Consider the following 114,058-nt stretch of genomic DNA (forward strand, 5'->3'; position numbering starts at 1 on the left):
GGCCGGTTGCTTGATCCACCAGGAACCGTCTGTTAGCACCGCCGAACGCCTCGTTTTCCCCCTGCTTCTGCACGTTTGAGACACGCGTGAACGCCCTCGCCCAAGCCGCTACCCCCTTCCCAAGTGCTGGAATTCTCTGGGCTCGGATGCTGGATGCCATCCGCCAGGAGAAGTTCGACTACGCGCTGAGATGGCTGGAGCGGATGCGCCCGCTGGAGGTGCGTGACGGCGCCCTGGTGATGGGCGTTCCGGACCGCTTCTTCCGCGACTGGGTGGATGACCACTACCGCCCCATGCTGGATGTCCAGCTCGCGCGGATGGGGGAGGGCCTGACCTCCATCGCCTATGAGGTGGTGGAGGGCCTGGAGCCGGACCCGCATTTTCCACCCACACCCTCAGTCAAGGCGAGCGCCACGCGCCCGGGCCGGCTGAACGCGCGCTTCACCTTCGACACCTTCGTGGTGGCGGACAGCAACCAGCTCCCGGCCGCCGCGGCGCAGGCCGTGGCCGACAAGCCGGGCCACCACTACAACCCGCTCTACATCTACGGCGGCACGGGCCTGGGCAAGACGCACCTGCTCCAGGCGGTGGGCAACCTCATCTGGGAGCGGGATCCGTCCCAGCGCGTGGTGTTCCTCTCCAGCGAGCAGTTCACCAACGAGTACGTGGAGAGCGTCCGCGAGCACCGCATGGGGGACTTCCGCCGGAAGTTCCGTGAGGAGTGCGACGTGCTCCTCCTCGACGACATCCAGTTCCTCGGCAAGCGTGAGGAGACGCAGAAGGAGTTCTTCTACACCTTCAACACGCTCTACGAGATGAACAAGGCCATCGTCCTCACCAGCGACACCGTGCCCGCGGAGATTCCGGGCCTGGAGGACCGGCTGCGCAGCCGCTTCGCCATGGGGCTGATGACGGACATCCGCGAGCCCACCTACGAGACGCGGGTGGCCATCCTCCAGAAGAAGGCCGTGGCCGAAGGTCTGGACCTCCCGGACTCGGTGGCGCACTTCATCGCCAAGCACATCCAGAAGAACGTGCGCGAGCTGGAAGGCGCGCTGGTGAAGCTGTCCGCGGTGCACAGCCTGACGCGCCAGCCGGTGACGGAGGATTTCGCGTCCCAGGTGCTGCGCGACATCCTCCCCGCCCACAGCGCGGTGGACGTGGAGTCCATCCAGCGCGAGGTGGCCCGCTTCTACAAAGTCACGGTGGAGTCGCTGAAGGAAGACCGCCGGCACAAGGCCCTGGCCCATGCGCGACAGGTGGCCATGTACCTCAGCCGCAAGCTGACGAAGAGCTCCTTCCCGGAAATCGCCGCGCGCTTCAGCAAGGACCACTCCACCGTCATCTCCGCGGTGCGCAAGGTGGAAGGCCTCCGCATGACGGACGCCACCGTGCAGCGCGAGCTGGCGGAGCTGGAATTGAAGCTCGGCAATCCCTGAAGCAGCCGTGCCTTTGTTTCATGTCGGACGACACGCCATGACGCGCGCAGGTGTACGTCCGCGTGAAACGGGCCGTGTCCGGCTGACGCGCAGCCAGGATTGACGCTCGGGCGCGTATTCGGGGGAGTGAGCCCGCGCGTGAAGAGCCTGGTCCTGCTGCTCGCCGTGCTCACGGCCGCCGCGCTGTGGCGTGCGGGCCAGACTTCTCGGACGCCGGCTCCCGCTGAGACACCGCCGGCTGTTTCACAGGCCCTGGATGACGAAGCCCCCACCCTGGCGCCCGAGGAGAACCTCCCGGGCGTGAAGGGGCGGGAGCGGGTGCTCGTCGTGGGCCACCGGCTTCGTTACACGTTCGACCTGGACCTCCGGACCCACACGGATCTTTCGGCTGGCGCGCGGGAGTCCCTGCACACCGGATGGAGCGGCCTGCTCGAGCTCACCTACCTGGGCGCGGAGGGTGAACAGCGCCTGTTCTCCTGCCACCTCGTGCCCACGCGGCTGGACGTGGAAGCCGGTGAGACGCCGCTGCCCGGTGACGCGGCGCTGCGGGCGCTCCAAGTCATGTTCGAGCGGCCGGTGTACGTGGGCCAGGACGTTCGGGGCCGACTGATGGCCGTGCACTTCGATGCGGCGCAGGACGCGACGGCGCGGAGGCTCGTGCGCCTGCTGCTCGCGTCGACGCAGTTCGTGGCGGAGGACGGCCCCCGCTGGAGCACCGAGGAGCCGGACTCGCGCGGTGACCTCGAAGCCGTGTACCGCGCGGGTGGCAGCGCGAACACCTACGTGAAGACGAAGCGGCGCTATCTGCGCTCTGGCTCGGCGGTGCTTCCACGGCTGCAAGGGCACCTGGACTTCACCCTGTTCGCGGATGGGCACGTGAAGGAGGCGACGGGCTCGGAGGTGGTGGAGCTGGGCGGAGGCGGCACGGGGCTCCCTCGCATCCGCGAGGAGACGCGGGTCGCGTTGACCAACGTGGGCGTAGACTACCGGCTCTCGTCGCTGAGGCCGTTTGAGGCCACGCGGGCGACGTTGCGGTCGGAGCGGCTCACGGATTCGGCCGGCATGGAGGAGGCTTCGCTGGAGGCGCGGGACAGGCAGCTCGTGAAGGGGGCGAAGCTGGATGACTTGCTGCGGGCGCTGGCGAAGCGCGAGGACCTGGACACGGCGCGGCTGCGACTGACGGCCTTGTTCCGACAGAATCTGGCGGAAGTGGATCGGGCCGTGGCGCTGATTCGTCAGGGCTCCGCGGACGAGGTGCGCTCCGAGCAGATGCTGGAGGCGCTGGCCAGCGCGGGGACGCCCGAGACGCAGCGGGCGCTGGTGTCCGTGTTGGAGGGGGAACGGATTCGTCCGAAGACACGGGCCCACGCGGCGCGGGTGATAGGGCGCATGGAACGGCCTTCACTGCTTCTGGGCGATGCGCTGGAGCGTGTGCTGGAGGCGACGCGGGACGCGGGCGTGAGGCGCGCGGCGGCACTGTCGGTGGGGGCGCTGTCGAAGATGCTGGAGGTGCCGGAGCCGGGCCGAAGCCAAGCGCTGGTGGAGGGGCTCGTGGGGCGCTGTCGCTCGGGGACTTTGGAGCCTGAAGTCTGTCTGGATGCCCTCGCCCGGGCTGGCGCTCCAGCGGGACTGGCCTACGTGAAGTCGGCGCTCGTGCATCCGGAGGCATCCGTGCGTGGCGCGGCGACGGAGGCGCTCCGTGCCATTCCTGGCGCGGCGGTGGATGCATTGTTGGACCAGGTGATGCTCGACGACCCGAGCGCGAGGGTTCGTGCGCTCGCGGTGAAGGCTGTCTCTCAACGGGTCGCTGGCGCCCACTTGGAAGCACTGGCCCGGGTGCTGCGCGCCGAGCGGAGTGAGCGCGTCCGCGTCGAAGTGGTGCGGCTGCTGGGCCACCTGCAAGCCGTGGAGGCTCCCGCCGCGGCCTTGCTTCGCGATGTGGCCGCCAACGATGGGGCCGCGAACGTGCGGGCGATGGCGACGTCACTGCTCGGTGGTGAGTAGGGCGGGGTGCCGGGCGGATGAGTTCGCCCGACCCCCGTTCAACGCCGGAGTGCTACGTGTCCTTGCGGCGACGGCCCACGACGACCCGCATCAGCCCCACGAGCATCCACGGGAGTAGCGCGGAAGGAGACGAGGACTGGCAGCCGCAGCCACCGTCCGGAGGAGGCGGCGGCTGAGTCCCTGCATCCTGCGACGGGCCACCGTCGGGCCCGGGCTCCTCGCCCGGACCCGCATCCGGATCCATGCCAGTGCCCGCGTCGGGATCCGTGCCAGTTCCCGCGTCGGGGTCCTCACCCGGGCCGCCATCCGGATCCGTGCCAGTTCCCGCGTCGGGGTCCTCACCCGGGCCGCCATCCGGATCCGTGCCAGTTCCCGCGTCGGGGTCCTCACCCGGGCCGCCATCCGGATCCGTGCCAGTTCCCGCGTCAGGGTCCGTACCAGGGCCACCATCGGTTCCGCCGTCTGGGTCCTCGCCCGTCCCGCCATCCGACTGCGGGAACGAAGCCCGTGCGATGAACACGGCCGTGCCCCACTCCTCCTGGTCGTTATCCGGCGGAGCCAGCCCCGCGGCCAACGCGACATCCGACCGCGCGTTGATGCTGGGCGCGCCAGCGAACACTGGGTTGGACGGCGTCTCCTGGTCGATGCGCGCCGGTCCCAGGTCCGAGGTCACGATGTCATGCTCGCTCACGACCCGCTTCAGCTCCTGTCCATCACTGACCCACACCGCGCGCAGGTTCGCGGCGTCGATGGCCCGGAAGACCACGAGCCCACGGTCGTTCATGTCCGGCGGGAAGAACTCCAACTGCCGGATCTCCCCCAGGCCATCCTGGGCAATCACCCGCAGCTCCGTTCCATCCCAGAGCCACAACGTCGTGACGTTCCGTTCGGACGCGTCCCGGGCCGTCCCCAGGAACGCCACCTGCCCCTGGTTGTTGAACGCCGGCTGCACGGACGCGAAGCGGTACACCGGTGAGTTCGCGTCGAGCCCGCGCGTCTGCGCCACGAGCTGCGACTCGATGGTCACGTTGAAGATGCGCAGCTCCTGGAAGAACTCCGCGGACCCGGACGCGCGGTCCACCACACCGGCAATCTGAGCCTGGTCGTTCAGCCTCGGTGAGTACAGGAACGAATAGGGGCTCGAGCTGTCGGCGATGTTGTCGCTGACCAGGGTGCCCGCCCAGCCCGAGCCCAGAAGGAAATAGGACTGCCCTCCACCGCCATACGACGCACGAAAACCAATCACATCGGCTTCGTTGAGTTGCAAGCTGCTCCAGTTCGAAGCGCCAATCGGTGCGCGCTCGATGCGCACGTCGTCCGGACTGGCGACATTCAACCGGTAGATGCCGTTCTGGCTCGCCGAAGAAGCCCCGGTGACGGCGAAGGCCAGATTGCCATGGGAGATCAGATTGCTCTGGGATCTGAGTCCCGGGTCGCTGAGACGAGCGTCTTCGCCCAGGTCAGGAAGCACATAGATGCGCTGCCCCGCGCCATCCCGGCCCCACCACACCGCCTGACGTCCCTCGGGTGTAATCGCCAACCGGAAGGCAATCTGGCCATCGTCGGTCAGCGGGATCTGGAGACTCCCCGCCAGCAGGTTGCCCGGCGCCACGTTGTAGGCGCCAGACGCGTTCCCCAGCAGGTTGGTCCGCGCCTGGAGCTCCAGGGTGTAGTCGGGCACCTCCGCCCAGGCTGGCGTGGCCAGCGTGAGCACACTCAGCGCCAGCGTCCTTCCACGGACCTGACTGGCCCGCGCACTCCACTTCCGTCCCGCGACCGACATGGATGCCGCCTCCCATGTTTAATAGGAAGGCAGACTATCACTGGATTCCTGCGTTCAGTGCGCAGCGGGGGGAGGGGCCTCAGAGATGCTCTCCAGGGTCTCGCCGACGTCCTCCTCCGCCAGCGCCTCCAGCAGGTCGCTCATCGCGACAATCCCCACCAGCTTCTTGTCCCGGTCGAGCACGAGGATGCGGCGGACCTTCTTCTCCTTCATCTTCTCCGCCACCACGGAGATGTCCTCGTCATCGAAGGCGTATTCGAGCTGCCCCGTCATCGCCTCCGCCACCGTCGTGCTGTTGGGGTCCTTTCCCTGGGACACCGCGCGCACCACGATGTCGCGGTCGGTGATGATGCCCATCAACCGGTCACCGTCGCACACGGGCAGCGGGCCCACGCTCAGCTCGCGCATCTTCAGCGCGGCGTCCTTCAATGAGTCCTTCGCGTTGATGACCGTGAGGTCCTTCGTCATCACGTCTTGAATCTTCTGCATCACACACGATTCCTTTCCTCGGTTCAGGCCTCGGGCACCCACAGCGAGCGCAGGTCCGCGGGGAGCTGGCCCATGACGTCGTCGGCCTCTCCCTCGCTGATGTGATTGCGCACCGTGAGGAACACGGCCCGGGCCAGGCGTTCGGCCTCGTTGGGCGTGGTGTCGAGCTCCTCGGCCACCATGGCGAGGAACTGCTCCAGCTTGTACTTCCGGGCGACCTTGCCCTCGTGCCGAGGACACCGCTTCAGCATGTCCGTCACCTTCCGCGGAAGCTGGGCCTCCAGGTGCTTCGCCTCGGTATCCATCAGGCGTTGCTCCAGCAGGCACAGCACGGACTGCGCGGCCTTCTCCGCCAGTCCGCGGACGACGCCCGCGTTCGCTTCGAGGTCCTTCAAGAAGACCGCATAGGTCTGCGCCGCTCGCGACTCACTGCGCTGCTCCTTGAGGCTGGGCGTAGCGCTCCGGCCCTCCGCTGCCTCTCCCTGCTCCTCACGTATGTTCGCCATGACGGTGGCCTCCCCGGTGTCGGGCTTTGGGTCTCTTCCGTGAGCGTGGGCACCCCATGTCCCCCAGGCACCGGCCGCCCCCCGCGCGCCGGGGCGACAGGGTGGGAAGCGAGCCATGCACCGGCGGCACCTTCCCGCCGCCGTCAGTCCACCGCGCCGCCGAACAGCTCCACCATCCGAGTCCGGTGCAACACGCCCCAGAGCGCCAGCGCGACCAGTGCCAGGCACACCGCGCCGAGCGCCTCCCAACGCCGGCCAATGGGCGGCCGCGCCTCCGGGTCCACCCGCCGCAGCGCCACCAGGCCCAGGATGAGGGCGAGCATGGCCATGGCCGCGAAGACGAACGTCAGCGCGCTCCACACCCCGAAGAAGGAGAGCAGCGGCGCGAACACGGGCAGGAACAGCGACCCCACGCTCAGCGACAGCGCATGCCGGGCAAGGGGGTTGTTGATCCGCAGGTCCCACAGCTGGTGCAGCTCGCGCTCGGGGACATCCAGGCGGAAGAAGAGCCGGCTGCGTGTGTCGCGAAAGACGTTCACCGCGACCATGAGGGGAATGAAGAACAGCAACGCGGGCGCGCCCAGGGACTGCGCGGTGATCAGCATCGCCAGCAGGGGCATGGCGAGCAGGCCCATGCGCGCCCACCGCATGCCCAGGAAGAACGCCACGCCCACGCCCGCGCTGCCCAGGCACGCCAGCGTGGTGCCGACGTCCCCGGCCATCAGCGCCACCAGTGCCAGCCCGACGAGCACCACCGTGACGCCGCCCACCAGCCAGGCGCTCCCGTCCCTCCGTCCCCAGAGCCCCAGCCGAAAGGTCTCCAGGTAGTTCACCTCCGGACGCACGGCGCAGGGAGGGCAGTACATCCGGCCCATCACCCACGTTGTGCACGCGGTGCAGACGAAGCCGCCACAGCGCTGGCAGGTGGCACCCGCGAGCGCATCCGGATGGAGGGCGCAGCGGGGCAGGGCACCGGATGAGACTTCGGCGGACATGATTTCAGTCTCTCATGCTGACCAGGAACCAACATCCCGGGGCAGGGTCCTTTCCCGCCACCATTCCCTACCCACGGCACCGGACGTGCGTGCTAAGCGCGTCACGTGAGTCATTGGCATCGAGACCCGGAGGCACCTTGTTCCGAATGAAGGCCCTCGTCGCCGCAGCCCTCGTGTTCAGCGGGCTGCCGGCGCTTGCCCAGACACCGACACCCCAGGAGGCGAAGCCACTGGAGCCCGGCCGTGAGGCGCTCGCCATCTCGTATGAGAAATACGCGCTGCCCAACGGCCTGGAGGTCATCCTCTCCGTGGACCGGAAGCTGCCGGTGGTGGCCGTCAACATCTGGTACCACGTCGGCGCATACCACGAGCAACCAGGCCGCACCGGCTTCGCGCACCTGTTCGAGCACATGATGTTCCAGGGCTCGCGCAACGTGGCCGATGACGTCCACATCGCCCGGCTGGAGCAGCTGGGCGCCACCGACCTCAACGGCACCACCAGCTTCGACCGCACCAACTACTTCGAGACCGTCCCCAGCAACCACCTGGAGACGGCGCTGTGGCTGGAGAGCGACCGCATGGGCTTCCTGCTCGACGCCATCACGCCGGAGAAGCTGGAGACGCAGCGCGAGGTGGTGAAGAACGAGCGGCGCGAATCCATTGAAACCGCGCCGTATGGCGCCGCCCGCGAGAAGGCGTGGCACGCGCTCTTCCCGCTGCCGCACCCGTACCACGGGGACGTCATCGGCTCGATGAAGGACCTGAACGCGGCCAACGTGGACGACGTGAAGGACTTCTTCCGCAAGTGGTACGCGCCGTCCAACGCCACGCTGGCCATCGTCGGTGACTTCGACGTGGCGAAGACGAAGGCGCTGGTGGAGAAGTACTTCGGCACGCTGCCCAGCCACGCCCGGCCGCTGCGGCCGGAGGTCGCGCCGGTGAACCTCACCGCGCCCGTGGTGCTGCGCGAGGAGGAGCGCGTGGCCCGGCTGCCGCTCTTGTCCATCCAGTGGCTCACGCCCGCGTACCTGGAGGAAGGGGACGCCACCGCGGACGTGCTGGCCACCGCGCTGTCCACCGGCAAGGCCAGCCGCCTCTACCGCCGGCTGGTGCTGGACAAGGAGCTGGCCCAGAGCGTCAGCGCCACCCAGCAGAGCCAGGGCGCGCAGTCCGTCTTCTCCGTGGACGTGGTGGCGCGGCCCGGCGTGTCCACGGACACGCTGCTCCAGGAGGTGGACGCGGTGCTGGACGAGGTGCGCCAGCAGGGCATCACCCCGGAGGAGATTGCCCGCGCCCGCACGCGCTACGACACGCGCACGCTGGCCGGCCTCCAGTCCGTCGGCGGCTTCGGCGGCAAGGCGGACGTCCTCCAGAGCTACAACCACTTCGTCGGCGAGCCCAACTACGTGGCCCAGGACCTGGCTCGCTACGAGTCGGTGACGCCCGAAGCCGTGAAGCAGTTCGCCCAGGACACGCTGCGCCCCGGCGCGCGCGTCATCCTCCACGCGGTGCCGCCCGCACGCCGGCAGGCGCCCCTCGACTCGAAGGAGCGCCACTGATGCGCCGCCTCTTCTCCGCCCTGCTCGTCACCACGCTGGCCTCCTGCGCCAGCAACCCGAAGCCCGCGCCGGCCAATCCGGACTCGCCCGCGCTGGGAGAGAAGGCGGCCCCGGCCGAAGCCACGGCTGACGCCGAGTCCTTCCGCGCCACGCCGCCCCAGCCCGGCAAGGCGCCGGACCTGGTGCTGCCCACCTTCCAGAGCGCGAAGCTGGACAACGGCATCACCGTGCTGGTGAGCACGCGGCGGGAGCTGCCGCTCGTGTTCGCGGGCGTGGCCTTCGCCGCGGGCAGCGCGCAGGACCCCAAGGGCAAGGAAGGGCTCGCCGAGCTGACGTACCGCATGCTGCTGGAAGGCGCGGGCAAGCGGGACACGGTGCTCTTGGACAACGCCTTCGCCGACCTGGGTGTGTCACCCGCCATGGACGTGCAGGCGGACGGCGCGCAGGTGGGCGTGCGCGTGCTGACGCGCAACCTGGACGCGGCCATGGCCCTGCTGTCGGACGTGGTGCTGCGGCCCACCTTCAGCCCCAAGGCCTTCGAGCGGCGCAAGAAGCAGCAGCTGGCGGACCTGGTGCGCGCGATGGGGCAGCCCGGCGTGCTGGCGCAGATGGCCTACCTGGAGGCCGTGTTCGGGTTGCAGCACCCCTACGGGCACCTCCCCGACGGCACGCCCGCGTCCGTGCAGTCGCTCACCCTGGCGGACGTGATGGGCTTCTACCAGAAGCACACCGGCCCCAAGGCCCAGGCGATCATCCTCACAGGTGACATCAGCCTGGAAGAAGGGGTGGCCCTGGCGAAGCGGCACTTCAGCTGGTCGAAGAACAAGGCCACGCCGCCGCCGCCGCCGCCGGCCACGAAGGCCCCGCCGCGTCAGCAGGTGTACGTGGTGCCCAAGCCGGGCCTGGACCAGACGCTGCTGCTGGTGGGCCGCGCTGGCATCGCCGCGGGGAACCCGGACGAGTATCCGCTGGAGCTGGCCACCACCGTGTTCGGTGGCTTCTTCGGCAGCCGGCTCAACATGAACCTGCGGGAGAACAAGGGCTACAGCTACGGCGCGGGCGCCAGCCTCTCTCCACGCCTGGGCGTGGGGCCGCTCACCGCGTACAGCTCCGTGCGCCAGGACGTGACGGGCCCGGCCTTGAGCGAGGTGATGAACGAGCTGACGGGCCTGACGAACCGGCCCATCACCGCCGAGGAACTGGAGGCCGCGCGCGAGGGCCTCATCCGCGCCTTCCCGGGCGCCTTCGAGTCCGTGGAGGGCCTGGGCGCCAGCGCCGCGGCGCTCTTCATCACCCGCCGCCCGCTGGACGAGTTCAACCGCACCGTGGAGGGCCTGCGCGACGCCAGCGCCGCGGAGGTGCAGCGCATGGCCGAGCAGTACCTGGACCCGGCCATGATGCAGATTGTCCTCGTGGGTGACCCGGCGACCATCCAGGAGCAGGTGACGCCGCTCGGCCTGGGCAAGCTGGTGCCCATCGAGCCGGATGAAGCACCGGTGCCACGCGCGGCGAAGTAGCACGCAGGCAGTCATCCCGGGCCGTGGTGGCGAGACATTGCTCGCGGGCCACGGCCCGGTGTTTCACGGGGTACGAGGTCCGAAGGTCCGGGCCTCCCCTGCGGCTCAGCGGTTGCGCGCCTCGTCTTCCTCGTCGGAGACCTGCCGCTCCTCGGCTCGCTCGCGGCCCCTGCGCTCGCGCTCCAGTTCGTCCGCCTCGTCGATGGGGCTGCGGATGTCGGGGACGTAGCCGCCCACCTCGGTGTCACTGTCCAGGGCGAACTTCTGCTCGCGGGTGTCGCGGATGGAGTCCGCGGAGTACAGCGGCAGGGTGTCGTCGGCTTCCAGTCCCCGCTCCACGCGGTCCGGCGCATAGGGAGGCTTCTTCGCGGCCTCCTTGCCTCCCGTGTACGGGTCGTACTTCCTGTTCGGCATGGTGCGCTCCTCGTCGAAGTGGGTACCGCTCCGAAGCTGAATGTCGGAGCGCGCTCCCTGCGCACCAAGGTCCCCGCGGAGGGCCGGGGGCACGCCCGACCGCCCGGCTCACGAGGAAGGTGGGGACGCCCGGAGGCATCCCCAAGTTGCCCACAGCTGAGCCATCCACCGCCGCGTCACTTCCCGAGGAAGTCGATCAACGCCGCGTGGAACTTCTCCGGCGCCTCGGGGTGGAGAGACGTCTGTAGAGCGAAGGAGGCGCGGGCGCAGGCCGTTCGACGCGGGTCCGGAAGATTCGTCTACGCGCCGGCGCCGTCGAAGCGCCGCGGGCGCAGCAGCCGCAGCGTCAGCACCAGCGCGAGGAACAGCACACTGGCGCTCACGGTGACGAAGCGCACGCCCATCCGGTCGGCCAGGGCGCCCAGGCCCCACACGCCCGCCGCGTATGCGCCGCCGAGCACCATGCTGTACAGGCTGCTCATGCGCGCCTGCAGTTCACGAGGCACGCGCGACTGGCAGTACGCGTGCATCCCGCTCATCAGCATCATGTAGTTGGCGCCGAGCACGAAGATGACGGCGGCGGCCACCTGCAGCGTGGGCGACAGCCAGTACAGCGTGGACACGCCGCCAATGGACATCGCCACGAGGCCCAGCAGCTTGCGCTGGCCCAGCTTGTCCACGAGCGTACCCACCAGCAACGCCGCCGTCACCGCGCCCGCGCCCTGGCAGGTGACGAGCAGCGACGTGGCCGCCGCGCCCTGGCCGAACACGCGGATGGCGAACACCGGCACCAGGCCGATGAAGGGCGCCACCAGGGCCGCGACCAGCAGCGTGCCCCACAGCATCAGCGAGATTTCCGAATCGCCCCGCGCCACGGAGAAGCCGTGGGCAATCTGCCGCCACAGGCCCTGCGTGGCCTTCGCCGTCGTCCGCGTCAGCGTCTTCACCTGCGACAGCGCCACCAACACCGCGACGAAGGACAGCGTGTTGATGAGCAGCGCCCAGGACGTCCCACCCATGCTCAGCACCAGCGCGGCCAGCGCCGGACCGATGATGCGCCCCAGGTTGAACTGCGCCGAGTTGAGGCTCATGGCGCTGTGCAAGTCACGGGGCGGCACGAGCTCCGCGAGCATCGCCGCGAAGGCGGGATTGATGAGCGTGCTGGCGCAGCCGTGGACGAAGGAAATGACGGCCACGACGGGAACGCTGAGCCGGTGCGTGAAGGCCAGCGTCGTCAACACGCCCGCGAGCACCAACTGCACCACCGTGCCCAGCGCGACGTAGGCGCGACGGTCGAAACGGTCCGCGAGCGCGCCGCCCACCGGCGACAGCACCACGGCGGGAAGGAAGGTGAGGGCGACGATGCCACCCGTCCACTCGGCGCGGCCCGTGGCCTCGGTGACGTACACGCCCATGGCCACCGTCTCCATCCAGGTGCCGATGGTGGAGACCAGGGCTCCCACCCAGACCGCGAAGTAGCCGGGGTGGTCGAAGGCGCGAAGCGAGGAGAGACGTGGCAGTCGAAGGGCGCGCACGGCAGGGACCTTTGTATCCCGGAGCCGTGCGACATGCCTGTAGGGGCCGGCAGTTGCTTTGAGTCGCTATGACGGAAGCTGGGACACATCCAGCAGCCGCGCTTCAGCCCGGGCTCGAGGTCCGTGAAGCACCCACACGCCGCCGTGCGCACGAGACGACGTGTCAGCGCCGCGCACGGTCCAGCAAGGAGACAGGGCCCTTGCCGCGGACCTTCACGGTGCCGTCGTCGGAGATGCGCGCACCCGTCTCCGGGAAGTCGTCCGCGGTGAGGTCACGGACCGCCTTGATGACGGCGCCCTTCGGGTCCGGCACGGCGATGCCCCTGTCCACCTGCTTCGTGGGGAGGATGCGGCCCGACGTGAAGTCGCCGTCGCGGTTCAGCTCGACCTCCAGCACCATGCCCAGGCCCTGCGGACCGCGCAGGTTGAACCGGCCATAGGTGGCGAAGTTGCCCAGCGAGTAGGCGATGAGCCGGCCCTTGTAGAACTCCATGCCACGCACCACGTGCGGACCATGGCCGATGACCAGGTGCGCGCCCGCGTCCACCACCGCGCGCGAGAAGGCACGCAAATCGCCCCGGTCCTCGCCGTAGAACTTCTCCCGGCCCTTGGGCACGTGCAGCGCCTTGCTGCCCTCCGCGCCGCCGTGGAACGACACGATGACGATGTCGTGCTCGGCCGCGGCCACGCGCACCAGCCCCGTCGCCGTGGTCAGGTTGTTGAGGTGGTTGCACGACGGCGACGTGTGGAACGCCACCATGCCGATAAGCAGGCCATTGCGCTCCACCGTGGCCACCGTGCCCGGCGCGCCGCTCCACGCGATGCCCAGCGCGTCGAGCGTGGACTCCGTCGCGCGGCGGCACTCCTCGCCGAAGTCACCCGAGTGGTTGTTGGCCGTGGACGCCAGGTCCACTCCGGCCTCCTTCAGGTACTGGCCGTACTCGGTGGGCGAGCGGAACGCGTAGCAGTTGCTCGACGAGCGGCACTTCTTCGTCTCACCCGTGTCGCACAGCGGCCCTTCCAGGTTGATGAAGGTGAGGTCCGCGTCCTCCAGCAGCGGACGCACGCCGGCAATCACGCTGCCCGCGCCATCGGGAGGCAGGTGGCCTTCGGGCACGGTGGTGCCCAGCATGACGTCACCCACCGCGCGGATGCGCACCTTCGCGCCGGCCGGCGGGGGAGGGCGGTTGATGAGCTGCGGCCCCTGCGACAGCTTCGCCTGGAGCATGGCCTGCCCACGGGCCTGAGCCAGCGCGCCCTCGAGGTCCGGGTGGTCCGGCTGGAGCTTCTGTACCTCGGACCACTGGGTAAAGGCCTCCGCCCACTGGTTCTCCATCGAGTGCGCCCAGCCCAGCTCCCAGCGGCAGTCCACGCGTGAGGGCGCGGCCTCCACGCAGGCGGACAGCTGGGTGATGGCCGTGGGTGCGTCCTTCGCTTGGAGGGCTTCCATGCCTCGGGCGTAGCTCGTGTCCGGGTCGGCCAGCGGAGTGGCGCTCTTGCCCATGGCCAGGGCCGCGGCGCGCAGGGCGGCGGCACCGGCCTCCGCGGCGGCACGGCCCAGGTCCAGCACCGCGCCGGAGTCACCGGCGCGGGGGTAGGCGTTGAGGTCCGTGATGACGGTTTCCGGCGCGGGCGCAGTGCCCTGGGAATCTGGGCCCTGGGTAGAGCTCGAATCGGCGTTGGGGCCTTGCGAGGGAGAGACGTGCTGGGCGGGGGCGGACTCACGCGCCGAAGCAGCACCCGGCGTGGTGGCGAGCGCCATCAAGAGGAAGACGGACGAGGGCATGTCCCGCCATTCTAGGGGCCCTCCTGGGATTCTGTGACAGGGGAGATGACCTCGCCCTGCCTGGCAGCCGGACAGGCGACACACACCTCATCGGTCAGGGTGATGGGATGTGTGTCGCGGCGCGGCCTCGGTTCAACCCAGCACGTCGAGCAGCACCGAACGACGGCGCTGGCGCGGCAGAAACCGCAGCCGCCGCAGCTCCTTGCGCTTCACCCGGTGCTCGATGGCGCTGTGGACGGAGAGCGGACCCGGGCCTCGCAGCAGCAGGCCGAGCGCGATGGCTCCCAGCGCCAGGTTGAACTCGTAGCCGCCCTTCGTGTTGTCGAAGCCCTTGGAGCCATGGACCTTGGCCACGGCGATGGCTTGCGTGACGAGGACGGCCAGCGCGGCGGGGCGCGTGGCGATGCCCAGGATGGAGCTCACGCCCACGAGCAGCTCCACCATCCCCGTGGCGATGACCCAGGGCTTGCCTGGCTTGAAACCCAACTGCTCGAACAAGCCCGCGTGTTGCGCGGTGCCCTCGGGGCGGAGCTTGGACACGCCATGCACCAACATCGTCGACCCGAGCGACAGGCGCGGGGGCAGCAGGGCCGCTGCCTTCAGGATGCTCGGTTGCTTGGTCAGGGTCGCCACGTTCATACCTGCCACTCCTTGGATGGGCCGGGGCCGTTGCCGGAAACCTGGGTAGGTTGGGCCCGGCATGGGCGCATGGCACGCCGCGGCGATTCCGCCTCGCTTGCCCGGTGGGCATACTGCCGGCCCCAAGGGGCCTGCCTCATGAAGCGGGACTAGACCCGCATCCCTGGGGCGGGCCCCGCGTGAATACCCACTGGTACGAGGCAGTCACCCCGTCATGTCCCTCCGCTGGCCGCTCCTGTCCCTGTCGTTGTTGGTGTCTGCTCCGGCGCTCGCGGTCGACGGCGTCGCCGTCCGGGTCCGCTGCACGGAGAAGTGCACGGTGGTGCTGGATGGAAAGAACGGGTTCCGGGTGAATGACACCACCTGGGAGTTCAAGGGCATCACGCCGGGCAACCGGAGGCTCGACGCCACGGGCGTGCTGAGCCGTCCGCTCGCCGGCAGCTTCGTGGTCATCCCGGACGTGGCGACGGCGGACGTCTTCCTGGCCAGCAACAAGCGCATCATCATCGAGCCCGGCAGCTCCACCATGCCCGGCACACCGGAGTGGGCCGAGCCGAGACCTCCCGCGCCAGCCTCCACGTCGAAGGCGCCGAGCGTGGCCACCGTGAAGTGCCAGGACGACTGCACGGTGCTACTCGATGGGAAGCGAGGGGTCCGCCGGGACAACAGGACCTGGGAGTTCCGCGACGTGGCGCCTGGCCAGCGGCGCGTGGAAGGCAGCGGTGGCGTCTTCAACCGGCGGCAGTTCGTGGGCTACGTGGAGGTACCGGGTGGCTCCGAAGTCACCATCCAGGGGGACTCCAAGGGCCACGTGACGCTCACGGAGCAGAAGGACCTGGAGGCGACGAGGCAGCCCCAGGCGAGCGTCGCATTGACCTCCCTTGTCCACGTGCGCTGCACGAAGCCGTGCACCGTGACGCTGGACGGGCAGCGCCGGGGCACGAGCAACGCGACGAACCTGAGCCTCCGCGACGTGCCACCCGGGGAACATGCGCTGGAGGTGGACTTCACGGTGGGCGGGAAGCTGCGGCGCTCGACGCTGGCGGTGCCCGCGGGCCACGAGCTGTTCGTCACCGCGTCCGAGGAGCACGGCATCCAGGTGACGAACACGAAGCCGCTCACGGGCACGCCGTAGAGAGACGGCGCGGTTGTCAGCGGCTCTCCGCCAGTGGCGGATCCATCAACGCCGCCACCTCCGCGGAGTAGCCCCCGGGCCCTTCGCCATGGACGATGAGGGGCGGGCGCACGGCGAGGCCCCGGTCCCTGTCTCGCAGGGCATGCACCAGGAAGCGCGTGGCCGGGCCTCCCACGCGCGCGTGGACGAAGCGCAGCACGGTGGGGTGGAGCTTCGCCTGGGTCAGCAGGCCCAGCACCTCGGCCACGCGCGCGGCCGGGTACACCAGGCTTACGCCGCCGCCGGGCATCAACGCATACCGTGCCGCGGCGACGACGGATGGCGCGTCACACGCCACCTCTGACTTGGACACGGCCCGTTCGTCATCCGGGCTGCGAACCCCCGCGTCGGCCAGGCGGAAGGGCGGGTTGGACACGACGTGGGCGTACTGTCCGCCGGACACGTGTTCGCGGATCCGTCGCAGGTCCCCGAGCAGCGGGGTGACCTGCGCTTCGCACCCGTTGAGCACCACTGCGCGCATCAGCCGCGCATGAACGGCGGGCTGGAGCTCCAGGGCATCCACGGGCCCCAGGCCGAACTGCTTCACCAGTAGGAAGGACACCACGCCGCTGCCCGCGCCCAGCTCCAACATCCGCCCGGACTCGTCGACACGTTCGGTGGCCGCGAAGTGGGCCAGCAGCACCGCGTCCAGCGTGAAGCGGTAGCCCGTCCGCCGCTGAAGCACCCGCACCCCCGCCGTGCCGATGGAGTCGAGCGTTTCGTCCGGGCCGGGCTCGGGCAGGGTGGGTTCAGGCATGGGCTTTCCGCGCGGGACAGTCGTCTCCCAGACAAGAAGACGACTGTCCAGGATGCGGAACACCGAGGCCTACCAGGCAAGCGATTCCTTGGTGGCGGACGGCCCGTTTCTTCAATCTATTGACTCTAACCTCCAACAAACTTCAATAGATTGAAGAATGCCTCGACAGAATCTGACGAGCGACACGGCGCCTCTCGCGGTGGTCCGCGCGGCGACACGCCTGGGCCAGAACATCGCGCGGGCTCGGATCCGGCGCGGATTGCGGCAGGTGGATCTCGCGAAGAAGACGGGGCTTGCCCCTGGCACGCTCAAGCGAATCGAGGAGGGCAGTCTCACAACGGGACTTAGTGCCTACTTCACGGTCCTCTGGGCGCTGGGGCTCGAACAGGAGTTCGATAACCTCGCCGCTCCGGAACGCGACGAGGAGGGCAAGACGTTGGAGCTGGCACGGCAGCCGCAACGGGTGCGTCTAAAGAAAGGCCTGGATGCGGACTTCTGAAGACCAAAGCTGCTACGTGTACATCCAACTCCCGGGTTCCATGGACGTCGTCACCTGTGGGCGCTTCCTGCAACAGGACGGCGTGGGGCGCTTCGTCTATGGCCGGAGCTATCTGGCCAACCCGCACGCGGTCGAACTGGAGAAGTTCGAGCTGCCACTCCGCCCTGGCACCTTCGAGACAGCCAGACTCGGCGGCATCTTCGGCTCCCTGCGTGATTCATCTCCAGATGCCTGGGGTCGCCGCGTCATCGAGCGCCAGTTGGGACGCGCGGACCTGAGCGAGGTCGACTTCCTCCTCAACTCTCCCGAGGACCGTGCGGGAGCCCTGTCATTCGGCACCAGTCCCACGCCGCCCGCACCCGTCCATCAGTTCAACAAGGTCCTCCGGCTGGACCTCCTGCTCGAGGAAGCAAGGCGCGTCGAACAAGAGCTGCCGCTGTCCGGTCCCCAGGTCAGTGACCTGGTGAATCCCGGCAGTTCCATGGGCGGCGCCCGGCCGAAGAACGTCGTCGAGGATGAAGAGGGGCTCTGGGTCGCCAAGTTCCCGGCCCGAGGTGACCGCTGGAACAACGCGGCGGTCGAAGGGGGCATGCTGAAGCTCGCCAGCGAGTGCGGCCTGAGGGCCGCCGTGAGCAAACGCACGCATGTCGCGGGACAGGACGTGTTGCTCGTCCGCCGGTTCGACCGGGAGCGCGTCGACGACGGTTACCACCGGCACCGGATGGTCAGCGCACTGACTGTCTTGCGTGCCGACGAGAATCCGCAGGACCGTTCGAAGTGGTCCTACATCCTGCTGGCGGATGAGCTGAAGCGGTGGGTTGGCAATCCGGACGAGGACCTCCGCGAGTTGTTCTCACGGATGGTGTTCAACGCCCTCATCTCGAACATCGACGACCATCCGAGGAACCACGCGCTCATCGCGCCAGGTGCCGCGTGGCACCTCTCACCTGCCTATGACCTGACTCCACTGCCTCAGGTCAGCGTGGAGCGTCACCTGGCCATGGAGGCCGGTAGCACGCAGCATCGCCGTGCCACCCGGCAGAACCTCTTGAGTGAGTGCGGCCGCTTCCGGCTATCGAAAGAGGCCGCACATCATCTCATCGACACGATGAAGACCATCGTGTCCGCCCGCTGGCGGGGCGCCATCAAGGACTGCGGGGGCACGAACGCAGACGTGACGGCGGTCGAACGGGCGTTCGACTCCGAGGGCTTCGAGTACACGCACTACGGCGCATAGACGACCGTCAGCACCGCGTTCGCCCCATCCCGGACGAACAGGTACTGAAGCGCAGCCGAAGCCGCGTCCCGCTCCTGGAGCACTCGCTCCCCGCCGTGCCAATGGAGTCGAACATTTCGTCCGGGCTAGGCTCGGACAAGGTGCATTCAGGCATGGGCTGGGACTTCCTACCGAACGTGAATCCTGGACTTCAGGACAACGCCGTATGGCGGACTCTGCTCGCCGTGGTCGCATTTGAACTTCGCAACAAGCAAGCGCCCAGGCTCGGCTCCTGAACGACTGCACTCTCAAGTGCGCCGCACGCACTTTTTAGTGCAAATCTCCTCACGACAGTCGCCTTACAGGAGAAATAGCTAAGTAAGATCAGTTGGTTGAAGAAAAAGATCCGATCCACTATATGCTCAAGAATCTGCTCACGGATCTTCTCATGCTTTCCATAGACCAACTTCTCACCGCCCTAAGTCGCCAGCCTGAAATACGGGGAAGTGAGCTGGCCACCCAGTTGGGAACATCCCGTCAAACGGTGTCGCGGTTGATATCTGCGGCCGGCGATCGTGTCTGCAAGATGGGGAAGGGGCCCGCAACTCGCTATGCCCGCACCAGGGCAATCTCAGAGCTAGGGACTCAAATACCGATCTACAGAATTGACGATGTGGGACGTGTTCACTCCATAGCTACCCTTCGCCCCCTATGGAATGGTGGCTGCTGGATTGAGGAGGAAGGCAGTTCAGGAGAACGTTTTGTCGGGCTGCCCCCCTTCGCCGCCGATATGTGTCCCCAAGGCTACCTGGGTCGTGGCTTCGCGAATCGCCACCAAGATCTAGGGCTCCCCCCCCGCATCACGGACTGGACGGAAGATCACCAACTCATGGCTCTCGCGCTCCGGGGTGATGACTGCGTCGGAAACCGCATTATCGGCACGGCCTCCTTGGACCTGTTTCTCGCGAGCACGCTTCGGCCATCAACCGATGCGCAATACCCGGAACTCGCCCGGTCCTCCATGTCGAGTGAAGCAGGCTCCTCTGCGGGAGGTGAGCAGCCAAAGTTCACGGCGTACGTTGAAGGGCGCCATGTTCTGGTGAAGTTCGCGGCAAGTGACAACAGTGCCGCCGCTCAGCGTTGGAGAGAGCTGCTCGTCTGCGAAGGCCTCGCACTCGAAGCGGTTCGCAACGCCGGGATTCCGGCCGCAACCACGCGTTCCATCCGCGTCGAGGGCTACCAGTTCCTCGAGGTCGAGCGCTTCGACCGGGTGGGTGAAAGAGGCCGCAATGCACTGCTCTCGCTCAAGGCCATCGACAACGAGTACCTCGGCCATGAAGGCAAGGGGAGCACCTGGACCAGCGCGGCCCGGTATCTCCTGCAGATCCAGTACATCAGCGACGAGGACGCCAAGCGCATGCGCTGGCTCGACACCTTCGGGCAGCTCACCGGCAACACCGACCGCCACTTCGGCAACCTCTCCTTCTTCGAGGAAGGGCCCAAGCGGTTCCGGCTCGCCCCCGCCTACGACATGCTCCCGATGATGTTCGCCCCCGTGGGCACGAGCATCGTCGAGCGCACCTTCGAGCCCCGGCCGCCCACCGCGGAGACGCTCGATGTCTGGGCCGATGCCGCACAACACGCACTGGCCTACTGGAACCGGCTGGAGCAGACCCCCGAACTCAGCGACACGTTCCGCGGCCACTGCGCACGATGCAGGGACTCACTTGCCGCGCTGATGCAGCGGACGCCGGTCTGAGCCGGCGTCCGCCCCGTCTTCCTACGGCGTATAGACGACCGTCAGCATCGCGTTCGCCCCATCCCGGACGAACAGGTACTGCGTGGCCATCTGCGCCTGGGTGAAGCGCAGCCGCAGCTGCGTCTTCCCTGTCTTGCTGATGGCGGAGAGGCCTTCCACGCTGAAGTCCCCGGAGCTCTTCGCTCCTGCGCTGAACTGGTCGATGCCCGCGACGCTGCTCGCGGTGGCCGCCGCCGCCCAGTCCGTCACCTCCGTGTTCGCCGCGTTGAACGTCCCCGTCTTCGCGTCGATGACCAGCGTGTTGCCCGCGGGCGTCGACCACGGGTCTCCCGAGCCCGACGAGTAGCTCACCGTCAGGTACGCCCGCGTGACGGTGGCCCCGTCCGGGAGGCTCGACGTGTCGAAGGAGAGGAAGGACCGGTTGTACTTCCCATCCGTCCCCCGGCCGAGCGCCAGGTTCGTCATCAGCCCCACCGCCGCCCCGCTGCCATCCGCGTTCGCCTTCAGGTAGCCGTCATCCGCCAAGATGCTCGTGAACTGCACCGTCACCGGCGCCGGGGAGCCCGCGTTCCTCACCGTCACCACCGTGTCGTTGTCCGTCGCCTGGTTGCCCGCGGCGTCAAATGCACGGGCGCCCAGCGTGTACCGCCCGTTGGACACGGCCGTGCTGTTCCAAGCGAAGGCATACGGCGCCTGCGTGTCCGTGGACGCCACCTCGCCATTCACCAGGAACTCCACCCGGATGACGCCCACCGCGTCCGCCGCGTCCGCGGTGACATTCACCGTGCCACTCACCGTGGCCCCATTCGCCGGCGCCGTCACGTTGACGGTGGGCGGCGTGGTGTCACCCGTGGGGCCGCCTCCGCCTCCCGTAATCCCGAAGAACTTCACCTGGTGGTAGACGGAGCAGAGGTTCACATCGCTCAGGTACGCCCCCACCGAGCCACAGGCCGCGCTGCCCGTGCCGCCGGGGAACTGGAACTGCGCATCCATGGCCACCGCGTGGCCCATGCCGGTGAGCTCCCACGTCTCCACCAGCGCGTTGCCCGCGCCGTCCCGGTACACCTTGTGTGGGAAGCCGGACACCGTCTCCACCGTGTCCGGCGTCTGGTCGATGCCGTGCACGTTCGTCCACTGCTCCATCGCCTCGGTGAGGTTCATCACGTTCACCGTGTAGTCACTGGTGCCGTGCCAGATGGTGACGCGCGGACGCGGGCCCGCGTAACCCGGGTACGCGCTGCGGACCACGTCTCCCCACGCGGCGGGCGTGCGGTTCACACCCGGGCTCATGCAGCTGAAGCCCGCATTCATCGACTCCGCGCACCGGTACGGGCCACCGGAGTGGATGGCCCCGGCGGAGAAGACATCCGGGTAGGCGGCCAGCAGCGCGGGCGTCATGTATCCCCCCGCCGAGAACCCCGCCACGTACACCCGCGACGAGTCGATGGAGTACGTGGCCTTCATCGTGTCCACCATCTGCTTGATGGACAGCGCCTCGCCCCGGTCTCGTGAGAAGTCACCTGGCTCGAACCAGTTGAAGCAACTGGTCATGTTGTTGCCACTCTGCTGCTGCGGATAGACGACATAGAACTTGTAGACGTCCGCCGCCGCGGACCAGCCGGCGCCCTCCATGCCCGCGGCCCGCTGCGTACAGCCGTGCATCACCACCACCAGCGGCGCGTTGGCCGGCATGCCGGACGGCACGTGGCTGAACATCTGCAAGTTGCCGGGGTTGCTGCCAAAGCCCGTCACCTGCGTGAGCAGGGGCTGGTGCTGCTCCGTCACCTCGGACTCGGCCTCCGGTGCGTCCCCCGCCGGGCCGCCACAGCCCGTGAGGCCCGCGAACAGCCACGCGGCAAGAGGCACTCCGGCGGACCACGACCACGGCCAGGAACGGCTGCGGCGCTGCTTGAGCATGGTGTCTCCCTGGTGGCCACGCGTGAAAAGGGTGGCCGCGGGGCGAAACCTGACTCTTCCGGGAGTCACTGATTCAAGGCGCGTCGCGTCGCATCGCGCTGAAACATGAACCAGGATTCAAATCACGCACCGCGTCGTGTGGTGCGCTGAAACATGAGTCAGCCCTCAGCTCAGGGAAGATACCGGGTGCCGGGCAGCCAGCTCCCCCGCCGCCCGGCGTCCTCCGGCGAGGCTCAGCGTTCGGCGACGAGCCGCTCCGCCACGTCCAGCACCTTGGCCTCCACGCACACGTCGTCCAGGTGGTTGGCCTCCACCAGGCCGGTGGGGCTCGTCACGTTGACCTCGGTGAGGTAGGTGCCCAGCACGTCGATGCCCACCAGCCGCAGCCCGCGCTTCACCAGCTCCGGCTTCAGGCGCTCGCAAATCTCCAGGTCCCGCGGGGTGAGCACGGCCTTGCGAGGCACACCGCCCGCCGCCATGTTGCCGCGGTGGTCGTCGTCGGATGGGACGCGCAGCACGCCGCCCACCGGCTCGCCGTCCACCAGGAGGATGCGCTTGTCGCCCTGGCGGCTCTCCGGGATGTACGCCTGCGCCATGACGGCCTCGCGGCCGCCCCGGGTGAGCATGTCCACCGCGGAGCGCGCGTTCCGGTCCGTGGCGGACAGGAAGAGGATGCCCTTGCCCGCGAAGCCATCCACCGGCTTGAGGATGGTGCCCGCCGCGTTGCGCGCGATGAAGTCCAGCAGCACCGGCAGCTCGCTGGTGACGCGCGTGTCCGGCATCAGGTCCGGGTAGCGCAGGGAGAAGAGCTTCTCGTTCGCGTCGCGGATGCCCGCCGGCTCGTTGATGAAGACAGGGGGCCGGCCCGTGCCGCACAGCTCCACCAGTTGGGTGGCGTGCAGGAACTCCGCGTCCACCGGCGGGTCCTTGCGCATGAAGAGCACGTCCAGCGAGGACACCGGGCGAGGGGCCTCGTCGAGGATGTCGAAGTGCCGTCCCAGCTCGCGGCGCACGGTGACGTGGCGCATGCGCGCCTCCGCGCAGGTGCCGTTGAAGCGCAACCAGCCCTGCTCGAAGTAGCGCACCTGGTGGCCGCGCTTCTGCGCTTCGAGCATCAACGCGAACGTGGAGTCGTGGTCCACCCGCACCGTCTCGAGCGGGTCCATCAGGAAGCCAATGGTCAGAGGGGCCATACAGTCCGGAATCAGAGGGAGAGGGGCGCGAAGATAACCAAGTGCCCCGGGACGTGCCCCTCAATCCCGGTTCTGTGTTTCAGCGCTCGGGGATTTCCGCCAGCTTCAGCCGGAACTGGGTCGTCTCCCCGGCGCTGATCGGCACCGACAGCATGCGCTTCTTGCCGTCCGGGCCCACGATGGTCAGGTCGTGCTCCCCAGCGGGCATGGCCACGTTGAACATCGGCGTGCGGCCCACGCGCTTCTTGCCTCGGAAGACCTCCGCCTCTGGCAGCACCAGCAAGGTCAGCTTGCCTCGACCCTTCGCCGGGCGAGCGCTCGCCGCCTCCTTGGGACGGTTCTCTTCCGCGTCCTCGCCGCCCACCGCGGCCCCCAACGCCTTCGCCGGAGCCTCCGGGGTGGGAGCGTCATAGCCCGGCACCGGGTAGACGGGCAGGTTCGGGTCATGGCGGGGGAGGGCGCGCAGCGCGTTCGCGTCCTCTTCATCCACCGTCTCGTTCAGCACCTTCGACAGGTGCCAGGCGCCATAGCCGCCGCCCACCAGGATGGTCATCAGCACCAGTCCCCACACCACGTTGGAGGATTTGCCCTCCGGTGGCGACTGGTTGTCCGTGGCGGCGGCCGCCTTCCGGGGTGCTTGCGCCGCGGGCACCTTGCGCGAGGGCTTGCGCGGCATGCCGGCCACGCCGTTCGACGGCGTCGGGATGTCCTTGCGCTCGGGGAGGTAGGGCCCGTCATCACTGCGCAGGGCCCGCTTCGCGGAGTCCAGCATGACGCCGTTGGTGGTGCCGTCCGCGGACTCCAGCATGACGCGCGTGGCGGACATGCGCTCGGCGAACCAGTCCTGCATCAGCGCGGCCCGGTCATGCGCGTCCAGCAGCAGCTTGCCCGCCGCCGCTTCAATCGCCCGGGCCATGTCCCGGCCGGTGGCGAAGCGCTTCTCGCGGCTGCGCTCCAGCGCCCGCATCACCACCTTGGACACCTCTTCGGGCACGTGCGGCGAGACGTGCGAGGGCCAGGGGACGGGCGCCTCCAAAATCTTCATCATCTCGTCGCGCTCGTTCTTGCCCGCGAACAGGCGCGCGCCGGTGATGAGCTCGTGCATCATCACCCCGACGGAGAACAAGTCACTGCGGCCGTCCAGCGTCTCGCCCCGCACCTGCTCCGGGGACATGTACCCGGTGGTGCCCTTCACCGTGCCGACGTTGGTGCGCTCCAGGCTGTCCTTCGCCTTGGCGATGCCGAAGTCGAGCAGCTTCACCACGCCGTCGTACGTCACCATGATGTTCTTCTGGGCGACGTCGCGGTGGATGACGGGGCTGGGCGCGCCGGAGGGCGCCGTATAGGTGTGCGCGTAGTGCAGCGCCATGCAGACGTCGCGCGCCACCGACAGCGTGAAGCCCAGCGGGAGCTGCTCCTGGCGGCGCAGGCACGCGCCGGTAATCTGGTTCAGGTTCTGCCCGGCGATGAACTCCATGGCCAGGTAGAGCCCGTCATCCTCGCGCCCCAGGTCGAACACCTGCGCGATGTTCGGGTGGTTGAAGGCCGCGGTGATGCGCGCCTCGTCCAGGAACATGCGTTCGAACTGCGCATTGTCCCGCGCGTCCGGCAGCACCCGTTTGATGACCACGTACTTACGGAAGCCACCCGGACCCGAAGTGAAGCCCAGGAACAGCTCCGCCATGCCACCCACGGAGAGCTGCGTGACGACCTCGTACTTCCCGATGCGCTCGCCCCGATAGAAGTCGATGGGGAAACCCTCCGCCGGCACCCCGCTGTCGGGGCACATCCCGCGTCAGACGATAACAGGCATGTGCGGGGCGGACGTGAGGTGAGAATGGGCCACCACCTGGGGTGCCTCCCGCATCCACCGGGAAGCTGTGGATGGCCTGTGGACAGCGGGGGAGGGGCTGTGGAGAAACCCCGGTGTGGATCAACACCTGTGGGTTCCCGGGGATAACCGTCACTTTACCCACATGTAGCAGATCCCAAATTCGTGAGTGTTCCCGGGAGCTTGCTGACTTGTCCCCAAGTCCGAGCTGCCTACTGCCACTACCAATAGATCAATACCTCTATGAACCTTTAGAAGAAGCAGTCCGCGCTGGGGACGAAGTGCCTGTGGAAACCCAGGGCGGGTGCCCCCACCTCAAGGCAGCGCCAGGCGCAGCTGTTCGAGCAACGCAGGCAGCCGGGTCATCAGCTCCCGGTCCATCTCCTCCAATGCCCCGCGAAGGGCCGCCAGGTCCTCTGGGGCGCGTTCCGCGGTCACCATGCGCTGCAGGACCCTCAGGCGCTGATTGCGCTGCACCAGGCTGCCCAGGACGTCCTCCAGCTCATCGCTGAGGGCCTCGCCCAGGCGCAGGTCGTGCCCAATCAGCTCGCGGAGCTGCTCCACCAGGTACGTGAGGTCCCAGGATTCTGCGTATCCAGCACGGCGCGACATCTCACCCCTGGCCCAGGCGGGTCGCCGGGCTCACTCCAGCGGCTGGGGCCGCAGCAGGCCCACGAGGGTGAGGCGCGAGCGGGACGGGTCCAGCTCCACGCTGACCTGGCAGCCGGCGACGTCCAGCCTCAGCGTGTACGGGAACTCGGGGGGCAGCTGACTTTCCTCCTGCCGGGCCAGGGCGGCCAGGCGGAACAGTTCGGCGAGCAGCTCCTGGCGGGTCTCCGCCGCGAGCCCCTCCACGGCCGCCTGCAGGCCGCGTGGGATGAGCACGGTGAAGGCCTGCGATGACGAAGGGGCGCATGAGGAAGATGCGACAGAGGTCATGGCGTACCCCGGGTGCGAGAACCATACCCTTCCGGCAGCCAACCATTTCGCGTGGTTGCAGCCTGTAGCAGTGGAACGGCCTGTAAAAAACACTGCCCCCCTCCCCGCCGACCCTGAAGTGTTGGGAGGTGGGGCGTTGGCGGAGTGGGGCGTCCGCGGGGCCTTCCGGCGCGAGCTATAGCCAGAAGGCACGGGGGGGAACGCCATGGCGCACGCAACGCAGGCGTCCCGGTACAGCGGCATTGTATTGGCGCTGATGCTGGGGTTGGGAGCGGCGGCTTGTCGGGACACACCGTCCCTGTCGGGGGCGGAGGGGCGGTTGCGGTTGTCGGCGCAGCGCGTGGACTTCCCGCACGCCTACCCGGGCACCCGGCGGGAGGCCGAGGTCCGCGTGGTGAATGGCGGCCGGGCCCCGCTGGACGTCACGTGGACGGACGTGACGGCACCCTTCTCGTTGGAGGCGGCGCTGCCGGTCCGGGTGCTTGCGGGAGAGGTGCCGGTGCGTCTGCGCTTCGCGCCCGAAGCTGAAGGGACCTACGAGGTCGTCCTCACCGGCACCGCGTCGGATGGCGGCCAGGTGCGGTTGGTGCTGGCGGGCGAGGCGAAGCCGGTGCCGGCGTGCTTCACGCCCGTGACGTGCGCGGCGGCCACCTTCGACCTGGTGACGGAGCGGTGCGTGGAGTCCTTGCTGCCGGACGGCACCGCGTGTGAGCCGGGCAATGCCTGCATCACCGGCGCCACCTGCCAAGCGGGACGCTGCCGGGGCGAGGAGCGCGCCTGTGACGACGGCAACGCCTGCACCACGGACGTGTGCCACGTGCTGGACGGGTGCCAGTCCGTGCCGGCGCCGCCCTGTCCCGCGGCCGGGCCGTGTCAGGTGGGGACGTGTGACCCGCGGATGGGATGCGCCACGGCCCCCGCGCCGGACGGCACCCTCTGCGGCGCGGCCCAAGGCACCTGCGAGGACGCGGACGTGTGCCTGGATGGGGCCTGCGTGAAGCGCGACCTGCCAGAGGGCTTCCTGTGTGAAGCGGCCAGTCCGTGCCAGGCGTCGGGGCACTGCCGCGGCGGCGTGTGCGCTCGGCCCGCGGCGCAACCCCTGAAGGTGGATTGGGAGCACGACGCCCGGACGGGAGGAGAGCAACTGCAGGACCTGCTGGTGGGGCCGGAAGGGGACGTGACGCTGTCGGGCTTCTACGGCACGCCCGTGCTGGACGCGGCGGGCAAGGGGCCTCCGGTGCGGGCCTCCCACCCGGCGCGCCGCTGCATGCTGTGGAACGACCGGCTCCTGTGCATGGACATGCCGATGGACGGGACGGTGTCGCTGCTGGAGCGCGGCACGGGGGCGCCGCGGTGGACCTTCACCCTGGCCGACGCACGGCCGGACTTCCGCGACAGGACGCAGACACTCTTCCTGGCGCGGCTGGCGGTGATGGCGCCGGACCGGCTGGCGGCCCTCTTCGAGGCCTACCCCACGGACCAGCGGCGCGACACGGCGTGCCGCATGTACTTCCTGGTGGTGCTGGATGCCTTCGGCCACATGGTGTCCGCGCGCGAGCTGACGGACCCACTGCTCGCCGAGTGCAACCACCCGCACCCGTATGGCCTCGCCTCGGACACGGTGGGGGACCTCTACGTCGCCTTCGCGCCCACGCTGAACACGGGCGCGCCGCTGGTGTCGGGGACGCCCTCGTTGCTGATGGCCTTCTCCTCGGACGGGGTGCCGCGCTGGCGGAGGACGGAGCCTCTGCGCGCGGGCGAGCTCGCGGTGGTGAACGGGCTGCTGCTGCTCGAATGGGGCTTCCAGGCGTTGAGCACCCGGGACGGGACACCGGTGGGGGAGCACCTGGCCCAGCACCTTGGCCGCGCGGTGGCCACCCGGGACGTGGTGGTGCCCAGCGCGTCGGGCACGACGGTGAACGCGGGTGTGGACAGCCTGAGCTCCACGCCGGCCGCGACGCAGCTGAAGGGCTTCTGGCTCCCGGACCTGGAGCCGGCGTGGCTGTACTCGCTGAAGGAAGGCCAGCGCCTGATGACCAAGGAGCTCCGGCTGGCCACCTGGCCCAGGGGTGCGGGACTTCCCCCCGAGACGCTGGTGCTGACGCACGCGGTGGCGGCCGACAACCAGCGGTTGCTGGTGGGCGTGCGCACGCGAGATGGAAGCGAGGCCTTCCAGTGTCCGCTCGACTACGCGCCGCGCACGGTGCCGCAGTTGATGGAGTTGGGGCCTGACGCCCTCTACGTGATGGATGGGGCCCTCAGTTGTGGCGAGTGCGATCCGCCCTTCGCCAACAGCCAGCCGCGCTTCATGCGCTTCCCCATGCCGGGGTTGCTGCCCGCGAACGCGCCCTGGCCCGGGACCTTCGGAGGACCGGGGCACGGGCACCATGAGAACGCGGTGCACTGAGCAGCAGCGCGGCGCTTCACTGTGGAGAACTTGTGGGCGTATCGGAAGACCGCACGTCGAGGATGCGGCCCTCGCGCAGCCAGCCCTGGGCATCCACGGTGAGCGGTGCGCCCACGGCGGTGACGCGCGCGGGGGCCTTGCGCGTGAGCCACCCGAGCCACGCGCACAGCGCCGCGTCCAACTGGTCATGGGTGGGAAGCAGGCCCGGTGGGAAGCGCAGGCCCTGCGCCTCCAGCACCGCCTGTCTTCGCGTCCGTCCCACGTGAGACGCCTTCTTCCCCAACTTCTCCACAGACAGCGCGCGCCACGTCGCGCCGGGGAAGGCCTCGAAGAGGCGGGCCTCCTCCAGCGAGTCCGTGTCCACGTCCAACAGGGGATGCCCACCCCGCGCATGCAGCGCCGCGAACAACTGCACCCCGCCCCGGACGAAGCCGGCGAAGGGACGTCCAGGCTCGGGCAGTACGTCGGGCGTACGTCCCGGCGCGCGCAGGCATCGCTCCGCTTCGCGCACGGAGGCTCCCAGCCGGGCCAGCGCCTGGGGTCCATCGATGACGAGCACATCCTCCGGGTTCAAAGGAAATGACGCGCGCAGCAGCTCGGGGGTGAAACCGAGCGCTTTCGAGGGGACGGGCCACCGGAGCTCGGAGAAGCGCACCTGCCCCCGGGCATCCACCTCCGCCACGTCCACCGGCCGGGGGATGCGTGCGTATGGGTCCGTCAAATCCCAGCCCAGGAAGCGCATGGTGAGCTCAAGCCGGCGTAGCGGTTTCCCGCATATCGGGCTGCTTCATGGCCCGCCCTGAAAGGAATTCAGTCTTCACCGCGCCTGCTCACACTCGTCGTGAATGCGCAACTGCTATGCGTCCTCACCACATCCGGCCTGTCACGGTGCTTGCGGGAGTCAGGACCCGGCGGGTGGACAGGCCCCGCGCAGCCGATATTCTTCGCCCACCGTAGCGTTGGCGTTCGTGGACGGTATTCCACGGTGCCCACGCGCAGGCCGCTCGGGAAGCAACCCCCTTGTTCCCGGCGCTCGCGTGGAAGGAGTGCGGTTGCCCGGACGACCTTGGAGGTCCGGCGTGCGGCGGCTTCGTTGCATCGTGGGGGGCCCGCTCGGGCCCCGGGTGGAAGTCTCCCGGGGCCCGAGAGACCTCGTTCCAGTCGCCGCTACGGTTGTGGTGTCTCCGCCGCCTGATTCGCTTCCACGCGCGTGAAGGACAGCAGGTAGGCGGGCTCGTCTCGCGTGCTCGCCTGTATCAACTCCTCCGTCAGCGCATGCAGGGGCCAGCGGTCCATGGACGCCTTGCGGAAGAGGGCCACCGCGCCCTCCAGCGCGCCGATTCGCGCCAGCGCCTGTTCACGTCCGGCCTCGTCGCCCATCTCCTGGGCGCCGCCGCGGACGAGCTGCAAGCCCACCATGCGCTCCACCATGGTGGGTTGTTCGGCCATGCGCGTGCCGATGTCACGGGTGATGCGGCCCAGCCGCTTCCGGCCCTCGGGAGACAGCGAGCCGCGCGTACCCACGTTGCGCGTGCGCAGCACCCACGAGCCCCGGTCCGTCACGCTGTGGGCCGCCACCGCCATCGCCGCGGCGCTGACATCTGGCACCCCCGAGCCCTCCAACTGCTTCCGGGCTTCCTCGTACGTGCGGGTGAAGACGCCCTCGCGCCACACGGGCAGGGCGGCCACCTGCTCCAGGCGGTCGATCTCCGCCGCGCTCATCTCCGAGCCCGGCTCCGTGTCTCCCAGGAGCAGCAGCAACTGAATCTGCATGGCGCGTGGGTTCGCGGCCGCCAGCGCCTCCAGCTTCTGGCGGAACACCGTGCGCGCTTCGTCATGGGAGGACTGTGGCAAGGCCTCGCCCCGGAGCACGTCCATCACCGCCACGAAGAGGGCCGGGTCCTCCAGCCGAGGCACCTGCCGCAGCAGGAAGAGCGCCTTGTCCGCGTCCAGGCGCGGGCTGCCCAGGGCCAGCATCAGCTTCACGTCGTCCGAAGCGGCCCGCTCCCAGGCGGCCTTCGCCGCGGCGGTGATGGCCGGGTCGGGCGGCAGCGGCGTGGCTCCGGGGAGCAGCTCGCTCTGCTGAAGGTCGGGCTGGCCCAGGTCCACCCAGGCCTGGCGGAACGCCTGTTGCCAGTCCATGCCGGGTGTGCGCCGCAGATCGCGCAGCCGCGCCAGCAGCTTTGCTTCCGGAGCGCCCGGGGCGGCCGCCTCCAACCGCCGGAGCGCGTCGCTGGCCTCGGTGTCCTGACCTTCCTCCAGCGCGAGACAGGCCTTCACGAGGAGCGCCGGCGCGTGCTGGGGCGCCAGCTTCAGCGCGGCCGCCAGTGCCTCATGCGCCTGGGCCCGCTGTCCCGTCGCGGCGGCCCGAGCGGCGCGGTCCGTCTGGACCAGCACCTCCATGGGGGCCTGGGACTTTGCTTTGGGCCTCTCGTGTGCGTGGTCCGCGTGGGACTCGCCATGCGCGTCGTGCGTGTCCCTCGGGGTGGAACCGGGCGATGAAGGCTGTGGGTTCCACAGGAAGAGCCCTCCGGCCAACACCGCCACGCCGACGCCCGCGCCACCCCACAGGACCTTGCCGCGTCGCCGGGGCGCTGGGGCGTTATCGGAGGAGGAAGGGAGGGGAGGCGTCATCGGGCGGGAATCTCCGCGAGGGGTGGGGACGCGCATTCCAGCCGCCCCGGCCCTCGTGGAGCAAGCCGGCCCACCCGCGACCTCGGGTGCTGTCCGGTTCACCCCACCCGTGTGCTGTCATTGACGCGGTACGCCTCCCACGGCGGCGGGCGCGTCAGTCCTTGTAGACAACCCGGGAGCCTCCGCTGGCGCGCACGTCGCTCTGGCTCGGGCGGGACACGAGCTGGAGGACGCTGCCCCCGGAGGCCTCGCCGCTGACGCGGTCGGACGCATCCACCTCCACGCGCGAGCCGCCGCTCGCTTCCGCGTCCAGCGTCTTGACGCCCTTCACGTCCAGGGCCCGCACGACGGAGCCCCCGCTGGCCTCGACGTCGAAGTCCGTTGCCCGTCCCGCCAGCGTCACCTTCGAGCCACCACTGGCCTCGGCCTCCACCTGGCGTGCATCCACGCCGCGCACGTTGACGATGGCGCCGCCGCTGGCGTCGACGTCGAACTCGTCCGTGCGCGTGGCGTCCGCGTCCACGTGGCTGCCGCCGCTGGCGTGGATGCCTTCGACGCGCGGGCTGGAGACGTACAGGCGGACGCTGCCGCCCTTGAATCCGCTGAAGAGCTTCTTGTCCACGCGGGTGCGCAGCGTCCCGTCATGCACATCCATTTCGATTCGGGACACGAGTTCGGCCGGTCCCTCCAGGCGCACGGACTTTGGGCCCACCTTCACTTCGGCCCGGATGCCGTGGCTCACCGATACCTCGTCGAAGTCGGGCACCTCTCGGACGTCGCCTCGCTGTTGTGCGGAAGCGGACGCACCGGCTTGAGGCTCCTGGGCATGGGCACAGGCACCGAAGACGAGGAAGGCGGCGACGATTGAGACGCGGACGGGGGACATGGGCACGCTCCAATGGAAAAAGGGGCCATGACATGGACCCCGACGTGCTCAAGGTACGCACGCCCTCGGCATTGATTGCCTGCCCTTCGGTTCAGGGGTCCGAAAGCAGGCTCAACGGGCCGCGGACGGAGGTCGTCTCCCCGGGCTTGATGTCCACGGGGACCTGATGCGCCTTGGCGGTGGCATCCACCAGCTTCAGGGTGTGCTGGCCCGCGGGCAGCTTCACCTTGAAGAGCGGCGTCTTGCCCAGGTCCTGGCCGCCAAGGAACACCTGGGCCTTGGGCTCGGTGACCAGGGTGAGGAAGCCGGGCTCGCCCGCCGGTACGCTCTCCGAGGCGGGCGGCGTGGCCGGTGCCTTGCGGGGTGCCGTGGTGACTGCCTTGCTCCGCTGCGTCCCATTGCGGACGCGCTTGAAGGTCCGGGGCTCCTTGAGCGGGGCGTCGTCCTCGGTGGCGGAGTCCGAGGGGGCACTCTCCTCCGGCAGGGGGACCTGATCCGTCAGGGTGGCGGGGTCCACATCCGCGATGGCCAGGGCTGAATCACCCGTGTCCTTCGGCCCATCGTTCACCGGTGGAGCCACGGGAGTCGCCGTCCCCGCCGCCAGGTCCTTGTCCGCGTTCACCGGGGGGCGTGTCCCGGCGGTTTGCTGGGGGGGCGGTGGGGCACCCTGGCCGAGCAGGGGCTTCAGCCGGGAGGACACGACGCCACCGTCCAGCCCCAGCATCACCACCGCGACGCCCAGCGCCAGCACGCCCACCACCGCCGTGATGGCCATCCAGGCCCGGCTTCGCCGAGGTTGTGGTTCGGCTTGTGGCTGGAACTGGGGGGCCCGCGCGCGCCTGGGGCCTGTTGTGGCGCCCCCCTGGCTTTGCACCGTGGATTCTTCTTCGTCCTCCTCCACGGGCATGTCGTGGAAGCGGACGGGCTGGGTGGTGGGCTCGGTCAAAGCGCCACCCTGCCTGCGGCGGGGAGGAATGGGGCGGCGCGGCGAGGGCGTCACCGGAACCGTGTCCCCGCCACGCTCGGGGGGCAGTACCGGCATGCGAATCATCGCCGTCTGCAGGTCGCGCTCGGCGGGGGGCGGCGTGGGCACGGAGGCGCGCAGGCCGTCCTGGGCGCGGGAAGCGCGGGTGCGGGATGCATCTTCCGTCGCGGCGCGAGGCGCGGGCGCCTCGGATGGGGCCACCGTGCGCAGGCCGTCCTGCGTCCGGGACGAGCGGGACCGTGCATCGGCACGCGGGGGCTCATCCACGGACGGGGAAGGCTCGGGCGTGCGAGATGAACGGGCCCGTGGAGCGTCATCCGAGGTGGGAGCCGGCTCATGTGCGCGGGATGAACGTGCCCGAGGCGCGTCATCGCCAGCAGGCGTCGGCTCAGCCGTGCGAGATGCGCGTACCCGATGCGCATCATCCGCGGCAGGGACCGTATCCGGCGTGCGAATCGGTCGGGCGCGAGATTCCTCGGGCGCTGGCGGAGCGGGTGGCTCCGGGGAACGCACCCCGCGGACCTGGGTCTGTTCCCGATCGGTGGTCTGGGCATCAGCCGCTGAGGCCCGCGAGCCCTGACGTGCGGGGGCCTCACCTGGCGCGGACGCAGAGGCGCCCGCGTCCCGGCTGGTGCCCGGCAGCTGCGTGCGGACCGTGTGCTCCGGAGGGTGGACCGGCATCCCCGGCTGGGTGCGCACGTGCTGCCCCCCGGACGGAGGGAGCGTCATCGCCTCGGCGGGAGGAGGCGGCGGAGGGTGTGTGTCAGCGGGGGACGCGCGCGAGGCCAGCCGCTTGCCCGGAGGCGCCTGAAGCACGGCCTTGCGAACGGTGCCGGCATCAGGGGAAGCGGCGGGAGCGCCCGTGGTGGGACGCCGGGGCGCGGGGGGCGGCGCGGCGTTCCGAGGCGCTCCCGAAGCCCGAGGCGACGGCGGCAAGGTGACGCCACCGGTGGGCAGCTCGGACGGCTCAACCCCCATGGCCATCACCTTGGCCAGGTTCACCACGCCGGTGGTGTCCCCCGTGTCGTTCTGCCCGCTCATCAGGAGCTGCCGCGTCTGCTCACGCCGGTCGGAGAAGAGGCGGAGCATCAGCTCGCTGCTCTGCTCGGGGTGCCAGATGAGCGGTCCCACGGCGCGCTCGATGGCGCGGGCGAACTCCAGCGTGGAGGCGTACCGGTCCTCGCGGCGCTTGGACAGCGCGCGCATGACGATGGCGTCCAGCTCCGGCGGCACGTGCTTGTTGGTGCGCGAGGGCGGCGTCACCTCGCAGCGCAGCACCGCGTTCATCATCGCCTCGGCCTGCTTGGCGTAGAACAGCCGCATGCCGGTGAGGCACTCGTGCAGCACCACGCCGAGGCTGAACAGGTCGCTGCGCGCATCCAGCGGCTCGCCCATGATCTGCTCGGGCGACATGTACCCGCTGGTGCCCTTCACCATGCCCACGGCGGTGCGGCTGGCGCGGGCCAGGCTCTTGGCGATGCCGAAGTCGAGCAGCTTGGTGACGCCCTCGTACGTCACCATGATGTTCTTCTCCGCCACGTCCCGGTGGATGACGGGAGAGGGGCGGCCCAGCGGATCCGTGAAGGTGTGTGCGTAGTGCAGCGCCACGGCGGTATCGCGCACCGCCATCAGGCTGTAGCCCATGGGGATGGGGGTGTTGGCCTGCCGGCACGCGCGGGCCACCTCCACCAGCGTGGCGCCCGGGACGAACTCCATGGAGAGGAAGAGCTCTCCGTCCGCGATGTCCAGGTCGTACACCTGGGCGATGTGCGGGTGGTTGAACGCGGCCGTCACCTTGGCCTCGTCCAGGAACATCCGGACGAACTCCTCCTCGCCGCGGATGTCGGGGAGGATTTGCTTCAGCACCACCAGCTTGTGGAAACCCGCCAGGCCACGCTGGGACGCGAGGAAAATCTCCGCCATCCCGCCCGTCGACAGGCGGCAGAGCACCTCGTACTTGCCCAGCGAGCGCGCTTCCGGCGCGAGCGGCAGCGTGTTCCCACTCATTGAATGGCGCCGAATGTACACCGCGAGCCGGATGGACGCGAAAGCCCCGTCCCTCACGGGTTCGTTACCGGACCTGGTGACTTCCGGGGTAGGGCGGAATTGAAGCCGGATTCAGGTGGGGAATCGTGGGCGGCCCGGACGGAGGATGTCAGGGGCGCGGGCCCGGTTGCGTCCACGGCGGCAGGTCGCCAATTCCTGGCGATGGCTTTCCCGGTGAGACGCAGGCCCTCCATGGCCGTGTCCCGGGGGCTGACACTTTCCCGCGCGAGCCCTGCTTTCCCAGGATGGGAGTGGGCTAAACACGCGCCCAAGGTTCCATGGATACTTCTGATTCGCCCCGCACCGTCACCGGCCGTCTCGACGTCCACCCTCGCGGCTTCGGCTTCCTCACCGTGCAGACGCCCGGCTCGCCCGAGGTGCTGTCCGCCTTCGTCCCTCCGCCCGACCTCAATCCGTACTTCGCCGGGGACGTCGTCACGGCCACGGTGACGGCGGGCGCGGATGGGCGCTGGTCAGCCAGCCAGCTGTCGTTGGTGGAGCGGCCTCGCACGCAGGTCTACGGCGAGGTGGTGCTGCGCAAGGGCGCGCCCCTGCTCCGCGTGGACCGCGAGGTGGCCAACGCGGACTGGGTGCTCGACCCCGCGGGGACGCAGGTGCAGGCCGGTGATGCGGTGGTCGCGCGCATCGACGAAGGCAAGGTGGTGCTGCTCTACCGGGTGGAAGCAGGGGAGGACCGCTCCCTGGAGCGCGTCATCGCCCGGCACGGGCTGCGCAAGGACTTCTCCACGGAAGTCGTCGAGGAAGCGCGGGGCGCGCGCGCGGTGCCGCATGAGGTGGGCGCGCGGCGGGACCTGCGGGACGTGCCCACGGTGACGGTGGATGCGCCGTCCACGCGGGACATCGATGACGCGATTTCGGTGCTGCCGGCGGGGCCGGACGGGGCGCTGCGACTCCTGGTGTCCATCGCGGACGTGGGTGAGTACGTGAAGCAGGGCACGGCGCTGGACGCCGAGGCACGCGAGCGGGCCACCAGCGTGTACCTGGCGGGGCGCGTACTGCCGATGTTGCCGGAAGCGTTGTCTTCGCACTGGCTGAGCCTGGTGCAGGGCGAGGAGCGGCTGTGCCTCACGGTGGAGCTGCGCATCGACCCGCAGGGCCGGGTGACGGCGGCGGACGTGTACGAGAGTGTCATCCGCTCGTGGGCGCGGCTGAACTACGACGAGGTGGGCGCCTACCTGGACCGGGGTGAGGTGTCGGCGCCCATGGAGCCGGTGCGCGAGGTGATGCCGTGGTTCCGGCTGGCGGCGGCGCGGCTGGCGGTGGCGCGGGCCGCGCGAGGCGGCATGGAGTTCGCGCGGGACGAGGCACGCTTCACCTTCGACCAGGCGACGGGCGAGCTGTCCGGGCTGGTGAGTGAGAAGCCGACGTCGGCGCACGCGATGATTGAGCGCTTCATGGTGGCGGCGAACGAGGCCATCGCCGGGTGGCTGCTGGCGCGCGGCCTGCCCGGGGTGTACCGCGTGCATGAGCAGCCGGACCCGTTGCGGGTGGCGGACCTGAATGCCTTCGCGGAGACGTCCGGCTTCGCGGCGGGTTTCGGACGGGAGCTGACGCCGCTCGCGCTGGCGGCGTTCGACCGGCAGATTGCGGGCGCGGTGGCGGAGCCGGCGCTGCGTTCGGTGCTGCGGCGCTCACTGGGCCCGTCGCGCTACACGGTGAAGCCGGGGCCGCACTTCGGTCTGGCGGCGCCGCTGTACCTGCACTTCACGTCACCGATTCGCCGGTACGCGGACCTGGCGGTGCACCGGACGTTGAAGGGGTACCTGCGCGGGCGCCGGGACTTCGTGGATGAAGACCCGGGGGTGGAGGCGCTCGCGGTGCACATCAACGCGAAGGCGCGCGCGTCGACGCGCGCGGAGAACGACCGGCACCGCGAGTTGGAAGCGCGGTGGATGGCGGGGCACGTGGGCAAGCAGTTCCAGGCGCGTGTGACGCGGGTGCGGCCCTTCGGCCTGGTGGTGCAACTGGACGGCATGCTGGTGGAAGGCGTGGTGCCCACGGACGCACTGTCCGGAGGTCCCTTCCGGCCGGATGCGCGCGAGCTGTCCCTGGTGGGCAAGGAGCGGACCTTCACCGTGGGCATGCCGGTGACGGTGAAGGTGGCGTCCACCGACGAGCAGCTCGGCCGCATCGAGCTGTCACTGGCCGAGTAACCGCCGCAAGTGTGGGAGGGACGCCCGGACGAGCCTTCGTTGGGCCAAGGTTGCCCTGTTGCTGACGGCCTGCGGCGGGGCGGGCTATCGGTACGCTGGGAGGGACGTCTACTTCGGGCCTGATGGCGGTCGGGTATGGGTTCGAGGCCCATGGCCCGCCATACAACCCTCCAGGAACGTGGATGACGTCATCGACCAGCTCTGTCCCATCATCATGGAGATGGATGGAGCGCGAGAGAAGGACTACGGCCAGGAATACTGCGGCGTCCTCTAATCGCTCGGAGACGGCGTCTTCTACGCGAGCTATCCCTCGCCCCTCGGTGAGATGCAGCGAATCGGTCCCAACAAGCGCAAGTCATGTATTTCACCGCGCCATGTGCGGGATGAGCGTGGACGTGCGGTCGGCATCGCCGACTACCACAGCCATCCCTGGGCACCGTCGCCACTGACACCGGAAGACAGATGGGAGAAGAACCAGCGATGGCTCATCCGAATCCAGTTCGATACGGACTGTCATGTGATGAAGCTGGTTCCCCATGCGAATGAGCCTCAGCCCAATGAGGTCTATCTTCGCAAGGGGAGGGCCTGGGAACTCATTGGCATCATCAAGCCGGAGCACAAGCCATTCGGCATCGTCACGGATGTGGGCGACTAGGAGCGGGTCATGAAGTGTCGAGCCCTGTTGCTGGTGTTGGTGATGCTCCCCGGTTGTGCTCTCTTCCAGCGGCCCTTTCGCCCGGAGCATGCCTCCAAGGAGGAGGCGGCGAAGCTGCCTTACCCCTTGTGGCTCCCATCGGAAGGCCGTGTGCGGGTGCCGGCGAACCTGGCCGCTGCCATCGAACTCGCGATGGACGACATGCTTCCTCGGGATGTGAAGCCGCCTCGGGACGCCACGCCGGATGACGTGTGCCTCCATCGTCGCGACTCCTACGATGTCGAGGCGGCTCCACTGAGCGATGAAGTCGTGCTCGTCAGATTCCTGGTGAAGGAAGGCGCATGTCGCAGCGAAGGAGCCACCGCGACCGAGGCAGCCACCTACGCCATCGACATACGGGGCTGGCGCATTCTCGCCGTCCAGCGATAGCCGCCTGCCCTCAACCCGCGAGCGGCAGGCCGTCCGTCTTCCCCGTCAAATCCTTCGCGGTGGCCCACCCGAGCAGCCCCGTGGAGGACTTCACCAGGTAGAGGTAGCCCTCACCCTTGCGGTCCGAGGGCGCGGCGGCGAGGACCTGAATCTTCGAGCCCTGGGCCAACGTCGCGACGGCGCTCTTGTCCGTGCGGCTGCGCGCCAGCGGGAACGACTGCTTCACCGTGGCCTCGACGCCAACGGCGTACAGGTCCTGCGGCACCTCGGACACCTTGCCCGTCTTCGCATCCACGACGTACTTGTCGCGCCGGTTCCAGAAGCCCTGCCATGAGTCGGACAGGATGATGCCGTTGCCCTTGGCCTCGGTGAGCGCGGGCACGGTGCCCAGCAGCTTCAGCGCCTTGCCGTCGAAGCCGTAGATGTACGAGCGCTGGTCGTAGTCCGTCTGCCCGGTGCGCACCACGAGCTCCTTGCGCTTGTCCCGGCTGTCCAGGTCCACGATGAACACGCCCTCGGGTTCATTGTCATCACCGGGGCCCCGGACGGTGGCGCTGCCCGCCTTGAGGATGAACTCGTTCTTCGGTTCGTCGAACTGGATGGACACGGCTTCCGGCGTGCCATCACCGTTCAAATCCACCGAGGCGGACTTCACAGGGGCCGTGTCATCCGCGATGGCCAGCGGCGCCGTCAGCAGGGAGCACGTCATCACCGCCAGCACGGACGCGTTCGTCTTCATCGAAGTCCTCGGTGTCACACGGCGCCGTGGAAGCACGGCTCGGATTATCGCGCCCGCATCGTAGCCACACCGGTGTGCGAGGCGGCTGGGATTCACCGCGTCGCCGCGCTCAACCCTGCCGTCCGAAGCGCCCCCGGAAGTGTGTATCCAGATAGGCCTCCGCATGCTCGTAGGTGGCCAGGTCCGTCGCGGACAGCGGGCCGCCGTGCTCGAGCAGGTTCGCGCGCCGGGCGCGTTGCAGCACCGAGCGCGGCGCCTCTTCCGAAGCAGGCGCCAGCGTGCGCGCCACGGCGGCCACTCGCGCATGGGCCTCGTCCACCACCGCGAGCGCTTCGTCCAGCGAGACTTCCTTCTCAACCAGCGCGGAGAACAGCTGACAGTGATAACGCCTGCAGCTCGCCGGGCGGTCCGCGTAGACGGTGCACGTGCGCCCATCCAGGGCCGAGCAGTGTTGCATCAAGGCGGGACTTCCATCCGTGCGTGAGCCCACGGGCAGTCTCCGCCGCTGGAGCGCCAGGGCTTCCTCCGGCTGGAGCGACACGTGCGTGAAAAGCGTTCCGTCACAGCACATGCCGCAACGAAGGCAGAGGGTGTTGAGCGGCATGGTCCTCCCCCTAACCCGCTGACGGAGCCGGTTCCATCTCAGCGAGCAGGCATGCGAGCGCTCATCCCCCCGGTGGCCATGCCACACCACCTCACCCCCAAAAGCCTGGGTGCGCACGGACCCGATGGGATGCGGGCGCACATACCGTCTGAGAGGGAAATGACCATCCGTGTGACACTTGAAAAATCAGACATCCAGACCTGTCCTGGAGAGCAGGTTACGCGCGGCTCGTTCGTGCTCACGCTTCCAGTGAGAATTCTCAAGTCTCGCACCTGTGAAGCCGTACAATCGGCGTCCTTCAGACAACGGAGCTGTCATGCAGGCGGACACGCTGGAAGGGTTGAGCGGCCGGGCGTCGATGCTCGGTTACCGGATGGGGACGGAACTGACGGCGGTGGCGTCGTTCGGAAACCTCCAGGCGCCGTGTCGGCTGGTGCAGCTGTCGTTGGAGCACCTGACGCTGAACCTGGGCACGCAGGCGGCGCCGAAGCCGGGCGACACGGCCTCCGTGGTGCTGGGCCATGGAGAGCGCTGGGCCACCGCGCTGGACGTGGAGGTCATGGACGTGCGCGGCGCGCCGGAGGTGAGCATGCGCTTCCTGGCGCCGCCCCTGGACGCGGGCCGCCGCATCGTCTCCGTGCTGGAGGCGCTGCGTGACAACGGCCTGCTGCTCCCGCCGGAGACGCGGCCGGTGTGGAAGGAGCGCATCGAGCACCCCGACCGCGTGCGGCGCATCTGCGACGCGCTGGTGGGCAGGCAGGCGCGCGGCATGGCGCGGACCGCGGACGGACGCAAGGTGCCGGTGACGGCCGCGTACTTCGACCCGCACGAAGGCCTCATGGGCTGGCGCTTCGAGGGTGGACTGCCCGCGCAGCCCTTCACCCTGGAGGCCTTCGGCTACAGCAGCGTGGTGCACCTGGAGGTCAGCGAGGCGCGCGAGGAGTCCGGCCTGGTGCTGATGCCGCTGCCTCGGGAGCTCGTTCGTTACCGCCACCGCTGGCTGCGGCGCGCGCCGCCGAGCCGTGCCTGCACGCTGTCCTTCGACCATCCGCTGTGGCCGCAGGTGCACGTGCGGCGTCAGGTGTTGGACCTGTCCTATGAGGGCCTCGCCTTCCTGACGGAGCCCGGCGAGGACCTGCTGTACCCGGGCCTGCGCCAGCCGGTGCTGGAGGTCGTGACGGAAGGAATGGCGCCGGTGCGGCTGCGCGCCGAGGTGCGCAACATCTCCAGCACCGCGGCGGGCCGCCGCTGCGGCATGTCCGTGCGTCCCCTGGACGCGGCGGGCGCGCAGGCCTGGCGCGCGCTGGTGGAGGCACAGATGCACCCGGCCACCCAGGTGGAGGGTGACTGGGGTGATGCCACCTGGAAGCTCTTCGACGGTTCGGGCTACTTCCGGCTGCCGGGCAAGTCGCCGGAGGACTTCGAGGACGCGCACCCCAGCTTCGACGCCACGCTGGCGCGGCTGGAGGGCCGGACGCGGCTGGGCTACCGGGTGGTGCACCCAGAGGGGCAGTCCGTGGGCGCCACGCTGTCGGTGGTGAAGCCGTACGAAGGCAGCTGGATGGCGCACCAACTGGCGCGTCAGCCGGTGAAGGGCAGCCGCACGTCGGCGCGCGAGGCGCTGCGTGACATCTACCTGCGGGGCTACGAGCCCACGCAGGTGGACCCGGAGGTGAAGTGGTTCTTCGCCTTCTGCGAGGCGCGCGTGCGCTGGGTGCGCTTCACCAAGTTCGACTTCGCCACCTGGTACGAGCACACGGGCCAGACGTGCCTGGTGCCCTTCCAGCTGATGGAGGCGGAGGTGGACGGGGCCTGGGAAATCCCCGCGGGCATCGAGGTGGGCACGCCCACCGAGGCCGAGCGCGCGGCCTTCTTCGAGCAGGTGGAGCGCACGCGCCCGCTGGCCTACCGCGAGGCGCTGGACCTGGTGCCGGAGCGCTTCGACCTCAAGCGCGCCAAGGAGCGCTGGGGCGAGGCGGGGATGGGGCGCGAGCGCGAGCTGGTGGTCGCGCGGCACGAGGGCCGCCCCGTCGTCCTGGCGGTGCTGGAGACGGCGCAGCCGGGCCTCAACCTCTTCAACGTGCTGGACGGCGTGCGGCTGGTGCCGCTGGTGGACGACGCGACGAAGGAGGCCCAGGACGCCATGGTGGCGCTGCTGGCCCACGCGGCGGACTGGTACCGCGCGCGCGAGCGCAAGGTGTTCATCCACTACGTGGAAGCGGCCTGCGTGGAGTACGTGGAGCGCGCGTCGCTCGCGGACCTGGGCGAAGGCAAGCTGTGGGTCATCTCCGCCAGCCTGCTGCCCGAGTTCCTCGAGCACCTCTTCGAGGCCACCACGCCCCCGGCGGGGGCGTAGTCGCGGGGACGGGGGCTCAGCCCTCGTCTTCGTCCGGGTCCGGGTAGGACTCCAGCTCGTCGTCTTCCTCGGCGGTGTGCGCGGGGCCGCGCTTCTTGCCCTTGCTGTCGCCACTGCCGACGTCGAAGTCCGCCGCCACCACGTACCACTGGCGGCCCTGCTGGATGCGGCGCAGCAGGCCTTGCTGCTCCAGCGCGGCCAGCAGCCGGGCGAAGGTGGAGAAGCCGTGCTCGCGCTCGTCGAAGTCGGGCTCCTTGCGGACGATGGCTTCCTTGATGAGGGACGGATTCACCGGCCCGGTGGCGCGCGCCAGCATGCTCTGCACCACCTCGCGGGCGATGTCCGGCATCTCCGTCTTCGACTGGGACTTGCCGCCACCCTGCGGCGTCTTCTCCTTGTCGCCCCGGCCCTTCTCGTCGCGCCCCTGGCGGCCGCCGCGCTTGCCGTGGCCCGCCTCCTCGGCGGACACGCTCTGCCGGCCCTTCTCCTTGTCGCCCTTGTCGGAGCGTGACTGGCGCGGGCGCAGGTAGATGAATTCGTCGCAGGCCTTCACGAAGAGCGGCGACGTGGACTCCTTCACCGCGAGCCCGATGACGGTGCGCCCGTTCTCACGCAGCTTGTAGGCCAGCGGGCAGAAGTCGCTGTCCCCGGAGCCGATGACGAAGGTGTCGATGCTCTCGCGCGCGTAGCACAGCTCCAGCGCGTCGATGACCAAGCGCATGTCCGCGCCATTCTTGCCGGCGCGCGTGGAGGGCGGCACGTCGATGAGCTCCACGCCGAACTCGTGCAGCCGGATTTTGGCCTCGGCGAAGCGGGACCAGTCGCAGTAGGCGCGGCGGAAGACGACCTTGCCCTTCTCCAGCAGCCGGTCGAGCGAGGGCTGCAAGTCGAAGCTCGCGGAGCTGATGCCCGTGTTGGTGACGAGGTTCTCGAAATCGATGAAGAGGGCGATGCGGTGCTCTTCGTTGCGACCGTTCACGTGCGGCCTCTGCGTGTTGCCGCCACGAGGGCGGCGGGAAAAAGGATCCGGGCAGGATGGCGCACCCTAGCCTGAATCGCTCAAGGGGAGAGGATGCACCCGGTGAGGACCGGCTGAATATTGGACGGTCCTCCCTGGAGGACCGGGCCTCAGCCCGGACAACGACGGCACAAGGGATGCCGATGTGTCATTGAATGTTACTCGGGGATAAAGCTTGACGCAATGATAGTGAATTGGGCAGGGTTGAAACCAGGCGCTTGTATGGGCCAAGGGGGGAAGCCGCGTCGTCAACGCCACTTCGGGCTTCAAAGACACTCCATGCTCGATACGAAAAACGTGATGCGCATCATCTGTCTGGTGTTGCTGGGTGTACTGGGGGGTTGCACGCAAGCCTCCTCTGGGGACGCGACGTCCACGGTCCGTTGGGGGAATGGAGGCAGGTGGACGGCGGGCGCCATCACGGACGCCATTGTCGGGGCCCCCGTCGGCGCCACGGTCAGCGCGGTGGTGGGGGTGACGACCCTGACTGCCGGCGCCTACTGCGAGACGTCTCCTGGCGCCTGCTCCGAAGTCCCGCGGTCAGTCTTGTCCCTGAGCCCCACAGTGCTGCCGGAGGCCCGTTGGATGCTGGCCGCGGAGCACACGAAGGGGAAGCGGTCGTCCACCTGGGACAAGCACACGAAGACGCGCTCGGGCGGCAAGGAGAAGAAGGACGAGCGCATGCGCTTCAGCCACGGCGCGGACGACAGCGGCAAGGAGAAGAAGGAAGAAGCGAAGCGGAAGAAGGAGGAAGAGAAGCGGCAGAAAGAAGAAGCGCGGCTGAAGAAGGAGGAGGAGCGGATCAAGAGGGAAGAGGACCGGCGGAAGAAAGAGTCCGCGAAGAAATGAGTCAGGGGGTCCTCGTGAAGAAAAGACCAGACACGCTCAGCGACGCTGAAAAACGTCGTATCAGCAAGCGAATCGACGCGCTCTTCTCCGCGCAGCAGTGGAGTGAGTTGGATCAACTCATCTCCGAGTCCCTGCGAGGGACTCCCGAGGACCACTGGCTGCACGTCCGCCAGGCGGATGCCTGGTACGAGCAGAGGAAGTACTCCAAGGCGTCACGCCTCTATCTGAAAGTGCTCGAAAGCGTGCCGCGTTGTCCGCTGGGGCGGTGGGGGCTGGCGAACGCGCTCATGGCGCGCGGGAACGCGGACGACGCCCGGAAGCTCTTCCTGTCCCTGGCCCGGCAGAAGCCGGAGGTGATGGGCACTCGCGAGTGTGGCGAAGGCGTCCGGTGGGCACGGGGCCTCGTCGCGGATGCGAACTTCCGGTTGGGCCAGTTGGAGGAACGGGCGGGCGCGAGGGCCGCGGCCCGGCGCCGCTACCAGGCCTACCTGCGAATCCTGCAGCGCCCGGCGATCTCCCTCGAGAGCCGGCGGGAGGCGAACACCCGCCTTCGCGCCTTGAGTCTCAAGGGGCAGGCCCGCGGTTGAGGGCCCGGCGTGCCGCATGGCGCACGGCCCTTGGTGCGACGGAACGTTCCGTCCACAGGGCTGGGACCTCGGGCCAGGGCCTAGCTTGTCGGCAACGGGGGGCTCACGGCCCCTCCAGGAGGAGGACCCATGAAACGAATGCACGCTGGGAACTGGCGGGCCGCCGCCGTGGCGGCGCTGATGGTACCGGTGGCTGTCCTGGCCCGTGAACCCGTCAGCTCCCCGGATGACGGCTCCGGCGCTGGCAATGTGCCTAGGCAGGAGGGTCTCGACCGGAACTTCAACAACTTCGGCGTGACGATGTCCATCGACCGCTCCAACAGCGGCAGCCAGCGCCTCCTGGAAGTGGGCCCCCAGGCCAACGGCGTGGGCATGCCCATCCGCGAGGTGACGCCCGACCAGGACGAGGTGAAGCGCCTGTCCGGCAAGGTGCTGAAGCTCAACGGGCAGATGCTGTACCTGGAGACGGAGCCCGGCGCCGTGGTGCCCCTGGACCTGAGCGCGCTGCGCATCCGCAAGCAGCCGGAGAAGGGCCAGCACGTGGTGGCCGTCTACCAAGTGGAGAACACCACGGAGAACGTGGCGCTGGCGCTCGCCGGTGAGGTGCAGCCGAAGGACTGACGCGCTTCAGTCTTCCGGGTGGAGTTGGACGAGCGAGGGCAGTTCCGCTGCCCTCGCCCGGAGCCGCGGCTTGGGCCGGATGGCTACCGGCACGCGCGAGGCCGCCAGCAACTCCAGGTCGAACACGTTGTCCCCGAAGGCCGCGTAGAGCGGCTGGGACGTGCGCGAGCGCAGGCAATGCACCTTCCCGGCCGCGTAGGGAATGGGCTCGATGATGCCGGCCAGCACTGTCCCATCTTCCGTTCGCGGCGTGCAGGCCAGCACGTTCAAGGGGTCCAGCCCCACTTCATGCACGGCGGCCTCCACGATGGCGAGCGGCGACGCGCTGACCACGTAGCAGGGGATGCCCTGGCCGCGGGCCCACTCGACGACGCGGCGGCTCTCCGGGTGGATGCGCTGCTTGACCTCGTGGCGGGCCACCACGTCCTTCGCGAAGGCGCGCACCGCGTCCACGCGCCAACCGGCGAAGAGCCACGCCACCATCTCGTAGATGTCCTTCTCCGGAATCCGCCCCGCCTCGAAGGCGGCGAAGAGCTGGTGTGCCAGCTCGCGCGCGGGCAGGCCCTTCTCGAAGCCATGCGCGGCGGCCAGCCGCTCCAGGGCGGCGTGCGCTTCCGGGCGGATGTCGCCGTGCTCCAGCAGGGCCAGGAACAGGTCGTCTCCGACGTCCCCGCTCCACAGCGTGCCATCGCCGTCGAAGGCCAGCACCCCGCCGGGGGCGCGCTCGGCCTCCAACTGGATGCGCTCCAGCGTCTCCTCCACACGCTCCATCTTCATGGGCGCGCATCCTCCCCCGGCCCAGGGCCCGCGTCACCCCAGCTGTGTTCCATCGTCATCACTTCGCGACGCCCGCCCGTGCCTCGTCCAGGAGGCTCAGGTCCACCAGTCCATCGATGTTGGCGTCGGTGATGAAGCCCAGCGTCTTCGCATGCTCGGCCGCGGTGGCGAGCGCCCGCGGCACCGGGTCCAGGCTGGGCTCCAGCCGGGAGAAGGCCTGCTGGAGGATGCCGGCGGGCAGTGGCTTGCTCGTGAGGCGGCCGAAGGCGGCGTTGGCCGCGGTGGTGAAGCCGGCCGGGTCCTCCTGCCAGCGCTCGGTGAGCCGCAGGTGCGCGCGCAGGAGGGCGACCACGCGCGGGCGCTGCGTCTCCATCACCTGTCGTGTCGTCACCAGCACCGTGGTGGGGAAGCGCCCGCCGGGCCACAAGTCCTTCTCATTCACCAGGATGCGGCCCTTGCCCTCGGCCACCAGGCGCGCGCCCCAGGGCTCCGGTACCCACGCGCCCTCAATGCCGCCGCGCAGGAACTGGCCCAGGATGTCCGGGTTGCTCAGCGGAAAGATTTGCACGTCCCCGGTGCCGTCCAGGCGCGTCGTCAGCCCTCGCTGCTTGAGCCAGTAGCGCAGGGCGATGTCCTGCGTGTTGCCCAGCTGCGGCGACGCCAGCTTCTTGCCCTTGAGCTCCGCGGGCGTCTTCACCGTGCGCACCACCAGCACCGCGCCGTTGTTCACCGCGCCCGCGATGACGCGCAGCTCGCGCCCGGCCTTGAGGAACGTGTTGATGGCCGGACCACTGCCCACGTAGGACACGTCCAGTGAACCGGCCACCAGCGCCTCCATGGCGGCGGGGCCCGCGTTGAACTGCATCACCTCCAGGCGGCCCACACCCGGCTGCGAGGCGAACGTGCCCTCCGCGTTGCCCACCAGGGCCTGGGCGTGGGTGATGTTGGGGAAGAAGCCCAGGCGCAGCGGCGCGTCGGGGCCGCGCGCGGCGGACTCGCGCTTGCAGCCCGCGCCGAGCACCGCCAGTCCAGCGACCACCACGGGCAACAGGGTGCGGAAGACACGCATGGCCGTTGAAGGTGTGACGCGTCGGCGGGATTTCAACGCCCGACGAATCCAAGCGTCAGGCGCCACACGGCCGTGGGCCTCACGTCGTCGCCGTCAGCCCCCACCGCCGCCGCAGCCGCACCTCCACCGTCTGGAAGAGGACACGGTCCACCGCGGTGCCGATGATGACGATGGCCACCATGACGGCCATGACCTGGGGCACGTCCATCAGCTCGCGGCCCACCGTGAGCAACTGCCCCAGGCCGCCGGAGACGAAGAGCAGCTCACCGGCCAGCAGCGCGCGCCAGGCGAAGCTCCATCCCAGCTTCAGGCCGGTGACGATGCCGGGCAGGGCCGCGGGCAGCAGCACGCCGAAATGGAAGCGCAGGCCTCGCACGCCCAGGGTGCTGGCCACGCGGGTGAGCTGCGGGTCCACGCCGTTGACGCTGTCCTCGGTGGCGATGGCGATGCCCAGCACGCTGCCCATGACGACGACGAAGAGGATGGCGCCGTCCGTCAGCCCGAACCACAGCAGGGCCAGCGGCAGCCAGCAGATGGATGGCAGTGCCTGCAGCCCCATCACCACCGGCTTCACGGCGTTGCGGAAGAAGGGGATGCGGGAAATCAGCAGGCCCAGAGGGACGCCCAGGGCCACCGACATCAGGTAGGCGCGCAGCAGCCGCCCCAGGGAGCGTCCCGCCGCGCCCACCAGGCGCCCGTCGGCGACCATGGCCACCAGGCTCTGGGCCACCGTCAGGGGCCCGGGCAGCAGGTGGGGAGACCAGACGCCCATCCGGGCCACCAGCTCCCAGAGGCCAATCAGCAACGCGATCACCAGCAGCTTCTGGGCATGGTGTTTCATGACGCACCTCTACGGGCCGGGAATCACCTGCGGACGGAGCACGGGCTGGGCGGGGGCCCGGGTGGGCGCTGGCTTGAGCGAGCGTGTGTGGGCGCGGCCCTCCACCTCACGCAGCAGGCCGCCGACGTGCCGCACCATTTCATTGAGCGCCGCGTCCTCCGGCTGGCGCGGCATGGGCAGGTGGACTTCCAAATCCCGCACCACGCGTCCCGGCCGGGGCGCCATCAGCACCACGCGGGTGCCCAGCATCAGCGCTTCATGGACGTCGTGGGTGACGAACACCACCGTCTTGCCCGTGCGCACCCAGATGGACTGGAGGAGCTCCTGCATGTGGATGCGCGTCTGCGCGTCCAGCGAACCGAAGGGCTCGTCCATCAGCAGCACGGCCGGGTCCACCGCCAGCGCGCGGGCGAGCGAGGCCCGCATCTTCATGCCCCCGGAGAGCTGATGGGGCAGCGCGTCCTCGAAGCCGCCCAGCTGCACCCGCTGGATATAGGTGTCCGCCCGCTCGCGGCGCTCGGCGCGGGGCACGCCCCGGGCGGCCAGCGCGAAGGTGATGTTGCCGCGCACGGTGAGCCACGGGAACAGGGCGGCTTCCTGGAACATCAGCAGCCGGTCCGGCCCGGGCCCGTGGATGGGCTGCCGGTCGATGGACACCGAGCCCCCCGTGGGCACCACGTGTCCCGCCAGCGCGTAGAGCAGCGTGGACTTGCCGCAGCCGGACGGACCCAGCAGGCATACGAATTCGCCCGAGCGGACGTTGAGGTCCACGTTCTGCAAGGCGACCACCTTGTTGGCGTACTCGTGGTCCAACCGGGCGACGCTGATTTTCGCGCGCTCCGCGCCGACATGCGCCGGCTGGAGCAGGCGCAGGGAACTTCTCCAACGGCCAAGGAGGGCGCGCAGCATCCACCACAAGCTAGGCACGTAGGTGCAAGTGGGAAGGGGGAGCACGCAAAGGGCCCGTTGAGGGCTTCCTGGCCTGCTCGCCTGCTTTGTGCGCGGAGAGGGGCTCGTGGCCCACGGCCTTTGTCCCACCCGGTAGAACCTAGTGACGCGGCAGTCGCGTGTTTTCATCGCCTGCCCGCCTGTCATAGACATTGGGGCATGCTGGCGGACGGGCTTATCGAGCTGATGCGGGGCGTTCTGGCGACCTACTCGGACAAGAGCCGCTTCGGCGCCGCCGGGCTGATGCTCCTGCTGGGCCTGGGCGTGCTGCTGGGGGCGGGCAGCCTGGCCCTCTCCGCCGAGCCCCTCATCGCCGACGAGGGGCTGGCGTGGACCGTGGGATTGCTGGCCCCCTTCGTCGTGGGCGCCGTCGTGGCCGGCTTCCAGAAGGTGAAGCTGTGGGACTGGCAGTTCCGGTTCGACCTGGAGCGCTTCGGCGCGGCCTTCTGCGTCACGATGGGCTTCGTGCTGGCCCGCTTCGTCGGCGTCCTGCTGCTCGCCGGGGGCTGAGGCGAAGGCCCTTCGTCCCGGGGGTGCTCAGGCGGCGCGGCTCGTCCGTTCGGTGCGCAGGTGCGTCCGCGTTCGCAATCCCAGCCACGCGGCGAAGACGAGCAGCAGCACGCCCACGCCGCTGAAGGCGCCGCCCACGCGCAGGGAGGCGTTGCGGTCATCCCGGACGAACTCCACCGTCTTTCCGCCGGGGTTCGCGAAGGCCTGCTCCAACTGCGCCTCCACGCGCGTGGCTTCCTCTTCCTCGGTGACCCACTGGAAGAAGAGGGGGTACTCGCCGTGCGCCGTCACCAGCGTGGGCCGGAAGATGGGCACGCGGTTGCGGCGGGCGGCGCGGGTCCGGTCCACCTTGACGCCCTGCACATCCTTCATCGCGAAGCTGGCCACTTCGTCGCGGGTGAGCCAGCTGGAATGGAACAGCAGGCACACGCCGCCGGGCTGGCACCGCAGCTCCACGCGGGCCTTGGCGCTGAGCAGGTAGGGGCCCAGCACGAGGAAGGGCAGGGCGAGCAGCACGCACGCCGCCGCGGCAATGGCCGTGGTGCGGCTGCGGCGCGGCTCGTCATCGGAGTAGGAGGACTGGGGCTCGCTCACACCTCTCCTCATAGACCCGGGCGGGCCGGGTGGGCAGCGGTTTCGTGCATGCACAGCGTTGACCCCTGGGCAACGTGGGAGCGGGCGCTGTTCACCAGCGGGCCCGTGCCGCCACGGGTCCGTGCTTGAGCGAGCAGTCGTACCCGGCAGGCATCACCGTGTCCCGTCCGCGCCTGGCCGCGTGCCGGGACGTGCATCGCAAGGAGGCCGTATGAAGGCCGTGGCCGTCTTCCCCCAGAAGCGCGAGGTGCGTGTCATCACCGACGCCCCCGAGCCTCGCATCCAGTCCCCCACGCAGGTGAAGGTGCGGACGCGGGAAATCGGGGTGTGTGGCACGGACAAGGAAATCATCGAGTTCGTCTACGGCTCCCCGCCGCCGGGCTCGGACCACCTCATCCTGGGTCACGAGTGTCTGGGCGAGGTGGTGGAGGTGGGCGAGGCCGTCCGGGGCCTGAGCCGCGGGGACTGGGTGGTGCCACGCGTGCGCCGGCCGTGCCCGCATGCCACCTGCCCGCCGTGCCGCGGGGGCCATCCGGACTTCTGCATCACCGGCGATTTCACCGAGCGGGGAATCCAGGGCGCTCACGGCTTCGGCGCCGAGTCCTTCGTGGAGGACGTGGCCTACCTGCACCGGGTGCCCGCGGAGCTGCGCGAGGTGGCGGTGCTCACCGAGCCGCTCACCATCGCGGAGAAGTCCCTCCGCCAACTGGAGCGCTTCCAGGACCGGCTGCCCTGGAAGGCGGGCCCGGGCCGCGCGGTGGTGCTGGGCGCGGGGCCGGTGGGACTGCTGGGCGCCATGGCGCTGGCACGCCGGGGTTATGCCACCACGATGTATTCGCGCAGCCCCAAGCCCAACGCGAAGGCCGAGGCATCGGAAGCGCTGGGTGTGCCCTACATCTCCTCGAAGGAGGTGCGGCCGCAGGAGCTGGTCCGCAGGGTCGGCGCTGCGGACGTCATCTACGAGGCCGCGGGCGTGGCGAAGGCGGCGCTGGAGACGCTGAAGGCGCTGGGCCCCAACGGCGTCTGCATCCTCACGGGTGTCCCGTCGAAGGAGGAGCCCTTCGACGTGGCACCGGTGCTCAAGGACGTGGTGCTGGGCAACCAGGTGCTGGTGGGCACGGTGAACGCGGCGGATGTCGACTTCGACATGGCGCTGGAGGACTTGCGGCACTTCCAGGCCCGCTGGCCCGGGGGGCTGGAGCGGCTCATCTGCGCCAGGCACTCGCCCGAGGACTTCTGCGACGTCGTCACTGGCAAGAAGTCCGGCGGCATCAAGGACGTCATCCGCTTCATCTGACCCCTTCGACAAGGAGTGACGCATGGCAACGGGAAGCAGCGGCGCTTCGGTGACGGGACAGCCGGTGGCCATCGAGGACCACGGCGTCATCGGCGACCTGCGGACGGTGGCGCTGGTGGGCAACGAGGGCACCATCGACTGGTTTTGTTTTCCGCACTTCGACAGTCCCAGTGTCTTCGCCGCGCTGTTGGACCGTGAGAAGGGCGGCCACTGGGGCATCGCGCCGGAGCCCGACGGGGTGATGAAGCGGCAGTTCTACTGGCCGGAGACCAACGTCCTGGTGACGCGCTTCTACACGCCGGATGGCGTGGGCGAGCTGGTCGACTTCATGCCCATGTCGGGCAGGAAGGGGATGAAGGAGGAGCGGGAAATCCTCCGGCGCGTGCGCGTGGTGCGTGGACAGATGGTCTTCCGCATGGAGTGCTTCCCGGCCTTCAACTACGCGCGGGATACGCACGAGACGAAGCTCATCCACAGCGGGGCCACCTTCTCCTCTGACACGCTCCAGCTCACGCTGTCCTCGTCGGTGCCGCTGCGGAAGGTGGAGCGGGGCGTCACCGCGTCCTTCACCCTGCATGAGAACCAGTCCGCCGTCTTCTCCCTGCACCCGGGCGCGCGCACGTCCTGCGAGGCGGTGGTGCACAACCATGAGTCCTCCGAGGAGCTCTTCCGGGAGACGGTGGAGTACTGGCGCCATTGGCTGTCGGGCTGCCAGTACACGGGCCGGTGGCGGGAGACGGTGCAGCGCTCGGCGCTGGCGCTCAAGCTGATGACCTTCGCGCCCACGGGCGCCATCGTCGCGGCGCCCACTTGCAGCCTGCCGGAGTCACCGGGCGGAACGCGCAACTGGGACTATCGCTTCTGCTGGCTGCGCGACGCGGCCTTCACCGTGTACGCGTTCCTCCGCATCGGCTTCAAGCAGGAGGCGGCGGCCTTCATGCGCTGGGTGGAGGCGCGCTGCGCGGAGTACGACGACGGGCCGCTGCCCCTGATGTTCGGCATCGACGGCAAGCGCGTGCCCGAGGAGCAGGAACTCCTTCACCTGTCGGGCTATGGCGGCGCGCGCCCGGTGCGCATCGGCAACGCGGCGGCGGACCAGTTGCAGCTCGACATCTACGGCGAGCTGATGGACTCCGTGTACCTGTCCAACAAGTACGCGGCCCCCATCTCCTATGACTTCTGGCGGCACCTGCGGCGGCTGGTGGACTGGGTGTGTGACAACTGGGAGCTTCCGGACGAAGGCATCTGGGAGGTGAGAGGCGGGCAGCGGCAGTTCGTGTACTCGAAGCTGATGTGCTGGGTGGCGGTGGACCGCGCCATCCGGCTGGCGGACAAGCGCAGCTTCCCGGCGGACCGGGCCCGCTGGCACAAGGTGCGGGACGCCATCTTCGAGGACATCATGGACAAGGGCTGGAACCCGGAGCGGGGCGCCTTCGTCCAGTACTACGGCGGCCACGCGCTGGACGCGGCGAATCTGCTGATGCCGCTGGTGTTCTTCCTGTCCCCGGTGGACCCGCGCATGCTCCAGACGCTGGACGTCATGCGCAAGCCGCCGTCCCACGGCGGGCTCGCGTCGGACGGGCTGGTGTTCCGCTACGACGTGGAGGCCACGCTGGATGGAATCGCCGGCAGCGAGGGCACCTTCAACCTCTGCAGCTTCTGGCTGGTGGAGGCGATGACGCGCGCGAGCGTGGCCCGGCCCGACTTGCTGGAGGAGGCGCGGCTCATCTTCGAGCGGATGCTGGGCTACGCCAACCACGTGGGCCTGTACGCGGAGCAGACGGGCATGTCCGGCGAGGCCTTGGGCAACTTCCCGCAGGCACTCACTCACCTGGCGCTCATCAGCTCCGCCTACAACCTGGACCGCACGCTGGGCCGGCGCGACTGAGGCCCGCCGCTGTCAGTCCGGAATGAACCTTCCGTCCACGCCGTGCCCTCACACAAGGACACGGCCATGGGAGACCCACGCAATCCGAAGCGGGCGCACGAGCGCTGGAACCTGGAGCGTCTGCGCGCCTGCGAGACGGAGGTGCGCGCCCTGGCGCCCTGGGTGACGGTGTCCGGAGGCTGGGCCTGGCACTTCATGGCCCCGCCGCACGAGGAGCTGAAGCGCTTCCACGACCACAAGGACGTGGACCTCTTCGTCGAGCCCGCGCGCTTCCCGGAGCTCATCGCCGTGCTCACCGCTCGCGGCTACCACCGCATCTGGACGCGCTTCGACGCCACCTCCACGCACTTCTACCGCTACGCCCGGCACGATGAGGGTGGCAAGGTCCTGCTCGACGTCTTCATCCGGCGCGTGCCCTTCGTGGACGCCGGGGGGATTCGCGTGGTGGACCCGGCCACGCTGCTCACCTTCTACGGAGACATCCACAGCACGGATGACTGCGTGTCGGTGCTGGCGGCGCGGCGGCTGCTGGCGAAGGGCCACAGCCCCCTGGGCCGGGTGGAGCTCGTCACGCAGGCCCACTGAAAGCCCCGTGGGCGCGGCCCTGCACGCCGCGCCCACGGGCTCGCCGTCACTGCACGGTGAAGAGGTGGTTGTTGCCGAAGTTCGAATCCCAGGCCTGGCAGCCCCAGCGGCTGGTGTTCTCGAACCAGACCGCCAGCGTGCCCCGCGTGTTGAGCGGGATGGACGGCGCGGGCGGGTTGGGCGTGGAGGAGAAGCCCGCAACCCAGAAGCGCTGCACCGGGCCATTGTTGAACTGGTAGTAGCCCGTCATGGTCCACCCAGGCGTGGTGCCGTTGATGTTGCCGCGGCACTGCGTCAGCCGGTCCGCGCTGAAGTGGATGGCCGCGGTGGAGCCGAAGGGCAGCGGGTTGGAGGAGGCGAGCACATTCCAACCCTGCGCGGGCGACTGGAAGGTGATGCTGGAGGGGGACTGCGAGGAAGCGGCCGTTCCGGCGAGCAGCACGGCGACGGCGGCGGCGAGACACCAGCGGGGGGATTGACGCGGCAAGGCAAAGCTCCAGGTTGAGAGGAAGCTGCGTTGCGGATACGCACACCGTGGCAGGCAAGGGCTGTGACAGTCCGACAGTGGACCCCCACGGGTTTGTGCCGCTCAATCGCGGACTCCTCTAGAGTCAGGCTCCACACCTTTACGCTCCGCGCCATGGCCGACTTTCTTCCTCGCTTCTATCGACTCGCCGTCCGCGTGGACGCGCACTATGACGCGCTGAGCCGCAAGCTTCGCCAGAAGCTGGGAATCGCGCCGCCGCTGCGCATCCTCCCCTACCGGGGCTATGGCACGCCCGAGCGCGCCGTCATCAAGGCCCGCGTGCTGGAGGACCGGCATGTGCGGCCGCCGCAGGAGCGCTACACGCTGGTGGGCAGCGCGGTGGCCTCCTACAAGCGCTACATGACGCGCGAGGTGCCGGGCGCGCACGTCGCGGTGCGCTGGGGCGACAAGCGCTGGGAGGGCACCACCGACGAGGAGGGCTTCCTGGAGCTGTGGGTGCCTCCGCCGGACGGGGTGCGCTCGGGCTGGCACATGGTGGAGCTGGAGCTGCTGTCGCCGGACGCGGAGGGCGTGTCCCGCGTGGCCGCGCCGGTGCGGATGGCCGGGCCCGGCGCGGAGTTCGGCGTCATCAGCGACATCGACGACACCGTCATCGTCACCGGCGTCACCGACCTGTTCAAGCGGGCCTGGGCGCTCTTCCTCACCGAGCACCGCGTGCGGCTGCCCTTCCCGGGCGTGGACGCCTTCTATGCCGCGCTCCAGCACGGCCGGGGGACCAGCGCGGACAACCCCATCTTCTACGTGTCCAGCAGTCCGTGGAACCTCTACGAGCACCTGGACGAGTTCCTCTCCCTGCACAAAATCCCCACCGGTCCGTTGCTGCTGCGCGACTGGGGCCTGTCCAGCCAGGGCTTCGCGCCCGGCGGCGGCCATGGGCACAAGCTGGAGAAGATTCGCGCGGTGCTCAGCACGCTGTCGCACCTGCCTTTCATCCTCATTGGAGACAGTGGCCAGGAGGACGCGGAGCACTACCGCACCATCGTCCGTGAGTTTCCCGGGCGCATCCTCTGCGTCTACATCCGCAACGTGCCCGGGCATCAGCGCCGGGCCGAGGAGCTGGCGCTCATCGCCGGGGACATCCGCGCCGCGGGCAGCCAGATGCTCGCGGTGGATGACACCACCGAGGCCGCCCGTCACGCCGCGCGCGAGGGGTGGATTCAGTGGCGCGAGGTGCGCGAGGTGGAGGCCCACCGCCGCGAGGACGCCGAGCGCTGAGACCCCCCGGCGCCCACCGAGGTGCAGGTGCTGTCAGAGCAGCGGACGGCCGCCCTGGAACTGGGCCATGCGCTGGGCGCGCTCCATCATCTCGCCCTGGGCCCAGCGCTTCTCCTCACCGGCGCGCGGCAGCCGGCGGCGCCATCCGCCATCCGCCGTCAGCTCCCAGGCGGACGTGGTGTCGGCCATGCAGCGCTCCAGCGAGTCTTTCACCTGGGCGGCCAGGCTGGCGTCCTCCACCGGCGCGAGGATTTCCACGCGGTGGTCCAGGTTGCGCGGCATCAAGTCCGCCGAGCCGATGAAGCAGCGCAGCTCCGGGCCGCGCTCGAAGATGTAGATGCGCGAGTGCTCCAGGAAGCGGCCCAGCACGGACACCACGCGGATGTTCTCCGACACGCCGGGAACGCCCGGGCGCAGGCAGCAGATGCCGCGCACGTTGAGCTCCACCTTCACGCCCGCGCGGGACGCCTCGTAGAGGGCGTGGATGATGCCGGGGTCCACCAGCGCGTTCATCTTCATCTGGATGCGCGCGGGGCGCTCGGCCGTGTGCGCGGCGACGGTGCGCTTGATTTCCTCCAGCAGGCCCTGGCGCATGGTGAGCGGGGCCACCAGCAGCTTGCGGAAGCTCTTCGGCCGGCCAAACCCGGTGAGGTAGTTGAAGACGTCCGCCACGTCCGCGCCAATGTCCGGGTCCGTGGTGAACAGGCCCATGTCCGTGTAGAGGCGCGCCGTCTTCGGGTTGTAGTTGCCGGTGCCGATGTGCACGTAGTGCCGCACCTTGTCGCCCTCGCGCCGGACGATGAGGATGGCCTTCGCGTGCGTCTTCAGGGACGGAATCCCGTAGACGACGTGCACGCCCGCCTCTTCCAGCGCGTTGGCCCAGCGGATGTTGGTGCGCTCGTCGAAGCGGGCCTTCAGCTCCACCATGCACACCGCCTGCTTGCCGCGCTCGGTGGCGGTAATCAGCGCGGGCACCAGCGGCGAGCTGTCCGACGTGCGGTACACCGTCTGCTTGATGGCCAGCACGTCCGGGTCGGCCACGGCCTCGGTGACGAAGCGCTCCACGGAGGTGGCGAAGGACTCGTAGGGGTGGTGGACCAGCAAGTCCCCCCGGCGCATGGACGACATCACCGTGCCGCCGTCCGGCGCGTCCGCGTCCGTGCGCAGGCGGGCCTGGGTGATGGGGACCCACGGCGGGTCCTTCAGCTCCGGGAAGCCCGGGGCGAAGGCGACGGACTGCAAGTCGTTGAGACCCACCAGGCCGTGCTCCTCGTAGACCTGACGTGCCTCCAGGCCCATGGCCTCCACCAGCGGCTCGAGCAGCTTGGGGCTCATGCCGGCCTGGACTTCCATGCGGATGACGTCGCCGAAGCGGCGCTCACGCAGCTCCGTCTCCACGGCCTTGAGCAGGTCCTCCGCGTCCTCGGACACGGTGAAGTCCGCGTCGCGGGTGACGCGGAAGGTGCCCCAGCTCAGTACCTCCATGCCTGGGAACAAGTCGCCAAGGTGCTGGGCGATGACTTCCTCCAAGGGGACGAAGACGTTGCCCTTGAGGGGCAGGAAGCGCGGTAGCAGCTCCTTGGGCACCTTCACCCGGGCCACGCTCTCCTCGTCCGCGTCCGGGTCTCTCAGCAGCACCGCCAGGCTGAGCGACAGGTTGGAGATGTAGGGAAAGTGCCGCCCCAGGCCGATGGCCAGCGGGGTGAGGACGGGGAAAATCTGCTCCTTGAAGCGCTGGTCCACCTGGGCGCGCTGCTCGGCGTCCAAATTCCTGGCGGAGAGGATGCGCAGGCCCTTCTCGGCCAGGGCGGGGCGGAGCACCTTCTCGAAGGCGTCGCCGTGGCGCCGCGCCTGCTTGAGGATGCCGTCGTGCAGCTTGTCCAGGGTGTCGCTGGGAGAGGCTCCGTCGGGGACCAGGCGCGCCACGCCGCCGCGAATCTGCTCGTGCAGACGGGCGACGCGAATCATGAAGAACTCGTCCAGGTTGCGCGCGTAGATGGCGATGAACTTCAGCCGCTCCAGCAGCGGAATCTCCGGGGACTCGGCGAGCTGGAGGACGCGGTCATTGAAGGCCATCCAGGACAGCTCTCGGTTGAAGAAGAGCTCCGTGTTCTTCGACTCCGCGCCGGCCGGGAGCACGTCCCGGTTGGAGGGCTTCTGGGTGACGCTGCGACCACCGCCGCCGCGTTTCGGCATGGTGACTTGACTCCTCGTTGACTCCCTTGGACGGGATGTAGCAGGCCGCCCCCCTGCTCATTGTAAACTCGCGTGTTACCTGGGAGAGGGAGCCGTCAGGCGATGTAAGCCCTTCCAGGTGGGCGGGCAGGGAGAAAGGGCGGGTGGCGTGGACTTTGTTGCATCCGCGATATGAGGACTGCATGTCAGGCGACGTGAGCGCGACGGAGACGAACCCCCAGGAGGACGCGGCCAGCGGCCTCTTCACGGCCTTCCAGAAGGACAGGAAGGTGCCTCGGGGTCGGTGGGCGGGCGCCCTGCTGGCGGCCCTGGTACCGGTGGTGCTGGGTGTGGGCTTCTGGACCATCGCCAAGGGCGAGGAGAAGACGTTCCGCATCGTCACGCCCCAAGGCTTCAAGTCCATGCGGGGTGGGATGACGACGGAGCAGGTGCGCGCCGTGCTCGGACGGCCCATCACCCTGGAGCGGGACACCAGCGGGGCGGAGTGCTACCGCTACGGGCAGCCCAACTTCGTCAACCCGCAGTTCCTCATCTATTCGGTCTGCTACGAGGACGGGAAGCTGCGGGACGTGAAGACGCACCAGTACTCCGCCTGGAACGTGGACCCCGCCACGGGGACGTTCGCGGCGCCGGGCGAGGAGCCCGCGGACGCGGCGCCCGTGCCCGCTCAGGAAGGCTGAGCCGGCCGTTCGTACCGAAACGATGATGGAACCATGCGTGGCCGCCCGTGAGTCGCGGGTGCCAGGCTCCCTCCGTTCGATGCAGCGGAGGTCGCACCATGAGGCGGTTCTCTCGGGGGCTCACGGCCCTTCTGGCGGCGGCGGGGCTTTCTTCCGCGCAGGCGTCTGACGACGTCTTCGGGTACGCGGTGCCCAGCGAGGACCTGCCGGTGGCGGTGAAGGTCGACTATGTCGTCACGGGTTGTTGGGTGTTCACCCAAAGCACCTTCTACCTGAAGGTGACGCGAAGCGGCGCGGAGGTCTCTGGCCGAGGGGACGACTGGGAAGACCCGGTCAAACTCAGTCCCAAGAAGCTGTCCCGGGCCGAAGGTGAGCGCATCCTCCGGGATTTGACGAGCGCGATGCTTCGTAGAGAGTCCGAGTCGGCCTCCGGTCATGCGCCGACCCACTACGAGACCACTGTCGAGTGGGCCTGTGGTGGTGTCAGGGGGCGAAGCGCGGCACGGTGGCGTTCATGGCACCCGCCTACGACTTGTATTTCCCGGATGAGGGAGAGGGAGACACCTACGCGCGCGCCGTTGGCATCCGTGACGTTGTGGTGAAGGCACTCCGGCAGGCACATCGCTGACACGACGGCACCCAACACATGCGCGTGGGAGTGCCCCAGTGAGGCACTCCGCCACATGGGGTTGCCTCTCGTTACCGGCAGTCGGAGTCCTCCGCGTCCGCGAAGCCATCCGCGTCGTTGTCCGCGCCATCCGTGCACCGGCCTGCTTCCGTCTCGGCGTACTCGCTGATGTGCAGCGTGTACCGGATGGGCGTGTCCTGGTCGGGATTCGCCATGCCGTCCACCACCACCAGCACCGTCTGGCCCTGCGCCAGCGTCACCTTCATGGCGGGCGAGCGCCCGGTCCCTCCATTCGGGTTGGAGGCGCAGCCCAGCTCCGTGCCCCGGCAACCGGTGAGCACGTAGAGCGCGTTGCCCCACTCACCAGGCGCCGTGTCGAAGACGTAGGTGCCCGTCCGTGGTGCCGTCCACAGGTGCGCGCGGTCCTGCTGGAGCAGCGCGCCGCAGGTGCCCTGGAATCCATCGCCGGAGTCCGCCGTCTCGCCGTGGAACGTCACCGGCATCGCGCTGCCCAAATCATGGTGCGCGCAGCCACGGCCACCGCAGCCCGGCGCGTCGTGGCAGTCCGTGTCCGCGCAGTCCACCCAGCGGTCCCCATCATTGTCCATGCCATCGAAGCAGGAGCCCGCCTCGCTGGCGCGCAGCTCGTCGATGTGCAGCTCGAAGTACCCCGCGCTGAACCGGTCCGGGCTCGCCGAGTCCACCACCACCAGCACCGTCTGTCCCTGCACCAGCGGCACCGAGACACGCGCGCCGCCGCCGTAGCTGATGCCGTCCTTCGCGCACGCCAGCTCCGCGCCCCCGCAGCCGCCGCTGCGCACGGAGATGAGCGAGCGGATGGCCGACTTCGCCGTGTCGAAGGTGAAGAGCGCGCTCCTGGGCGCCGTCCATAGGAAGCCCCGGTCCGGCGCGTCGCTCCCGCCGCACGAGGACTGGTGGTCATCCCCCGCGTGCGCGGTGGAGCCCTTCACCATCACCGGCAACACGCTGCCCAGGTTCCGGTCCACGCACACGGACGCGTTCGCCGCGCAGACGTTGGGGGCGCCCGTCGCTCCACAGGACTCGGGCGCCGTGCAGGTGCCGCACTCCAGGACGCCGCCGCACCCATCCGGCACGGTGCCGCAGTCCTTGCCCAGCAGGCCGCAGGTGTACGGGCGGCAGGAAGGCGCCGCGCACACGTTGGGCGTGCCTCCGCCCCCGCACGTCTCGCCATTCGCGCACGTCCCGCACTGGAGCGCGCCGCCACAGCCATCCGGCACGGTGCCGCAGTCCTTGCCCTGCGACTCGCAGGTGGTCGGTGTGCAGAGGGGACGGTCACAGACGTGGTCCACGCCGCCTCCGCCGCACGTCTCGCCCGCCGGGCAGGCGCCGCAGTCCAGGAGCCCGCCGCAGCCATCCGGCACGGTGCCGCAGTTCTTTCCCTGGGACTCGCAGGTGAGCGGGGTGCACACGCCGCCGCCGCACACGTTGGGCTCGGCGCCGCCGCACGTCTGGCCGTCCGCGCAGACGCCGCAGTCGAGCATGCCGCCGCACCCGTCCGCCACCGGCCCGCAGTTCTTCCCCAGCGTCTCACACGTTCCCGGCGTACACGGTGAGTTGCCGCAGACATTGGGCACGCCGCCGCCGCCACACGTCAGGCCGCCCGCGCAGGCCCCACAGTCGAGCATGCCGCCGCAGCCGTCGGACACCTGTCCGCAGTCCTTCCCCAGCGCGTCGCAGGTGGCCCGCTTGCAGATGCCGCGGCCACACACGTTGGGCGCGCCGCCGCCCCCGCACGTCAGGCCGTCCGCGCAGACGCCACAGTCGAGCATGCCGCCACAGCCGTCCGGCACGGCGCCGCAGTTGCGCGCCAGCGACTCACAGGTGTCCGGCGTGCAGGTGGGCTCGCCGCACACGTTGGACGTGCCCCCGCCGCCGCAGGACTCGGGCGCCGTGCAGGTGCCGCAGTCGAGCACGTCTTCACAGCCATCCGACACCGGTCCGCAGTTGAGCCCCAGGGCCTCACAGGTGGTGGGCTCGCAGGGCGCCGGTCCGCACACGTTATGCCGGCCACCGCCTCCGCACACCTCACCGGGGCCACAGGCGCCGCAGTCGAGCGTGCCGCCACAGCCGTCAATGGCGATGCCGCAGTCCATGCCCTGGGAGGCGCACGTCATGGGCTCGCAGGCGGACACTGGCCGGCGGCTGTCCGCGTCCTCGTCCGGTTGCGTTTGGCTGCACGCCACCCACAGCACCAGCCCACACGCCCAGAACCACGCTCCCCGTCGCCCCGCTCCGCGCATGCGCTCTCGTTCCGCCCTGGCCACCACCCGCGCCCAACGTGGGTCCGGGCTTCGCGCATGCCCAGCCGGGGTGTGAGGTGGGGTTGGACGGTGCACACACCGCGGCGCGCGGGCACGGGCGCCGTCTGCCCGAGCGCCTGGTTTCCGACGTTCGAGTCACCCGGCGAGCCCCCTGGATTCAGGGTGCGGAGCGATTCACCCTGCCCGAGGGCATGGGCGGTGGACCGTCTGGGGAGGAGGGGAGGTGGCACGTCCGTGGACGTTCGCGCAGCGCGCGGGCGCCGGCTTCATCATCTCGTTGGTGGTGGCGCTCGTGCTGGCGGGAACGTCCGTGGTGGCGCTGATCTCCGTGCGGGCCAACCACAAGGCGCGCATCCTGGAGCTGTCCCGGGACGTGCTGGACATCAAACAACTGGAGCGGACCTTCAACGACAAGGTCGTCAGTGGGCGGGGCTTCGCTTTATCGGGAGATGCCTTCTTCGCCCAGGACATGTCCGTCGCGCGCGAGCGCTTCATCGCCACCTATGAAGCCCTGAAGCGCCGGCTCACCCAGGAGCCCCTGGCCACGCAACTGGAGGCCGTCTCCCACGCGGAGCTGGAGCACGAGGAGGCCATGCAGGCGCTCATCATGGAGCGCGAGGACGGCGTGCCCCGCCAGCGGCTGGAGCAGATTTTCGACGGCCACGTGGCGGACACGCGCCGCCGCACCATGGACAGCCTTCGGATACTCCACCAGCAGACGGAGGCCCGGCTGTCCCAGGGCATCCATGAGAGTCTGGCCACGGACCGCAGCGCGCTCGGGCTGTCCCTGCTCGCGGGGAGCCTGGGCCTCGCGGGGGCGACGATGCTGGCGTGGACGCTGACGCGCAGACTGCGGCCCATCCAACAGGAGGCAGAGGCCAGCGCGGAGCGCTTCCAGCTCCTCGTGGAGGGGGTGCGCGACTACGCCTTGTTCCTGCTGGACGCGCGGGGCCGGGTGGAGAGCTGGAACCCGGGCGCGGAGCGCATCATGGGCTACCGCGAGGCGGAAATCCTGGGCCAGCCCTCCAGCGTCTTCTATCCGCCGGATGCGGTGGCGGCGGGGATTCCGGACAAGGACCTGGCGCGGGCCCGGAGGGATGGGCGGCTGCACACGGAGGGCTGGCGGGTGCGCAAGGACGGCTCGCGCTACCTGGCGGACACCAACGTCACCGTGCTCCAGGACGCGCACGGGCAGCCGCGCGGCTTCGCCAAGGTGACGCGCGACATCACCGAGCGGCGCCGGGCCGAGCGCACGCAGCAGTTGCTGGCGGAGGCAGGGGGCCTCTTCCACCAGTTCCAGGACCCCGACCAGACGGTGGCTGAGCTGACGCGCATCATGGTGCCGGAGGTGGCGGACGCCTGTCTGCTCTTCCTGATGACGACCAGTGGCGACCTCTGGCCTCGCGCGGTGGCGCACGCGGTGCCGGAGAAGGAGGCGTGGCTGTGGGACGCGGCGCGGCGCTTTCCGCCACCGCGAGACTCGCAGTGGGGCATCTGGCAGGTGATGCGCACGGGACGCTCCGAGCTCAAGAGCGATGTGTCCCCGGAGACGCTGTCAGAGGGACTGGTGGGCCCCGAGCCCCTGTCCCTGATGGAGAAGGTGGGCGTGCGCTCCTACCTCGGTGTGCCGCTGCGGGTGGGGCGGCAGACGCGCGGGGTGTTCGTGCTGCTGACGTCCGCGCCGGAGCGCCGGTTGACGGTGACGGACCAGGTCTTCGTGGAGGAGGTGGCGGGGCGGGCCGCGCTCGCGGGACAACGCCCGGCTCTGGAGCGAGGCGCAGGATGCGGTGGAGCTCATCGGCGTGGCGGCGCACGACTTGGGCAATCCGTTGAACACGCTGCAGTTGCTGCTGCGAAGGCTTCAGCGGATGGAGCTCGCGGGTGAGCAGAAGGCGCGCGACGGGCTGGCGGCGGCGCTGAAGCAGACGCAGCGGCTGGGGCAGCTGCTGCACAACCTGCTGGACTTGTCGCGGCTGTCGTCGGGGAAGCTGATGCTGGACGTGGCGCCGGTGGACCTGCCGGAGCTGGTGCACGAGGTGGTGGAGCGCTTCGCCGAACAGGCCGCGGAGGCGGGCTGCAAGCTGGAGTTCGGCGCGGAATTGGGGCTGGTGGGCCGGTGGGACCGGCTGCGGTTGGACCGGGTGGTGACGAACCTTTTGTCCAACGCGCTGAAGTTCGGCAGGGGACGGCCGGTGGAGGTCCGGGTGGAGTACGCGGGCGTGGCGCGGGCGCGGCTGTGCGTGAGGGACCACGGCGTGGGCATTGCCCCGGAGGCGCAGCGGCGCATCTTCGAGCGCTTCGAAAGAGAGCCCTCCGGCGGCCAGCATGCGGGCTTCGGGCTGGGGCTCTACATCGTCCGGCAGCTGGTGGAGGCGCACGGCGGCACCATCCGCGTGGAGAGCGCCCCCAGCGAGGGCGCCACCTTCATCGTGGAGCTGCCGCTGATGCTGCTGGGTTCGGAGCTGCGCGAGCCACCCGATATATCCCTGCACTCATGAGCCCGCCCGTCACGCGTGCAGCGGCGGCTGGGTATCCACGAAGGTCCGCAGGGGCGACAGCGTCGGCGCCTTCTCCTGCTCCTCCAGCAGCTCGAACTCCAGCGAGTCATGCGCGCAGAACACCGTGACGACCCGTCCGTGCCGCTGCACCAGCTCGCGCAGCCGGCGCATGTTGTGCCAGCGCAGATAGCCGTCCTTCTGCATCAGCTTCTGGTAGGCGCGCAGCCCTGGCGTGCACCGGTACCGGTCAGGGGCCATCTCCCCGTGGTAGAAGTACGCGTCTCCGGCGTGCAGCAGCCAGCCGCTGCCATTCTGGATGGCCACGCCCGCGTGGCCCAGGGTGTGGCCCGGCAGTGGCACCAGCAGGATTTCCGGCGGCAGGCCTGTCAAATCCCGCACGCACTCGAAGCCGAACCAGCGCTCACCGTCTCCACCGGAGGGGTACGTCACCCACTGCGTCTCGTGCATCCACTGCAACGGCCGGTAGCGGCGCCGGTCCAACGGCGTCGCCTGGGCCACGGCGCCCTGGTACTCGTCCGACAGCAGGTGGACCCGGGCGTGTGGGAAGTCGTCCAGGCCGCCGGCATGGTCGAAGTCCAGGTGGGTGAGGACGATGTCGCGCACGTCCCTGGCCTGGAAGCCCATGCGCTCAATCTGCCGGATGGCCGTGGAGCCCTCGTTGAGCTGGGGCCGCATCAGCAGGTCGAGGAACAGGGGCGACAGCCGGGGGCGCCGGTGCTTCACGTCCTCCAGGCCGAAGCCGGTGTCCACCAGGATGAGTCCCTGCCGGCCTTCCACCAGGAGGCAGTGACACGTCAGTGCCGCGGGCCCCTTGAAGCCCTTTCGTCCGTCCACCAGCCGGCCGCCCGGTGGGCACATGGTGGTGCAGTTCAGGTGGTGGATGCGCATCGCTTCCGCTCCTCGGCAGGGAGCCGCTCGGGCGGCCCGGGTCCGGAGCTAAAGGTGCGCCGCGCGGCGCCACGGAGGAATCCGCGCGAGCGGGGTGGCAGAAGGCTCGCCCGCCCGGCGGGGTGCCTGGACGTCCGCCTCAGAGCTGCTGCAGGTGCTCGGCCGTCCGCTCCTCGCGGACGTTGCCGGTGTTGAGCGTGGTGGCGGGCTCGAAGAGCAGGACGTGGACCTCCTCCTCCGCCACGGGACGGTGCTCCACGCCGCGAGGAATGATGATGAACTCGCCTGGGCCCACGTTCACCGTGCGCTCGCGCAACTCCATGCGCAGCTGGCCGTGGAGCACGAGGAACAGCTCGTCCTCGGCGTCGTGATGGTGCCAGACAAAGGGGCCGTGGAGCCGGGCCAGCCGGACGTGTTGGCCGTTCAGCTCGCCCACCACCTTCGGGGACCAGTGCTCGGAGAAGAGGGCCAGCTTCTGCGCGAGGTTGACCTTGTCCACCTCGGGGGCTGGTGCGTCCAGGGTGCCAGTGCCTTCCAAGGCACGGGCAGTGTCGGCGCGGCGGCGGGAGTCCCAGCGCGGACGACGTCCGGCGAGGACCGTGGGGCTGCGATGAGGCGCGCTCATGCGGGTGTCATCTCCTTCCGCGGCGCCGCTGCATTGGCTTGCGCCATGAGTTCGTCGTCGGAGTGTCTGTCTTCTGCGGAGGATAATCCCGCCTGTCAGCGCGCGGGAGTGGCCGCGAGGTCGACTACCCGACGGATGACGTGAAACATCGCGCCCGCGTGTCACGAAGGCGTCTGTCTCGAGCTCAGTCCGGGAAGAACATCGGGTCGCGCGTGGTGACGAACGAGGAGATGGCGCTGGCCACTTCCGCCGGCAGCCCGGTGAATTGCACACCCACGCCTGGCATCAGCTCCGGCGTGCGGGAATTGGCCTCGCGCACCCAGCGCACCACGCCCGCCACCTTCATGGGACGGCCGCCCGGCAGCGTGAAGTCCAGCTCCACCTGCGTGCCGCGCGGCACCGCGTCCACGGTGGCGATGAAGACGCCGCCCTCGCTGATGTCCAGTGAGAAACCCGTGAAGAAGTTGGAGTCGCTGCGCATGTCGATGGACGTGTGCATCCGCACCCGTCCGTTGCGCCGCGCGTCGTTCTCCGGCGCCGCGGCGGGCCGTGCCGCGGCTGCTGGAAGGGGCGCGTGCCCCTGGGCCCTCGCCGCGGCGGCCGCCCGCGCCAGCTCGGCCTGGCGGGCCTTGGCCGCTTCGTGCTGTGCCCGCGACGCGGCTTCCTGGCGGGCCTTGGCCGCCTCGGCCTGACGCTTGAGCACCGCTTCCGCCTCGGTCACCGCGCGGGCCACCTGCGCCGCCTGCTCCTGGTGCGCCCGCAGCAGCGACTGCATCTCCGAACCCGCCTGCCGCCGGGCCTGGAGCGCCGCCTGCCGGGCCTGGAGCGCCCGGGCGCGCGGCGCCTCCACGTCCAGCGCGGGCGCAGCGGCAAGCTGCAACCGGGAGGCCTGTTCCCCCAGCATGGGGTCGGCGCCGGGGGCCTGGTGGGCCCGCGTCAGCGCCTGCCGCGTCTGCTCCAGCCGGGTGGCCAGCGTGGACGCCTCCGCCGTGGTCTGGGCGAGTTGTTCATGGAGCCGGGCCTCCAGCGTGGACAGCTCGCTCTCGGCGCGAGCCAGCTCCGCTTCACGGGAAGCAGCCGGGGGCATGCGGGCAGCAGGGGACGGCGAGCTCATGGGCGAAAGACTCCAGGGGCGCCCACTGTAGCGTCCCCCGGACGGCCCCACGAGCCCTACGCGCCGAGCCGGAAATGACCCGGGGCCGCCCGCCTCCCGGGGATTGGCGGCGGGCAGGCGGCCGTGCGCCGCCCGGGCCGCCTCAGTCCGCGCCCTTGATGCAGGCCACCGGCTTGAGCCGGTAGGCCACCCGGGCCAGCCCCGCCATCTCCACCGTCTCCAGGACGTCGTCCAGGTTCTTGTAGCAAGGGCCGGACTCGTCCAGCGGCGTCTGGCGGGTATTGAGGAGGATGCCCGCCTCGGCCATGCGCTTGTCGGTGGCGTCCTGCTTCAGCACGCGCCTCGCCTCGCCGCGCGACATGCGGCGGCCGGAGCCGTGGTTCACCGAATAGATGGACTTCTGTGCGCCCGGCTCGGCGAAGAGGATGGCGCTGCCCGTCTCCATGGAGCCCGGGATGAGGATGGGGTGGCCCGTGTTCTCCCAGGGCGTGCCCTTCAGCGCGGGGTGTCCTCCGGGGAACGCGCGCGTGGCGCCCTTTCGGGCGACGAACTTCCCCGCCTCCTTCTGGATGAGGTTGTGGGAGATTTCGTAATACACGCTGGCCGTGCCGCCGAAGACGTCCTCCAGCGCCGCGCACACCGCCTCACCGATGATGAGCCGGTTGGCCACCGCGAAGTTGGCCGCCATGTTGTGGAGGTTCCAGTAGTCGCGGCCCAGCGGGCTCTCCGCGTCCAGCCAGACATGGTCCTCGCTGCGGCTCTTGAGGCCCAGCTGCGCGGCGCCCTCCACGAAGAAGTGCTTGGCGATGTTCCACCCGAAGCCGCGGCTACCGGTGTGCAGCATCACCCACACGCGGCCGTCCTGGTCCACCTGCATCTCGGTGAAGTGGTTGCCGCCGCCCAGGCTGCCCAACTGCTCACGCTTGCCGAAGGCGCGCTCGGGGATGTCCACCCGGTCGTCCTCGACGGGGATGTAGTCGCGCTCGGTGACGGATGAACCCCGGCCCAGGGCCTTGGCACCGTGGCGCACCACGTCCGCGAAGGTGCGGTCCGTCACCCTGCGCTGCTTCTGCACGCGGCTGGCGCCCACGCCCACGGCGATGCGCTTCGTCACCTCTTCAATCCAGCGGCGGCGCTTCGTGGCGTCGGCGACGTCCTCGGCGGTGAGCGTCGTCTGCAACTGCACCATGCCGCAGCCGATGTCGTAGCCGGCGGCGGTGGGCAGGAGGATGCCGTCCGTTTCCACCACCGTGCCAATGGGTACGCCGTAGCCCAGGTGACAGTCGGGTGTGACAGCCACGCGGGTGACCCCGGGGAAGGATGCCGCATTCACCACCTGGTCAAAGACAGAGTCCTCCAGTCCAGGTTGCTCGGGGCCCTCCCCCCACAGCAACTTGTCGGACAGGAACAGGTCCGCATCGACCTTCATGCTCTTGGTCTTCGCCAGGACGTAATGGCCCTCTGAGACCTTCTCCAGCCGCTGCTTCCAACTCATGACCCGAATCCCCCAGATGGGATGAACACGCGGCAGCGACGGGAGCGTCCAGGGAAGCTGACGCCAGGAGCCGAAACCCGAAAACAGGAGCAGAGGATGCTGGGGGCACAGGCGGGAAGGCGAGCGAATTCGGAGCCGCGCGCGGCCGCGGCCGGGACGTGCCCGGCCGGGCGAAAGTCAGCCCGAGAGCGGACGGCGAGGCTCCGATCGCCCCGGGACTTGTCACGTCCGGATTCCATTCCCATCCATTCCGCAGCATCCAGGTAGGGGGTGGGCGATGGGTTTCCTTGGTGGGATTTTCCTGGCGGTGGCGTTGCAGACGGGACCCGTGGAGAAGGAGCAGGCACAGACGTCGGTGGAGGTGGCAGCCCCGGTGTTCAATCCCTCCGCGTGCGCGAAGAAACGGGTGGACCCCTGCGGGTGTCACCATGTGTATGGCATCCGGCACTGCCACCCGAATCGGAAGGGTGACCACTGCGAGGCACCGGTGAAGGCGGAGGTCGAGGCCCCGCGCAAGAGCCAGGACGCCTCGAAGAAGGCGGACACGCAGGCCCGGACGCGCGAGCCCGAGAAGAAGCAGCTCGACCCGAGCAAGTCCGTGTCCATGTAGGACCCAGGCGCGCGGGCTATTCGCGGAGGAACGCGGAGACCTCGCGCGCCAGCAATTCAGGCGCGGTGACGTGGGCCACGTGGCCCTGTCCGGGCAGGATGCCCAGGCGGGCGTGGCTCAGCGTCCGCGCGAGCGCACGGCAGGGCTGGGCCAGGAGCACCTCCGGGCTGCGCGCTCCCAACAGGCCCAGGGGAAGCCCTTCCAGCGCGCGCAGCTCCCGGGCGAAGCGGGGCGTCATCTTCCACCCGCCGCGACCACCGCGGCGTCTGACGGAAGGCCTCCAGTCATGGTGGAGCGGGGTGCCTTGTGGCTGGTGTGGCCGCCCGCGCGCCCCACGCCGCCCAAGGTAATGGCCTTTGGCGACTTCCTGGCGCAGTGGCTCGCCGAACTGTCGTGAAGGCCGGGTGGAAACGGGGGGAGGGAACGGGGTAACTAGGCGGGTGAGCCGTGCCGCTCCAGGCACGCGCGGTGCCGAGGTGCGCATGCGAACGCAGCAGAGCCGCTCGCTCGTCTTCCTCCAGCAGCTCGGCCCCGGGGCACGTGAGGGCTACGAGGCCCTGCCCGGGCTGGAGGACACGCTGGTCGCGCTCTACGCGGCGGCGCGGCAGGCCTGGCCGGGCGTGACGCTGGCGGAGGAAGACTTCCTGCGCCACCTTGCTTCGTGCCTGCCACGGGACGAGGAGCCCTCACGGGTGCTGGCCACCGTGCATGCCGCGGACCTCTATCTGGCGTGCGCCTGTGTGCGGGGGAGCGCCGCGGCGCATGTCGCGCTGGAGCGCCACGTTCTTCCCAAGGCGGCGGCGTCCTTGGCTCGGATGCGGGACACGGGGGTGGACCCCTCCGAGGTGGTTCAACACCTGCGCGAGCGGCTGCTCGTCCCGGAAGGTGACCGGCCCGCGCGCATGGCGGAATACCAGGGCAGTGGTCCGCTCGCGGCCTGGTTGCGGGCGGCAGCGGTGCGCACCGCCCTCAACCTCCAGCGCTCGGAGCGCCGGAGGGCCCACGCCGAAGAGGAGGCGGAGGCGCTCCCGCTGCCAACCCAGGCGGGCATGGCGGACGTCGAGCTGGACTACCTGCGCAAGAACCACCGCGAGCATTTCCAGGCGGCGCTCTCCGAGGCACTGAATGCCCTGCCCACGCGGGAGCGCACCGTGCTGCGCTTGCACGTGGTGGAGGGGCTGAGCCTGGAGCGCATCGGCACCATGTACCAGACGCACAAGTCCACCGTGTCGCGCTGGGTGGCCCGCGCCCGGGAAGCGGCGCTGGAGGGCACACGTCAGCGGCTGGCGGAGCGGCTCCGGCTCACCTCCGGCGAACTGCACAGCCTGATGCAGGTGGTACAGGGAGAGCTGGACCTGAGCCTGTCGTCCTTGCTGAGCCTGCCTGGGGCTTCCTGAGGGTCCGCAGACTTTTTTCGCGGCCGCGTGCAACGCTCCGGCATGGCCGGTGTCATCCGGGTGAAGGTGGAACACCCCCCTCTTGGAGGACACACCATGCATCACCCAATTGGCCTTGCCCTGGTTGCGCTGGCGTTGGTGGGAGCGCCTGCGCTGGCGGAGGAGTCGAAGCCGGCCCCGTCTTCTGGGGCCTCGGCCACCACCGAGGAAACGGTGGTCGTGAAGAAGGGCAGCCATCGCGAGCTTCAAATTCCGGGAATGGTCCGCATCGCGATTGACGAACCGGAGATTGCGGACATCAAGGCGCTCGGCAAAGGGGTGCTGCGCATCACCGGTAAGCAAGCCGGTGAGACAGCGCTGCTCGTGTGGGCGGGGCCCGAGAACAAGCGCAGCAGCTACCGCATCGTCGTCACTGATTGATGCAGGGCATTGGTGGCCATGGTGCCGCCATGTGACATGAATGGAATCCGCGCTCCTCCGCGCAGGGATGAGGGGCGTGGGCGCCGCTGGACCAGGGCTTCGCGCCGTCGGAAGCGGCCGGGGACAAGGTGCATGCGAGAGCGGTGCATCACCTGCCGCCGCACGAAGGCGCGTCGCAGTTGGAGGTGGTTCAGCGGATGCGGTGGGGGCCACCGCCCCACTTGTCCGAGCTGACGTGTCCGCCGTGAGCCCTGGATGCGCGTGGTCACCTCCCGAAGGCGGATTGCCACCACCTCGAGGCTTGGAGGGCTCATCTAGAGAGAGCGCCTTCCAGAGGACCTCCGCGGCAGTCTCGACGTCTTCTTCACTCACCACCTCGCCCCGGCCCGCGCGGCGCACGAGCTCCGACAGCACGCCCCACACCATGCACTCATGGAGCCAGGTGCGGCCCTTGGGAAACACCTTCTCGCGCTCGCCATGCTCGAGGACCTCCAGCACCTGCGCGCGCGTCCGTCCGTCATGCTCGCCCGGTGGGTCCGTGTCCGGATGGTTGTGAAGGAAGGTGAAGCCCACGAGGTGGGGCTGCAACAGCGCCCAGGTCGCGAACTCGCGCCAGAAGGCGATGAAGACGTCGCGAAAACCCTGCCGCAGCGGGTCGCCATCCGCCATCTGGTAGGCGACGAAACCCGTGTAGGACAGCTCGCGCTCGGTGAGGGTCCGTATCGCCCTCGCGATGCCCTGCTTGCTGCCGTAGTAACGATACAGCGAGCCCACCGAGAGCCGCGTGGCCCGGGCCAGTTCCGCGGCCCGGACGTTGTCGAACCCCCGCTGTGCCAGCAACTCCGCCGCGTCACGCAGCCTGAAAGCGCGCATCTCCGCCAACGTGTACATCCGCCCGTCCCCCTGTCTTCGCGGCCGTCGCGTGGAAGGAACGTTCCCTCCACGACGACCTGTCTACAGGGAGGGGCTGACACGAGGTGGGAGGTCGGGTCGGCGCGGCAGCGGAGCTGACTTCGAGGGTGGGAACACTCGGGTGGGCTGTTCGGCGCGGACCCGGGCTGCGATGATTCGAGGTGCGCCATGAACCCGTTGCACCGTCCTCCGATGTCCGCATGTCCGGATGAGAACCTGCTCGCGGCCTTCGTCAGTGGCTCGGCTCCCGTGGGGAAGGTGGCGGTGGTGGAAGCGCACCTCGACGGTTGCGCGGACTGCCGGGCGTTGGTGGCGGTGGTGGCGGCCAGTTCCTCCCTGCCGGGCACGGTCGCCGTTGAGCGTGAGGCGGAGGCGTCCACGCGGTGGGACACGGGCGCGGCGACGTTGCCGGACGCGCGGGAGGAGCCGGTCCTGCCGCCAGGGACGCGGCTGGGGGCCTATCTGCTGCAGGGCGTGTTGGGCATGGGAGGGATGGGCGTGGTGTACGCGGCGGATGACCTGCGGCTGGGGCGGCGGGTGGCGCTCAAGCTGTTGAGGCCGCTGCCCGCGGGCGCGCAGGACCAGGGTCGTGAGCGGCTGCTTCGCGAGGCCCAGGCCATGGCGCGGCTCTCACATCCCAACGTGCTGCCGCTCTTCGAGTTGGGGGCGGCGGAGGGGCACGACTTCCTGGCCATGGAGTGGGTGGACGGCACGACGCTCGCGGACTGGCTTCGGGAACGCGAGCGTCCATGGCGGGACGTGTTGGATGTCTTCCTGGCAGCGGGAGCGGGGCTGGCCGCCGCCCATCGCGCGGGGATGGTGCACCGCGACTTCAAGCCGTCCAACGTGCTGGTGGGGCGCGACGGCCGGGTACGCGTCACGGACTTCGGGCTCGCGAGGCGCGGCACGGGGGCGTCTCCCGAGGCGCCGGTCGGTGTGGGCGAGGGTGCATCGAAGGCCTCCATGCTCACGGAGTGGGGGCAGGCGGCGGGAACGCCGGCGTACATGTCTCCCGAGCAGCGCGCGGGAAGGGCCGTGGACGCCCGCAGCGACCAGTACAGCTTCTGCGTCGCGCTCCACGAAGCGCTCCACGGTGAGCGCCCCGGCCACCTCGCTGCCCCGGCCGCACCGCGAACGTCGAGCGTGCCGAGGCGTCTCCGCACCGCGCTGGCGCGGGGGCTCGCGAACGCGCCCGAGGACCGCTTCCCCAGCATGGAGGCGCTGATGGCGGTGCTCTCCCTGCCTTCGCCGGAATGGGGCCGCCGGGGCATCCTGGCCCTGGCGGGAGCGGGTTCCCTGGTGGTCCTGGGCGTGCTCCTGTGGAAGCCGTCTTTTCTGTTCCAGTCCGACGCCGCCACGCCGCGAGCCGAGAGGCCCGGGCGCATGGGCGCATCGCCGATTGTCCTGCGCGTCGGCGACGTGCACGAACTGGCTGTTCCTGGACTCCAGCGCATCGCGGTGGGTGAACCGAGCCTCGTCGAACTCACCGTGCCGCGTCAGGGCGTGGTGCGTCTGAGGGGGATGGAGGAGGGCATCACGGACCTGATTACGTGGAGTCACGCCGGGGAGATGAAGTCCCGAGTCCTGGACGTCACCGCGCGCTGACGTCAGCGTCCGCCGGGAGCCCTGCGTGCCTGGCGGGGCGTTTCCTGTCTCAGCAGCCGGTACGCCTGCTGCCGGTGTTCGCGCAGCGTGGGCAGCGTGTCCCCGAGCAGCGCTTGCAGCCCGGCGTCGCCGGAGAACTGCTGCTGACCCGCCATCACCTTGGCGATGTCCGCGTCATGGTCGCCCACCATGGCGGCCAGGAAGGCGCGGTCGAACGTTGTCAGCGGCTCCACACGTCTACTGCTCCGACAGCAGGAACAACGCGTGCGCGCTGGCGATGGGCCGCGTGCGGTCGTCCTGCCACGCATCCACCCGGACGTTGGCCACGCGCCGGCCCTGGCGGGTGATGAACGCCTTGGCGAAGGTGTCCTGCGGTTTGCCCGAGCGAAGGAAGTCCACCGTGAGCGAGATGACCTTCGGCACGCGCTCGGTGTTCGTCTGCAGCAGCAGCTCGAAGACGGCGGCGGATTCCAGCAGCGCGCCGAGCGTGCCGCCGTGCAGGGCGGGAATCAGGCTGTTGCCGATGTTCCTCGGGTTGAAGGCCATGCGGCAGAGCATTTCGCCGGCGAGATTCTCCACGCCGATGCCCATGAAACGCGTGTAGGGGATGGCGTCGGTGAGGCGCTTGTACTCGCGCGTCTTGCGCACCTGGCGCACCAACTCGGCGAGGGGAGGCGTCGTGGACTCGGACATGGTCGTCATTCCTCTGTCCGCATGAAGGTGCCCTGGGCGGAAGCCACGGGGTGGCCCGGGTCGCCCTGGTGGACGAGCGCGCGGACGAAGGCCACCTGGCGGGTGAGCCGGTAGCACTCGGCCACGCAGGTGAGAACGATGCCGGGCCGCGCGGGGCGCAGGTAGTCGATGCGCAGGTCCAGCGTGACGAGCGGGGCGAAGCGGCCCAGCTTGAGGAACACGGCGGTGCCGCAGGTGGCGTCGATGAGCGTCGTCACCGCGCCGCCGGCGATGACGCCGGTTTCCGGGTTTCCGACGAGGTTCTCCGCGTAGGGCAGCTCGACGGTGGCCTCGGCGGCGACGACGTCCACCAGCCGCAGCCCCAGCGCGTGATTGTGGGGCACGACGTCGGTGTAGAAGATCGCGCAGCGCTCCATCCGCTCGGCCTTGTCTTCAGGAAGCGTGAAGTCGTCCGACATGAGGGGCGCGATACCAGATTCAGGGCCGCATGGCGCCCTGTGTTTTGACGGGGGCCGGAACGCCCGCTAGGCGGCCACGGCCGCGGCGCTGGAGAGCTGCTTCCACGCACCGGCAAGCGACGTGCCGATGTCCCGCATCACCGCGTCATCCGACCAGTAGAAGGGGTGGACCAGGGGTGTCCACGAGAAGAGCGGGCCCGCCACGCGCACGGCGCGGTCCTCCACCGCGGCGTGATAGGCGGCGCTGAGGGGCTGGAGCGGCCAGGCGAAGACGTCGTCCTCGTCGTGGAAGTTGAGCCACCGTCCGCCAAGCCCCGGATGGTGGCCCGCCAGCTCCGGCGCGGGGACCTGCACGGGCTGGTCGAGCTCCGCGTGGGGATAGCGCAGGCTCCACAGGGCCATGGGACTGCCCAGCGTGTAGAAGTGGCTGAGCGTCTCGCCACGCTCCAGGGGCGAGCTGCCCTGGGCCGCGCGCACCGTCTCCTCGATGATGTCCCGCCCGGCCAGTCGCTGGGCCTGCAAGTCATAGAAGTAGTTGCTGGCGATGACGCTGCCCAGGCTGTGCGCGATGACGCAGAGCGGAGCGGTGTCACCGGCCTGCTGGCGCAGGCGGCCCAGGGCCTCGGCGACCTTGCGGTGGATGCCCGTGTAGACGTCCGGGTCGGCGGGGTTCGTCTGGTAGGCGATGATGTCGCCCACGAAGTGCACCAGCATCCACCGCAGGCCGGGGTAGCGCAGGTCCATGCCGCGCAGGGACGGCCGCATCAAGCGGAGCATCATCGGCACGAGCGCGGACTCGTGACCCTGGTTCACCGTGCGCACGCTGTCATAGAGGGATTTCCAGTAAGCGTCCGCGTCGGCCGAGGCGTAGCGGGCGAGCAGGTCCTTCTCCGCACCTTCCAGCACGGAGGCCCAGTTCACCGTCTCGACGGCGAGTGTGTCCGGCCCGGCCCCCGCGTGCTGCGCGAAGTGCTGGCGCAGCAGGCGCACGGCGGTGTCGTAGAGACCCGGGTCATCCACTTCAATGCCGTGGATGACGAGCACGGCGAGCTTCTGACGCGTCTGCATGGAGACTCCCCCCTCGGAATCAGTGCTGCTCGACGGGCGTGAGCTTACACGGCCCGGAAGAGGCTCGCCTGTTCGCCTGTTCTCGGCCGGCATCCAACAGCCCCTTGGGGCCGGATAGTCTCCGGCACCCGACACACGGTTTCTTCCTGATGAGGACTTCTGGTGAAACGACTGACCTCCTCCCTCCTCGCCGTCCTGCTGATGCCCGCCGCGCCGATGGCCGCGCAGCAGGCTCCGGCGAAGCCTCCCGCGGTCCGGCAGGACCCGCCACGGCCGGCACCCGACACGAAGGACGCCGCGCGCGACGCGGCCCGCGCCGCCGAGGTAGACGCCCCGCGTCCGCCGTCCGGTGAGGCCGCGCAGAAGGCGGAGAAGGAAGGGGGAGACACCTGGAAGGTGGACGCGCCGGGCTTCCCCGCCCGCCAGGTGAACATCGACGTCACCGAGGGCACGTGGATGAACGTGGACGTCAGCCCGCGCGGAGACGAAATCGTCTTCGACCTGCTGGGGGACATCTACGTGCTGCCCATGGGCGGCGGCGAAGCGAAGGCGCTGACGTCCGGCGTCGCGTGGGACATGCAGCCGCGCTTCAGCCCGGACGGCAAGCGCATCGTCTTCACCAGTGACCGGGGCGGCGGAGACAACATCTGGGTGGTGGACCGGGACGGCTCGAATGCGCGGGCGGTGACGGAGGAGAAGTTCCGCCTGCTCAACAGCCCCGCGTGGAGCCCGGACGGGCAGTTCATCGTGGCGCGCAAGCACTTCACCGCGCGGCGCTCGCTGGGCGCGGGCGAGGTGTGGATGTACCACCGCGCCGGTGGCGAAGGCGTGCAGCTCACCGAGCGCACCAACGACCAGAAGGATTTGGGCGAGCCCGCCTTCTCCCCCGACGGACGCCACGTCTACTTCAGCCAGGACGTCTCGCCGGGGAAGAGCTTCGAATACAACAAGGACCCCAACGGCCAGATTTACGCCATCCAGCGGCTGGACCTGGAGACGAAGGAAATCGAGCCCTTCATCACGGGGCCGGGCGGTGCCATCCGCCCCACGCCGTCGCGTGACGGCAAGCAGCTGGCGTTCGTCCGCCGGGTGCGCGCCAAGAGCGTGCTCTACGTCACCGACGTGGCGTCCGGCGCGGAGCGCTCGCTGTACGACGGGCTCGACCGGGACATGCAGGAGACGTGGGCCATCCACGGCGTGTATCCGGGCATGGCGTGGACGCCGGACAACAAGGCGATTGTCTTCTGGGCGGGCGGCAAGCTGCACCGCATCGACGTGGCCACGAAGAAGGTGACGCCCATTGCCTTCCGCGTACGGGGCACGCGCACGATTTTCGAGGCCGTGCGCAGCCCGCAGGCGGTGGCCCCCGAGCGCTTCTCCACGAAGATGCTGCGCTGGGTGCAGGTGTCCCCCAAGGGGGATCGCGTGGTGTACCAGGCGCTGGGCAAGCTGTACGTGAAGGAGTTGCCCGCGGGTACGCCCCGGCGCCTGACGAAGCAGGACGACCACCTGGAGTTCTACCCGTCGTTCTCCCGGGACGGGCGCTCCATCGTCTACACGACGTGGGACGACGAGAAGCTGGGCACCATCCGCGTGGTGTCCGCCACCGGCGGCGAGGGCAAGGTGCTGACGCAGCAGCCGGGCTACTACGTGGAGCCCGCGTTCAGCCCGGATGGCAAGACGCTGGTGTACCGCGCGTCCGGGGACGGCTACCTGATGCCCGGGCTGTGGAGCCGGAACACGGGCCTGTTCGCCATGCCCGCGGGCGGCGGCACGCCGAAGCGCCTGGCGCGTGACGGTGAGCAGCCGCACTTCGGCGCGCGCTCGGACCGCGTCTATTTCCTGCACGTGGAGCACAAGGAGAAGGAGGACGTCCGCTCCCTGAAGAGCATCGGGCTGAGCGGGAGCGAGGAGCGCACGCACCTGACGAGCGCCGAGGCCACCGAGCTGCGCGTCTCCCCGGACGAGCGGTGGGTGGCGTTCCGGGAGAACTTCAACGCCTTCGTCGTCCCCTTCGCGCTGGGTGCGAAGTCGGCCTCGGTGGGGCCCGGCGCGAAGGCGCTGCCGCTGGCGAAGGTGAGCCGGGACGCGGGCGAGTACCTGCACTGGTCCGGCGACAGCCAGCGCCTGCACTGGGCGTTGGGGCCCGAGCTCTTCACGCGTGCGCTGAAGGAGAGCTTCGCCTTCATCGACGGTGCGCCGGAGAAGCTGCCGGAGGCGCCGGAGAAGGGCGTGGACCTCTCCTTCCCGGTGAAGGCGGACGCGCCGGAGGGCACGCTGGCCCTGGTGGGGGGCCGCGTCATCACCATGAAGGGTGACGAGGTCATCGAGCAGGGCGTGGTGGTGGTGCGAAACAACCGCATCATCGCCGTGGGCCCGGTGGGCAAGGTGCAGGTGCCGTCCGGGGCGAAGGTGGTGGATGTGAAGGGCAAGACGTTGATGCCCGGCCTCATCGACGTGCACTGGCACGGGGCCATGGGCATGGACGGGCTGATGCCCGAGCAGAGCTGGGTGCATGCGTCGTCCCTGGCCTTCGGCGTGACGACGCTGCACGACCCGTCCAACTCCTCGGAGGAGGTCTTCGCGGCCAGTGAGCTGGCCCGGGCGGGCGGCGTGGTGGCGCCGCGCATCTTCTCCACGGGCACCATCCTCTACGGCGCGTCCGGCGCGGGCTACCGCGCGCCCATTGAGACGGTGGACGACGCGCGCTCGCACCTGCGGCGGATGAAGGCCATGGGGGCCTTCAGTGTGAAGAGCTACAACCAGCCGCGCCGGGACCAGCGGCAGAAGGTGCTCCAGGCGGCGCGCGAGCTGGACATGCTGGTGGTGCCGGAGGGCGGCTCGCTGCTCCAGCACAACCTCACGATGGTGGTGGACGGGCACACCGGCGTGGAGCACGCGATTCCGGTGGCGCGCATCTACGCGGACGTGAAGCAGCTGTGGGGCAAGAGCGGCACCGGCTACACGCCGACGCTGGGCGTGGCCTACGGCGGCGTCTGGGGTGAGAACTACTGGTACCAGAAGACGAACGTGTGGGAGGACGAGCGCCTGTTGTCCTTCGTCCCGCGCCGGGTGGTGGATTCGCGCAGCCGCCGGCCGTCCATGCACGTGCCGGACGACGAGTTCAACCACTTCGCCGCCGCCACCGTGGCGCGTGAGCTGAGTGACGCGGGCGTGAGCGTGCAGCTGGGTGCGCACGGCCAGCGTGAAGGCCTGGCTGCGCACTGGGAGGTCTGGATGTTCGGCCATGGCGGCATGAAGCCGCTGCAGGCGCTGCGCTCGGCGACGCTGAGCGGGGCGCGCTACCTGGGCCTGGACGGGGAGATTGGCTCGCTGGAAGAGGGCAAGCTGGCGGACCTCATCGTGCTGGATGGCAATCCCTTGCAGGACCTCAAGCACAGCCGCTCGGTGCGCTACACCATGGTGAACGGGCGCCTGTACGACGCGGCCACGCTCAACGAGGTGGGGACGCGCCAGCGCCCGCGCGCGAAGTTCTTCTTCGAGAAGGACGGGAACGAAGGCTGGAGCCCCAAGGCCACGGAGCACACGCACACGCACGCGTGCGACTGAGCCCCCAGGCACCCCCACCCGAGGCGGGCTGGCGCTAGAGTCCGCGCCATGCCCGTCTCTGTCGTCGAAGGGGATTTGCTGGACCAGCCGGTGGAGGCCATCGTCAATGCCTGGAACCGGAACATCATCCCCTGGTGGCTGCTGTTGCCGCAGGGGGTGTCCGGCGCCATCAAGCGCCGGGGTGGGGTAGGGCCCTTCCGCGAGGTGGCGAAGGCGGGCCCCATGCCGCTGGGCTCGGCGGTGGTGACCTCCGCCGGGCGGTTGCCATTCAAAGCCATCATCCACGTCGCGGGCATCGACATGCTCTGGCGGGCCTCGGAGCGCTCCATCCAGGACTCCGTCCGCAATGCCCTGGCGAAGGCCCGCGAGCAGGGTTTGCGCTCCGTGGCCTTCCCTGTCATTGGTGCGGGCTCTGGCAGCTTCAATGAGGCGCGCGCGCTCGAGCTGATGCGCCAGGTCCTGGGCGTGGAAGCCGGCGCCCTCGACGTGAGCATCGTGCGCTTCCGGCCATAGGCTCCGTCAGCTGGATGCAGGGACCAGGATTGACCTGTTCCAACGCAATAGGACTGAAGCGATGCTTCGATTTTTCAAGAAGAAGAAGTCGGGTCTCATCGTGCTCTCGTTGAACGCGCGGCTGCAACCCATGCACCGGGCCGAGTTGGAGGATGCCTTCGACGAGGTTTCCGAAACGCTGGGATTGGGCGCACGCGTCACCGGCGGAGGAACGCTGATGGCGCCCGATGGAGAGATCGAGCGTTGCGACATCGACATCGAGCTGGATGACTACTCGCGCGAGCTCGCGGAGAAGGTTGCCGCCGTGGTGGGGGAGATGCTGGCGCCGAAGGGCTCCGAGGTCATTCTGCCCGACGATGAGGGCTCGATTCCGTTCGGCTCAGATGAAGGGCTGGGGCTGTACCTGAACGGCACGGACTTGCCCGCGGAGGTCTTTGCCTCATGCGATAGCAATCACGTCCACGACGAATGCGAGCGCTTGCTGGGCGAAGAGGGCATGATTCATAGCCATTGGCAGGGGCCCACGGAAACGGCGTTCTACATGTATGGCCGCAGTTACGAAGAGATGCTGGCCAGAATCAGTGGATTCATCGCCGAGTATCCTCTGTGCCAGAAGTGCCGCGTCGTTCGGCTTGCCTGATTTGGGAGAAGTCGCACAGAGGTGCAGCGGCCGGAGGCACTCACCCTCCGGCGCTGCTGCCATGCGCGCGCTCTTACCAGAGCCAGTGACCGGAGGCTTGCCCGCGGGCGGGCTGTCTCGCAGTCGCTCGACTTGGGCCAACCCACCCCGGCGTGAAAGCCAATAGGCACCGCCGCGAAAGTATTCGTCAGGGGCTGGAGCGGCCCGTTGTCTGATGTCAGACCCTGCGTCTAATTCTCGCTTTACCTCGAATCTATCGAGGCAAGGCGAAATGGCCGGGACGGCAACTGGGCAAGACCTCATGACGAATCGACGTTCTGGAGTTGCATTTGCAGGTGGGTGGCGTTGGAGTGTGGCATTGCTGACCGCGGTGGTGGGCTGTGGTGCGCAGGAGAAGCCGCTGGACCCCCCTCCTCCTGCCGCTGAGCAGGAGACGCTGCGTGCCGCGGAAGAGCAGGCGGCGCTGCTGACGCCACCCGCCGGGTGTACCGAAATCACCATGGGCGAGCTGACGAACGGCATCGAGCGGACGCCGGTGCAGTATGGCCCGCAGCCGACCTACGTCGGCTCGTTCTCCGACCAGGGCGACCCGGCGGTGGCGGATGTCGCCCGCATCCGGCTGGATGTGAATACGGCGCCGGGCGTCTATGACCTGGCGACTGGAGGCACCAACCTCTTCACGTGCGAACAGTGCGTCTGGGGTGTCCAGGACTCCGGTACCTCCACGGCGAAGACCTTCGTGGCGGAGTCGGGCACGCTGATGCTCGCGCTCAAGGTGTCGCCGCAGCAGACGATTGGCGCGCTGGCCAACGTGACGCTGCGCCAGACGGTGGCCGCGCCGCCGCTCTACGCGCCGTACACCGGCACCGTGCCGGTGGCGGAGGGCGAGTGCCGGTGGATTCGCTTCGCGACGTGGAACACCGCCCGCCACGGCGGGTGTGACCCTCGCGAGGGCTCGCTGACGGCGAACATCTCCGGCCACACCTGCGTGGCCACCAACCGCGCCGCGGATGACGGCACGCTGGAGCGGTCGCTCGGCACGAAGACGCAGGGCGAGGCGTGCACCTACACCGCGGCGACGAGTGAGTACGAACTGGCGACCACGGACTGCGAGGAGGGTTACGCCTGTACCTCTGCCTGGGGCTCACCGCGCCAGTGCCTGGCGACGTGTGACTACATGGCGGTGGATCCGGGCTGCCCCTCGGGCACCGTGTGTGGCGTCCAGGGCCTGTGCCAGGCTCAGTCGGTGATGCAGCCTGCGGGCTTCGACTTCGATGCCGCGCTCATCGGTGAGCAGTGCACCCTGTCCTTCGCCGAGTTCTGCGGGACGGAAGGTGCGCGCGGCGTCTGCGCGAACGTGACGGGCTCCGGCCCCAGCTACTGCTACCCCTACGCCCGCGCCCGCTCGGACTGCGGCGCGGGTGAGGAGCTGGGCTACGTGTCCTACCCGCTCTCCGGTGGTGGCTACGACCGCACCTACGGCTTCTGCTATCCGGATGGCCTCTAGCCACCGCCAGCCCCGCTTCCGCCCGTCCTGTGCGGAAGCGGGGTGTTGTTCCTACTCCTTCGACTCACCCCCGAGGATGCGCGGCGCCGACGCGCGGTGGAAGCCCTCGTAGGGCTTGGAGGCGGTGGTCTCCTCCAGCGGGAAAATCTTCGTGTTGCACGAAGCACCGCCGTCAATCTTGATGACCTCGCCGGTGATGAAGGCCGCGGCGTCGGTGAGCAGGAAGACGATGGCAGCGCTCACCTCGGACTCGGTGGCGAGCCGCTGGAGCGGCACCTCCTTCTTGAGGAGGGGAATCATCGCCCGCACGCCCTCGTCCTTGTAGCTGTCCATTCCGCTGGAGGCCACCCAGCCGGGCGCCACGGCATTCACGCGCACGCCGGACGCGGCCCACTCCACGGCGGCCGTCTGCGTCAGGTTGAGCATGCCCATGCGCGCCGCGCCAGAGTGCCCCATGCCCGGCATGCCGCCCCACGAGTCCGCGAGCATGTTGACGATGGCGCCCCCGTGGTTGCTCATGGATTGGAGATAGACTTCCCGCGCCATCAGGAAGCCGCCGGTGAGGTTGGTGGACACCACCGCGTCAAAGCCCTTCTTGGAGATGGCCGACAGCGGCGAGGGGAACTGCCCGCCTGCGTTGTTGACCAGGCCGTGGATGGGGCCGTGCGCGGCGATGATGCGCGCCACGGTGGCCTTCACGCCCTCCTCGTCGCGGATGTCGAGCACCTCGAAGGACACCTTGCCGCCGTCCTCCTGGATTTCCCGCGCGACGGCCTCCAGCTTGTCGGGCTTGCGGCCCACCAGGACGACGTTGGCGCCCAGCGCGGCCAGCTCGTGCGCGGTGCAGCGGCCAATGCCACTGCCGCCGCCGGTGACGACGATGGTGCGGTTGCTGAAACAGCCCGGTGCGAAGAGAGAGCGGTAGCTCATGGTCAGCTCCTGATGTGGAGGTCGTTCATGAAACCTTTGGTCCTCAGCCCTTGCGGGTGCGCCGGACACTCAGGGCCTCGTCCAGGGTGAGCGCCCAGCGGTGGAGGACCTTCTTCCTGCGCGCGCTGTCGTCCCTCAACAGGTTGGCCAGCGCGAGTCCCCGGATGAGGTCGAGCGTGCCCTGAATCAGCTCGCGCACCTCCGCGACGCTGTCGTCCACGCCGAGCAACTGCACCGTCAGCCGGTGGAACTCCCGCCCCACGCGGGCCTCCAGCGGGGCCAACTGCGCGCGCAGCTCCGCGTCCGCCACGGCGGCCACCCACAGCTGCACCGCGGCGGTGAAGACAGGGCTGAGGTAGATGCCGGCCAGCATGTGGAGGATGGCCTCCGTGCGGCGAGCGTCGGCCGGCAACTGGGCGGCCTTGCGGAGCACGGCCTCCACCTGCTGGTGCCCCACGTACTCCACGGCGGCGGCCACCAGGTCGGCGCGGGTGGGGAAGTGGTGCTGACAGGCGCCCCGGGACACACCCGCGCGCTCGGCAATCACAGTCATGGTCGCGCCCGCCCACCCCAGCTCGGAGAGCGCGCCAATGGCCGCCTCCATCAGACGCTGGCGCGTGACGCGGCTGCGCTCCTGCTCCTGCCTGCCGGGCGTGCCGGATGCCTCACTCACCCGGCCAGGATGCGAGCCAAGGGTTAAAAAAGCAAGCATGCTTGCTTTTTTAGACCCGCCTGCCCAGACTCACGCGTCCTTCGTTGCTGCCGAGTGGAGAGCTCATGCCTGCGTCCCCCCTGCGTGTCGGCAATGCCTCGGGCTTCTATGGAGACCGCTTCTCGGCGGTCCGGGAGATGCTCGAAGGCGGCCAGCTCGACGTCCTGACTGGCGACTATCTGGCCGAGCTGACGATGCTGATTCTGGGCCGGGACCGGATGAAGGACCCGTCCACCGGCTATGCCAAGACGTTCCTCCGACAGATGGAGCAGTGTCTGGCGTTGGTGGCGGAGAAGAAGGTCAAGGTCGTCACCAACGCGGGAGGGCTGAACCCGGCGGGGTTGGCCACCGCGCTCCGTGAGGTCGCCGCGAAGCTGGGCGTGAAGGTGCAGGTGGCGCACGTGGAGGGGGATGACCTCTCCGGGCAGGCGGACGCGCTGGGCCTGGGCTCGCCGCTCACCGCGAATGCGTACCTGGGCGGGTGGGGCATCGCCGCGTGCCTGCGCGCTGGGGCGGACATCGTCGTCACCGGACGAGTGACGGATGCCTCGCTGGTGGTGGGCCCGGCGGCGGCGCACTTCGGCTGGAAGGTGGATGACTGGGACCGGCTGGCGGGGGCCATGGTCGCCGGCCACGTCCTGGAGTGCGGCACGCAGGCCACGGGGGGCAACTTCTCCTTCTTCACGGAGCTGGACGCGCGGCGCCCCGGCTTCCCGCTGGCGGAGCTGTACGAGGACGGCAGCAGCGTCATCACCAAGCACGCGGGCACGGGCGGCGCGGTGACGGTGGACACGGTGCTGGCGCAGCTCGTCTATGAAATCACCGGGGCGCGGTACGCGGGCCCGGACGCCACGGCGCGCTTCGACACCATCGCCCTGGCGTCGCATGGCAAGGACCGCGTCCGCATCTCCGGCGTGCGCGGCGAGCCGCCTCCCCCCACGGTGAAGGTGTGCCTCAACAACCTGGGGGGCTACCGGAACGAGGCGACGTTCATCCTGGTGGGGTTGGACATCGAGGAGAAGGCGCGGCTGGCGCGCGAGCAACTGGAAGCGGCGCTGACACGCAAGCCGAAGGAGCTCCAGTGGATGCTCACGCGGACGGACCGCGAGGACGCGGCCACGGAAGAGCAGGCCGCCGCCTTCCTGCGCGTGGTGGTGAAGGACGCCGACGCGAAGGTGGTGGGCCGGGCCTTCAGCGGCGCGGCCGTGGAGCTGGCGCTGGGCAGCTACCCGGGCTTCACGATGACGGCGCCTCCCTCGGACGGCGCGCCGTATGGCGTCTACACGCCGGCCTATGTCGAAGCGGAGCGCGTGAAGCATGTCGCCGTCCTCGAGGACGGAACGCGCACCGCCATCACGCCTCCCGGCGAGACGCGCGCACTGGAGTCCGTGGAGCCACCGCCGCTGCCACCGCGAGTGCCGGACGGCCCCACGCGCCGGGTTCCGCTGGGGCGCATCGTCGCCGCGCGCAGTGGTGACAAGGGCGGCACGGCGAACATCGGCGTCTGGGCGCGCACGGATGCGGCCTGGCGGTGGCTGGCGCATGCGCTCACGGAAGAGAAGCTGCGCGAGCTGCTCCCGGAGGCCGCGCCGCTGCGCATCGAGCGGCACGTCTTCCCCAACCTGCGGGGGCTGAACTTCGTCGTCGATGGCTTGCTGGGTGAGGGCGTCTCCTCGTCCACCCGCTTCGACCCACAGGGCAAGGCGCTGGGCGAGTGGCTGCGCTCGCGGCACATGGACATTCCCGAGGCGCTGCTGCGCGAAGGACAGGAGTAGACCGATGCCACGAATCACCTCGCGAATCGACCCGGGCTCCGAATCCTTCAAGGCGAACCGCGCGGACATGCTGGCCCGCGTCTCCGAACTGCGCGCCATCGAGGCGAAGGTCCGGAACACGGAGAACCAGGCGAAGGAGAAGTTCCACAAGCGAGGGCAGCTCTTGCCTCGCGAGCGGCTGATGCTGCTGCTCGACCGGGGCTCGCCCTTCCTGGAGCTGTCCACGCTGTGTGGCTATGGCTACCACGACGACAGCGACGGCTCGCTGGCGGGTGGCAACAGCATCATCGGCATCGGCTACGTGTCCGGGGTGCGGTGCATCGTCTTCGTGAACAACTCCGCCATCAAGGGTGGCACCGCGTCGCCGTGGGGCGTGCAGAAGGCACTGCGCGCGCAGGCATTGGCGCTGGAGAACAAACTGCCCATGGTGTCGCTGGTGGAGAGCGGCGGCGCCAACCTGATGTACCAGCAGGAAATCTTCATCCCGGGCGGGGAGACCTTCTACAACCAGGCGCGGCTGTCGGCGGCGGGCATTCCCCAGGTGACGGTGGTGCACGGCTCCAGCACGGCGGGCGGCGCGTACCTGCCGGGCCTGTCCGACTACGTGGTGATGGTGAAGAAGAAGGCGAAGGTGTTCCTCGCGGGCCCGCCGCTGCTCAAGGCGGCCACGGGGGAAGTCGCCACGGATGAGGAGCTGGGTGGCGCCCAGATGCACGCCACGGTGGCGGGCACCGCGGACTACCTGGCGGAGGACGACGCGGACGCCATCCGCATGGCCCGCGAAATCGTGGCGAAGCTCGGGTGGAACGCGCAGCTCCCGCCCACCGAGCGCCCCGCCTATGCCGAGCCCGTGTACTCGCCCGACGAGCTCTGCGGCGCCGTGCCCGTGGACTACCGCAAACCGTACGACTGCCGCGAGGTCATCGCGCGCATCGTGGATGGCTCGGAGTTCACTGGCTTCAAGGACGAGTACGACGCGCACACCGTCTGCGGCTGGGCGAGCCTGTACGGCCACCCGCTGGGCATCATCGGAAACAACGGGCCGATTTCGCCCCAGGGCGCGACGAAGGCGGCGCAGTTCATCCAGCTGTGCTGCCAGAAGGACACGCCCATCCTCTACCTGCAGAACACCACGGGCTACCTGGTGGGCACGCAGCCGGAGCAGGGGGGCATCGTGAAGCACGGCGCGAAGATGATTCAGGCCGTGGCCAACGCGACGGTGCCGCAGCTCACGGTGCTGATTGGCGGCGCGTTCGGCGCGGGCAACTACGGCATGTGCGGCCGTCCGTTCCATCCGCGCTTCATCTTCGGGTGGCCCAACTCGCGCACCGCCGTCATGGGCGGCGAGCAGGCGGCGAAGGTGATGTCCATCGTCTTCGGGGAGAAGCTGGCCCGGCAGGGACAAGCGGTGGACGAGGAGCAAATCAAGGCGTTCTGCCAGCCCATCATCGACCAGTTCGACAAGGAGTCGCACCCGTTCAACTGCAGCGCCCGGATGTTCGACGACGGGCTCATCGACCCGCGGGACACGCGGCGGGTGCTCGGGTTCGCGCTGTCGGTGTGCCGTGAGGCGAAGCGGCGGCAGGTCCATCCCAACACGTTCGGCGTCGCGCGGCTGTGAGAGGAGCGGACACGATGGAGCGTTTCAAGAAGGTCCTCATCGCGAACCGCGGCGAGATTGCCGTCCGGGTGATTCGGACCTGCCAGCGGTTGGGCTACCGCACCGTGGCGGTGTTCTCCGAGGCGGACCGCGGCGCGCCGCACGTGCTGGCGGCGGACGAGGCGGTGGCCATTGGCCCGTCTCCGGCGAAGGAGTCCTACCTCGTCATCGGGAAGATTCTGGAAGCGGCGAAGGTGTCCGGCGCGGAGGCCATTCACCCGGGCTACGGCTTCCTGTCGGAGAACGCGGACTTCGCGCGCGCCTGTCATGACGCGGGCCTGGTGTTCATCGGCCCGGAGGCCGAGGCCATCACCCTGATGGGCAACAAGCGTCAGGCGAAGCTGCGCATGATTGCGGCGGGCGTGCCCTGCATTCCTGGCTACGAGGCGTCCGACCTGGATGACGAGGAGCTGGCGGTGGAGGGCGAGCGCATCGGCTTCCCGCTGATGGTCAAGGCGGCGGCGGGTGGCGGCGGGCGCGGCATGCGGCTGGTGCACGAGGCGTCGCAGCTTCGCGCGGCCCTGCGCGCGGCGCGCTCGGAGGCGACGAATGCCTTCGGGAGTGGCGAGCTCATCCTGGAGAAGGCCGTCATCGACGCGCGGCACGTGGAGGTCCAGGTCTTCGCGGACACGCACGGCAACGTGGTGCACCTGGGCGAGCGGGACTGCTCGGTGCAGCGCCGGCACCAGAAAATCGTGGAGGAGAGTCCGTCACCGGCGGTGAGCCCGGCGCTGCGCGCGCGCATGGGTGAGGTGGCGGTGGCGGCGGCCCGGGCCATTGGCTACCGGGGAGCGGGGACCATCGAGTTCCTCCTCGCGCCGAGCGGTGACTTCTACTTCATGGAGATGAACACGCGCCTCCAGGTGGAGCACCCGGTGACGGAGCTGATTACCGGGTTGGATTTGGTGGAGTGGCAGCTCCGCGTGGCGGCGGGGGAGAAGCTGCCCCGGACGCAGGAGGCGATTTCTGCGTCGGGGCATGCCATCGAGGTCCGCCTCTGCGCGGAGGACCCCGCGAAGGGCTACGCGCCCCAGGCCGGGCGGCTGTTGGCGTGGAGGCTGCCGGTGCGCGAGGGCGTGCGCATCGACCACGGCGTGCGGGAGGGGCAGGCGATTCCGCCCTTCTATGACTCCATGCAGGCGAAGGTGATTGCGCACGGCCCGGACCGGGAGACGGCGCGCCGGCGGCTGGTGGAGGCGCTGCGCGAGCTGACGGTGTTTGGCGTCACCACCAACAAGAACCTGTTGTTGTACGTGCTGGAGCACGCGGCGTTCCGTTCAGGGGAGTACGACACGGCGTTCATCGCGAAGCACGCGGCGGCGTCGGAGGTGAAAGGGCTGTACCAGGCAAACGCGAAGGCGCGGGCGCTGGCGGCGGCGCTGCTCTTCCACGACGAAGGCCTGAAACTGGCGGACACGGCGGGACTGGATGTGTCCCTGCTGAACTGGAACACGTCCCACCGCCACCCCGTGCGGATGAAGCTCGCGAGCCGTGGCGCGGAAGAGTCTGTCACCGTCCAGCCCGTGTCCGCGGAAGGGTACGAGGTGGGCGTGGGGGATGCGTCGTTTGAAGTGTCCGTGTTGGGGTTGTCCGCGGGCGTGCTCGAATTCGCCAGCGCCGGGACGCGGGGCCGCGCGCGCTACCTGAGGGACGGGGACACGCTGTGGCTGGACCTGGGCTCGGGGGCACACGCCGTGACGGACGTAACGTTCCGTCCGCCGTCGAAGTCGGACGGAGTGGGCAGCGGACGGCTGGCGGCGCCCATGGATGGGCGCATCCTGCGCGTGGACACGCAGGTGGGCGCGGCGGTGAAGCCCGGGGACGTCCTGGTGGTGCTGGAGGCCATGAAGATGGAGTTCCAGGTGGTGGCGGACGTCACGGGCACTGTCGCGGAGCTCAACGTGTCCGTGGGCAGCCAGGTGAAGGCGAAGCAGCTGCTGGTGTCGCTGGCGGCGGAGAAGGCTTCCTGAGCGATTGGGCCTGGCTCGAGCGGCGGAGCGTCAGGCCTCCGCCGCTTCAGGCACAGTGCCCTTCGGCCCTCGCTTGAGCGCCAACAGGGCCACGACACACAGCGCGGCGCCGGAGGCGCACACCCCGCTCCATCCCCAGTGCGTCCAGGCGAAGGTCCCCAGCCATGAGCCCGCGGCGCCGCCCGCGAAGTACGTCACCATGTAGAGCGTGTTCAGCCGGCTGCGGGCCTCCGGACGTAGCGAGTACACCCGCGTCTGATTGGAAATCTGGTTCGCCTGGACGCCCAAATCGAGCAGCACCACGCCCAGCGCCATGCCCCACAGCCAGCGCCCCAGGGGCCACATCACGACGAAGGACAGCAGCAGCACGACGATGGCCGCGCCGTTGATGCGCCGGTCCCCGCGCTTGTCGGCGTAGCGGCCCACCAGCGGGGCCACGGCGGCGCCCGCCACGCCCACGACGCCGAAGAGCCCGGCCACCTGCGCGTCGTACTTCTGCGGCAGGCTCTGGAGGTACAGCGCCAGTGTGGACCAGAACACGCTGAACGCGCCGAAGCTGAGTGCGCCCAGCACCGCATGCAGCCGCAGCACGGGCTCGGTGCGCGCCAGGTGGATGAGCGAGCGCAACAGTTGCGGATACGGCATGGAGGCCATGGGCGGCTGGGATGGCAGCGTGAAGCGCAGCACGCCGGCCAGCGCGAGCATGAGCCCCGCCGCAATCCAGAACATGGCGCGCCAGCCCAGGTGCGTCCCGACGAAGCCCGCCGCCGTCCGGGACAGGAGGATGCCAATCAGCACACCGCTCATGACGGTGCCCACCACCCGGCCTCGCTGCGCCGCGGGCGCCAGGTGCGCCGCGAAGGGGACGAGGAGTTGGGGAATGATGGTGGTGACGCCCACGACGAAGCTCGCGGCCACCATCCAGTGGAGCGTCGGCGCGAGTGCCACGCCCACGAGCGCCAGCGCCACCAGTGTGTTCATGGTGACGATGACCCGCCGCCGCTCCAGGCTGTCGCCCAGCGGGACGATGAAGAGCATCCCCACCGCGTAGCCCACCTGCGTCAGCATGGGCACCAGCCCCAGCGCGCTCCCCGAGGCCCCCAGGGCCGCGCCGATGTCTCCCAGCAGCGGCTGGTTGTAATAGAGGTTCGCGACGGTGGCGCCCGAGGCGGCGGCCATCAGCCACACGAGCCCGGTGGACAGAGCGGTGTGGGGAGCTTCCGGAGGGGAATGCGTCGGCATGGCGGCGGGCGGACTCTCGCGCCGCGCCCTGCCGGGGTCCAGACCTGTGTAGGCTCCCGGGAATGACAGGTCCGGATTCCGCACGGGGCGGCTTGCCCGTCATCGACATGGCGTCACTGTTCGATGCATCCCGCGTCACCGAGCGTGCGCGCGTCGCGCGTGAAATCGAGCAGGCCTGTCGCGACAGCGGCTTCTTCTACGTGACGGGCCACGGCGTGTCCGGCGAGGTGCTCGCGCGGTTGGAGCGGGAGAGCCACCGCTTCTTCGCGCTGCCCCGGGCGGCGAAGGAGGCCATCGCCATGTCGATGGGCGGTGTCGCGTGGCGGGGCTGGTTCCCGCTCGGGGGGGAGCTGACCTCGGGGCGTCCGGACCGGAAGGAGGGGTTGTATCTGGGCACGGAGCTCGGAAGCGAGCACCCGCGCGTAAAGGCCGGCTGGCCGTTGCACGGCGCCAACCTGTGGCCCACGGAGGTGCCGGAGCTGCGCGCGGCGGTGCTCGACTACATGGCGGCCTGCACGCGCGCCGCGCATGCGCTGATGGAGGGCGTGGCGCTGAGTCTGGGCCTGGACGCGGACTACTTCCGGCGGCACTACACGGCGGACCCGACGGTGCTCTTCCGCGTCTTCCATTACCCCGCCGAGCCCCAGTGCGAGGAGGAGAGCTGGGGCGTGGGCGAGCACACCGACTACGGCCTGCTCACGCTGCTGGCCCAGGACGACAACGGCGGGTTGCAGGTGAAGACGCCGCGCGGCTGGATGGAGGCACCGCCGCTGCCCGGGACGCTGGTGTGCAACATCGGCGACATGCTCGACCGGATGACAGGCGGCTGGTACCGCTCCACGCCGCACCGGGTGAAGAACGTGAGCGGCAAGGACAGGCTATCCTTCCCACTCTTCTTCGACCCGGACTTCGCCGCCGAGGTCCACCCCCTGCCACGCGGCGCGGGCGCTGACGTGGACGTGGACCGCGCACGCCGCTGGGACGGCGCCAGCGTCCACGCCTTCCAGGGGACCTACGGCGACTACCTGCTGGGCAAGGTGTCCAAGGTGTTTCCGGAGCTGGTGCGGCGGGTGTGGGAGCGCGCGCCCACGGCACTGCCGGAGGAGACACCCCGAGGACCGTTACCGCGTTGACGGAGCCCGGGTCGCGTGCTTGAGAGCGCTGCGCCGGATGGCGAGATTCGGCGCGTCCACACCGCTCGCCGACCAGGAGACATCACGATGATGACCATCAGCGCGTTCAAGTGGGTTCCGCCGTTCGCACAGGGACTGGTGAGGGACCTCCGGGTGCGGTGGGCGCTCGAAGAGGCGGGGCTGCCGTACCAGGTGCGGCTCATCGACAACAAAGTCCAGGCCTCGCCCGACTACCGCAAGCTCCAGCCCTTCGGTCAGGTGCCGGTGCTGGAGGAGGACGGCCTCGTCCTCTTTGAATCAGGCGCCATCGTCCTCCACATCGCCAACAAGTGTGAGGCGCTGCTGCCGGCGGACGCGGCGGGCAGGGCTCGCGCGGTGACGTGGCTCTTCGCGGCGCTCAACTCCATTGAAATCATGATTCAGCCGCTCGCCGAGGTGGACCTGTTCTTCGCCCAGGAGGAGTGGGCGAAGCTGCGCAGGCCGGGCGTCGTGGAAGCGCTGAAGGAGCGCCTGGGCGAACTCGCGGCGCATCTGGGTGAGCGCGAGTACCTGGAGGACCGCTTCAGCGCGGGCGACCTGATGATGGTGACGGTGCTCCGCATCCTTCGGCACACGGACGTGCTCGACGGCTTTCCCACGCTGAAGGCCTACAAGGAACGCTGTGAGGCCCGGCCCGCGTTCCAGCGCGCCCTGGCGGCCCAGATGGAGCCGTTCCAGCAGCCTCGCGCTTGAGCGTCTGGGGGACCAGCCGGACGTAAGTGCCTGAAATGAGGGGCCTTTCGAGGCCCTAAAATGAAGGTTGAAAAGAATCCATCCGGACGGCATGTTTCGGGCGCATGACGAGCGCGCACCAACGCAAGAAGCAGCCCGACGTCATCCGCGCGCAGCTTCTCCGCGCCGCGGCGGAGCTCGTCACGCAGGGGGGGACCCAGGCCGTGACGCTCGAGGCTGTCGCGGCCCACGCGGGGGTGACGAAGGGCGGCCTCCAGCATCATTTCAAGAGCAAGCAGCTGCTGCTCGACGCGCTGTTCGATGAGATGAACCAGCAGTTCATCGAGTCGTTCCACGCGAACATCGCGGACGACCCGGACGCTCATGGGCGCGAGGCACGTGCGTATCTCCGTGCCATGGTCTCCAGCCCCGCCAACCCCGAGCAGATCCGGGGATTGAGGGCGCTGATTGGAAGCATGATGGTGGAGCCCGACCTTCGTGAACGCTGGAACTGCAGCTGGCAGGAAGACCTCCAGCTGAAGTCCGGTGAGGTCAGTCCCCAGGACATCAATTCCCTCATCTGCCGACTCGCGGCTGACGGCTTGTGGCTCGCGGACCTGCTCGAGGACCAGGGAATCGGGCCTGAGGTGAGGGCCGCGGTCATCCGAAGGCTTGAGGAACTCACACGGGAGTAGGCGCCCATCACCGTCAGTGTGTCCGCATCCGGCTGACACCTCGGTCCGGAGTTCGTCTGTCAGGAGTCTCCGTGAGGGGGCCGTCAGTGACGGGCTTGTGCCTCGATATGTCTCATTCGTCATGTCATCTGCGCTGGAGCAGGTGGCGCTTCATTCCCTGGTTGCTGGCGAACCAGGGCGCGGCTTTGTGAGAAAAGTATGTTTTTGCGTATCTCTCGACGTTTTCGCCAGACGACAATGCCTATCAACAAGTCGACGAGCCTTCTCCTCGCTTGGACGCTGCTCCCGCTTCTCGCTTGTGACGGCAAGCAGGAGGAAGCGGCCTTCGCACCGCCGGTCCAGGAGGTGTCCACGCTGAAGGTGAAGGGGGAGGCCGTTGTCCTTCACGACGAATTCCCCGCGCGTGTCTCCGCGTTCCGGGTCGCGGAAGTCCGCCCGCAGGTGGGTGGGCTCGTGCGCAGCCGGCGCTTCTCCGAGGGCGACACGGTCCAGAAAGGGCAGCCGCTCTACCAACTGGAAGCGGCGGTGTTCCGCGCGAACGTGGAAGGCGCGGCGGCGGCCCATTCGGCCAGTGAGGCCGGGCGGCTCCAGGCGGAGTTGCATGCGGGGCGCATCCAGTCCCTCTTCGAAAAAGGCGCGAGCACCCAGCAGGCCCACGATGACGCCCGGGCCGCGCTCGCCATCGCGAACGCGGAGGTGGCGCGTGCCCGCGCGGCGCTGGACAGGGCCCGCGTCGACCTGGACTACGCCACGATTACCGCCCCCATCGCGGGGCACATCGGCATCTCCCAGGTCAACGAAGGCGCGCTCGTCGGCCCCGCGGATGCCACGCCGTTGAGCGTCATCCAGCAGATTGACCGCGTCTTCGTCGACATCAAGTCACCCGTGGAGCGCGCGGCGGGCTTGCAGTCACTCCAGGGAGGCACCGGAGAGGTGGGAGCGGAGGTCATCGTGCTCTCCTCGGCGGGGACGCCCTATCCGGAGCGCGGCCGGGTCCAGTTCTCGGACATCTCGGTCGACCCCGGTTCCGGCGAGCTTACGGTGCGCGCCCTGGTCCCCAACGCGCAACGCAAGCTCCTGCCAGGCATGTTCGTGAAGGCGCGCGTCGTGCTCGGAGAGGTGGCCGATGCGCTCCTCGTTCCCCAGCAGGCCGTGCTTCACGACGCGCAGGGCCAGGCGCAGGTCTTCATCATCCGAGAGGACAACACCGCGGAGGCGCGCAACGTCCGCGCCGGCCGCATCGTCAGCGGACGTTACCTGGTGGAGGAAGGACTCTCCGCCGGAGAGCGTGTCGTGGTCGAGGGGCAGGACCGTCTTGCGCCAGGCCAGCAGGTCACCCCCGTCGAGTGGCAGCACGCCCCGGCCTCGCGCTGAACCTGGAGTAAGCCGTGCCAAGATTCTTCATTGAACGCCCGGTCTTCGCCTGGGTGATTGCCATCTTCATCGTGCTCGCCGGAGCCATCTCCATTCCCCGGCTTCCCATCGAGCGCTACCCGTCCATCGCGCCGCCGAGCGTGACGATTACCGCCACCTATCCCGGCGCCACGCCGGCCGCGATGAACGACAGCGTCGTGTCGTTGATTGAGCGCGGCCTGTCCGGCGTGAAGAACATCCTGTACTTCGAGTCGTCGAGCGACACGTCGGGCGTCGCGCAAATCGTGGTGACGTTCGCGCCCGGAACGGACCCGGACCTGGCGCAGGTCGACATCCAGAACCGCCTGAAGACAGTCGAATCGCGGCTGCCGCAGATGGTCCGGCAGCTCGGGCTCCAGGTGGAGACGACCACCACCAACTTCCTGCTCTTCTCCACGCTCGTGTCGAGCGACGGCCGCTACGACGAGGCCGAGCTGGGTGACTTCCTGAGCCGGAACGTGGTCGAGGACCTGCGGCGCGTGCCCGGCGTGGGACGCGTCCAGCTCTTCACGCCGGCCCGCGCGCTGCGCGTCTGGTTGGACCCGGAGCGGCTCATCTCGCATGGAATCTCCGTGGACGAGGTCGCGGCCGCGATTCGCGCCCAGAACGCGGAGGCGTCTCCCGGACGGCTGGGGGACATGCCCGCGGTTCCAGGCCAGCGCGTCACCACCCCCCTGATGCTCCAGGGGCAGCTCCTGGACGTCGCGGACTTCGAGCGCGTCATCATCCGGGCCAATCCGGATGGTTCGAACGTGCTGCTCAAGGAACTCGCCAAGGTGGAGCTGGGGCCCCAGAGCTACGCCTCATCCACCCGGCAGAATGGGAAGAACGCCGCCACGTTCGGCGTGCAGCTGGCCCCGGGGGCGAACGCGCTCGATACCTCCGAGCGCATCCGCGAGCGGATGGCGGACCTCTCCCGGGCGTTCCCCGCGGGCGTCGAGTACACGATTCCGTATGACGCGGCGCCGTTCGTGCGCGTCTCCATCCAGAAGGTCGTTCAGACTTTCTTCGAGGCGATGCTGCTCGTCTTCGCGGTGATGTATCTCTTCCTGCAGAGCGTGCGTTACACGCTGATTCCCGCCATCGTCGCGCCCATCGCGCTGCTGGGAACCTTCGCGGTGATGCTGGCGTCGGGGTTCTCCATCAACGTCCTGACGATGTTCGGCATGGTGCTGGCGATTGGCATCATCGTCGACGACGCCATCGTCGTGGTCGAGAACGTCGAGCGCATCATGGCGGAGGAGGGGCTGTCCCCCCTCGAGGCCACGAAGAAGGCGATGAAGGAAATCACGGGCGCTGTCATCGGCATCACCCTGGTGCTCACGTCCGTGTTCATCCCCATGGCGTTCGCCACGGGCTCCGTCGGCACCATCTACCGCCAGTTCAGCCTGGCGATGGCCGTGTCGATTCTCTTCTCCGCGTTCCTCGCGCTCACGCTCACCCCGGCGCTCTGCGCGACGCTGCTGCGCCCGGTGGAGCCCGGCCACGCGGGGAAGCGCCGCGGCTTCTTCGGCGGGTTCAACCGGCTGCTGGAGCGGGTGACGGGGCGCTATGCGAACTGGACCCGGGCCATTGTCGGACGCCTGGGCCGGGCGTTCTTCGCGTACGCGGTGGTGGTCGCGATGGTCGCCCTGGCGTTCTGGCGGCTGCCGGGCGCCTTCTTCCCGGAGGAGGACCAGGGGTTCCTCAACGTCTCGGTGCAGCTCCCGTCAGACGCCACGGCCGAGCGGACGAACAGCGTGCTCGGGGAACTGGAGTCCTTCTTGAGCGAGCGCAAGGGCATCCAGGACGTGCTGACCATCCAGGGCTTCGGCTTCTTCGGCTCGGGGGCGAACGCCGGTCTCATGTTCGTGATGATGCGCGACTGGGACCAGCGCCAGGGTGAGACGGCGGCGGGTGAGGTCGCCGCCGCCAACGCGCGCTTCGCCTCTCCGCGCGAGGGCATGGTCATCAACGTGCTTCCGCCCGCGGTGGACGGGCTCGGCAACAGCGCGGGCTTCGCCATGCGGCTGGAGGACCGCTCCGGACACGGCACCAAGGCGCTCAACGACGCCATGAACCACGTCCTCCGGCGTGCCTCGGAGAGCCAGGTCATCGCCTTCCCGTATCAGGAGGGCTTGCCGGAGGGCTCGATGGTGCGAATCCAGGTCGACCGCGAGCGCGCGGCGGCGCTGGGTGTGTCGTTCGCGGAAATCAACTCGGTCATCTCCACCGCGCTGGGGTCGACGTACGTCAACGACTTCCCCAACAAGGGCTACATGCAGCAAATCATCCTCCAGGCGCGCGCGGAGTCCCGCATGCAGGTGGAGGACGTGCTCAAGCTCCCCGTGCGCAACGCGCGCGGGCAGATGGTGCCCCTGTCCTCGGTGGCCGAGCCCATCTGGGAGCGGGGGCCCATGCAGTTGGTCCGCTACAACGGCTACCCCGCCGTGCGCATCGCCGGAGCGGCGGCACCCGGCTTCAGCAGCGGTGACGCCATGGCGGAGATGGAGCGCATCGCTGGCGAGCTCCCACCCGGCTTCGCGGTGGAGTGGACGGGGCTCTCCTTCCAGGAGCGGCTCTCCGGCTCGGAGGCCCCCATCCTCCTGGCGCTGTCGATGCTCGTCGTCTTCCTGGTGCTGGCGGCGCTCTACGAGAGCTGGTCGATTCCGCTGTCGGTCATGCTCGTCGTGCCGCTGGGACTCATCGGCGCGCTGGTGGCGGTGATGTCTCGCGGGTTGATGAACGACATCTTCTTCAAGGTGGGCCTCATCACCATCATCGGCCTGTCCGCGAAGAACGCGATTCTCATCGTCGAGTTCGCCAAGCAGCTCGAGGAGCAGGGACGTTCACCGCTCCAGGCCGCGGTGGAGGCGGCGCGGCTGCGCTTCCGTCCCATCCTGATGACGTCGCTCGCCTTCGCGCTGGGCGTGGTGCCGCTGGTGGTGGCCAGCGGCGCGAGCGCGGAGACGCAGCGGGCCATCGGCACGGGCGTGTTCGGCGGCATGGTGTCCGGCACCGTCCTGGCCATCTTCCTGGTCCCCGCCTTCTACGTCGCCGTGCGGAGCCTGCTCAGACACCGCGCCTCCGCCACGGCGGCGCCGTTGGTGAAGGAGGAACCGGCGGGGAATCACTGATGCGGTCGCTGGCGGGCACGCACCCGCCCGCCAGCGCCGCGGCACGGCTCAGGAGCGGCGCTGCGCCGAGTCCTGGGGCAGCAAGCGGCCACCCAACATGGTGATGCGCTTGGCCGCGAGCCGCTGGCGGGCCTCCGGCTCGATGTCCTGCGGCGTCCACTTCAGGTCGTGGTCGAACTCCACGTTCACCGTGGTGACGCCGTCCACCGCCAGCAGCCGCTGCTCGATTTCCCGCATGAAGTAGGCGGCCATCATGCACATGGGCGAGGTGATGTGCAGGCGCACCGTCACCTGGCCCTCCGTGCGCTTCACGGACTCAATCAGCCCCATCTCCCCGATGCCCAGCGGCACGCCGGTGGCGCAGCTGCACGGGTCCGGGATGTCCTGGATGCGCTCGCGCAGGGCCTGCTCACTCATACAGGCTCTCCCGGTAGCCGTACGGCTGGATGTTGCCGCGCGCCTTCAGCTTCGCGAACTCGTCGTTGGCGATGTTCTTCTTCACCGCCTCCACGTCCACGCCCGCGTAGCGCGCGTAGTTTCCGCCCAGAATCAGCCGCTTCACGTCCGGCGTCACCTGCATGCCCGCCACCTGCACCAGTTCGTCCGGCAACTGGAAGTCATGCCAGAACTTGTGCAGCGCCGGGTGCGGGTGGCTGAACACCGTCCCGGAGCCCCACATGATTTTCTCCGGGCCCGCCCACTTCAGCAGCGCCGCCAGGGACTCGGCGAACCAGCGCTCGCGCTTCACGATGAGCGCGCCCGTCACTTCCAGGTTGACGTACACGTTGGGGAACAGCGACAGCTGCATGCCCGTCTCGTCCAGGAAGGCCATGCCGCCGTGGACGATTTCGAAGTTCAGGTCGGGGAAGGCATCCGCCGCCCCGCCGATGTCATCCACCTTGTAGGGCTCCAGCGGCACCGCGCCCATGGGCAGGCCCTTGTGCACGGCGATGTTCTTGATGCCCAGCTTCTGCGCACGCTCGAAGAGCGGGAAGGCGATGCTCGGGTCATCCATGCGCCAGCCCGTGTGGCGGAACTTGTCGCCCAGCCACGCCGCCGGGTAGAGCTTCAGGCCGCTGGGCTTGAGCGTTTCGTACTGCTGCTCCAAATCATCCAGCGCTGCCGTGCCGCGCAGCGGGTCCACGCCCGCGTACACCAGGAAGCGGTGGGGATAGTTGCGGTGAATCTCCAGCGTCTTCTCATAGGAGCACAGGCCGTCGTGGTACAGCGTCTGGAGCGGCAGCACATGGTGCACCGCCAGGTCGACGCCGCTCTCCACGAAGAGCAGGTGCGCCAGCTCCCTCACGGACCAGTTCTTCAGGAAGCCTTCCGCCGTGGGGACGCGGTGCGTCTCCCCGGACAGTCCGCTGTGCAGCCCCCAGATGAGTCCCGCGAGCGACTCGGCGTACTTGCCGGCGCGGTAGTTCGTGGGATGGAGGTTGTAGGCGTGTGTCACCGCATCGATGACGAAGTTGCCGTCAATCACCCGAGGACTCCTTTCACAGTTGGGCCGGGAGGACGCCCGGCGTCATTCGCTACCACGAGAGGCACCCAGGAGCTGTCCCAGGCCCTGATGAATCGACTCCACGTCGAAGGGCTTCTCAATCTGCAGATTCGGCACGCGCTCCAGGAACTGACGGGCGCGCGTGGTGTACGAGCCGCCGGTGATGAAGATGAAGCGCTCGGCGATGCCGTCCCCGCGCTCGCGGACGCGCTCGTAGACGTCCATGCCGGAGATGCCCGGCATCATCAGGTCGCAGAAGACGGCGTCGAAGGGCGCGCCCGACGTCAGCACCGCCAGCGCGTCCTCGCCGTTGTTCACCACCGTCACCCGGTGCCGCATGCCGATGATGCGCGCCAGGGAGCGGCCCACCGCGGGCTCGTCGTCAATCACCAGCACCTGGCCCCGCCGCTCGGCGTGGGGCGCGGGTGCCACTGGCGCGGCCTGGGTGGGGACGGCGTCCGGCGCCGTGGGCAGGGTGACGGTGAAGGTGGTGCCCTGGCCCAGCTCGCTGCGGACGGTGATGTCACCGCCCAGCTTGCGGATGAGGCTGTGGCAGATGGACAGCCCCAGCCCCGTGCCCTTGCCCACGGGCTTGGTGGTGAAGAAGGGGTCGAAGACGCGGGAGAGCACCGCGGGCGCCATGCCGCAGCCGGAGTCGCTCACGTCCACCAGCACGCTGCCCGGCGGCCCAGCGCGGACCCACACGGTGATGTGGTGCTCCTCGGCGTTGCCTTCGGGGATGGCCTGCGCCGCGTTCACCAGCAGGTTGAGGAACACCTGGCCCAGGCGCGAGCCGTCCGCGAACACGCGGGGGACGGAATCGTACTTCTTGATGAGCCGCGCCCGGTGGCGCAGCTGGCTGGCGGCCATGTTGATGGAGAAGTCCAGCGGCTGCCGCACGTCCACCGCTTCGCGCCGCTCCTCATCCTGACGGGAGATGAACTTCAAATCCCGCACGATGTTGCGCACGCGCATGGCGCCTTCCTGCGCCTCCTTCAGCAGGGCCTCCGTGTCCTGCAGCGTCACTGGCCACGCCACGCTGCTGAGACCGCGCTCCCCGGCCCGCGTCAGCTCCGCGCCCAGGCGGCTCACGGACTCCATGGCCGAGGCCAGGTTGGCCATGACGTAGGTCAGCGGGTTGTTGATTTCGTGCCCCACGCCCGCCGCCAGCGTTCCGGCCAGCACCATGCGGTCGTTCTGCAAGAGCTGCGACTGGGCCTGCTTGCGCTCGGTGATGTCGCGCGCCATCACCACGACGGCCTCGTGCCCGTCGAACTCGATGGGGATGCCCACGCTCTCCGCGTCGTACCAGGTGCCGTCGCGCCGCAGGTAGCGGACCTCCCGCAGCGGGGCCAGCGCGCCCTTCACGGCCGCGGTGTGCACGCGGTCCTTGACGAGCTCCAGGTCATCCGGATGGACGATGCTCCAGATGGGCTTGGCCATCAGCTCGGCCGGGTCGTCGTAGCCCAGGGCCCGCAACAGCGTGGGGTTGGCGTAGATGAAGCGCCGCTGGGTGTGCACGAAGATGCCTTCGGGCGCCCGGTCGATGAGCCTGCGGAAGCTCTCCTCCGAACGGTGCAGCGCCTCCTGCGTGCGCTTGCGCTCGGTGACGTCCTCGAACGCGAACAACCGGTAGCGCATGGCGTCCCCCGCCACCGAGGAGGACGTGGACAGCCGCCGCAGGGTGCGTCCATCCGACAGCCTGGCTTCGTCCTCCACCAGTCCCGGCACGCAGCCCTGGTCCGGGGCCGCGCACAGGCGCAGGAACTCCGCCGCGTCGCCGGCCTTGAGGCAGTGGTGGATCACCTCGTCATGGGACAGCTCACCCCGCTGGATGGCGCCCTCCAACTCGGCGATGCCCCACAGCTGGCAGAAGCGGTGGTTGATGTAGTGCACCCGGCGCGTGCGGATGTCGACCAGGTAGAGGCCGAAGGGCAGGTAGTCACTCTCCGGCCAGGGGGCGGCGGACGGCTTCTCGGCCTGCCGCACCGTGCAGTAGAGCGGCTCCGACTCCGAAGCGGCGGTGATGCGCCAGGACAGAGGCAGCCAGGACCCATCCGGCCGGCGCCAGCGGCAGATGCGCGAGGTGGGGCTCGTGGAACCCAGCTTCGCGAACAGGACGGCGGCGTCTTCGATGGGGATGAAATCCTGCAAGGCCATGCCACGCAGTGACGTCAAAGACAGGCCCACCAGGTGGCCAAAGGCAGGATTGGCTTCGAGCAACACGCCATCACGGCCCAGGATGACGTAGGGCTCCGTGGACAGCTCGAAGAAGCGGTGGGCCCACTGCTCGGTCGACATGCTTCCCTTGGGTTGCCAGGGCGCAGCCAGCGCCGGCTTGGGGGGAAGGCCGGGTCATGGCATGCGAGGTGTTCGTAGATGCCTTTGCGCTTTCCAGGACATAGACACTATTTGTGGAAAAATTGCATGTCCTGATTTCGTGGATGGGGCCGCTCATACGCGGAGTCAAGGCGCTGACGGGCTGCGCAACAGATAGAACACGTAGCCGTAGGTGTGTTCGTACTGGCGATAGAGGCGGGTCTCCTGCTCGGCGGCCGAGAGCGCGGCTTCCAATGACGCGTCACCGTGGGCGCGCAGGTGTGCGACGCGCTGGAGCAGGGGCGTGTAGTAGGTGTCCCACCACGCGGAGGCGGGGAGGGTGAAGGTGTCGAGCACCTCGTAGCCCGCGGCTTCCGCGGCGGCGCGGTTCTCCAAAACCGTACCCATGGTGGGGTAGGCCTCACCCCAGAAGCGCGCGATTTCGTCAGGGCGCTCATCGGTCAGCCAGGTGCATTCGGTGATGGCGGCCACGCCTCCGGGCGCGAGCAGCGGACGCCAGCGCCGCAGGCCCGGACCGAAGCCCAGGTGGTAGATGGCGCCTTCGGACCAGAGGAGGTCAAAGGAAGCCTCGGGCAGCGACAGTGCACCCATGTCCTGCCGCTGTATTTCGACGAGCGCGTCCAGGCCCCGCTCGAGTGCCCGTGCCTGGAGTTGGTCGAGGAAGGGCCCGTGCAGGTCCACTGCGATGACCCGGGTGCGAAGCGCCTCGGCGAGCACCAGCGTCTGCGCGCCCGCGCCACAGCCGAGGTCCACCACGCGCGGGTGCGGTGGCAGTGGAGGCAGCCGTCGCAGGGCCTCCCGTGTGCAGTCGTCGCTGCCGGGGCCGTGACGGGGCAGGTCGTCATAGACGGTGAAGAAGGCGTCTTCGCTCATGGAGGGCTCCGGTTCATTGCCCCTGGAGCAGGGGCACGCGCTTCCAGTGGGCTTCGATGCGGCGGCGGCTCTCATCCGGCAGGGGCAGCTGCGCGTGAAGCGAGGACCAGGTGTCGAGCGACGCTTCCACCGCGGACTTCACCACCGGCAACACGTCACTTGTGGGCAGCGCCAGCTTGCGCGCCAGCCGTTCGAAGCTGCCCAGGGAGATGTCATCGAAGCGCTTCGACTTCGCGAAGTTGAGCGCGAGCGTGTCCGCCGGCATGTACTGGAGCGTGGACACCAAATCGTACGCGGGTGACAGCGTGGCCCGGGTGCCGTCCGGGTAGAGCAGCGACCAGTTCTTGTGGTGCGCGTCCCCGTTGCCAATGACGGCGATGAACACCAGCCGCCGCAGGAACTCGTGCAGCGCGTCCAGTCCGGCGACCTTGTAGATGACGTTGGCGACCGTCTCGTAGTTGTACTTCTTGTACTTCTCATCCGCGTACAGCCCCAGCACCTGCGTCAGGTCCTCCATGTGGACCCGGCGGCCGGGCTCGGGGCGGTCGAAGCGGCGCACGGCGTAGGCCACGTCCTCGCGCAGGGTGATGCCTTCGGGCAGGCCCTGGATGTCGGCCACGTCCAGCAGCGACACCTCGGGCACGGTGATGCCGGCGGCGCGGGCCCACGTCATCATGGAGAACTCGTTCTCCGGGACGCGGTCGTAGCGGTTGTCCGGCAGCTTCACAATCCAGTTGCCGCCGCGTCCGCCCGCCGGGAGCGTCATCGCCTTGTCCCGGCGCAGCATGGAGAACTTGAGCTGCACGCCGGCCAGCGAGAAGCGCAGCGGCTCCTGCTCCTGCGGCGCGTTGGGCGCCTGGGGCTCCTCCAGCGGCTCCAGGCCACTGAGCGACAGCACGCTGGCGGGCCGCACGACGATGGCGCCGGGCAGGTCCTCACCCAGCCGCGCGATGAGGAAGAACTCGCGCTGGCGGGCCACCTGCTCGCGTTCGGCGATGAGCTCTCGCAGCGTGCCTTCCGGGAGCAGGTTGGAGAAGAACGAAGGCAGGCGCAGGCGACTGACGTGCCGGCGCGTGAGGTCGTCCTCGAAAATCTGTCCCAGCACCGGGCGCGGGTAGCGCTGGCGGTACTCCTCCGCGATGACGAACTCGATGCGTTCGTCCTCCAGCAGCGTCAGCGTGCCGACGTGCACGTCGCCCAGGTGGACGTCGAGGATTCCGGCCGTGGTGCGGGTGGGCTCCAAGTCAGTCCTCCTCCTCGACGACCAGCGATTGGAGGGACGGACGGTCCGACTCCTCGTAGCGGGTGCGGGCCCGCAGGAACTCGATGATGTGTCTATCGATGAGCTCCATGCGCTGCATGAGGAATTCGAGCGTGCCGCCCTCGCGCAGCGTGTCGCGCATGGCGGGGGTGATGGCCTGGCTCTGGAGGACCTCGGGCGCCGGCGCGGGCTCGTCGCGCAGCACGTCCAGCAGGGGCTGGCCGGGCAGGGGCGGGTGCATCAGGTAGTTGGCGGGGGTGTAGAGGAAGGAGCGGTACAGCGCGGGGTCCAGCTTCAGCTCGGCGTCGGGCTCCTGCACGGTGAGGGACTTGAGCACGGGGCTGAGGCTGGCGGGGTCGGTGTCGCTGAAGAGCTGGGATGGCTCCAACAGGGCTCCGGTGCGCAGGTGCCGCGGCTGGAGCGAGTACAAGGCATTGAGGGCCATGCCGCGCGAGCGCAGCGCGAGGCCAAACGTCGCGGGCTGCGCGTGCTGGGCCAGCCATTCGTCGGACAGGGGCCGCACCTGCGCCAGCAGGGACTGGACGGACTGCTCCTCGTCGGGGCCGATGGCGGCCAGCAGCTCCTGCGGCGACAGGGCCCGGCTGTCGAGGAAGCTGTCCACCAGGCTGCCGCGCCAGAACCCCCGCGCGAGCAAATCCCGGGTGCGCGGCGACGGCTCCGGGTGCAGGTGGAAGAAGCGCGCGAGCAGCACGAAGTAGAGCGGGTTCGTCAGCAGGCGCCCGTGAGGGATTCCCGCGTCGCGCTTGAGGAAGATGATGACGCTGCGCAGGGCCGCTTCCGTCTGGAGCAGCGTCTGCGTGAGGTCGTCCTCCTCGCGGAGCTGCTTCTGGAAGTCCTGGGTGAAGTCCAGGCCGCGTACCGCGAGCACGGCCTTGAGCAGCAGGGATTCATCGATGCGGCCGAAGCCCAGCTCCAGCAGGCTGGTGGCCAGCGCCTTCAGATTGGGCAGCCGCGAGCCCGCGGTGCCGCCGTAGAGCGCGTTGAAGACCTCGTCGTCGGTGAGCGGCTTTCCGGAGGTGTTGAGCCGCTTGAAGATGATGCGCAGCGTCTTCTCCTCCGCGGCTTCGACGACGTACGCGGGCATCTGGTACTCGCGCGCCGCCTTGCCCAGACGGATGGCCGCGCGCACGTGCTCCGGGTTCTTCTCGCGCCCCGGGTAGCGGTCCAGCCAGCCCAGCAGCTGCTCGCTGTCGAGCACCCGGTTGAGCGGCAGCCAATGCGGAGGCGTCGGCTCGCCGTGCGCGGGCTGGACGATTTCCTGCGTGTCCAGGTCGAAGAAGAGCGTGAAGCCGTCCCGCGCGGCGGGCTCCTGCTCCGGGTGGAGGAGCACCGCGGCCAGCGCGGTGATGCGCTGCTGCCCATCCACCACCCACAGCGCCTGGCTGTGGGAGGGCGCGTCGATGCGCACCGGGCCGAAGCTCACGCTGGCGGCGGGGGCCTCGCGCTTCCAGAAGAGCAGCGTGCCGATGGGATAGCCGCGGTACACGCTGTCGAGCAAATCCCTCACATCGCCGGCCTCCCAGCGCAGGGGCCGCTGGAAGTGGGGGAGACGCACCTCGCCGCGCCGGACGCGGTCCAGCAGGTCCTCGATGCTGAATGCCGTCGCCTGGGGCCGCCGCGTCAGGGTGGATTGCATGCGCTTACCTTTGTCCGGCCTGTAACACGCCCCGCACGGGATGCCCGCCTTCCGGTGGCTGTCCTGGGGAATCGCCTGGCTTGGACAGTGACAGTGGAATCGTCTGTGTTCACCGGGTGTGAATGTTCGATTATGGGCTCGGAGGGGGAGCGTGCTTGACGGGCGCTCGCCTGCCCTTCAACATGCCGTCCACGTTTCCTCTTCGGAGTGAGACGCGGCGGCGGTGATTGCCTCCCCCAAAAGCGACACCGTCGTGGAAGTCCCAGTTGAGCCCCGCGCGCCGCGTTCCCCCTCTCGGCGCGCGGTGGCCCCTGGGATTCTCGCTCCGCCCCTCGGTTCCATGCCTGCATGACGCACGGGCGTTGTCCGCTTCCGGGCGGTGGTGACGCTCACCGTCGCTTGCGAGGCCCAGGGGCTCGACGGAGAGTGGGCGCCTCCCCTTGGAGGCCCCTTGCCCGTCGCCACCTTCATCCTGCCCGCTTCCCTCGCGCTCCAGTTGCTGTCGGGAGCCGCACCCGCCGCGAAGCCGGCGCCCAAGGCTGTCCCCGCGAAGCGCGCCGCGCCCGTGTACGCGCAGGCGACCGCCGAGAAGCTCATTGGGCCCGCGCTCACGGATGGCCATGCCTATGCGCGCCTCGCCGAGCTGACGGACGGCATTGGCCCGCGCCTGTCGGGGTCGCCGGGCGCCGAGGCCGCCGTGCAGTGGGCGCTGCGTTCCTTCAAGGCCGACGGGGTGAAGGCGTGGTTGGAGCCGGTGAAGGTGCCGCACTGGGTGCGAGGCGAGGCGTCCGGCGAGGTGCTGGCCTCCGAGCGCACGCGGGGGCACCCCCTGGCGCTGCTGGCCCTGGGCGGCAGCCCGCCCACCGCGCCCGAGGGACTCACCGCCGAGGTGGTGGAGGTGACGTCGCTGGAGCAGTTGGAGTCGCTGGGCGCGGCGGTGAAGGGGAAGTTCGTCTTCTTCAACCACACCATGACGGTGGCCGCGGACTACGGGCGCTTCGCGGGGCTGCGCTCACGAGGCCCCGCCGTCGCCGCGAAGCACGGGGCGGTGGGCGCGCTGGTTCGCTCGCTGGCCACGGCGTCGCTGCGCACGCCGCACACGGGCGCGACGAACTTCCCCAGTGAGGGGCCGCGAATCCCTGCGGCGTCGGTGGCCACGGAGGACGCGGACCTGCTCCACCGGCTGCTGGCGGGTGGCCCGGTGCGCGTGAAGCTGATGCTGGGCAGCTCCGAGCTGCCGGACGCGGATTCCTCCAACGTCGTGGCGGAGATTCGCGGCCGGGAGAAGCCGCAGGAAATCGTGCTCATCGGCGCGCACCTGGATTCGTGGGACGTGGGCACGGGCGCGCATGACGACGGCGCGGGCGTGGTGATGGTGATGGAGGCCGCGCGCCTCATCGCGAAGCTGCCGCAGGCGCCCCGGCGCACGGTGCGGGTGGTGCTCTTCATGAACGAGGAGAACGGCCTGCGCGGTGGGCGGGCCTATGCGGAAGCGCACGCCGCGGAGCTGCCTCGGCACGTGGGCGCGTTGGAGATGGACGCGGGCGGCGGGCGGCCCGTGAGCGTCAGCGTGCGCGCGGGCGAGGGCGGGCAGGACCTGCTGCGCCCGTGGCTGCCGCCGCTGACGGCGCTGGGCGTGACGCAGTTCTCCGCGCGCGAGGCGGGTGGGGCGGACATCAGCCCGCTGATGCCCGCGCGCGTGCCCTTCTTCGGCGTGGAGGTGGACAGCAGCCGCTACTTCGACGTGCACCACACGGAGGCGGACACGCTGGACAAGGTGGATCCGCAGGACCTGGCGCGCAGCACCGCCGCCGTGGCGTGGATGACGTACGCGCTGGCGGAGATGCCCGGCACGCTCACGCGTCCCGAGGCGCCGGCACCGCGTGGGCCTGTGCCGGCGCCCGCGCAGCAGTCGAAGACCTCGGGGAACTGAGGGGGCAGCTTGGGGGGAGGCCAGCCGGGACGCCCTTGGAGCGCATTGTTCGTTAATTTTGTCGATATTGGCCGTTTTCGGCCAATATGCGCACGTATCTTGCGCATATCTGCGTATTATCGACAGAGTTAATGGACTCGACTGCGGAGTTTCGAGAAGCATTCTGGAAGCAGGACCTCCGATTGCCTCGGGGGGTGGAACTCCTGCGCCAAGACGTCTTCCTGTTGCCGCGCAGAGGACCTGGTGGGCAGGCGGTCTATGAACTCGCCGAGGTGGTTCTCCCCCAGGTACGAGTGCCGGTCCTGATGGCCTACCGCGCGCCGTTGCTCCCGGCGGACGTTCACTCACTTCGGGAACGCCTGCGCGCGGCGAGCGTGGCGCTGGACCGGCGGGATGGGACCGCCGAGCGCCTGCCCGTTGTCCGCATCCCGATGATTGCGACGGATTCCGCGTCATCTGGAGTCATCGCGGCCTGCGAGCATGAAGACGTCGCATTGGTCGATCAGCGAGGAACATTCTTCCTGCGCTCAGGCAGCACCTTCATTCGTGTACAGGGGCGCGAACCGTCGCAGCGGCGTCCCCGTGAGCCGGTGTTCCACGGGAAGGGGTGCCGCATTGTCCGGACCCTGTTGCAGTCGCCGGGAGAAGCGCAGACGGTCCGCGCGTTGTCGGAGCGGACGCAGACCAGTTACTCCTATGCGTACGGCGTCGTCCGCCACCTCGTGCTCGATGGGTATGTCGAGCCGGTCGGCAAGCGGAGTGGGTTTCGGCTGAGGGCTCCCGTGCGCCTGCTGAGGGCGTGGATGGCAAGTGGCGAGAAGACCTCCGTGACACTGGACGGTTTCAACGCGCCTTCCACCACGCCGGAGTTGTTGGGGAAGGGCCTTGAGCGATTGAAGGCCCAAGGCATTCGGGGCATCTACACGCTGGCGAGCGCCTTGCTACCTGAAGAGCGCTTCGTGTCGGGACTGCCTCACGGGCTCTATCTCACGGGCTCTATCGACGCGGCTGTCGAAGCCTTCGGGCTGCGCCGGCTGATGCCTCATAACTTCTGGGTGCTGCGGGCAGAGCCCTCGGCTGAGACGGATGCCGGGGGGGTCTTCTTTTCGCCACGAACGCTTCCTCATGGCCCGGGTGTGGCGTTGCCTCAGTTGACCGTGGACTTCCATCAAAGTGGGGGGCGCGGCAAGGAGCAGGCGGATGAGCTGGTGCGGCAATTCGCACGGGCGCTGCCCATTCCAGAGGATGCGCCATGACCGAGCAGGAGCAGTTCGAAGAGATTCTGCGAGAACTGGGCGAACTCCTGCTGCAACTGGGAGATCTCTCCTGGAACGTCGTGCTCATCGGTGGGCAGGTGCTCGCGTTGGAGTCGCTCCGCAAGGGTGGGTCGGGGGTCATCGCCGTCACGACCGACACAGGAGCCGTGATTGAGCGCGGCTATTCCCACGAGCCTGATCTGCTCTTCGACATGGATGGCACCGAGTTCGGGGCGGAGCGTCTACCTGAGGTCCTCAAGCTCCGGGGGTACGAGCGAACGCGCAGTTTTCGTTGGTCGAAAACCCTTCCGGGAGGGGTGATGCACCTCGACCTGTTCGCACCTGCTGGAGTCGATTTGGAACAACTCCCCACGAACATGACGCCGCTGCCTGATGCGCGGTTGGCGCTGCGTGGAAGTCAGCCCGTGTTTCTCCCAATGGGAGAGACCTCGCTGCGAATCCGGCTGCCGGACGCAGTTGGATTCCTCTCGATGAAGGTTCGCGCCAAGTTGGAGCAGCGGCCAACGGAGACCAAGGACTGCTTCGACATCTTTGCCTACGTCAAGCTCGTGGGGCTGGATGACGTGCGCGCATCACTGAAGCAGGCCGGCGAGGAAGGGCAGGCGCTCCGTGCCAAACTGCAGCGCTTGTTCTGGAGCACGGATGCCGCAGGTGTGCTGGATATCATTGCCTATGCAGAAGGACTCGAAGAGGTCGACCGGGCTTTGCTCGCTCAGGCGGCCGTCGACTTGTTCGCGGATCTCTAAGCTCACTTCCGGTCAGTCGACGACCTCGGGAAACTGAGGGCGACTTGGGGGCCCTTGGATTTCCGAGGCACCCCTTGGAGCATGGCGTCGTCGGCGTCACGCGGGTGGTTGCTCAGCCTACGGGCCTCGTCTGCGTTGGCGTATGTCTTGCTTGGCTCGGACAGTCACTGGTTCGTGGGAGGACATTCATGATGAAGCAAGGCAAGCGTGTTCCGGGGCTGAAGTGGATCATCGCCGCGTTCATCCTGGCGGGCTGTCGTGGCGCCGAAGGCGAGGTGCCCCCGTCGAATGAATCCAGGCTGTCGTTGAAGGAGGGCCAGGTGCTCGGCCCTGCATGCACTGGAGAGCAGAAGCAATGCCCAGAGGGGCTCTCCTGCGCCTCGTTCAACCTGGGCGCTGGCCCCGAAGTCCGCTGCGTCCAGTCCCCGGAAATCTGTGACTTGTTCAAGTGCAGCAGCGGCGAGTGCGTGGTGCTGGAGAGCCACCCGATCCAGGTTCGTTGCAGCGGCTCCTGAGCCGCGCGGCCGCTACGGCTCCGGCGCGGACTGGAGGCGCCGGCGCTTGCGGCGCAGGTGCTGCTCCGGCAGGAACAGCGTCACCAGCAGCGCCGCACCGGCGATGAACAGGGCCACGTGGTACACGGCGGAGACGCCGCGAGTGAACGCCATCTTCAACGCCCGGCCCGCCGCGTCCACCGCCGCCAGCGCCTGCCGCTCCTCCGCGTCCACCTTCGCCCGGGCCTCGGGGACGACGGCCGTCCGCCGTTCGGCGTCGAACTCCGCGCGCACCCGCGCCTTCACCTCCTCCGCGCGGAACACCTGTCCGGTGGGGCCGCCTTCGCCACTGACGCCCGGCGCGGCGCGCATCACCTCGGCCTTCACGGTGTCCGGGAGCGCGGCGGTGGCCTGCGCCATGCGCGTCTCCAGCTCCGAGGACAGCGTGGACGCGAACACCGTCCCCAGCAGCGCCACGCCCAGCGTCATGCCCAACTGCCGGAAGAACGTGGCCGCCGCCGTGCCCACGCCAATCTGGTCTGGCGGCACCGCGTTCTGGATGGCCATCGTGTAGAGCGGAATCGAAGGCCCCAGGCCCAGGCCCACCAGCACCATCTTCGCCGTCACCTCCGCCTGGGTGGAGTCCGGCGTCAGCGTGAAGGCCATGACGGCGAAGCCCGCAATCAGCAGCACCAGCGAGCCCAGCAGCAGCGCCTTGTAGCGGCCCACCCGGGACACGAGCTGCCCGCTCAACACGTTCCCCGCCACCACGCCCAGCGTCAGCGGCATGACCGTGAGCCCCGAGCGCGTCGCCGACAGCCCCACCACGTTCACCATGAACAGCGGCAGGAAGACGACGCCCGACAGGAACGCCCCGCCGATGATGAACACCGCCGCGTTGCCCGCGCTGAAGGCCCGCAGGCGGAACAGCTTCAGGTCGAGCAGGGGCTCGGGCGCGCGCCGCTCCGCCCAGAGGAAGGCCGCCAGGCCCACCGCCGACAGCGCGAACAGGCCCAGGATGCGCCACGACGTCCATGCCCAATCGCCGCCGTCTTGCTTCCCCAGGCTGAGCGCCAGCAGCAGCGGCACCAGCGCCACCGCGAGCGTGAACGCCCCCACCAGGTCCAACCCACCCCGGGAATCACGCTGGGGCTTCAGCCGTGGCATGCGCAACAGCACCAGCGCCAGCGCCACCGCGCCCACGGGCAAGTTGATGAAGAACACCCAGTGCCAGCCCAGGTGGTCGGTGATGAACCCACCGGCCAGCGGCCCCACCACGCTGGCCAGGCCGAACATGGCGCCGAAGAGGCCCTGGTACTTGCCTCGCTCACGCGGCTCGAAGAGGTCGGCCACCACCGCCAGCGCGGCGGTGAACAGCGCCGCGCTGCCCAGCCCCTGCACGGCGCGGAAGAGGATGAGCGCCACCGTGGAGCGCGCCACGCCGCACAGGAAGCTGCCCGCGAGGAAGATGACGATGCCCGCGGCCAGCACCGCGCGCCGGCCCAGCAGGTCCGACAGCTTGCCCCACACGGGCACCATCATCGTCGACGCGACGAAGTACGACGTGGTGAGCCACGGGTAGAGCGAGGCGGGGATTCGCAGGTCCGCCTGGATGGCCGGCCCCGCGGTGGCGACAATCGTCTGGTCCAGCGCGGCGAGCAATAGCCCCAGCACCGCGCCCAGCAGGGTGAAGACCTTCTGGGCGCGCGTGAACGCCGGGAAGGCGGATGGCGCATCGGCGGTGGCGGGAGCGGCGGACGGGGCCATGTGTCGCGGTGGCTCCCGGGACAGGGAGCGCCAGGGGAAAGGTGGGGACGTTCCTACCAGACGGCCACCAGCAGAGCCCCTTTGCGGCACCAGATGTTTCCGTGCGGCGGCAAGATTGCGCCCGTTCCGGCGCCGCGAGGGCGCGCGCGCCGGGAGATGCCCCGCACCGGGCAAGCACTTCGCGTTGCGTGGAGTGAACGGTCTATACGCTGCGGACGTCCAATCCCAGACGTCGCGAGGGACCGGCCCGCGACGCGTTTCCCGGACAACACCCCATGCAACGCATTCGCGCTGTCGCCCTGACCTCGCTGCTGGCCGTTTCACTCTGCGCCTGTGATGACCCCGTGGAGCCGGGGGAACCCGACTCGGGCACGCCGGATGCCGGGCAGCCCGACGGAGGGGCGCCCGACGCAGGCGCTCCCGATGCGGGTGAGCCAGACGCGGGAGCCGGGGACGGAGGCACGTTCCTCTCCGAGGTGCCGCTCTGGCAGGTGGAGCACGACCCCGCGCACGCCACCGGTTGCTTCGGCCGCTCCATCGCGCTGGGCGACGTGAATGGCGATGGCCAGAGGGACCTGGTCGTCGCCGCGCCCCCGTGTCTTTCGCTCACGAGAGACCCCGGCCGGGTGTCGCTCTTCGCGGGTGAGGCGCCGTACTTCTCCACGCAGGGGGTGACGGCGGTGATGGATTGGCGCAACGCGAACTCGAGGACCAATGGCAACCGGATGACGGTGTCCACGGGCAACGTGGACGGGGACGACTTCGCGGACGTGCTCGTCTCCGGCCAGTACGGCGCGCTCGTCTTCAAGGGCCAGGCGGACCTGGCCAGCGTCTTCACCGAGCCCGCGTTCGTGGTGCCCGGCGGCGGCGTGTACAACAACGCCGTCTTCGCGGACGTCAACGGGGACGGCCTGGATGACGTGGTCAGCGTGAGGGGGCTGGCGGTGTCCGTCTTTCTGGCCACGCCCGGCGCGCCGGGCGGGCCCTTCACCCTGGTGGAGCGCGCGGAGCCGCTCTACACCGGCTCCGTCCGCCGCGCGGGAGACGTGGACGGGGATGGGGCACAGGACCTCGTGCTGTCGAGTTCGATGGGGGATGGCTATTCGCTGGTGCCTGGCTGCAAGTCCGGCAGTCCCGGGCCGTGTGAGGGCGGGCTCGCGGCGCAGCCCTTCTGGACGGTGGGCAGCCAATCGCTGAGCCTCTTCCCGGACCTGAATGGGGACGGGGTGCCGGAGCGCTTCACGGGGCCGGGCGGTGGCACGGTGCGGCTCCACCTGTCGGAGGCGGGCGGCGGTTATGCCTCCGCCCCGACGTGGTCCGCCATGGGCGACCCCGTCTTCGCGAACTTCGGCTCATCCATCACCTCGGTGGGGGACGTGGACGGAGACGGCCAGCGCCAGGACTTCGTCGTGGGCTCCGACGGGCGGCTGTACTTCTACTCACCGGCGGAAGGGGTCTCCTCGGCGCTGAATCCCGTGTGGTCCTGGCCCCGCGCGGACGTCCTGCCGCAGGGGTACGAAGGCTTCAACCGCTTCGCCGTCATCCCGCCGGGAGACCTGAACGGCGACGGCTTCGATGACCTGGTGGCGGGCTTGGCGCCCCCGACGGGGCTCGTCGGCGGGCCGGCGGGCCGGGTCGTCATTCTCGGTGGTGGCCAGGTGCCCGCGGAGCCGGCGACGGCACCGTATCTGCCGCCAGTGGCGGGATGTGGCCTGACGCTGGACCCGGAGCACGGCAAGGCGGACCTCGCCGTGGACGCGGACGTGCTGGCCCGCACGTTGTACGTGGAGCGCCGCACCTTCGCCGCTGACTCCTGCGAGATACTGGAGGGCTGCGTGCCCGCGCCCGGTGAGCGGCGCCTGCTGCGCTTCAGCACCTCCATCCAGAACCTGGGCTCGGCGGCGGCCGTGGTGCCCGGCTGGGACGAGCGGCCGGACCTCTACATCTGGGACGAGTGCCACGGCCATGACCACCTCACCAACTTCGCCCAGTACGCGCTGCGGGACGCGCAGGGCAACGAAGTCGTGGAGGGCCGCAAGCAGGGCTTCTACCTCATTGACTACCAGCGCCAGTGCGATGACGCGGCGCCCTACCTTCTCTCATTCGACCGGATGAGCATCTCCGTCGGCTGGACGGACATCTACGTCGCCGACATCCCCTGTCAGTGGATTGACATCACCGACCTGACGGACGGCACGTACTCCCTGCGCGTGGGCGTGGATGAGCAGGACATCATCGAGGAAGCGGACGTGCTCCCCAACGAGGCCATCCTGAACGTCCGCATCCAGGGCGATTCCGTGACGGTCGTCCCGTAGTCCCAGCGGCCTTCCGTTCCCGCCCCGCGTGGAGACAGGGGGTGGCCGCGCGGGCGCATGCTGGGTGTGGGGGCCGGCACGTCCCGGGAGTGGGACACCTACACGGATGGGCCGGGAACCGCTTCGCGCGGGGTTCCAGACGGATTTCCGTCACGCTGCATTTGCACCGAGGGAATGTCGCGTGCAATCACCCGTTCCGGGGCCCGTATCAACAGCGCGACGTGCAACGCAGCGGAGAAAATCTGACGTGAGCATCCGGGTCGATGTGTGGGAGGGGGCGCGCATCGCGCTGTTCTCGCTCCGTTCCAACCGCCTGCGGACCGTGCTGACGACGGTGGGCATTGGCGTGGGCGTGTGCACGCTGCTGGCCATTGTCGGCATCATCCAGGGCATCAACCGCTCCTTTGAGGACCAGCTTTCGAGCATTGGCGCCAACACGCTCCAAATCTCGAAGTTCCCCTGGACGCTCAACGGCGACTGGTGGTCGTACCGCAACCGCAAGGACCTGAGCGCGGACCTGGTGCCGCCCATCCTCAACGCGTCCGAGCACGTGCTGGCCGCGGCGCCGCTCTTCTTCGAGCGCGTGGAGGGCCGCTTCCTGGACCGCAAAATCGGCTCGGTGCTGCTGGTGGGCACCACGCCGGACTACGCCACGGTGGGCTCGTTCACCCTGGAGCGGGGCCGCTTCCTCACCCACGCGGACGTGGACAACCGGGCGCAGGTGGCCGTCATCGGCGCGGAGCTCGTGCGCTCGCTCTTCCCCGGAGTGAACCCGGTGGGGCAGCGCATCCTCTTCGAGGGCAAGCCCTTCCGCGTGGTGGGAACACTGGAGGCCAAGGGCACCATCCTGGGAGAGAACCAGGACCTGGTGGTGATGGTGCCCTTCCGCACCTTCCTGGCGCACTTCGGCAAGAAGCGCTCACCCAACATCGCGGTGGCCCTCACGTCGCCGGAGCATGCGCCAGCGGTGGTGGACAAGCTCACCGCGGTGCTCCGCCGGGAGCGCAACACGCCGCCGGGGCTGCCGGACGACTTCGCCATCAACCGGCCGGACCAGTTGGCCAGCATGTACGCGCAGCTCACCGGGGCGCTCTATGGCGCGGCCATGGGCGTGGGCCTCATCACGCTGCTGGTGGGCGGCATCGGCATCATGAACATCATGCTGGTGTCGGTGCGCGAGCGGACGCGGGAGATTGGCGTCCGCCGGGCGCTGGGGGCCCGCAAGCGCACCATCATCCTCCAGTTCCTGATGGAGGCCTCCTGTGTGTCCGCCCTGGGCGGCACCATGGGGACGGTGGTGGGCCTGGGGCTGGCGCGCATCGTGTCCTTGATTACACCCCTGGCGGCGGCGGTGGAGCCGCTGACGGTGGTGGCTGGCGTGGGGTTCGCGGCGATGGTGGGGCTGCTGTTCGGCATCTGGCCGGCGGCGCGGGCGGCGAACCTGGACCCGGTGGAAGCGCTTCGCCACGAGTGATGGACGG

Annotated in this window: 95 protein-coding genes and 1 pseudogene; 47 read left to right on the forward strand and 49 right to left on the reverse strand. The window is 69.2% G+C overall.

Going from position 1 to position 114,058, the window contains the following annotated elements; genetic code table 11:
• The first annotated feature begins 86 nt into the window (after positions 1-86).
• Positions 87-1,439 (forward strand): chromosomal replication initiator protein DnaA, encoded by a 1,353-nt coding sequence (dnaA, locus tag BHS09_RS00005; protein WP_140786498.1) that lies wholly within the window; start codon positions 87-89, stop codon positions 1,437-1,439.
• A gap of 138 nt (positions 1,440-1,577) precedes the next feature.
• Positions 1,578-3,443, forward strand: a complete 1,866-nt coding sequence (locus BHS09_RS00010) for a HEAT repeat domain-containing protein (RefSeq protein WP_237080091.1) — start codon at positions 1,578-1,580, stop codon at positions 3,441-3,443.
• A gap of 52 nt (positions 3,444-3,495) precedes the next feature.
• Here the strand turns inward: BHS09_RS00010 and BHS09_RS00015 are convergent, their stop codons facing one another.
• The 4 genes from BHS09_RS00015 to BHS09_RS00030 all read right to left on the reverse strand — a co-directional run bounded on the left by BHS09_RS00015 (position 3,496) and on the right by BHS09_RS00030 (position 7,216).
• On the reverse strand, positions 3,496-5,226 hold the full coding sequence (locus BHS09_RS00015) for an MXAN_5453 family MXYO-CTERM-anchored protein (protein WP_140796830.1): 1,731 nt from the start codon (positions 5,224-5,226) through the stop codon (positions 3,496-3,498).
• A gap of 54 nt (positions 5,227-5,280) precedes the next feature.
• The gene (locus BHS09_RS00020) at positions 5,281-5,715 is read right to left on the reverse strand and encodes a CBS domain-containing protein (RefSeq protein WP_237077885.1); all 435 of its coding nucleotides are present in this window, start codon (positions 5,713-5,715) and stop codon (positions 5,281-5,283) included.
• Positions 5,716-5,738: 23 nt separating this feature from the next.
• Positions 5,739-6,221, reverse strand: a complete 483-nt coding sequence (locus tag BHS09_RS00025; protein WP_140786501.1) for a DUF2267 domain-containing protein — start codon at positions 6,219-6,221, stop codon at positions 5,739-5,741.
• A gap of 143 nt (positions 6,222-6,364) precedes the next feature.
• On the reverse strand, positions 6,365-7,216 hold the full coding sequence (locus BHS09_RS00030) for a DUF4175 domain-containing protein (protein WP_140796831.1): 852 nt from the start codon (positions 7,214-7,216) through the stop codon (positions 6,365-6,367).
• A gap of 146 nt (positions 7,217-7,362) precedes the next feature.
• Between BHS09_RS00030 and BHS09_RS00035 the strand changes: the two genes are divergently transcribed.
• On the forward strand, positions 7,363-8,775 hold the full coding sequence (locus tag BHS09_RS00035) for a M16 family metallopeptidase (protein ID WP_140786503.1): 1,413 nt from the start codon (positions 7,363-7,365) through the stop codon (positions 8,773-8,775).
• Positions 8,775-10,292, forward strand: coding sequence for a M16 family metallopeptidase (locus tag BHS09_RS00040; protein WP_140796832.1), 1,518 nt, complete (start codon positions 8,775-8,777; stop codon positions 10,290-10,292). Before BHS09_RS00035 ends, BHS09_RS00040 begins: the two co-directional genes overlap by 1 nt.
• A gap of 105 nt (positions 10,293-10,397) precedes the next feature.
• On the opposite strand, the gene BHS09_RS00045 is transcribed toward BHS09_RS00040, so the two are convergent.
• From BHS09_RS00045 to BHS09_RS00060, 4 genes are all read right to left on the reverse strand, one after another.
• Complete coding sequence (locus tag BHS09_RS00045; protein WP_140786505.1) at positions 10,398-10,706, reverse strand: hypothetical protein; 309 nt, start codon at positions 10,704-10,706, stop codon at positions 10,398-10,400.
• 299 nt (positions 10,707-11,005) lie between these two features.
• Positions 11,006-12,241, reverse strand: a complete 1,236-nt coding sequence (locus tag BHS09_RS00050) for an MFS transporter (RefSeq protein ID WP_140796833.1) — start codon at positions 12,239-12,241, stop codon at positions 11,006-11,008.
• A 163-nt stretch (positions 12,242-12,404) separates the two neighbouring features.
• A complete protein-coding gene (locus tag BHS09_RS00055; protein WP_140786507.1) occupies positions 12,405-14,027 on the reverse strand; it encodes a CapA family protein in 1,623 nt (540 codons plus the stop codon).
• Between the two features lie 132 nt (positions 14,028-14,159).
• Positions 14,160-14,666, reverse strand: coding sequence for a DoxX family protein (locus BHS09_RS00060; protein WP_174260469.1), 507 nt, complete (start codon positions 14,664-14,666; stop codon positions 14,160-14,162).
• Between the two features lie 214 nt (positions 14,667-14,880).
• On the opposite strand from BHS09_RS00060, the gene BHS09_RS00065 reads away from it, so the two are divergent.
• Positions 14,881-15,801, forward strand: a complete 921-nt coding sequence (locus BHS09_RS00065; RefSeq protein ID WP_174260470.1) for a hypothetical protein — start codon at positions 14,881-14,883, stop codon at positions 15,799-15,801.
• A gap of 16 nt (positions 15,802-15,817) precedes the next feature.
• Here BHS09_RS00065 and BHS09_RS00070 read toward each other — a convergent pair whose 3' ends face one another.
• Entirely contained in the window at positions 15,818-16,597 is a 780-nt protein-coding gene (locus BHS09_RS00070; RefSeq protein WP_140796835.1) for a tRNA1(Val) (adenine(37)-N6)-methyltransferase, read from the reverse strand.
• 157 nt (positions 16,598-16,754) lie between these two features.
• Between BHS09_RS00070 and BHS09_RS00075 the strand changes: the two genes are divergently transcribed.
• From BHS09_RS00075 to yjjJ, 3 genes are all read left to right on the forward strand, one after another.
• A complete protein-coding gene (locus tag BHS09_RS00075; protein WP_140786510.1) occupies positions 16,755-17,096 on the forward strand; it encodes a helix-turn-helix domain-containing protein in 342 nt (113 codons plus the stop codon).
• On the forward strand, positions 17,083-18,333 hold the full coding sequence (locus BHS09_RS00080; protein ID WP_237080092.1) for a type II toxin-antitoxin system HipA family toxin: 1,251 nt from the start codon (positions 17,083-17,085) through the stop codon (positions 18,331-18,333). The genes BHS09_RS00075 and BHS09_RS00080 overlap by 14 nt, the downstream gene beginning before the upstream one ends.
• A 427-nt stretch (positions 18,334-18,760) precedes the next feature.
• A complete protein-coding gene (gene yjjJ, locus BHS09_RS00085) occupies positions 18,761-20,071 on the forward strand; it encodes a type II toxin-antitoxin system HipA family toxin YjjJ (RefSeq protein ID WP_140800567.1) in 1,311 nt (436 codons plus the stop codon).
• A gap of 21 nt (positions 20,072-20,092) precedes the next feature.
• Here yjjJ and BHS09_RS00090 read toward each other — a convergent pair whose 3' ends face one another.
• The 5 genes from BHS09_RS00090 to BHS09_RS00110 form a co-directional block, all read right to left on the reverse strand.
• Positions 20,093-21,988, reverse strand: coding sequence for an extracellular catalytic domain type 1 short-chain-length polyhydroxyalkanoate depolymerase (locus tag BHS09_RS00090; RefSeq protein WP_140796836.1), 1,896 nt, complete (start codon positions 21,986-21,988; stop codon positions 20,093-20,095).
• Between the two features lie 233 nt (positions 21,989-22,221).
• The gene (gshB, locus tag BHS09_RS00095) at positions 22,222-23,181 is read right to left on the reverse strand and encodes a glutathione synthase (protein WP_140786512.1); all 960 of its coding nucleotides are present in this window, start codon (positions 23,179-23,181) and stop codon (positions 22,222-22,224) included.
• Positions 23,182-23,260: 79 nt separating this feature from the next.
• Positions 23,261-24,970 carry a serine/threonine protein kinase gene (locus tag BHS09_RS00100; protein WP_237080093.1) on the reverse strand — a complete coding sequence of 570 codons (1,710 nt, stop codon included), beginning with the start codon at positions 24,968-24,970 and terminating at the stop codon, positions 23,261-23,263.
• A 357-nt stretch (positions 24,971-25,327) separates the two neighbouring features.
• Positions 25,328-25,624, reverse strand: coding sequence for a hypothetical protein (locus BHS09_RS00105; RefSeq protein WP_140786513.1), 297 nt, complete (start codon positions 25,622-25,624; stop codon positions 25,328-25,330).
• A 30-nt stretch (positions 25,625-25,654) separates the two neighbouring features.
• Positions 25,655-25,951: a hypothetical protein gene (locus tag BHS09_RS00110; protein WP_090491134.1), complete on the reverse strand. Its 297-nt coding sequence runs from the start codon at positions 25,949-25,951 to the stop codon at positions 25,655-25,657.
• A 205-nt stretch (positions 25,952-26,156) separates the two neighbouring features.
• Here BHS09_RS00110 and BHS09_RS00115 point away from each other — a divergent pair, with 205 nt between their 5' ends.
• On the forward strand, positions 26,157-28,358 hold the full coding sequence (locus BHS09_RS00115; RefSeq protein ID WP_140796837.1) for a tenascin-X: 2,202 nt from the start codon (positions 26,157-26,159) through the stop codon (positions 28,356-28,358).
• Positions 28,359-28,374: 16 nt separating this feature from the next.
• Here the strand turns inward: BHS09_RS00115 and BHS09_RS00120 are convergent, their stop codons facing one another.
• The 4 genes from BHS09_RS00120 to BHS09_RS00135 all read right to left on the reverse strand — a co-directional run bounded on the left by BHS09_RS00120 (position 28,375) and on the right by BHS09_RS00135 (position 34,870).
• On the reverse strand, positions 28,375-29,100 hold the full coding sequence (locus tag BHS09_RS00120) for a DUF429 domain-containing protein (RefSeq protein WP_140796838.1): 726 nt from the start codon (positions 29,098-29,100) through the stop codon (positions 28,375-28,377).
• 425 nt (positions 29,101-29,525) lie between these two features.
• On the reverse strand, positions 29,526-30,992 hold the full coding sequence (locus BHS09_RS00125) for a hypothetical protein (RefSeq protein WP_140796839.1): 1,467 nt from the start codon (positions 30,990-30,992) through the stop codon (positions 29,526-29,528).
• A 154-nt stretch (positions 30,993-31,146) separates the two neighbouring features.
• Positions 31,147-31,878: a head GIN domain-containing protein gene (locus BHS09_RS00130; protein WP_140796840.1), complete on the reverse strand. Its 732-nt coding sequence runs from the start codon at positions 31,876-31,878 to the stop codon at positions 31,147-31,149.
• Between the two features lie 91 nt (positions 31,879-31,969).
• Positions 31,970-34,870: a serine/threonine-protein kinase gene (locus BHS09_RS00135; protein ID WP_237080094.1), complete on the reverse strand. Its 2,901-nt coding sequence runs from the start codon at positions 34,868-34,870 to the stop codon at positions 31,970-31,972.
• A gap of 317 nt (positions 34,871-35,187) precedes the next feature.
• Between BHS09_RS00135 and BHS09_RS00140 the strand changes: the two genes are divergently transcribed.
• The 3 genes from BHS09_RS00140 (at position 35,188) to BHS09_RS00150 (ending at position 38,167) form a co-directional block, all read left to right on the forward strand.
• Positions 35,188-37,083, forward strand: a complete 1,896-nt coding sequence (locus BHS09_RS00140; RefSeq protein WP_140786519.1) for a ribonuclease R family protein — start codon at positions 35,188-35,190, stop codon at positions 37,081-37,083.
• 325 nt (positions 37,084-37,408) lie between these two features.
• Entirely contained in the window at positions 37,409-37,738 is a 330-nt protein-coding gene (locus BHS09_RS39080; protein WP_237080095.1) for a hypothetical protein, read from the forward strand.
• Positions 37,739-37,747: 9 nt separating this feature from the next.
• Positions 37,748-38,167 carry a hypothetical protein gene (locus BHS09_RS00150; protein ID WP_140796842.1) on the forward strand — a complete coding sequence of 140 codons (420 nt, stop codon included), beginning with the start codon at positions 37,748-37,750 and terminating at the stop codon, positions 38,165-38,167.
• Positions 38,168-38,177: 10 nt separating this feature from the next.
• Here BHS09_RS00150 and BHS09_RS00155 read toward each other — a convergent pair whose 3' ends face one another.
• Together BHS09_RS00155 and BHS09_RS00160 are read right to left on the reverse strand one after the other, a co-directional pair.
• Entirely contained in the window at positions 38,178-38,906 is a 729-nt protein-coding gene (locus tag BHS09_RS00155) for a hypothetical protein (RefSeq protein WP_237077892.1), read from the reverse strand.
• Between the two features lie 109 nt (positions 38,907-39,015).
• Positions 39,016-39,510: a YkgJ family cysteine cluster protein gene (locus BHS09_RS00160; protein ID WP_140796844.1), complete on the reverse strand. Its 495-nt coding sequence runs from the start codon at positions 39,508-39,510 to the stop codon at positions 39,016-39,018.
• A 316-nt stretch (positions 39,511-39,826) separates the two neighbouring features.
• Between BHS09_RS00160 and BHS09_RS00165 the strand changes: the two genes are divergently transcribed.
• Positions 39,827-41,866, forward strand: coding sequence for a PilZ domain-containing protein (locus BHS09_RS00165; protein WP_174259959.1), 2,040 nt, complete (start codon positions 39,827-39,829; stop codon positions 41,864-41,866).
• A 16-nt stretch (positions 41,867-41,882) separates the two neighbouring features.
• On the opposite strand, the gene BHS09_RS00170 is transcribed toward BHS09_RS00165, so the two are convergent.
• Positions 41,883-42,845: an NYN domain-containing protein gene (locus BHS09_RS00170; RefSeq protein ID WP_140796845.1), complete on the reverse strand. Its 963-nt coding sequence runs from the start codon at positions 42,843-42,845 to the stop codon at positions 41,883-41,885.
• Positions 42,846-43,163: 318 nt separating this feature from the next.
• On the opposite strand from BHS09_RS00170, the gene BHS09_RS00175 reads away from it, so the two are divergent.
• From BHS09_RS00175 to BHS09_RS00185, 3 genes are all read left to right on the forward strand, one after another.
• Positions 43,164-43,733: a hypothetical protein gene (locus BHS09_RS00175; RefSeq protein ID WP_140786524.1), complete on the forward strand. Its 570-nt coding sequence runs from the start codon at positions 43,164-43,166 to the stop codon at positions 43,731-43,733.
• 14 nt (positions 43,734-43,747) lie between these two features.
• A complete protein-coding gene (locus BHS09_RS00180; RefSeq protein WP_237080096.1) occupies positions 43,748-44,320 on the forward strand; it encodes a tetratricopeptide repeat protein in 573 nt (190 codons plus the stop codon).
• Positions 44,321-44,449: 129 nt separating this feature from the next.
• Entirely contained in the window at positions 44,450-44,941 is a 492-nt protein-coding gene (locus BHS09_RS00185) for a hypothetical protein (protein ID WP_140786526.1), read from the forward strand.
• A 6-nt stretch (positions 44,942-44,947) separates the two neighbouring features.
• On the opposite strand, the gene BHS09_RS00190 is transcribed toward BHS09_RS00185, so the two are convergent.
• From BHS09_RS00190 to BHS09_RS00205, 4 genes are all read right to left on the reverse strand, one after another.
• Positions 44,948-45,718 carry an HAD family hydrolase gene (locus BHS09_RS00190; RefSeq protein ID WP_140796846.1) on the reverse strand — a complete coding sequence of 257 codons (771 nt, stop codon included), beginning with the start codon at positions 45,716-45,718 and terminating at the stop codon, positions 44,948-44,950.
• Between the two features lie 58 nt (positions 45,719-45,776).
• Positions 45,777-46,787: an ABC transporter substrate-binding protein gene (locus BHS09_RS00195; RefSeq protein ID WP_140796847.1), complete on the reverse strand. Its 1,011-nt coding sequence runs from the start codon at positions 46,785-46,787 to the stop codon at positions 45,777-45,779.
• Positions 46,788-46,866: 79 nt separating this feature from the next.
• Positions 46,867-47,628, reverse strand: a complete 762-nt coding sequence (locus tag BHS09_RS00200; RefSeq protein ID WP_140786529.1) for an ABC transporter permease — start codon at positions 47,626-47,628, stop codon at positions 46,867-46,869.
• A gap of 9 nt (positions 47,629-47,637) precedes the next feature.
• The gene (locus tag BHS09_RS00205; protein ID WP_140786530.1) at positions 47,638-48,537 is read right to left on the reverse strand and encodes an ABC transporter ATP-binding protein; all 900 of its coding nucleotides are present in this window, start codon (positions 48,535-48,537) and stop codon (positions 47,638-47,640) included.
• A 198-nt stretch (positions 48,538-48,735) separates the two neighbouring features.
• Here BHS09_RS00205 and BHS09_RS00210 point away from each other — a divergent pair, with 198 nt between their 5' ends.
• Positions 48,736-49,086 (forward strand): hypothetical protein, encoded by a 351-nt coding sequence (locus BHS09_RS00210; RefSeq protein WP_140796848.1) that lies wholly within the window; start codon positions 48,736-48,738, stop codon positions 49,084-49,086.
• A gap of 27 nt (positions 49,087-49,113) precedes the next feature.
• Here the strand turns inward: BHS09_RS00210 and BHS09_RS00215 are convergent, their stop codons facing one another.
• Entirely contained in the window at positions 49,114-49,680 is a 567-nt protein-coding gene (locus BHS09_RS00215; protein ID WP_237080097.1) for a hypothetical protein, read from the reverse strand.
• 211 nt (positions 49,681-49,891) lie between these two features.
• Here BHS09_RS00215 and BHS09_RS00220 point away from each other — a divergent pair, with 211 nt between their 5' ends.
• The 3 genes from BHS09_RS00220 to BHS09_RS00230 all read left to right on the forward strand — a co-directional run bounded on the left by BHS09_RS00220 (position 49,892) and on the right by BHS09_RS00230 (position 53,450).
• Complete coding sequence (locus BHS09_RS00220) at positions 49,892-50,977, forward strand: glucose 1-dehydrogenase (protein WP_140796850.1); 1,086 nt, start codon at positions 49,892-49,894, stop codon at positions 50,975-50,977.
• Between the two features lie 22 nt (positions 50,978-50,999).
• On the forward strand, positions 51,000-52,865 hold the full coding sequence (locus BHS09_RS00225; protein ID WP_140786534.1) for a glycoside hydrolase family 15 protein: 1,866 nt from the start codon (positions 51,000-51,002) through the stop codon (positions 52,863-52,865).
• A 66-nt stretch (positions 52,866-52,931) separates the two neighbouring features.
• A complete protein-coding gene (locus BHS09_RS00230; protein WP_140786535.1) occupies positions 52,932-53,450 on the forward strand; it encodes a hypothetical protein in 519 nt (172 codons plus the stop codon).
• Positions 53,451-53,496: 46 nt separating this feature from the next.
• Here BHS09_RS00230 and BHS09_RS00235 read toward each other — a convergent pair whose 3' ends face one another.
• Complete coding sequence (locus BHS09_RS00235) at positions 53,497-53,937, reverse strand: DUF6209 family protein (protein ID WP_140796851.1); 441 nt, start codon at positions 53,935-53,937, stop codon at positions 53,497-53,499.
• A 153-nt stretch (positions 53,938-54,090) separates the two neighbouring features.
• Here BHS09_RS00235 and BHS09_RS00240 point away from each other — a divergent pair, with 153 nt between their 5' ends.
• Entirely contained in the window at positions 54,091-55,212 is a 1,122-nt protein-coding gene (locus BHS09_RS00240; protein WP_174258581.1) for an App1 family protein, read from the forward strand.
• Between the two features lie 33 nt (positions 55,213-55,245).
• Here the strand turns inward: BHS09_RS00240 and ppk1 are convergent, their stop codons facing one another.
• Positions 55,246-57,408 carry a polyphosphate kinase 1 gene (gene ppk1 / locus BHS09_RS00245; protein ID WP_140796853.1) on the reverse strand — a complete coding sequence of 721 codons (2,163 nt, stop codon included), beginning with the start codon at positions 57,406-57,408 and terminating at the stop codon, positions 55,246-55,248.
• Positions 57,409-57,590: 182 nt separating this feature from the next.
• Here ppk1 and BHS09_RS00250 point away from each other — a divergent pair, with 182 nt between their 5' ends.
• Both BHS09_RS00250 and BHS09_RS00255 read left to right on the forward strand, forming a co-directional pair.
• Positions 57,591-58,088 (forward strand): hypothetical protein, encoded by a 498-nt coding sequence (locus BHS09_RS00250; protein ID WP_174258582.1) that lies wholly within the window; start codon positions 57,591-57,593, stop codon positions 58,086-58,088.
• Positions 58,089-58,186: 98 nt separating this feature from the next.
• Positions 58,187-58,690, forward strand: coding sequence for a hypothetical protein (locus tag BHS09_RS00255; RefSeq protein ID WP_237080098.1), 504 nt, complete (start codon positions 58,187-58,189; stop codon positions 58,688-58,690).
• A 97-nt stretch (positions 58,691-58,787) separates the two neighbouring features.
• On the opposite strand, the gene BHS09_RS00260 is transcribed toward BHS09_RS00255, so the two are convergent.
• On the reverse strand, positions 58,788-60,998 hold the full coding sequence (locus BHS09_RS00260; RefSeq protein ID WP_140796854.1) for a tryptophan synthase alpha chain: 2,211 nt from the start codon (positions 60,996-60,998) through the stop codon (positions 58,788-58,790).
• 244 nt (positions 60,999-61,242) lie between these two features.
• On the opposite strand from BHS09_RS00260, the gene BHS09_RS00265 reads away from it, so the two are divergent.
• Entirely contained in the window at positions 61,243-62,904 is a 1,662-nt protein-coding gene (locus tag BHS09_RS00265; protein WP_418763978.1) for a PAS domain S-box protein, read from the forward strand.
• Entirely contained in the window at positions 62,822-63,517 is a 696-nt protein-coding gene (locus tag BHS09_RS40155) for a sensor histidine kinase (RefSeq protein ID WP_418763979.1), read from the forward strand. The genes BHS09_RS00265 and BHS09_RS40155 overlap by 83 nt, the downstream gene beginning before the upstream one ends.
• 9 nt (positions 63,518-63,526) lie before the next feature.
• On the opposite strand, the gene BHS09_RS00270 is transcribed toward BHS09_RS40155, so the two are convergent.
• The 4 genes from BHS09_RS00270 to BHS09_RS00285 form a co-directional block, all read right to left on the reverse strand.
• Positions 63,527-64,426, reverse strand: coding sequence for an MBL fold metallo-hydrolase (locus BHS09_RS00270; protein WP_140786542.1), 900 nt, complete (start codon positions 64,424-64,426; stop codon positions 63,527-63,529).
• A gap of 139 nt (positions 64,427-64,565) precedes the next feature.
• Entirely contained in the window at positions 64,566-65,051 is a 486-nt protein-coding gene (locus tag BHS09_RS00275; protein WP_140796855.1) for a cupin domain-containing protein, read from the reverse strand.
• 184 nt (positions 65,052-65,235) lie between these two features.
• Positions 65,236-66,165: a TIGR02266 family protein gene (locus tag BHS09_RS00280; protein ID WP_174258583.1), complete on the reverse strand. Its 930-nt coding sequence runs from the start codon at positions 66,163-66,165 to the stop codon at positions 65,236-65,238.
• Positions 66,166-66,307: 142 nt separating this feature from the next.
• Positions 66,308-67,660, reverse strand: coding sequence for an RtcB family protein (locus tag BHS09_RS00285; RefSeq protein WP_140796857.1), 1,353 nt, complete (start codon positions 67,658-67,660; stop codon positions 66,308-66,310).
• Between the two features lie 277 nt (positions 67,661-67,937).
• Between BHS09_RS00285 and BHS09_RS00290 the strand changes: the two genes are divergently transcribed.
• A complete protein-coding gene (locus BHS09_RS00290; protein WP_140786546.1) occupies positions 67,938-68,270 on the forward strand; it encodes a hypothetical protein in 333 nt (110 codons plus the stop codon).
• 16 nt (positions 68,271-68,286) lie between these two features.
• Here the strand turns inward: BHS09_RS00290 and BHS09_RS00295 are convergent, their stop codons facing one another.
• Entirely contained in the window at positions 68,287-68,508 is a 222-nt protein-coding gene (locus tag BHS09_RS00295) for an alpha/beta fold hydrolase (protein ID WP_140796858.1), read from the reverse strand.
• A gap of 244 nt (positions 68,509-68,752) precedes the next feature.
• Here BHS09_RS00295 and BHS09_RS00300 point away from each other — a divergent pair, with 244 nt between their 5' ends.
• Complete coding sequence (locus BHS09_RS00300) at positions 68,753-69,667, forward strand: sigma-70 family RNA polymerase sigma factor (RefSeq protein ID WP_237080100.1); 915 nt, start codon at positions 68,753-68,755, stop codon at positions 69,665-69,667.
• A gap of 96 nt (positions 69,668-69,763) precedes the next feature.
• The gene (locus BHS09_RS00305) at positions 69,764-70,087 is read left to right on the forward strand and encodes a pilus assembly protein N-terminal domain-containing protein (protein WP_140786548.1); all 324 of its coding nucleotides are present in this window, start codon (positions 69,764-69,766) and stop codon (positions 70,085-70,087) included.
• A 780-nt stretch (positions 70,088-70,867) separates the two neighbouring features.
• Here BHS09_RS00305 and BHS09_RS39085 read toward each other — a convergent pair.
• A pseudogene (locus BHS09_RS39085) lies at positions 70,868-70,978 on the reverse strand (hypothetical protein); the annotation flags it as partial.
• Between the two features lie 189 nt (positions 70,979-71,167).
• On the opposite strand from BHS09_RS39085, the gene BHS09_RS00315 reads away from it, so the two are divergent.
• Positions 71,168-72,604 carry a protein kinase domain-containing protein gene (locus BHS09_RS00315; protein ID WP_140796861.1) on the forward strand — a complete coding sequence of 479 codons (1,437 nt, stop codon included), beginning with the start codon at positions 71,168-71,170 and terminating at the stop codon, positions 72,602-72,604.
• A 2-nt stretch (positions 72,605-72,606) separates the two neighbouring features.
• Here the strand turns inward: BHS09_RS00315 and BHS09_RS00320 are convergent, their stop codons facing one another.
• The 4 genes from BHS09_RS00320 to BHS09_RS00335 all read right to left on the reverse strand — a co-directional run bounded on the left by BHS09_RS00320 (position 72,607) and on the right by BHS09_RS00335 (position 74,823).
• Complete coding sequence (locus BHS09_RS00320) at positions 72,607-72,837, reverse strand: DUF4142 domain-containing protein (protein ID WP_237077895.1); 231 nt, start codon at positions 72,835-72,837, stop codon at positions 72,607-72,609.
• A 4-nt stretch (positions 72,838-72,841) separates the two neighbouring features.
• Entirely contained in the window at positions 72,842-73,306 is a 465-nt protein-coding gene (locus BHS09_RS00325) for a PaaI family thioesterase (protein ID WP_140786550.1), read from the reverse strand.
• Entirely contained in the window at positions 73,303-73,755 is a 453-nt protein-coding gene (locus BHS09_RS00330) for a PaaI family thioesterase (RefSeq protein ID WP_140786551.1), read from the reverse strand. The genes BHS09_RS00325 and BHS09_RS00330 overlap by 4 nt, the downstream gene beginning before the upstream one ends.
• Positions 73,756-73,821: 66 nt before the next feature.
• A complete protein-coding gene (locus tag BHS09_RS00335; RefSeq protein WP_140796862.1) occupies positions 73,822-74,823 on the reverse strand; it encodes a hypothetical protein in 1,002 nt (333 codons plus the stop codon).
• Positions 74,824-74,985: 162 nt separating this feature from the next.
• Between BHS09_RS00335 and BHS09_RS00340 the strand changes: the two genes are divergently transcribed.
• The 4 genes from BHS09_RS00340 to BHS09_RS00355 all read left to right on the forward strand — a co-directional run bounded on the left by BHS09_RS00340 (position 74,986) and on the right by BHS09_RS00355 (position 81,053).
• On the forward strand, positions 74,986-78,393 hold the full coding sequence (locus tag BHS09_RS00340; RefSeq protein WP_140796863.1) for an amidohydrolase family protein: 3,408 nt from the start codon (positions 74,986-74,988) through the stop codon (positions 78,391-78,393).
• 48 nt (positions 78,394-78,441) lie between these two features.
• Positions 78,442-78,906, forward strand: a complete 465-nt coding sequence (locus BHS09_RS00345) for a macro domain-containing protein (RefSeq protein ID WP_140796864.1) — start codon at positions 78,442-78,444, stop codon at positions 78,904-78,906.
• A 61-nt stretch (positions 78,907-78,967) separates the two neighbouring features.
• Positions 78,968-79,546 (forward strand): hypothetical protein, encoded by a 579-nt coding sequence (locus tag BHS09_RS00350; RefSeq protein ID WP_140796865.1) that lies wholly within the window; start codon positions 78,968-78,970, stop codon positions 79,544-79,546.
• Positions 79,547-79,898: 352 nt separating this feature from the next.
• Entirely contained in the window at positions 79,899-81,053 is a 1,155-nt protein-coding gene (locus BHS09_RS00355) for a hypothetical protein (protein WP_237080101.1), read from the forward strand.
• Between the two features lie 51 nt (positions 81,054-81,104).
• On the opposite strand, the gene BHS09_RS00360 is transcribed toward BHS09_RS00355, so the two are convergent.
• Positions 81,105-81,983, reverse strand: a complete 879-nt coding sequence (locus BHS09_RS00360; protein ID WP_140796867.1) for an SDR family oxidoreductase — start codon at positions 81,981-81,983, stop codon at positions 81,105-81,107.
• A gap of 43 nt (positions 81,984-82,026) precedes the next feature.
• Positions 82,027-82,695 (reverse strand): TetR/AcrR family transcriptional regulator, encoded by a 669-nt coding sequence (locus tag BHS09_RS00365; RefSeq protein ID WP_140796868.1) that lies wholly within the window; start codon positions 82,693-82,695, stop codon positions 82,027-82,029.
• 65 nt (positions 82,696-82,760) lie between these two features.
• On the opposite strand from BHS09_RS00365, the gene BHS09_RS00370 reads away from it, so the two are divergent.
• Genes BHS09_RS00370 through BHS09_RS00380 form a run of 3 tightly spaced genes read left to right on the forward strand, consistent with a single transcriptional unit; the run spans position 82,761 to position 88,100 of the window.
• On the forward strand, positions 82,761-84,470 hold the full coding sequence (locus BHS09_RS00370) for an acyclic terpene utilization AtuA family protein (protein WP_174260471.1): 1,710 nt from the start codon (positions 82,761-82,763) through the stop codon (positions 84,468-84,470).
• Positions 84,471-84,474: 4 nt separating this feature from the next.
• Positions 84,475-86,091, forward strand: a complete 1,617-nt coding sequence (locus BHS09_RS00375; RefSeq protein ID WP_140796870.1) for an acyl-CoA carboxylase subunit beta — start codon at positions 84,475-84,477, stop codon at positions 86,089-86,091.
• 14 nt (positions 86,092-86,105) lie between these two features.
• The gene (locus BHS09_RS00380; protein WP_140796871.1) at positions 86,106-88,100 is read left to right on the forward strand and encodes an acetyl-CoA carboxylase biotin carboxylase subunit; all 1,995 of its coding nucleotides are present in this window, start codon (positions 86,106-86,108) and stop codon (positions 88,098-88,100) included.
• 30 nt (positions 88,101-88,130) lie between these two features.
• Here the strand turns inward: BHS09_RS00380 and BHS09_RS00385 are convergent, their stop codons facing one another.
• A complete protein-coding gene (locus BHS09_RS00385) occupies positions 88,131-89,342 on the reverse strand; it encodes an MFS transporter (RefSeq protein WP_140786561.1) in 1,212 nt (403 codons plus the stop codon).
• 62 nt (positions 89,343-89,404) lie between these two features.
• On the opposite strand from BHS09_RS00385, the gene BHS09_RS00390 reads away from it, so the two are divergent.
• The 5 genes from BHS09_RS00390 (at position 89,405) to BHS09_RS00410 (ending at position 96,410) form a co-directional block, all read left to right on the forward strand.
• The gene (locus BHS09_RS00390) at positions 89,405-90,475 is read left to right on the forward strand and encodes an isopenicillin N synthase family dioxygenase (protein WP_140796872.1); all 1,071 of its coding nucleotides are present in this window, start codon (positions 89,405-89,407) and stop codon (positions 90,473-90,475) included.
• A gap of 87 nt (positions 90,476-90,562) precedes the next feature.
• The gene (locus BHS09_RS00395) at positions 90,563-91,207 is read left to right on the forward strand and encodes a glutathione S-transferase family protein (protein WP_140796873.1); all 645 of its coding nucleotides are present in this window, start codon (positions 90,563-90,565) and stop codon (positions 91,205-91,207) included.
• Positions 91,208-91,311: 104 nt separating this feature from the next.
• On the forward strand, positions 91,312-91,881 hold the full coding sequence (locus BHS09_RS00400; protein ID WP_140796874.1) for a TetR/AcrR family transcriptional regulator: 570 nt from the start codon (positions 91,312-91,314) through the stop codon (positions 91,879-91,881).
• 237 nt (positions 91,882-92,118) lie between these two features.
• A complete protein-coding gene (locus tag BHS09_RS00405; RefSeq protein WP_237080103.1) occupies positions 92,119-93,255 on the forward strand; it encodes an efflux RND transporter periplasmic adaptor subunit in 1,137 nt (378 codons plus the stop codon).
• Between the two features lie 14 nt (positions 93,256-93,269).
• On the forward strand, positions 93,270-96,410 hold the full coding sequence (locus BHS09_RS00410) for a multidrug efflux RND transporter permease subunit (protein ID WP_140796875.1): 3,141 nt from the start codon (positions 93,270-93,272) through the stop codon (positions 96,408-96,410).
• A 48-nt stretch (positions 96,411-96,458) separates the two neighbouring features.
• On the opposite strand, the gene BHS09_RS00415 is transcribed toward BHS09_RS00410, so the two are convergent.
• The 6 genes from BHS09_RS00415 to BHS09_RS00440 form a co-directional block, all read right to left on the reverse strand.
• Positions 96,459-96,827, reverse strand: coding sequence for a metal-sulfur cluster assembly factor (locus BHS09_RS00415; protein ID WP_140786568.1), 369 nt, complete (start codon positions 96,825-96,827; stop codon positions 96,459-96,461).
• A complete protein-coding gene (locus BHS09_RS00420; RefSeq protein ID WP_140786569.1) occupies positions 96,820-97,896 on the reverse strand; it encodes an amidohydrolase family protein in 1,077 nt (358 codons plus the stop codon). Before BHS09_RS00420 ends, BHS09_RS00415 begins: the two co-directional genes overlap by 8 nt.
• Positions 97,897-97,938: 42 nt before the next feature.
• On the reverse strand, positions 97,939-100,215 hold the full coding sequence (locus BHS09_RS00425; RefSeq protein WP_174260472.1) for a hybrid sensor histidine kinase/response regulator: 2,277 nt from the start codon (positions 100,213-100,215) through the stop codon (positions 97,939-97,941).
• A 165-nt stretch (positions 100,216-100,380) separates the two neighbouring features.
• On the reverse strand, positions 100,381-101,127 hold the full coding sequence (locus tag BHS09_RS00430) for a class I SAM-dependent methyltransferase (protein WP_140786571.1): 747 nt from the start codon (positions 101,125-101,127) through the stop codon (positions 100,381-100,383).
• A 13-nt stretch (positions 101,128-101,140) separates the two neighbouring features.
• Positions 101,141-102,370, reverse strand: coding sequence for a type II toxin-antitoxin system HipA family toxin (locus BHS09_RS00435; RefSeq protein WP_140786572.1), 1,230 nt, complete (start codon positions 102,368-102,370; stop codon positions 101,141-101,143).
• Between the two features lies 1 nt (position 102,371).
• Positions 102,372-104,045, reverse strand: a complete 1,674-nt coding sequence (locus BHS09_RS00440) for a DUF262 domain-containing protein (protein WP_140786573.1) — start codon at positions 104,043-104,045, stop codon at positions 102,372-102,374.
• Between the two features lie 451 nt (positions 104,046-104,496).
• Between BHS09_RS00440 and BHS09_RS00445 the strand changes: the two genes are divergently transcribed.
• From BHS09_RS00445 to BHS09_RS00460, 4 genes are all read left to right on the forward strand, one after another.
• Positions 104,497-105,978, forward strand: a complete 1,482-nt coding sequence (locus BHS09_RS00445; RefSeq protein WP_140796877.1) for a M20/M25/M40 family metallo-hydrolase — start codon at positions 104,497-104,499, stop codon at positions 105,976-105,978.
• A gap of 86 nt (positions 105,979-106,064) precedes the next feature.
• Entirely contained in the window at positions 106,065-107,234 is a 1,170-nt protein-coding gene (locus BHS09_RS00450; protein WP_237077901.1) for a hypothetical protein, read from the forward strand.
• Positions 107,231-108,001 carry a hypothetical protein gene (locus BHS09_RS00455; protein WP_140786575.1) on the forward strand — a complete coding sequence of 257 codons (771 nt, stop codon included), beginning with the start codon at positions 107,231-107,233 and terminating at the stop codon, positions 107,999-108,001. Before BHS09_RS00450 ends, BHS09_RS00455 begins: the two co-directional genes overlap by 4 nt.
• 188 nt (positions 108,002-108,189) lie before the next feature.
• Positions 108,190-108,516, forward strand: coding sequence for a hypothetical protein (locus tag BHS09_RS00460; RefSeq protein WP_140786576.1), 327 nt, complete (start codon positions 108,190-108,192; stop codon positions 108,514-108,516).
• 12 nt (positions 108,517-108,528) lie between these two features.
• Here the strand turns inward: BHS09_RS00460 and BHS09_RS00465 are convergent, their stop codons facing one another.
• Complete coding sequence (locus BHS09_RS00465; protein WP_140796878.1) at positions 108,529-110,262, reverse strand: MDR family MFS transporter; 1,734 nt, start codon at positions 110,260-110,262, stop codon at positions 108,529-108,531.
• A gap of 275 nt (positions 110,263-110,537) precedes the next feature.
• On the opposite strand from BHS09_RS00465, the gene BHS09_RS00470 reads away from it, so the two are divergent.
• Positions 110,538-112,577 (forward strand): lysyl oxidase family protein, encoded by a 2,040-nt coding sequence (locus BHS09_RS00470; protein WP_237080104.1) that lies wholly within the window; start codon positions 110,538-110,540, stop codon positions 112,575-112,577.
• A 247-nt stretch (positions 112,578-112,824) separates the two neighbouring features.
• On the forward strand, positions 112,825-114,051 hold the full coding sequence (locus BHS09_RS00475; RefSeq protein WP_140786578.1) for an ABC transporter permease: 1,227 nt from the start codon (positions 112,825-112,827) through the stop codon (positions 114,049-114,051).
• Positions 114,052-114,058: the final 7 nt, after the last annotated feature.

The sequence above is a fragment of the Myxococcus xanthus genome (assembly GCF_006402735.1).
Classification (GTDB): Bacteria; Myxococcota; Myxococcia; order Myxococcales; family Myxococcaceae; genus Myxococcus; species Myxococcus xanthus_A.

Excerpts from the sequence above, each read along its gene's own strand:
- BHS09_RS00015 (WP_140796830.1), bottom strand. The coding sequence starts at position 5,226 with ATGTCGGTCGCGGGACGGAAGTGGAGTGCGCGGGCCAGTCAGGTCCGT.
- BHS09_RS00020 (WP_237077885.1), bottom strand. The coding sequence starts at position 5,715 with ATGCAGAAGATTCAAGACGTGATGACGAAGGACCTCACGGTCATCAAC.
- BHS09_RS00025 (WP_140786501.1), bottom strand. The coding sequence starts at position 6,221 with ATGGCGAACATACGTGAGGAGCAGGGAGAGGCAGCGGAGGGCCGGAGC.
- BHS09_RS00030 (WP_140796831.1), bottom strand. The coding sequence starts at position 7,216 with ATGTCCGCCGAAGTCTCATCCGGTGCCCTGCCCCGCTGCGCCCTCCAT.
- BHS09_RS00035 (WP_140786503.1), top strand. The coding sequence starts at position 7,363 with ATGAAGGCCCTCGTCGCCGCAGCCCTCGTGTTCAGCGGGCTGCCGGCG.
- BHS09_RS00040 (WP_140796832.1), top strand. The coding sequence starts at position 8,775 with ATGCGCCGCCTCTTCTCCGCCCTGCTCGTCACCACGCTGGCCTCCTGC.
- BHS09_RS00045 (WP_140786505.1), bottom strand. The coding sequence starts at position 10,706 with ATGCCGAACAGGAAGTACGACCCGTACACGGGAGGCAAGGAGGCCGCG.
- BHS09_RS00055 (WP_140786507.1), bottom strand. The coding sequence starts at position 14,027 with ATGCCCTCGTCCGTCTTCCTCTTGATGGCGCTCGCCACCACGCCGGGT.
- BHS09_RS00060 (WP_174260469.1), bottom strand. The coding sequence starts at position 14,666 with ATGAACGTGGCGACCCTGACCAAGCAACCGAGCATCCTGAAGGCAGCG.
- BHS09_RS00065 (WP_174260470.1), top strand. The coding sequence starts at position 14,881 with ATGTCCCTCCGCTGGCCGCTCCTGTCCCTGTCGTTGTTGGTGTCTGCT.
- BHS09_RS00070 (WP_140796835.1), bottom strand. The coding sequence starts at position 16,597 with ATGCCTGAACCCACCCTGCCCGAGCCCGGCCCGGACGAAACGCTCGAC.
- BHS09_RS00075 (WP_140786510.1), top strand. The coding sequence starts at position 16,755 with ATGCCTCGACAGAATCTGACGAGCGACACGGCGCCTCTCGCGGTGGTC.
- BHS09_RS00080 (WP_237080092.1), top strand. The coding sequence starts at position 17,083 with ATGCGGACTTCTGAAGACCAAAGCTGCTACGTGTACATCCAACTCCCG.
- yjjJ (WP_140800567.1), top strand. The coding sequence starts at position 18,761 with ATGCTTTCCATAGACCAACTTCTCACCGCCCTAAGTCGCCAGCCTGAA.
- BHS09_RS00090 (WP_140796836.1), bottom strand. The coding sequence starts at position 21,988 with ATGCTCAAGCAGCGCCGCAGCCGTTCCTGGCCGTGGTCGTGGTCCGCC.
- gshB (WP_140786512.1), bottom strand. The coding sequence starts at position 23,181 with ATGGCCCCTCTGACCATTGGCTTCCTGATGGACCCGCTCGAGACGGTG.
- BHS09_RS00100 (WP_237080093.1), bottom strand. The coding sequence starts at position 24,970 with ATGTGCCCCGACAGCGGGGTGCCGGCGGAGGGTTTCCCCATCGACTTC.
- BHS09_RS00105 (WP_140786513.1), bottom strand. The coding sequence starts at position 25,624 with ATGTCGCGCCGTGCTGGATACGCAGAATCCTGGGACCTCACGTACCTG.
- BHS09_RS00110 (WP_090491134.1), bottom strand. The coding sequence starts at position 25,951 with ATGACCTCTGTCGCATCTTCCTCATGCGCCCCTTCGTCATCGCAGGCC.
- BHS09_RS00115 (WP_140796837.1), top strand. The coding sequence starts at position 26,157 with ATGGCGCACGCAACGCAGGCGTCCCGGTACAGCGGCATTGTATTGGCG.
- BHS09_RS00120 (WP_140796838.1), bottom strand. The coding sequence starts at position 29,100 with ATGCGCTTCCTGGGCTGGGATTTGACGGACCCATACGCACGCATCCCC.
- BHS09_RS00125 (WP_140796839.1), bottom strand. The coding sequence starts at position 30,992 with ATGACGCCTCCCCTCCCTTCCTCCTCCGATAACGCCCCAGCGCCCCGG.
- BHS09_RS00130 (WP_140796840.1), bottom strand. The coding sequence starts at position 31,878 with ATGTCCCCCGTCCGCGTCTCAATCGTCGCCGCCTTCCTCGTCTTCGGT.
- BHS09_RS00135 (WP_237080094.1), bottom strand. The coding sequence starts at position 34,870 with ATGAGTGGGAACACGCTGCCGCTCGCGCCGGAAGCGCGCTCGCTGGGC.
- BHS09_RS00140 (WP_140786519.1), top strand. The coding sequence starts at position 35,188 with ATGGATACTTCTGATTCGCCCCGCACCGTCACCGGCCGTCTCGACGTC.
- BHS09_RS39080 (WP_237080095.1), top strand. The coding sequence starts at position 37,409 with ATGCAGCGAATCGGTCCCAACAAGCGCAAGTCATGTATTTCACCGCGC.
- BHS09_RS00150 (WP_140796842.1), top strand. The coding sequence starts at position 37,748 with ATGAAGTGTCGAGCCCTGTTGCTGGTGTTGGTGATGCTCCCCGGTTGT.
- BHS09_RS00155 (WP_237077892.1), bottom strand. The coding sequence starts at position 38,906 with ATGAAGACGAACGCGTCCGTGCTGGCGGTGATGACGTGCTCCCTGCTG.
- BHS09_RS00160 (WP_140796844.1), bottom strand. The coding sequence starts at position 39,510 with ATGCCGCTCAACACCCTCTGCCTTCGTTGCGGCATGTGCTGTGACGGA.
- BHS09_RS00165 (WP_174259959.1), top strand. The coding sequence starts at position 39,827 with ATGCAGGCGGACACGCTGGAAGGGTTGAGCGGCCGGGCGTCGATGCTC.
- BHS09_RS00175 (WP_140786524.1), top strand. The coding sequence starts at position 43,164 with ATGCTCGATACGAAAAACGTGATGCGCATCATCTGTCTGGTGTTGCTG.
- BHS09_RS00185 (WP_140786526.1), top strand. The coding sequence starts at position 44,450 with ATGAAACGAATGCACGCTGGGAACTGGCGGGCCGCCGCCGTGGCGGCG.
- BHS09_RS00190 (WP_140796846.1), bottom strand. The coding sequence starts at position 45,718 with ATGAAGATGGAGCGTGTGGAGGAGACGCTGGAGCGCATCCAGTTGGAG.
- BHS09_RS00195 (WP_140796847.1), bottom strand. The coding sequence starts at position 46,787 with ATGCGTGTCTTCCGCACCCTGTTGCCCGTGGTGGTCGCTGGACTGGCG.
- BHS09_RS00200 (WP_140786529.1), bottom strand. The coding sequence starts at position 47,628 with ATGAAACACCATGCCCAGAAGCTGCTGGTGATCGCGTTGCTGATTGGC.
- BHS09_RS00205 (WP_140786530.1), bottom strand. The coding sequence starts at position 48,537 with ATGCTGCGCGCCCTCCTTGGCCGTTGGAGAAGTTCCCTGCGCCTGCTC.
- BHS09_RS00210 (WP_140796848.1), top strand. The coding sequence starts at position 48,736 with ATGCTGGCGGACGGGCTTATCGAGCTGATGCGGGGCGTTCTGGCGACC.
- BHS09_RS00220 (WP_140796850.1), top strand. The coding sequence starts at position 49,892 with ATGAAGGCCGTGGCCGTCTTCCCCCAGAAGCGCGAGGTGCGTGTCATC.
- BHS09_RS00225 (WP_140786534.1), top strand. The coding sequence starts at position 51,000 with ATGGCAACGGGAAGCAGCGGCGCTTCGGTGACGGGACAGCCGGTGGCC.
- BHS09_RS00230 (WP_140786535.1), top strand. The coding sequence starts at position 52,932 with ATGGGAGACCCACGCAATCCGAAGCGGGCGCACGAGCGCTGGAACCTG.
- BHS09_RS00240 (WP_174258581.1), top strand. The coding sequence starts at position 54,091 with ATGGCCGACTTTCTTCCTCGCTTCTATCGACTCGCCGTCCGCGTGGAC.
- ppk1 (WP_140796853.1), bottom strand. The coding sequence starts at position 57,408 with ATGCCGAAACGCGGCGGCGGTGGTCGCAGCGTCACCCAGAAGCCCTCC.
- BHS09_RS00250 (WP_174258582.1), top strand. The coding sequence starts at position 57,591 with ATGTCAGGCGACGTGAGCGCGACGGAGACGAACCCCCAGGAGGACGCG.
- BHS09_RS00255 (WP_237080098.1), top strand. The coding sequence starts at position 58,187 with ATGAGGCGGTTCTCTCGGGGGCTCACGGCCCTTCTGGCGGCGGCGGGG.
- BHS09_RS00260 (WP_140796854.1), bottom strand. The coding sequence starts at position 60,998 with ATGCGCGGAGCGGGGCGACGGGGAGCGTGGTTCTGGGCGTGTGGGCTG.
- BHS09_RS00270 (WP_140786542.1), bottom strand. The coding sequence starts at position 64,426 with ATGCGCATCCACCACCTGAACTGCACCACCATGTGCCCACCGGGCGGC.
- BHS09_RS00275 (WP_140796855.1), bottom strand. The coding sequence starts at position 65,051 with ATGAGCGCGCCTCATCGCAGCCCCACGGTCCTCGCCGGACGTCGTCCG.
- BHS09_RS00280 (WP_174258583.1), bottom strand. The coding sequence starts at position 66,165 with ATGAGCTCGCCGTCCCCTGCTGCCCGCATGCCCCCGGCTGCTTCCCGT.
- BHS09_RS00285 (WP_140796857.1), bottom strand. The coding sequence starts at position 67,660 with ATGAGTTGGAAGCAGCGGCTGGAGAAGGTCTCAGAGGGCCATTACGTC.
- BHS09_RS00290 (WP_140786546.1), top strand. The coding sequence starts at position 67,938 with ATGGGTTTCCTTGGTGGGATTTTCCTGGCGGTGGCGTTGCAGACGGGA.
- BHS09_RS00295 (WP_140796858.1), bottom strand. The coding sequence starts at position 68,508 with ATGACGCCCCGCTTCGCCCGGGAGCTGCGCGCGCTGGAAGGGCTTCCC.
- BHS09_RS00300 (WP_237080100.1), top strand. The coding sequence starts at position 68,753 with ATGCGAACGCAGCAGAGCCGCTCGCTCGTCTTCCTCCAGCAGCTCGGC.
- BHS09_RS00305 (WP_140786548.1), top strand. The coding sequence starts at position 69,764 with ATGCATCACCCAATTGGCCTTGCCCTGGTTGCGCTGGCGTTGGTGGGA.
- BHS09_RS00315 (WP_140796861.1), top strand. The coding sequence starts at position 71,168 with ATGAACCCGTTGCACCGTCCTCCGATGTCCGCATGTCCGGATGAGAAC.
- BHS09_RS00325 (WP_140786550.1), bottom strand. The coding sequence starts at position 73,306 with ATGACGACCATGTCCGAGTCCACGACGCCTCCCCTCGCCGAGTTGGTG.
- BHS09_RS00330 (WP_140786551.1), bottom strand. The coding sequence starts at position 73,755 with ATGTCGGACGACTTCACGCTTCCTGAAGACAAGGCCGAGCGGATGGAG.
- BHS09_RS00335 (WP_140796862.1), bottom strand. The coding sequence starts at position 74,823 with ATGCAGACGCGTCAGAAGCTCGCCGTGCTCGTCATCCACGGCATTGAA.
- BHS09_RS00345 (WP_140796864.1), top strand. The coding sequence starts at position 78,442 with ATGCCCGTCTCTGTCGTCGAAGGGGATTTGCTGGACCAGCCGGTGGAG.
- BHS09_RS00350 (WP_140796865.1), top strand. The coding sequence starts at position 78,968 with ATGCTTCGATTTTTCAAGAAGAAGAAGTCGGGTCTCATCGTGCTCTCG.
- BHS09_RS00360 (WP_140796867.1), bottom strand. The coding sequence starts at position 81,983 with ATGAGCTACCGCTCTCTCTTCGCACCGGGCTGTTTCAGCAACCGCACC.
- BHS09_RS00365 (WP_140796868.1), bottom strand. The coding sequence starts at position 82,695 with ATGCTTGCTTTTTTAACCCTTGGCTCGCATCCTGGCCGGGTGAGTGAG.
- BHS09_RS00370 (WP_174260471.1), top strand. The coding sequence starts at position 82,761 with ATGCCTGCGTCCCCCCTGCGTGTCGGCAATGCCTCGGGCTTCTATGGA.
- BHS09_RS00375 (WP_140796870.1), top strand. The coding sequence starts at position 84,475 with ATGCCACGAATCACCTCGCGAATCGACCCGGGCTCCGAATCCTTCAAG.
- BHS09_RS00380 (WP_140796871.1), top strand. The coding sequence starts at position 86,106 with ATGGAGCGTTTCAAGAAGGTCCTCATCGCGAACCGCGGCGAGATTGCC.
- BHS09_RS00385 (WP_140786561.1), bottom strand. The coding sequence starts at position 89,342 with ATGCCGACGCATTCCCCTCCGGAAGCTCCCCACACCGCTCTGTCCACC.
- BHS09_RS00390 (WP_140796872.1), top strand. The coding sequence starts at position 89,405 with ATGACAGGTCCGGATTCCGCACGGGGCGGCTTGCCCGTCATCGACATG.
- BHS09_RS00395 (WP_140796873.1), top strand. The coding sequence starts at position 90,563 with ATGATGACCATCAGCGCGTTCAAGTGGGTTCCGCCGTTCGCACAGGGA.
- BHS09_RS00400 (WP_140796874.1), top strand. The coding sequence starts at position 91,312 with ATGACGAGCGCGCACCAACGCAAGAAGCAGCCCGACGTCATCCGCGCG.
- BHS09_RS00405 (WP_237080103.1), top strand. The coding sequence starts at position 92,119 with ATGCCTATCAACAAGTCGACGAGCCTTCTCCTCGCTTGGACGCTGCTC.
- BHS09_RS00415 (WP_140786568.1), bottom strand. The coding sequence starts at position 96,827 with ATGAGTGAGCAGGCCCTGCGCGAGCGCATCCAGGACATCCCGGACCCG.
- BHS09_RS00425 (WP_174260472.1), bottom strand. The coding sequence starts at position 100,215 with ATGTCGACCGAGCAGTGGGCCCACCGCTTCTTCGAGCTGTCCACGGAG.
- BHS09_RS00430 (WP_140786571.1), bottom strand. The coding sequence starts at position 101,127 with ATGAGCGAAGACGCCTTCTTCACCGTCTATGACGACCTGCCCCGTCAC.
- BHS09_RS00440 (WP_140786573.1), bottom strand. The coding sequence starts at position 104,045 with ATGCAATCCACCCTGACGCGGCGGCCCCAGGCGACGGCATTCAGCATC.
- BHS09_RS00450 (WP_237077901.1), top strand. The coding sequence starts at position 106,065 with ATGCGCACGTATCTTGCGCATATCTGCGTATTATCGACAGAGTTAATG.
- BHS09_RS00455 (WP_140786575.1), top strand. The coding sequence starts at position 107,231 with ATGACCGAGCAGGAGCAGTTCGAAGAGATTCTGCGAGAACTGGGCGAA.
- BHS09_RS00460 (WP_140786576.1), top strand. The coding sequence starts at position 108,190 with ATGATGAAGCAAGGCAAGCGTGTTCCGGGGCTGAAGTGGATCATCGCC.
- BHS09_RS00465 (WP_140796878.1), bottom strand. The coding sequence starts at position 110,262 with ATGGCCCCGTCCGCCGCTCCCGCCACCGCCGATGCGCCATCCGCCTTC.
- BHS09_RS00470 (WP_237080104.1), top strand. The coding sequence starts at position 110,538 with ATGCAACGCATTCGCGCTGTCGCCCTGACCTCGCTGCTGGCCGTTTCA.